The sequence below is a fragment of the Sphingomonas sp. ATCC 31555 genome, assembly GCF_000282895.1.
Taxonomy (GTDB): Bacteria; Pseudomonadota; Alphaproteobacteria; order Sphingomonadales; family Sphingomonadaceae; genus Sphingomonas.
Genome location: NZ_ALBQ01000059.1, coordinates 55,082 through 156,585, shown reverse-complemented (window position 1 = coordinate 156,585; position 101,504 = coordinate 55,082). Strand labels below are relative to the sequence as shown.

Genomic DNA, 101,504 nt, shown 5'->3' with positions numbered 1-101,504 from the left:
CCGTTCGATGACATGGCGGGGGCGGCACCGGCCGCCCCCGCGCCTTACCGGCAAGTAGGGTGTCAAACGAACTGCGGCATTCCCGGCAGCAGCTTGTCGAGCGTGATCGGATACTCGCGCACCCGCACGCCGCACGCGTTGTAGATGGCGTTCGCCACCGCCGCGCCAACCCCGCAAATCCCGAGCTCGCCCACGCCCTTTGCCTTCATCGGCGAGCTTGTGGGGTCGGTTTCGTCCAGGAAGATCACGTCCTGGTGCGGGATATCGGCGTGCACCGGCACTTCATATCCGGCCAGATCGTGATTGACGAAGAAGCCGAAGCGCTTGTCGACCGCCAGCTCCTCCATCAGCGCCGCGCCCGCCCCCATCGTCATCGCGCCGATGACCTGGCTGCGCGCCGATTTCGGGTTCAGGATGCGGCCCGCCGCGCACACCGCCAGCATCCGGCGGATGCGCACTTCGGCCGTTGCTGCATCCACGCCGACTTCCACGAAGTGCGCGCCGAAGGTGGATTGCTGCTGCTTCTTGGCGAGATCGCCATATTCCATCACGTCTTCGGCAACGAGTTCGCCGCCTTTCGCCGCATCGGCCAGCGCCACGCTCCGGTTGCCAGCGCGCACCTTGCCGTCTTCGAACACCGCATCGGTGGCATTGAAGCCCAATGCGGCGGCAACCTTGTCGCGCAGCGCCGCGCAGGCGGCATAGACGCCGGCGGTAGAGCTGTTTGCCCCCCATTGCCCGCCCGAACCGGCAGACACGGGAAAGCTGGAATCACCCAACCGCACGTCCACGGCATCCAGGGGCAGACCCAGCATCTCCGCGGCGGTTTGCGCGATGATGGTATAAGTGCCGGTACCGATATCGGTCATGTCGGTTTCGACCGTAAGCCGGCCCTTGGCATCGAGCCGCACCCGCGCGGCGGATCGCATGTTCAGGTTGTTGCGGAATGCAGCTGCCATGCCCATGCCGATCATCCAGCGGCCGTCGCGCAGCTTGCCGGGCAAGCGACTGCGCCGGGCCCAGCCGAACTTATCCGCGCCGATCTGCATGCACTCCACCAGCTTGCGCTGCGAGAAGGGCCGCTCCGGCTTTTCGGGATCCACCTGCGTATCGTTCAGCGCGCGGAAAGCGATCGGGTCCATCCCCAGCTTTTCCGCCATCTCATCCATGGCGATTTCCAGCGCCATCATGCCCGGCGCCTCGCCCGGCGCGCGCATCGCATTGCCTTCCGGCAAATCCAACACCGCCAGTCGCATCGACGTCAGCCGGTTCTCGCCGGCATAGAGCAGCCGAGTCTGCGCAACCGCTGTTTCGGGCCCGCCGCCGGGCAGGTCGCCCGATCCGCTTTCGTGCGCGATCGCGTTGATCCGCCCGTCCTTGCCGGCACCGATGCGGATGCGCTGGATGGTCGCCGGCCGATGCGTGGTGTTGTTGGCGATCAGCGGACGCTGCAGCGCCACCTTCACCGGCCGCTTCGCCGCGCGCGCGCCCAGCGCCGCCAGCACCGCATCGGCCCGGACGAACAGCTTGCCGCCGAAACCGCCGCCGATGAACGGCGAGATCAGCCGCACCTTTTCCTTCGGGATGCCAAGGGTGCGGGCGACATCGCCCTTGCCCCAGTTGATCATCTGGTTCGACGTCCACAGCGTCAACGAGTCGCCGTCCCAAGCCGCGGTGGAGGCATGCGGCTCCATCATCGCATGGCTGTGATCGGGGGTGCTGTAGGTCGCATCCAGCTGCACCGCCGCAGCGGTGAACGCACCTTCGAAATTGCCGGTCCGGTCGACGGGAGGCGCCGCGCTCCCCTCGCCGCTGCTATCGCCCTTCAGCGGCGCGACCTTCAACTGCTCCGCCAGGTCGTAGCGCCCTTTGTCGCGTGCATAGCTGACACGGATCAGCGACGCGGCGGCGCGCGCTTGCTCGAACGTCTCGGCGACCACCAGCGCGATCGCCTGGTGGTAATGCTCGACTGCCGGGCCGCCGAGCAGATTGGCGGTGTTGAAATTGCCCTTGGTGAGCTTGCCCGCATTCTCGGCGGTAACGATCGCCAGCACGCCCGGCGCAGCTTCGGCATCGGCCAGGTTCATGCTGGTGATCCGGCCCTTGGCGATGGCGGAACCAAGGACGTAACCATAAGCTGCGTTCTGCACCGCGTCGTGCCGTTCATAGGCATAGGGTGCCCGGCCGGTCGTCTTCAACGGGCCGTCGATCCGGTCGGTCGGCTTGCCGACCACCTTCAACCGATCGATTGGATTGGTCGTGGCGGGGGTATCGAACTTCATGGCTCAGCCCCTTGCTTCGCTCAGCACCGCAGCGAGCGTGCGCTCGGCCAGCGGCAGTTTGAACGCATTGTCCTGCGTCGGCGTGGCACCGGCCAGCGCGATCTTCATCGCGGCAGGGGCGCCTTTCGGCAGCGCCGCCTCGGCGGCTTCGACGCGCCACGGCTTGTGCGCCATACCGCCCAGCGCGAAGCGACCGGTGCCGTCCTTCTGCACTACCGCCGCGACGGAAACGAGCGCGAAGGCATAGGAAGCGCGGTCGCGCACCTTGTGGTAGAAATGCTTGCCGCCCAAAGGCTTGGGCAGCGTCACCGCGGTGATCAGCTCGCCTGCCTGCAGCGTGTTGTCCAGGTGCGGCGCATCGCCCGGCAGCCGATGGAACTGCGCGATCGGAATGGCGCGCGTGGTGCCGTCGGGCCTCACGGTTTCCACCTGGGCGTCGAGCAGCCGCATCGCGATCGCCATATCGCCGGGATAAGTGGCGATGCAGGCCTCGCTGGTGCCGATCACCGCCAGTTGGCGACTGAATCCGCCAATGGCCGCACAGCCGCTACCGGGCTTGCGCTTGTTGCACGCCTGGTTCGTGTCGTAGAAATAGGGGCAGCGGGTGCGCTGGAGCAGGTTGCCCGCCGTCGTGGCCTTGTTGCGCAACTGGCCGGAAGCACCCGCGACGATTGCGCGGCTCAGCACCGCATAATCGCGCCGGACGCGCTTGTCGGCGGCAAGGTCGGTGTTGCGCACCAGCGCGCCGATGCGCAGTCCGCCCGCCGGCGTCGCCTCGATCTTGTCGAGCGCGAGCTTGTTGACGTCGATAAGATGCGTCGGCGCCTCGATCTCCAGCTTCATCAGATCGAGCAGGTTGGTGCCACCCGCGATGAACTTCGCGCCCGGCGTCCTGGCGGCCTGCGCCGCAGCATCGGCCGCGCTGCTCGCCCGGCTATAGGTGAACGCCTTCATGCCTGCCTCCGCCCTGCGACTTCGCGGATCGCCTCGACGATGTTGGAATAGGCGCCGCAGCGACAGATATTGCCGCTCATGCGCTCGCGTATCTCGGCCTCGCTCAGCGGTGGCGCGGCGGTGAGGTCAGCGGTGACATGGCTGGGCGATCCCGCGCGGATCTCTTCCAGCACCGCCACCGCCGAGCAGATCTGGCCAGGCGTGCAGTAGCCGCACTGATAGCCGTCATGCTTCACGAACGCGGCCTGCATCGGGTGGAGCTTCTCCGGCGTACCGAGCCCCTCGATCGTGGTCACGCTGTCGCGCTCGTGCATCACCGCAAGGCTGAGACAGGAATTGATGCGACGACCGTTCACGATCACCGTGCACGCGCCGCACTGCCCGTGATCGCAGCCCTTTTTTGTGCCGGTAAGGTGCAGATGCTCACGCAGCGCATCCAGCAACGTGGTGCGGGGATCGAGACTTAGTTCCTTGTCGCTGCCGTTCACGGTCAGGCGTACCGGAGTGACGGGCGGCGCCGCGGAAGGTCCCTGCTGTCGTTCGCTTGCGCCGGCGGGAAGGGCATGCGTCGCGGCGCACGCGGCGCCCGTGATCAACATGCCTCGCCGCGACATGCCGATTGCGGCCACATCGTCCATTGCTGTCCCCTTCTCGCTTCCATCATGCGAAACCAATGCGGTTTTACAGGCGCGGTTCCATCCGCGCCGTCCAGCGACCTCGAATACATGCGATACTATGGGGTCAGGCGGGGAAAGAAAAGCGAACCAAGGATCAGGATCCATATCCTCCGCCGGCAAGCCGAGGGAGTTCAGCGTTCAAGCAAACGCGTCAGAAAGCGGACATGATAGCGCCGCCCCCGGGCGCGATGCCGGGGAGCGGCACGCTGCCTGCGTCAGGCGCTGCTGCAAAGGCCCACAAGGGTGGAATCGCCACATTTCACGATCGGAACGTACCAAGGAATATCGATCTCGGTGCCACGTCCGTCGCCAGTATAGCCCTCACCGGTATCGATGCCAAACGCCTTCTGGCATGAAAAGTCGCAATCGCGTTCGCGGCCGGGGAACGCTTCGTAACAACTGAAGATGCAGTTTTCGAAACCGACCCAGTCTATCTCGACCGCGCCAGCTGGTGTCGCTGAACACAGCCAGGTGATTGCTGCAACTGTCCCGGTTAAAGCCCCAATCCGTCGCATCAACGATCTCCTCTACAGCGGAAATCAAAACGCGCCACGAATATTGATTCGAGTCAATACTGACCCGGATACTGGAAACACATCGTAACAGGCAATCTACGTCAACCTCTGTAGGTTCACTTGCGTGATCAATCTTGCCGGTCCGACAGATCCATGAAGTTCCGGGCGGCTTCGCGCTCAGCTTCGTCTTCGAACGTCGCGTCCAGATCCGGCGCGCTGCCGAACATGAACAGCAAGGCCCAGAGCGCAAATCGATGCCCGGGATTGGTTTCCAGGCCGAGATCGACCTTCATCCGCTCGATACCGGCGGCAAGCGCCGGCGGGGTGATGGCACCAAGATCGGGCGTACCGAAATAGCGGAGGAGCTGGTCGTCCAGTTGCATCGCCATCGCCTATCGCCGGCAGCCCTTACCGGCAAGACTACGGAACTTTCCCAAGCGACGCGGGGGCGCCCACGCGCCATGCGATCAGCGCATGTGGACCTATCACCCCGATCTGCTCGCCACGCCGGTGCCGCGCTACACCAGCTACCCCACCGCCGCGGAGTTCAACGACGCCATCGGCCCGCAGGATATGGCCACCGCGCTGGATCGGGTCGCGCCCGAGGCCGAGTTGTCGCTCTACCTCCATATCCCCTTCTGCCACGAGATCTGCTGGTATTGCGGCTGCAATACCGGCGCCGCCAACCGCACCGCCCGGCTCGATGCCTATCTGGCGCGGCTGTCGGATGAAATCGAACTGGTAGCCCGCCGGCTGGACGGGCGTGGCAAGGTGGGGCGAATCGCGTTCGGCGGCGGCAGCCCCAACGCGATCGCGGCGGAAGCGTTCGCGCGGCTTGTCGCCCAGGCGAAGTCGGCGTTCGGGGCCGACGCGCCCGTGCTGTCGGTGGAAATCGATCCGCGCGGCTTCGATGCCGATTGGGCGGCCGCCATCGGGGCCGCCGGAGTCTCGCGGGCAAGTCTGGGGGTGCAGACCTTCGATCCGGCCATCCAGGCGGCGATCGGGCGTATACAGCCCCGGGAAGACATTGCCGCCGCCGTCCGCCTGTTGCGCGGGGCCGGAGTCGCATCGATCAACTTCGATCTGATGTACGGGCTCCCCGGCCTATCCACGGACCTGCTGGAAGCGTCGCTGGACCAAAGCATCGCCCTTGGCGCCGATCGGATGGCGGTGTTCGGCTATGCCCATGTGCCCCACCTGATCCCGCGTCAGCGGCGGATCGATGCGGCCGCGCTCCCGGATGCGCGCCAGCGGTTCGAACAGGCGGCACTCGCCCATGCCCGGCTCGTCGGCGCGGGATATGCGCCGGTGGGATTCGATCATTTCGCCGTGCCGGGCGACGCGCTGGCGATCGCCGCGCGCGAAGCGAGGCTCCGCCGCAACTTTCAAGGCTTTACCGAGGATGAATCGGACATTCTGATCGGCCTGGGCGCCAGCGCGATCAGCCAGTTCCCCGACAGGCTCTTGCAGAACGAGAAGAATGCCGGCCGCTGGCACATGGCCGTCGCCGCCGGCCGGTTCGCTGCCGCGCGCGGGCTCCGCCGGTCGATCGACGACCAATGGCGCGCCGCCGCGATCGAGGAACTGCTGTGCCAGGGCCGCGCCGATCTGGCGGCAATTCACGATCGCGGCGCGATTGCCGCCCGGCTCGCGCCGTTCGCGGCCTTGAAGCTGGTCCGCTGGGAGGGCAGCGTGCTGATGCTCGCGCCCGATGCCCTGCCCTATGCCCGGGTGATCGCAAGCGCGCTCGATGCCTATCGCGGGCCGGCGCCGGTGCGGTTCAGCAGCGCGGTGTAAGCCGCCGAACCGCGCCACCTGCGGTCATTACGGATCGGCGGTGGTATAGCTTCGGTTCATCGCAGCTTCTATAAGACGGGAGTGTCCCTGCCGCGTGCAGGGATTTTTCGTTCGCGAAAGATTGCTCCCCGATGTCGCCTCCCGTCTTTTTCGACCCCACCGGCATCCGCAAGCGCTGGGCGATCCGAAGCGTCGTCATGCTCCTTCTCGGGATTTTGCTGACGGCGGTGATCTTCGCGGCGACGATCGTGAACGTCCCCCCGGCGCAGGATCTGCCGGTGCGCTGGGAAAACGCCAAGCCCGCCGAATTGCGTTCGCTGAGCGCCCGCGGCGAGCCGCGGCGGCGCAGCTGGCTTCCCGGCGGCACCTCCAAGCGGCCGGGCGCGCCGCTGACCATCGGCTTCTATGTGCCCTGGGATCAGGCAAGCGCGGATTCGCTCCGTCGCAACATCGGCGATCTGGATTGGGTGGTGCCCGCGCTGATCTCGGTCACCGGCGCCGATCACAAGATGCAGGTGACCGACGATCCACGGCTGACGACCATCCTCGCCGGCGCACGCCGGCCCGCCCGCGTGCTGCCGATGGTGCAGAACGTCTCCGATGACGGCTGGGACGGCGCCGGTGCCGCGCGGCTGATGGCCAGCCCCGCCGCGCGCGCCAAACTGGCCCGGGATCTGGCGGGCGAGGTGAAGGCGCGGCAGCAGGCCGGGCTGGTGCTGGATTTCGAAAGCCTGCCTGCCGAAGCGCTGCCCGGTTATCTCCAGCTGCTTGCCGAAATCAACGCAGCGATGCCGAAGGACAAGCTGTTGGCCGTCACCGTGCCGGCGGGCGATGCGAGCTGGAAGCTCAAGCGCTTCGCGGCGGTCGCCGATCGCGTGATCCTGATGAACTATGACGAGCATTGGCAGGGCGGCACCGCCGGGCCCATCGCGCCGCAGCCCTGGTTCGTCGATCAGCTGCGCAGCGCCGTGGCACAGGTGGGTACGGACAAGCTGATCGTCGCGCTCGCCAGCTATGCCTATGATTGGCACGGCACCCAGGTGGATGCGCTGAGCATCGAAGAGGCCTGGTCCGCCGCACATGACAGCGACGCCCGCGTCACATTCGACAAGAGCAGCGGCAACAGCGCCTTCGCCTACACCGAAGATGGCGAGCATCACGAAATCTGGATGGTCGACGCCGCGGCCAGCTGGAACCAGCTGCAGGCCGTGCGCGCCGCCGGCATCGGCAGCGTCGCGCTGTGGCGGCTCGGCACCGAGGATGCCGGCATCTGGACGGCGCTGCTCGCCTATCGCCATGGCGGCGTGCCCGATCTGAGCCGCATCGTGCCGGCAACCGAGGTCGACGTGGAAGGATCGGGCGAGATCCTGCGCATCACCGCCACGCCCACGGTGGGACAGCGCGCGATCAGCTTCGATGCCGCCCACATCATCCGCGACGTAACCTATCCCGTGCTCCCCACGCCCTATGTGGTGGTGCGCACCGGCGCCCAGGCGAAACAGGTGGCGCTGACGTTCGACGACGGGCCCGATCCCACCTACACGCCCCGCATCCTGGATGTGCTTAAGCAAGCGCAGGTGCCCGCCGCCTTCTTCATCGTCGGCGAGAATGCGTTGCAGCACCCGCTGCTGCTCCGCCGGCTGGTGGCGGAGGGGCATGAACTGGGCAACCACACCTATACCCACCCCAATCTCGCCACCACCTCGGCTGCCAGCACCGCGCTGGAACTGAACGCTACGCAGCGGCTGGTACAGGCCTATACCGGCCGGGGCATGCGGCTGTTCCGCGCGCCCTATTTCGGCGACGCCGAGCCGACCACCGCCGACGAACTCGATCCTGCGCTGGTCGCGCAGAAGCAGGGCTATACCGTCGTCGGCCTGCATGCCGATCCGGACGACTGGAAGCGCCCCGGCGTGGACGAGATCGTCAACCGGGCGGTGAGCGACGTCGAAGGCGCGCGGCCGGACTATTCCGCGAACATCATCCTGCTGCACGACGGCGGCGGCAATCGCGAGCAGACGGTGGAAGCCCTGCCCCGCATCATCGCCGAGCTGCGCGCACGGGGCTATACGTTCGTACCGGTGTCGAAGCTAGCCGGGCTGTCCTACGATGCGGTGATGCCCCCCATTGGCGGCAGCGATCTGCTGGCGGTGCGCGCGGACGTCGCGATCTTCGTTGTATTGGCGGCGATCGCCTCGGGTCTGCGCTGGATGTTCTTCATTGCGATCGCGCTGGGCATCGCCCGCGCGGTGATCCTCGCCGCACTCGCGCTGCGCCAGCGCAGCCGCGAAAACGGCACGCCGCCGGCCTATACGCCGAGCGTCTCGGTAATCATCCCCGCCTATAACGAGGAACGGGTGATCGAGGCCTCGGTGCGGCGCGTTCTGGCCAGCGACTATCCCGCGATCGAATTGATCGTCGCCGATGACGGTTCGAAGGACCGCACCAGCGCCATCGTCGCCGCAGCCTTCGGCGACGATCCGCGCGTCACCCTGCTCACCCTGCAGAACGGCGGCAAGGCGGCCGCGCTCAACCGCGCGCTGCAGGAAGCCAAGGGCGACGTGATCATCGCGCTTGACGCCGATACCCATTTCGAGCCGGAGACCATCGGCCGGCTCGCGCGCTGGTTCGTCGATCCGCAGCTCGGCGCCGTCGCGGGCAGCGCCCAGGTCGGCAACCGCATCAACCTGGTCACTCGCTGGCAGGCGGTGGAATATATCACCGCGCAGAATCTGGAGCGGCGCGCGCTCGCCGGGTTCAACGCCATCACGGTCGTGCCCGGCGCGGTCGGCGCCTGGCGCCGGGCGGCGCTCGACGCGGTCGGCGGCTATCCCGAAGACACGCTGGCGGAGGATCAGGATCTCACCATCGCGATCCAACGCGCCGGCTGGCGTGTCACCTATGATCCCGATGCGGTCGCCTGGACCGAAGCGCCGGAAAGCTTCCGCGCGCTGGCCAAGCAGCGCTATCGCTGGGCGTTCGGCACCTTGCAGTGCCTGTGGAAGCATCGCGGCCTCTATCGCGACAGCAAGGCACGCGGGCTTGCCTGGATCGGGCTGCCCCAGGCCTGGATCTTCCAGATCGTGTTCGCCGCCATCTCGCCGCTGATCGATATCGCGCTGGTCGCCGCGGTGTTCGCAACGGCGGTGCGCATCGCCCAGCATGGCTGGGAACAGACGCGCGGGGATGTCGGCGCCATGGGCCTCTACTGGATCGCCTTCACTGCTATCGATGTCGGGTGCGGATGGGTCGCCTATCGCCTCAACAGCCGGCGCATCCGCTATCCGGCGTTGCTGCTGGTGGCGCAGCGCTTCGTCTATCGCCAGCTGATGTATTGGGTCGTGCTCCGCGCAATCGGCTCTGCGGTGGGCGGCTGGTGGGTCGGCTGGGGCAAGCTGGAGCGCAGCGGGCGCGTCGGCACGGCTCGCGCGGCAGCCTGATCGCGCCGCTCAGGCCCAAGCAAACCGCACGATTGACGCAAGGGTGCAAGGTGCTTCTCCGAAGTGCCGGTACGCAGGGCCTCCATGCCCGTGAAGCGGCAAGGATGATGCAAAGGTTTGCAGCCGAATCTTGATGCAAGTTTAGAAAAATCCTTGTCTTTCCACACTATGACAGCTTGCGTGGTTTGGCGCGGACGCATAGCCATAGTCGCTGTGAAAGACGAAATGATCGATGTAATCGACCGCGCGTCGCAGTTTTTGAAAGCGCTGTCCGGCCGCAGCCGCCTGCTTTTGCTATGCCATATGCTTGATGGCGAGAAATCAGTAGGCGAACTCGCACGGCTGACCGGCGCCCGCGACACCGCTGTCTCCCAGCAACTGGCGCTCTTGCGCCGGGAAGGCATGGTCTCTGCCCGCCGGGCCGGCCAGATGATCTTCTATTCGCTTGCCAGCCCGGAGGCCCGACGCATGCTGGAGGCGATGTACGGCCTATTCTGCGCGACGGAAGGCGACGCGGCCGGCGACGGACCGTCCTTCATCGGACGGCAGGCGGTAAAGGTTTAACGGCTAAGGGGCGGCCGGCCCGCCCCCAATCGCGCCGCAAACGCCGCGGCTATCGCCGCCCGCGTTCGACGATCGCGCGCACGGCAGGAAGGATCAGCTCCATCGGTCGGTTTGCCCGCAACCGGTGCCAGCCGAACAGATCCCCCACCGATCGCCGCGACTGCTCGCGCACCACCGCCGCCGTCGCGTCGGACGCATCGCTGGTCCGCCCGGCGACGCGCGCAAGCCGATCGCCTTCCGGCGCTTCCAGCCAGATCCCGGTAAACGGCACTCGCGCCTGCTGCGCCAGCGCTTCGGCCACCTCGCGTTCGCTACGGTTCAGGAACACCGCGTCCAGGATCACCGTCGTGCCGCAGGCTAGATGATCGTCGGCCGATTCGAACATCGCCTCATAGGTGTCGGCATTGCTTCGCGCGGTGTAGAGCCGCGCCGGCAGCCGCGTTTCCGGCGGAAGCCCGTTCACCCGCTTGCGGAACACGTCCGAACGGAGCACCCGCGCGCCGGGCCGCCTGCCCAGATGCCCACCCAGCAGGCGCGCGAGGCTGGATTTGCCCGTGCCGGAAAGCCCGCCGATCACGATGAGCTGCGGCGCGCTGGGGGTCAGCATCCGATCGGCCGCCTCCGGATCTTCGGTGTGCAGGGCCAGCATCAGCGGCAGCAATCCCCAGCCCGCTGCGCCCTGCGGCGATACGTCCAGATAGCGGTTGGCGACGATGTTGGCTTCCACATGCCGGCCCTCGGCGCACCAAGCCGCCAGCGGCTGCGCGAGATCGAACAGGATATCCGCCGGCCGCTCGTCGCCGAAGGTGCGGATCCGGCCGGCGCGGGCGCGCCGCTCCAGATCGGCGCCCTGCAGCGCGATCATGCTGCGCTGGGCGCTGGTCCGCGCCAGTTCCAGCAGTCGCTGGCGGAACGCGGCGCCCGCCGCCGCCACCGGAGCCCGGGCATGCGCCTGCGCCAGCGTCTCGGCATGCGCGAACAGGGCAGGCACATCGAGGCTGATCGGCGGGACGTCGCCACCGCCGCTGGATCCTTCCTGTGTTGGGGCCGCTGCGGCCATGGACCTGCTCCCTGGAGTGCCGGCCGCCGGCCGTTGCTGCACCCCTTGTATAATCGCCGAATATGAACGGGAGCGTACCGATCTCAGGTGCGCGCCCGTGCCTTCATCAGCTGTCGGGCAATCGCGTCGTGCAGCGGCTTGGGACGAAACCGGGCGTCGTAGGGCGCCACCCGAGTCATCGAACCGTCGCGGCGCGGCTTGAAGCCGTTCAGCCAGCTATACTTGTCACACATGCCCCAGGCGAGCACATCCCGTAGTTGCGGATAGCCAAGCATGATGTCCAGATAAATACCGGCATAGTCGGCCACGATGCGGTCGCGCGTCGCAAAGTCGCCGGGTAGTTGCTGATCGGCAACATCGAACTCGGTAATCACCAGATCATAGCCCATCGCGGTCACGGTATCGAGAAAGGCGCGCCAGGGCTTTTCCTGCCGCGCCGACATCTCGCCGGGCGTGCCGTCGCCCTTGGGCTCGATATGCGATTGCACGCCCAGCGCATCCACCGGCACGTCGCGCTTGCGAAATCCTTCAAGCAGGCGGAGCACGCCGGCGCGATGCTTCTCGTTGCCGGGCTCCCAGCTCATATAGTCGTTATACACCAGCTGGGCGTGCGGCGCGGCGGCGCGCGCCGTGCGGAACGCATGGTCGAGCATCGGCACGGTACCGCCGAACGCGCGGGACAGGCTGGTGTCGCGCAGGTCGCCGGTCTTCTCGTCGACCGTCTCGTTCACCACGTCATAGCTGCCGATCCGCCTGCCATAGCGCCCGCAGACCGTGCGGACATGCGTATCGAGCACCCGTTCGGCCTCGCGCAGCGGCGCCGCGCCGAAATCATGGTTGTTCAGCCAGCGCGGGAAATATTCGGATTTGTGCCACAGCAGCGTGTGCCCCCGCATCGCCATGCGGTGCGCTTCCGCCCAGTCGAGCATCGCATCGAACCGGCTGAAATCGAAGCCGTCGGCGCTCGGGCGGATCGCCTGCCATTTCATCTGGTTTTCCGCCACCAGGATCCCGCAATCGCGCTGGAGCAGGGCCGCATAGGCGGGGTTGGCGAAGCTGCCCGCATCGGCGCCGGGCGGGCTCCAGGCAAAGGCCGATCCGAACCGCAGCCCCCGCTGCCCGGCGATCGTATTGAGGCCGGGAATCGCGCGCGCCGCATGCGCCTGGATCGGCAGCGTCGCGGCCATCGCCCCGGCACCGCCCAGAACCTCGCGCCGCGTTGCCTTGCTCTTGGTCATCGCCCTCTCCTGCTGTCGCGCGCCGCTGCCGGCGCCGCTTCCTTGGTAGCGGTACCATGTTCGGGCTGCTACAGCCTTGTCAACGGCGGCAAAGAATCGCGCGTCAGGAGAGTGAAGCCGTGTGGCGTTTTCTACGATCGATACTCGCAATCTCGTTGGCAATGGCGTTCGCCCAGCAGGGGCATGCCGAAACCGGCTATGATCTCTGGCTGCGCTATGCGCCGCTCGCATCGGCCGAATCGCAGCGCGTGTCGCCGCACCTCCGCTATGTGGTCGCCGACGCGACCCGCCCGACCCTGGCCGTGGCGCAGGAGGAGCTCGATCGCGGTCTTGCCGGAATGCTCGGCACGGCGCCGCGCCATGCCTCCCGGGTGGAGGGCAATGGCGGCATCGTGCTGGCGACGGTGGGGTCGCCGCTGCTGGCCGGGCTGAACCTGCCGCTGGCAGACCTCGGCCGCGAAGGCTTCTTGATCCGATCGGTGACGATCGGCGGCGCGCGGGTGATCCTGATCGCCGCGAACAGCGATGTCGGCGTTCTCTACGGCAGCTTCCGCCTGCTCAAGCTGCTCCAGCTGCGCGCGCCGATCGACGCGCTGGACGTGCGCGATGCCCCGAAGCTGAAGCTGCGGGCGCTGGATCATTGGGACAATCTCGATCGCTCGGTCGAGCGCGGCTATTCGGGCCAGTCGCTCTGGGATTGGCAGAAGCTGCCCGGCTATACGGACCCGCGCTACACTGATTATGCCCGCGCCAATGCCTCGATCGGCATCAACGCAGTGGTGCCCAACAACGTCAACGCCAATGCCGATATCCTCACGGCGCCCTATCTGCAGAAGGTAAAGGCGCTTGCCGCGGTGTTCCGCCCTTATGGCATTCGCGTCTATCTCACCGCGCGTTTCTCCGCGCCGATCGAAATCGGCGGGCTGAAGACGGCGGATCCGCTCGATCCCGCCGTGCGCGCCTGGTGGAAAGCCAAGGCGGACGAGATCTACGCCGTCATCCCCGATTTCGGCGGCTTCCTGGTCAAGGCCAATTCGGAAGGGCAGCCGGGTCCGTCGGATTACAAGCGCAACCATGCCGATGGCGCCAACATGCTCGCCGATGCGCTGGCGCCGCATGGCGGCGTCGTGATGTGGCGGGCCTTTGTCTATTCGGAGCATAACGACGCCGATCGCCACAAGCAGGCGAACGACGAGTTCGAGCCGCTGGACGGCAAGTTCCGCGAAAACGTGCTGCTCCAGGTGAAGAACGGCGCCATCGACTTCCAGCCGCGCGAGCCCTTCCATCCGCTGTTCGGCGCGATGCCGAAGACGCCGTTGATGCTGGAAGTGCAGATCACCAAGGAATATCTCGGCTTCGCGACCCACCTCGCCTATCTGGGCACGATGTGGGAAGAGGTGCTGGAGAGCGACACCTTCCGGCCGCGCAAGGGCAGCACCGTCGCCAAGCTGCTGGAAACGCCGGTCAATCCCCAGGCACTTACCGGGATGGCCGGCGTCGCCAACATCGGCACCGACATCAACTGGAGCGGATCGCAGTTCGATCAGGCGAACTGGTATGCCTATGGCCGCTTCGCCTGGGATCCAAACGCCCAGGCAGAAGACATTGCCCGCGACTGGGCCCGGCTCACCTGGAGCCCCGATCCCACCGTGGTCGATCCCATCGTTTCGATGATGATGGAATCGCGTGAGGCAGTGGTGAACTATATGACGCCGCTGGGCCTCGGCCACCTGATGGCGACCGGGCATCATTACGGCCCCGCCCCTTGGGTGTCCGATCTCGCGCGGCCCGAATGGAATCCTGCCTATTATCACCGTGCCGATGCGAACGGCATCGGCTTCGATCGCACGCCCAGCGGCACCAACGCGCTCGGCCAATATGCGCCCGAAGTCGCCAAACGCTGGGGCGACCTGAAGACCGTGCCGGACAGCCTGCTGCTCTGGTTCCACCATGTGCCCTGGGATCACCGGATGCGCTCGGGCGAAACGCTGTGGAACAGCCTCGTCGCGCACTATGATGCCGGCATCGCATCGGTCGAGGCCATGCAACGCCGCTGGGCCGCGCTGGAAGGCAAGATCGACGCACGACGCTGGGCGGAGGTGCGCGATTTCCTCGCCATCCAGCGCGAGGAAGCGCAGTGGTGGCGCGACGCCTCGATCGCCTATTTCCAGTCCATCGCGAAGCGGCCGCTGCCCGCGGGGCATCTGGCTCCGCCGCACCCGCTTGGCTATTATCAGGCGATCCGGACGCCGCACGCGCCCGGGAACGGCAAATAGGTCGACAGGGGAGCAGGATGCGGATGGAAAAGACGTGGCTGCTCGCTGCCTTGGTGGCGGCGAGCCCGGCATGTGCGCAGCAGCAGCAGCCGGTTATCGATGTCAATCAACTCGGCTTCGAACCCAGCGACGTGAAGCTCGCCGTGCTGCGCGGCGCGGGCGCCGAGCCCATGAAGTGGCAGTTGCTGGACGCGAATGGCAACGCTGTCGGAACGGGCGAGACCATGGTGTACGGGCCCGATGCAAGTTCGGGTGCGGTGGTCCAGCGGATCGACTTTTCAGGGTTCCGGCGTGCGGGTAGCGGGTACCGTCTGTCGGTTGCCGGCGTGACCAGCGATCGCTTCACCATCGCGGAGAATGTCTACCGGCCGCTGGTGCGCGACGCGGCGAACTTCTTCTACCAGCAGCGCGCCGGTTTGCCGATCGACGCACGCTTCGCCGGCGCCGCCTGGGCGCGCCCAGCGGGCCACGCCTCCGAAGTGGCGGCCTGCTTTTCCGGCGCCGACGAGCGCGGCACGCGCTGGCCCGGTTGCAACTATCGGCTAGACGTAACCGGCGGCTGGTACGACGCCGGCGATCATGGGAAATATGTCGTCAACGGCGGCATCGCGCTGTGGACGCTGCTGAACGCCTATGAACGCCGCCCGGCCGCCTTCCCGGACGGGGCGCTGCGTATCCCCGAATCGGGCAACGGCGTCAGCGATCTGCTCGATGAAGCACGCTGGGAGATGGAGTTTCTGCTCCGCATGCAGATCGCCGACGGCGTGCGCGCCAGCGTGCCAACCGGGCCGCTCGGCCGATCGCAGCTCCCACCCTTTGTGGAAATCGATGCCGGCGGAATGGCGCACCAGAAGGTCGCCGATCGCACCTGGACCAAGCTGCCGATGCCGCCGCAGAACGATCCCGAGGAGCGGCTGCTCTATCCGCCCACGACCGGCGCGACCCTCAACCTCGCGGCCACGGCGGCGCAGTGCGCGCGGCTGTGGCGCGGGATCGACGATGCGTTCGCGGCCCGCTGCCTCGCCGCCGCGCGGCGCGCTTGGGCGGCAGCGCAGCGCAACCCGCAGGTGTTTGCCACCAGCAGCTTCACCGGCAGCGGCGGCTATGGCGATTCCAGCCTGAGCGACGAATTCTACTGGGCCGCCGCCGAACTCTACGCCACCACCGGCGAAGCACCGTTCCACCAGGCCGTGGCGGCCTCGCCCCATTTCGGCGAGACGGTGCGGGCACCCGGCTGGAACGCCACCGCGCCGCTGGGCACGATCACGCTTGCCACGGTGAAGACCGGGCTCACCGCCGCCGAGCTGCAGCGCGTCCGCCAGGCGGTCATCGCCGGTGCGGATCGCATCCTCGCCCAACGTCGCGAGAATGGCTACGCCCTTGCCTACCGCGCCGTCGGCTATCCCTGGGGATCGAACGGCGATCTCCTCAACCACGCGATGCTGCTCGGCGTTGCCGGCGATCTGACCGGCGACGGCAAATATCGGCCAGGTCTGGTTTCCGCGATGGATTATGTGCTCGGGCGCAATCCGCTCGGCCAATCCTATGTTAGCGGCTATGGCACGCGACCGCTGCGCAACCCGCATCACCGCTTCTGGGCGCATGTGCTGGATTCCAAACTGCCGGGGCCGCCACCCGGCGTGCTCTCCGGTGGTCCGAACGATACGGCGATGAGCGATCCGGTGGCGGCGAAGCTGAAGGGGAAATGCGCACCCCAGACCTGCTGGGCCGACGAGATCGGCGCCTATGCCCTGAACGAGGTGGCGATCAACTGGAACGCGCCGCTGTTCTGGGTGGCCGCCTGGCTGGAGGACTGACGCGCAAATAGCGTCCTGACATTTGCGGGTTCAACGTTAAGGAAGGCGGCGGAAGCGGGGGCGCTGCCGAGGAAGACGATGGACCATCACCGCAATGCCCGCCGGATGCGCGCGATCGTACGCCGGCACGGGCCGACGGCGCCGATGTGGCGGCGGCGCATCGCCTTTCTGGGTGGGGCCATCGTCATCGGGCTGGTGGCGCTTGCCTTCGCCATCGCCGCGGATTGGGCCGCGGGGCAGTTCGCTTCGATCACGGCGCGCGCCTGGTGGCTGCCGGTTCTGCTCACCCCTGCCGGCTTCGCGCTCTTCGCCTGGGCGACCCGGCGCTTCGCCCCCGATGCGATAGGCTCGGGCATCCCGCAGGTCATGGCCGCCACCCGAAATCCCGAAGCGGCGATGGCCAGCCTCACCGCCGCGCGCACGGTGCTGCTCAAGCTGGCGCTGACGGTGGGCGCGGTGCTGGTGGGCGCTTCCACCGGGCGGGAAGGCCCGACAGTGCAGGTCGCCGCTTCGATCATGGGCTATGCCCATCGCTTCGCCCGCGTGCGGCTCCGCGCCTCGGCCTATATCGCGGGGGGCGCGGCGGGCGTCGCGGCGGCGTTCAACACGCCGCTGGCCGGGGTTGCCTTCGCGATCGAGGAACTTGCTGCCGCCTATGAGCAGCGCATGGCCGTGCTGGTGATGGCAGCGGTGCTGATCGCGGGCATGACCAGCCTCGGCATCGCGGGCGACTATGTATATTTCGGCGCGATGCGCAGCACGCTACCGCTGGCCCAGGCGATCCTCGCTGCGCCGGTGGCGGGCGTGGTTGGCGGTCTTGCCGGCGCGCTATTCGCCCGGGCCATGCTGGCGGCGGGCGGATCGGGATGGCGCCCGCTGGTCGCCATGCGCCGCCACACGCTGGCATACGCCGCCGGCTGCGGACTGGTGGTGGCGCTGATCGGCGTCGCGAGCGGCCTCACCTGGGGAACGGGCTATGACGCAGCGCGAACCGCGATCACCGGCGGAGCGATCCCCTGGTGGTACGCCCCCGCCAAGTTCGTCGCGACTCTCGCAACCGCAGTCGCCGGCATCCCGGGCGGCATCTTCGCGCCTTCGCTTTCGGTCGGCGCCGGCGTCGGCGATCTGATCCGCCCGCTGTTCCCCACTGCCCCGGGAGGCACCATCGTGCTGCTGGGCATGGTCGCCTATTTCACCGGCGTGGTCCGCGCCCCGCTCACCGCCGTCATCATCATCGCCGAGACGACGGCCAGCCGCGGGCTGATGCTGCCCCTGCTGGCCGCCGCGCTGATCGCAGATTTCACTGCCCAGCGCGTCTCCAGGGAACGGCTTTATCACGGCCTTTCGCAGCGCTTCGGCACTACGCAGGTGCAGCATGAATCGGACGATCGGGGGAACGGATCGGGCGTGCGCGCGTAACGATCCATGGGGCGCGCGCCAATCTGCGCGCCGATGAGGAGTTGCATGCCCGACCGGGACCCTGTTTCGCTGATGCCGCCGCCGGCGGATTTGCTCGATGCCGCCAGCCTGTTCCTCGATTTCGATGGAACGCTGGTAGAACTCGCCGATCGCCCAGATGGCGTGGTGATGGACGCCATGCTGATCGACATGCTCGCGGCGCTGGAAGAAAAGCTTGAGGGGCGGCTCGCGCTGGTAAGCGGCCGCCCGGCCGAGGATCTTGCCGCGATGTTCGGTGATCGCCCGCCCTCGGTCGTCGGCAGCCACGGCATGGAGTTTCGATGGTCCGATGGCCGCCGCGAGCGGGCCGATCGCCCTGCCGGGCTGGTCGAGGCGCTCGCCGCGATGCGCGCCTTCACCGATGCGCATGCCGGCGCGATCCTGGAAGACAAGCCGCTCGGCGCCGCCATCCATTACCGGTTGAACCCCGAACATGAAGCCGCGGCGATTGCGCTGGGAGAAGCGCTTGCCGCCGACCACGGGCTGTATCTCCAGCACGGCAAGATGATGGTCGAGGTGCGCAGCCCCGGCGGCGACAAGGGCAGTGCGATCCGCACGCTCATGGCCGATCCGCGCTTCGCGGCCGGCCGGCCGGTGTTCCTGGGCGACGACGTTACCGACGAACCCGGCTTTTCCGCGGTGGCCGCCCTGGGTGGCGCGGGCGTTCTGGTCGGCCCTCCCCGCCCGACCGATGCGCGGTTCCGCATCGACGGCGTCGCCGATGTTCTCGGCTGGCTCGCCGCGGCAACCGGAGTCACGGTATGAGCACGCTGGACCTCTGGCCCATCGGCAACTGTCAGGTCAGCGCGCTGATCGATCGTACCGGCCGCTTTGTGTGGGGTTGCGTGCCGCGGGTCGATGGCGATCCGCTGTTCTCCGCGCTGGTCGGCGGCGAAGAACCGGAATCGGGATTTTGGGATATCGCGCTGGAAGGTGTGGTGTCGGTCGAACAGCGCTATCTGCGCAACGCGCCGATCCTGGTCAGCCGCCACAGCGACGCTGCCGGCAATGCGATCGAAGTTACCGATTTCTGCCCGCGTTTTCAGCGGCTGGGCCGGGTCTATCGCCCGGTCGCCTTTGCGCGCATCGTCCGGCCCGTGGCGGGCAGCCCGCGGATCCGCGTGAGGCTGCGGCCCACCTGCGGCTGGGGTAAGCCCTGCGCGACGCGCATCGGCGGCTCCAACCATCTGCGCTATCTGGTCGAACCGATGACGCTGCGGCTCACCACCACCGCGCCCGTCGGCATGGTCGACGAGGAACGGGTGTTCCGCGTCGAAAAGCCCCTGCACTTCTTCCTCGGGCCCGACGAAAGCTTCAGCGGCGACGTTGCCGAAACCATTGACGATATGCTTACCCACTCCACCACCGAATGGCAGCATTGGGTGCGCGGTCTCGCCATTCCGCTGGAGTGGCAGGAGGTGGTGATCCGCTCGGCCATCACCCTCAAGCTCTGCCAGCACGAGGAAACCGGCGCGATCGTGGCGGCGCTGACCACCTCGATCCCCGAGCATGCTGGCTCGCAGCGCAACTGGGACTATCGCTACTGCTGGATCCGCGACGCCTATTACACGGTGCAGGCGCTCAACCGGCTGGGCGCACTCGACGTGCTGGAGACCTATCTCGGCTATCTGCGCAACATCGTCGACGATGCCCGGGCCGAGCCGCGCGGCGGCCATATCCAGCCGCTCTACGGCGTGCTGGGCGAGGCGACGCTGGAGGAGCGCGAGGCGCTCGATCTTGCGGGCTATCGCGGCATGGGCCCGGTGCGCGTCGGCAACCAGGCTTATGAGCAGGTCCAGCACGACGCCTATGGCCAGATCGTCCTGTCCAACGTCCAGGCCTTTTTCGACCAGCGACTGTACCGCATCGCCAGCGTCGAGGATTTCGAATCGCTGGAGCGCGTCGGCGAACGTGCCTGGCAGTATCACGACTCGCCCGACGCCGGGCTGTGGGAGCTGCGCACCCGCCAGAGCGTCCACACCTATTCGGTGGCCATGTGCTGGGCGGCGTGCGACCGGCTCGCCAACGCCGCGCATGTGCTGAACCTGCCCGAGCGCCGCGACTTCTGGCAGCACCGCGCCGACACGATCCGCACGACGATCTTCGACAAGGCGTGGCGCGAGGAGACCGATCGCTTCTCCGCCACCTTCTCGGGCGACGATCTCGACGCCAGCCTGCTCCAGCTGCTGGAAATGCGATTCCTGGCGCCCGACGATCCCCGCTTCGTCTCCACGCTGAAGGCGGTGGAAGAAGGGCTGCGCCGCGGCTCGACCATGCTGCGCTACGATACCGAGGATGATTTCGGGCTGCCCGAAACCGCGTTCAACTTCTGTACGTTCTGGTTGATCGAAGCGCTGCACATCACCGGCCGTACCGACGAAGCGCGCGCCTTGTTCGAGGAGATGCTGGGCCGGCGCACCGCCGCCGGCCTGCTCTCCGAGGATATCGACCCCGTGACCGGGGAATTGTGGGGCAATTATCCCCAGACCTACTCGCTGGTCGGCATGATCAATTGTGCCGTCCTGCTGAGCAAACCCTGGAGTTCGATCCGTTGAGCCGCCTGATCGTCATTTCGAACCGCGTCACCGCACCCAACGGCTCCAACTCCGGCGCGCAAGGGGGGCTAGCCGTCGCGCTCGCCGCAGCCTTGCGCGAAAATGGCGGGATCTGGTTCGGCTGGTCCGGCGAACAGACCGACCAGTTCACCGGTCAGATCAGCATGCAGCGCAGCGAGGGCGTGACCACCGCGACGGTCGACCTCGAAGAGCAGGACATCGACGAATATTATAACGGCTATGCGAACCGCACGCTGTGGCCGCTGTTCCACTACCGGATCGACCTGGCGGAATATGAGCGCGGCTTCGCCGGCGGCTATCAGCGCGTCAACGAGCGCTTCGCCGACACCGTCCGCCCGCTGATCGAGCCGGACGACGTGGTGTGGGTGCAGGACTATCACATGTTCCCGCTGGGCCAGGAACTGCGCCGCCGGGGCTGCAAGAACCGGATCGGCTTCTTCCTCCACATCCCCTGGCCGCCGCGCCGGCTGCTCTCCAGCCTGCCCAAGGCGCACGAGCTGATCGAGACGCTGTTCGCCTATGACGTGATCGGCTTCCACACCCAGGAATGGATGGAGTCCTTCATCGATTTCGCCCGTGCCGAGATGGAAGCGGTGGTCCAGCCCGACGGCGTGCTGCGCATCGGCCTGAAGAGCGTCAAGCTGGTCGCCTGCCCGATCGGCATCGACGCCAAGGAGTTCGCGGCGCTCGCCGAGAGCGACTCCGCGCGCGAGACCTATCAGCAGATGCGCACCAGTTCGGTCGGCCGTTCGCTGATCGTCGGCGTCGATCGGCTCGATTATTCCAAGGGGCTGGAGGAGCGGTTCCTCGGCTACGAGCGCTTCCTCACCACGTACCCTGAGCAGCGCAAGGAAGTGTATCTGCTCCAGATCGCGCCGCCGTCGCGCGCGACCGTCGAGACCTATCAGCGCATCCGCAACACGCTGGAGGGGCTGTCAGGCAAGATCAACGGCGCGCATGCCGATCTCGACTGGGTGCCGCTGCGCTACGTCAACCAGGGCTATCCGCGCGACGTGCTGGCCGGCGTGTACCGCGCGGCCAAGATCGGCCTCGTCACGCCGCTGCGCGACGGGATGAACCTGGTGGCGAAGGAATATGTCGCCGCGCAGGATCCGAAGGATCCCGGCGTGCTGATCCTTTCCAAGTTCGCCGGCGCCGCGATCCAGATGGAGCAGGCGCTGCTGGTCAATCCCTATAGCGCAGAGGAAGTCTCCGACGCGATCTGCCAGGCGCTCAACATGTCGCTCGAGGAGCGGATCGAACGCTGGCAGGCGCTGAAGGCGGGCGTCGACGAACAGGACGTGATGTGGTGGCTCAAGAAGTTTACCGACGAGCTCAGGAGCGTCCCGATGGAGACGGAGACCCGGCTTCCGGTCGAGGCGTGAAGTCGAGCAGCCCGCGGGTGCGGACCAGCGCCTCGGGCATCTCACTCCGGATATAGGCGAGCAGCCCTTCGCGAATGTCGCAGCGCAGGTCAAAGGCGGTCGACGCATCCTTGGCCGTCATCAGCCCGCGGACCTCGATCGCCTCGGGCCTGGTGTCGGTGACCTGCAGGTTGCAGAAGCGGCCGTCCCAGCGCGGATTGGCCTTGACCAGTTCCTCCAACTTGGCGCGCAGCCGGAGAATGTCGGCGGCAGGATCGAGATACCAGAACACGCTGCCGAGAAGTTGGCTGGTTTCTCGGGTCCAGTTCTGGAAGCTGTTCTCCAAGAACTTGGATACGGGCACGACCAGACGGCGCTCGTCCCAGATCTTCACCACCACATAAGTCAGGCGGATGTCTTCGATTCGCCCCCATTCGCCATCGATGATGACGACGTCGTCCAGCCGGATCGGCTCCGAAAATGCCATCTGGATGCCGGCGATCAGGTTCTTGAGCGCAGGCTGGGCTGCGGCGCCCACGGCCAAGGCGGCGAGGCCGGCCGAGGCGATCAGCGTCACGCCGATGCTGCGCACGCTGGGGATGCTCATCAGCATCAGGCAGAAGGTGATCGCCAGTACCACGAACACGGTGATGCGATGCAGGATCGAGGCGCGGGTGCGCCGGCGACGTGCGCGCAGGTTGTCCGCCACGCTCACATCGGCGCGCAGTAATACCCAGTCGAATAGCACGCCGAGCAGTGCCACCGCCATCCAGCCGAGCAGGCCAGGGACGAACAGACCGGCGGCCTGCGCCCAGGCGCGCGTGCCACTCGTGCCCAGGTCTAATCCAGGCTGGACGAACGAAAGCGCGATTGCAACCAGCAGCCACCGTGCGGGTCGGTGCAGCCGACGGAGCAGGATGTCATCCAACTGGCCCTTGCTGTGCGTCGCGGCGCGCCGAGCAATGGCAAGGGCGAACCGGTGGACCAGCAAGGCGGCGGCGACGGCCGCTGCGATCAGGGCAATGCTCGTCACCCAGCCGGGAAGATCGGCGATAAGCCGCTCCAAGGCGTTCTCCTGTCGCTAGGGATGGAGACATTGAAACGGAGCGGCAGCAGAATGGGTTCCGACCACCCGTCGCGCCGCCCCACGCGTCAAGCAAGGACAAGCGCGTACCCATGTCGCCCCTATCCTGATTTCTACGGAATGGCACTTGAGGGTGTTCCGCATCACATTAGCTGCGAACTAATCGCAATCCACGGGAATGGTCGATGAGCACGCGGCAACATGCGCCACTTTCCAGCCATTTCCGTGAGCGGGCGGAGCAGGAGCGCGACCGCGCGACTCGCGCTCCGAACGAGCGCCACAAGCGGCTGCACCTCGAACTGGCGGCGATCTTCGAACGGCGGGCCGCCGGCGATCCGATGTAAAGCATGCCCCTAAACGCGAAAGGCGGGCGATCCGACAACCGGAATGCCCGCCTTCCTTGTTTCGTGCCCTCCTCAGTCGAGAACCGTGAGGTCCGATGTCGGGTCGGAATGGAACTCATGCCAGATGCCGTTTAGCACAGCGACCGCGACGGCTAGGCAGGTTCCCAGGATCCAAGCGAAATACCACATGGAGTTTACTCCTCAGTAGAGGTCCGGGTTGAGCCGCAACTCTTCCCCGGTAACGCGGCCGAACATCACCTTGTACACCCAGGCGGTGTAGGCCAGCACGATCGGCAGAAACACGAGCGTGCAGACCAGCATGATGAACAGCGTCAGGTGGCTCGACGAAGCGTTCCAGGCGGTAAGGCTGGAGGCCGGGTCGATCGAGCTCGGCAAAATGAACGGGAACATGGACAGGCCGACAGTGGCGATGATGCCCACATTAGCCAGTGACGAACCCGCGAACACCAGCATGCCGTTCCGGCCGCGGATACCGATCAGCGCCAGCACCGGCCCGAGGAAGCCGAGCAGCGGCGCCGTAAGCATCCAAGGGTATTTGCCGTAATTGTCGAGCCACGCGCCCGGCGCCTTCACGGCTTCGAGCAGATGCGGGTTTGAAGGCCCGTTAGGATCGACGACGCCGGCCAGTCGATAGCCCATGTCGCCATAGGCCACAAAGGCGCCCCCGGCCGCGAACAGCGCGATGGACAGAATTGCGGCGACAGTGCCGAAGCGCTGTGCGCGTTGAACCACCGGCCCCTCCTCCGCCTTCAGTGTCAGCCAGCCGGCGCCGTGGAGCACCAGCATCGCCACCGAAAGCAGGCCGGCCACCAGGCTGAACGGCGTGAACAGGCCGAGCAGCGTACCGTCGTAGAAGGAGCGCAGGTCGCTATCGAGCCGGAAGGGCGCACCCAGCAGCACGTTGCCCACCGCCACGCCGAACACCAAAGCCGGCACGAATCCGCCGACGAACAGCGCCCAGTCCCAACGCGAACGCCAGCCGGAGCCGGGGCGCTTGGAGCGGTATTTGAACCCCACCGGCCGCAGGATCAGCGCCGCCAGCACAAGGAACATCGCCAGGTAGAAGCCGGAAAAGCTGACCGCATAGACGAACGGCCAGGCGGCGAAGATGGCACCGCCCCCCAGAATGAACCATACTTGGTTGCCTTCCCAGGTCGGCCCGACGGTGTTGATCACCATGCGGCGCTCTTCGTCGGTTCGGCCCACAAACGGCAGCAGCGCGGCCGTTCCCAGATCGAAACCGTCGGTCAGCGCGAAGCCAATCAACAGCACCCCCAGCAGCGCCCACCAGATCAGGCGCAAGACTTCATAATCGAGCGGAATGGACATGTTCTTTCTCCTTGCTCGCGCTCATTCCGCCGGGACGGTGTGGAGCGGTCGCGGCTCGGGTGCCGTGGGCACCGGGTCGTGACGGGGTTGCCAGGGCTCATAGGTCTCCGGCCCATGCTTGATGGCGCTCAACATCAGGCGCAGTTCGATCACCGCCATCAGGCCATAGATCGCCGTGAAGCCGATGATTGTTGTCCACAGCGCCGGCACCGTGAGGGTGGAAGTCGCCAGGAAGGTCGGCAGCACGCCGTCTACCGCCCAGGGCTGACGGCCGACTTCGGCGACGATCCAGCCGAACTCAATCGCAATCCACGGCAGCGGGATGATCCACATCGCCGTCCGCAGGAACCACTTCCGGTGAAAGCGGCGGGTGTTGGCGTAGTAAAGCGCCGCGGTGAAGAAGGCGATAAAGAAGAAGCCGAGCGCCGCCATACCGCGAAATAGCCAGAACACGGCCGGTACATTGGGAACCGTCGACCAGGCCGCTCGATCGATCTGCGCTTCAGTAGCCCGGCGCGGATCGGCGACCCACCGCTTCAGCAACAGCGCATAGCCGAGATCGCTCTTCGCCGTTTCGAATTTGGCGCGCGCGGCGACGTTGGTCCGATCGGTCTTCAGCGTCTCCAGCGCGTCATAGGCGGTCAGCCCGTTCTCGATCCGCAGCTTGGCCTTGGCCACAAGCGGATAAATGCCCTCGACCTGGCCGGTCAGGCTGCGCGTGCCGATTAGGCCCAGCACATAAGGCACCTTCACTTGAAACAGCGTCTCGCGGCCCGCATTCGAAGGAAAACCGAACACGGTGATGCCCGCCGGTGCCGCTTCGGTGTGCCATTCGGCTTCGATAGCAGCCAGCTTCATCTTCTGGTTGTCGGTCAACGCATAGCCGCTCTCGTCGCCCAACACGACGACCGACAGCGATGCCGCCAGACCGAACGCCGCTGCCACCGCGAAGCTTCGCTTGGCCAGTTCGATGTGCCGACCGCGCAGCAGATAATAGGCCGATACGCCGAGCACGAATACGCTGGCGCAGACGTAACCGGCGCTCACCGTATGGACGAACTTCGCTTGGGCGACCGGATTGAAGATCACCGCTATGAAGTCGACTACTTCCATGCGCATCGTCTCGGGATTGAACACCGCCCCCGCGGGATGCTGCATCCAGCCATTAGCGACGAGGATCCACAAGGCCGACAAATTGGTGCCTAGCGCGGTGAGGAAAGTGACCATCAGATGCTGGCGCTTCGATAGTCGATCCCAGCCAAAGAACATCAGGCCGACGAAGGTGGCTTCGAGGAAGAAGGCCATTAGCCCCTCGATCGCCAGCGGCGCCCCGAAGATATCGCCCACATAGTGCGAGTAATAGGACCAGTTCGTCCCGAATTCGAATTCCATCGTCAGCCCGGTAGCGACCCCGAGGACGAAGTTGATGCCAAAGAGCTTGGCCCAGAAACGCGTAATATCCCTCCAGATCGGGCGATCGGTGACGACATAGACGCTTTCCGTAATCACGAGGATGAAGGAAAGGCCCAGCGTCAACGGCACGAACAGGAAGTGGTACATGGCTGTCAGCGCGAATTGCAGGCGCGACAGCTCTACTACTGCCATATCCATAGAGAATGTCCTCAGCAAAGAGCCGGTGGTCGCGGCCTAGGCGCCGGTCTCCGCTGCGCCTATGCGGAACATCCCCTATTCCTGCCGGGCACGAGATAAGGCTTTAGACGTGGAGGATATGACCCTTCAGAAGCAGGCCGGGCTCGCCTGGATCATCGATTTGGGCGGCGCGGCATTGTTCGCCTGGGGCATCGCCGATGGAATTGCGACCATCGCCGTTGCTGAACCTGTCGGCGCAGCGCCGTTCGCGGCGATGCTGTGCGGCGGTCTGGTTCGCGCCGCCACCGCCTGGGGCGTGCCGGCGCTGGCAGTGCGTGGCGCACAGGCGAGTACCGGGTCTCTGCGCCGCGCGCTGCTCGAACGGCTGCTCGGCAGCGGTGCCGGGCCGTCGATCGGCCAGTCGGCCACGCTGGCGATCGATCATGTCGCCACGATCGAAGGCTATGAAACTCGCTTCGTTCCCGCGCGCACGGCAGCCGCCGCCGCGCCGCTGGTGGCGGTGGCAATCATCGCCTGCGCCAGCCCCGTCGCAGCCGCCATCCTGATCGCCACGCTGGTGCCGTTCATCCTCGGCATGATCCTGGCAGGCACCGCGGCCCGGCGCGCGTCCGAACGCCAGCTCGAAGCGCTGGGCGATCTTTCCGCGCTGTTCGTTGATCGCGTCCGCACCTTGCCGATCCTGCGCCACTTCGCCGCCGAGAAGCGCATCGCCCGCCAGGTGCAGCTGGCCACCCGCGCGGTGGCGGATCGCACCGTCGCGGTGCTGCGCCTTGCGTTCCTATCAAGCGCGGTGTTGGAATTCTTCTCGGCGCTCGCGGTGGCACTGGTCGCGGTCTATTGCGGCTTCGGCCTGCTCGGCCTGCTCCCCTTTGCGAGCCCGGAGACGCTGACGCTGCGCGAGGCCTTTTTCGCGCTAGCGATGGCGCCCGAATTCTACCTGCCGATGCGCCGGCTGGCAGCCGCCTATCACGACAAGCAGTTGGGAGAAGCGGCACGAAAGGCGATAACGGCGATGCCGGAAGTGGTCGCGCCGATCGCAGCCCCAGCGCTGTTCGCGGGTGTGGAAGCCCGGGATCTCGTGATCGCCTGGCCCGGCCGCACGGTTGGCCCGGTCAGTCTGGCGGTCGGCACCACCGGGCTGGTGGCGCTCACCGGCCCCACCGGCAGCGGCAAGACTAGCCTGCTCGCCGCGATCGCAGGACAGATCGTACCGAGCGAAGGAAGCCTGCGGTTCCTGTCACCCGAAGAAGCGCTGGTGCCTACCCGTCCCGAGAACCCTTTCCGTAAGTGGGAGGGGAGTATCAGCAGCCCCATAGCCTGGGCTGCGCAACACCCGCTCATTCTTCCCGGCACCTTGCGCGAAAATCTCGCCCTGGCCGCACCCGATACCACGGACGCCGCCCTCCTCGCTGCAATCGACCGCGTGGGCCTCGCCCCAATGCTCGTCCAACGCGGCGCCGGGCTTGACCTGGCGCTTGATCATCGCGGTTCCGGCCTGTCGGGCGGGGAACGCCGTCGCCTCGGCCTCGCCCGCGCGTTGCTCGCCGATCGCCCGCTGTTGCTTGCCGACGAACCCACCGCGGATCTGGACGAGGCCGGCGCTGCCGCGATCACCGAGTTGCTCCGCGCCGTCGCCGCCGAGCGCGCAGTAATCGTCGCCACACATGATCCGCATCTGATCGCCGCCGTTGACGCGGAGGTTCGGCTGTGAGCCCCTTTTCCCTCGCCTCCGTTGAACGCCGCATGCTTCGCTACGGCCTGCTGTGCGCCGCCGCCGCCGGTGTGGCCGCGATCCTGCTACTCGCACTGTCCGGCTGGTTCCTCAGCGGTGCTGCAATTGCCGGCATGAGTGGTGCCGCTGCGGTTGCCGCATTCAATTACCTGATCCCCTCGGCCGCGATACGCGGCCTTGCCATTCTCCGCACCGGCGGGCGCTACGGCGAGCGCCTGCTGTCGCATCAGGCGGGGTTGGGTGGGATGGCGGGTCTGCGGGGTGAGTTATTCGTCAAGCTCGCCGTCCAGGACAGCCGCACGGCGCCGGACCTGGCGAGCGGCGATGCCAGCGCCCGGCTGATCGGCGATATCGAGGCGCTGGAAGACCTGATCGTCCGCCGCGCGAGCCTGCCTGCCGGGCTCGTTGCCGCCATCTTCGCGGTCGCGCTGGTCGCGCTGGCGGGGTTGCAGGCGGCGCTGGCGCTCGCCCTTGCGCTCGCGCTGTTGCCGCTGGTGCTTGGAATCGCCGCGCGCCGCCTCACCGCGCGCCACGCGGTGGACGCCGCCGAAGCGCTGGGCGCGCTGCGCACCGCCTTTGTCGACATGGCTGCCGCAAGGCCCGAAATCATCGCCTATGGCCTCGCGCCGCGCGTGGCAGAGACGATCGCCGATCTTGCCCGCCCGCTGGATCGCGCCCGCGCGGCGCTGGCCCGTGGCGAGGGCGCCATAGCCGGCCTGATGGTCGCCTATGGCGCGATCACCGCCGCGTTGGTGTTCGCGCTGGCGCAAGGCCCGACGCCGCTGCGCGCGCTGGCCCTGCTCGCCGCCGCCGCCTCGATCGAGGCGATGGCGGCCGTCGCGCGCACAGCGCTGCGGCAGGCGAGCGTCACCCAGGGACTGGCCCGCCTCGAAACGCTCGTCGCATTGCCGGGCGATGCGCCCCCCGCACCCGAAAGCAACGCGCCGCCGCTGCCGATCCGGCTCGGCAAGAACAGGATCGCGCCGGGCAGCCGCGTGGCCATCACCGGCATCTCGGGCAGCGGCAAGACGCGGCTGATCGAGGCGCTGGCCGGCCTGCGCGCGCCGGTGCATCCGCTGGCGCTGGGAGAAGTGCCGTTGCCCGAATGCAGCGCCAATACCCTGCGCGGCCAGTTCGCCCTCGCCCCGCAGGACGCCATGCTGATCGCGGGCTCGATCGCCGACAATCTGCGCGTCGCCCGCCCCGGCGTTACAGACACGGACATGTTGGCAGCACTCCATGTCGCATGTCTCGACGCGGCGGTGGCCGCCATGCCGGCCGGGCTCAACACGCCCGTGGCCGAAGCCGGCGGCACGCTTTCGGGCGGCGAGCGCAAGCGGCTGGCGCTGGCCCGCGCGCTGCTCGCCGAACGCCCCTGGCTGCTGCTCGACGAACCGAGCGAAGGGCTGGATCCCGCCACCGAACGCGAAATGGTGGCCCGGATCGACGCCTGGCTTACCCGCACTGGCAGGGGATTGCTGCTCGTCTCGCACCGGCGTGCGCCGCTCGCACTCGCCCAGCAGCGGATCGAGATCAGCAATCTTTCGATACAATGATATGTTGCAACATACGAGGTCCTGATCTAGGTCGCCTCGGATGCGCTTGTTTCGCGTAACCGATCCGCTTTCCCGGCTCGCTGCGGCACTGTTCCTGGTGTTCGCGCTGTGCTGGCAGGCGGGCGTCGTGCGCGCCCATGTGCATGAAGCGTCAAGCTTCGCCGCCGTATTTGCGGAGCACCGCGCGCATCCTCCCTCCCGCTCCGGCGATGCGGGGCAGGATTGCCCCATCTGCGCCGAGGAAACGGCAGCGGGCGTCTATCTCGCCGCCGACCCTCCGGTGCTCGCCGCGCCGGCCCCCGCGATCCGTTGGCAGGCTGCGATCGTTGCCGATCCCGCTATCCGCCTGCTGCGCTCGCACGACTGGCGCAGCCGCGCGCCGCCCATCCTCCGCACCGCCTGACACGATACCGGCCGACGCCGGGCCCGCTGCCGCGCCCCCGCGCGACGGCTTTCCAGGTTCACGGAGTAAGATTCATGCGTACTGCCCTTCTCGCCAGCGCGGCGCTCGCCGCGCTGATGCCCGCCGCCGCGCTCGCGGCTGACGCCCCCGACCCCCAGGCGAACGACCGCGCCACCATCATCGTCACTGCCGCCCCCTATGCGGTGCAGAGCGACGAGGTGCCGACCATCGTCACCCATGTCGATCGCGAACAGATATTGACCACGGGGGGATCGAGCATCGCCGATTCGCTGGCGCAGGAGCCGGGCATTTCCGGCACCACCTTCGCGAGCGGCGCCAGCCGCCCGATCATCCGCGGCATGGACGCCACCCGTGTCCGCATTCTCGAGAACGGATCGAGCAGCGCCGACGTGTCCGATATCGGCCCCGATCACGGCATCCCGGTCGACCCCTTCTCGGCGCAGAGCATCGAGGTGGTGCGCGGCGCCGGCACGCTGCGCTATGGCAGCCAGGCGATCGGCGGCGTCGTGAACGTGCTCAACAACCGCGTGCCGATGGCGCTGCCCAAAGAAGCGCTGTCGGGCGAGGCCGTCGGCAGCTATGGAACGGTTGCCAATGTGGGCGAAGGCGGCGCGCTGGTGGATGCCAAGCTGGGGCAGGTCGCGCTCCACGCGGACGGCTTCTATCGCGACGCCGGCGATTACGACACGCCGCTCGGCACCCAGCAGAACAGCTTCTTCCGCGGCCATGGCGCGTCGCTCGGCGGTTCCTATTTCTTCGGCGGCGACGATGCCAGCCATGTCGGCGTATCGGTCAGCCAGTATAATTCGAAGTACGGCATCCCCAGCGACACCACCTTCATCGACATGCGCCAGACCAAGGTGATGACGCGCGACGTTTTCGCGGTGAACGCCGGACCGCTGAAGTCGGTCAATCTCGACGCCAGCTATGCGGATTACACGCATGACGAGAAGGAGCCGGACGGCACGATCGACACCACCTTCCGCAACAAGGAGTTCGACGGACACCTGGAGTTTCTGTTCAACCCGCTAGGTCCAGTGCGCAACTCGGCGCTGGGCTTCGAAGTGCAGAATCGCAAATTCTCGGCGATCGGCGAGGACAGCTCCTATCTGTTCCCCACGACGACGCAGAGCGAAGCAGCCTATCTCTTCACCGAATTGCCGCTGACCGACATTCTGCATCTCCAGGCCAGCGGCCGGGTGGAGCATGTCCGGGTGGAAGGCACCCCGGCCTCCGACATCTTCACCAGCCGCGACTATACGCCGGTCAGCGGCGCAATCGGGGCGCTGCTGGACGTGGGCAGCCATGTGAAGCTGGGGCTCACCGGCTCCAGCACCGGCCGCGCACCGGCGATTACCGAATTGTTCGCCCGCGGCGGGCATGACGGGCCGAGCACCTTCGAAACCGGCGATCCGACGCTGAAGATCGAACGCGCAAATTCGATCGAGGCGACATTGCGCTACGACATGGATCGATTCCATTTGGACGGCAGCCTCTACTCCACCTGGTTCCACAACTATATCTACGGCGATCTCACCGGCCGCACCTGTGACGACGACGGCGTCTGCGCGGTCGGCGGCGGCGGCGACCTGAGCGAGCTCAACTATCGCCAGCAAGGCGCGCATTTCCGCGGCGCCGAAGGCAAGGCGAGCTACGACCTGCTGCGCAGCCACGATCAGGCCCTGCAACTCACCGCACTCGCCGACTATACCCGCGCGACACTCGACAATGGCGGCAACGTCCCCCGCATCCCGCCGTATCGGATCGGCGGCGGGGTGCGCTGGACCAGCGTGCCGATCGACGCTGCGGTGCAGTTCACCCATGCCGGCCGCCAGGACAAGTTCGGCGCGTTCGACACCGCAACGCCAGGTTACAACACGCTCAATGCCAGCATCGCCTGGCGCCCGTTCAAATCCTATCCGGGCGTGGAGTTCGCGATCGTCGGCCAGAACCTGACCGACGAGGTGCAGCGCAACGCCGCCGCGCTCAACCGCTATCAGGTGGTGCTGCCCGGCCGCAACGTGCGGTTCATGGTCAAGGTCGCCACCTTCTGACCGGCACGGGGGCGCCCGCCGGGTGCCCCCGCCGCCAAATACAGGCTCGTCTTGCCGCGCCGGCGCGCTAGAAGGCGCACATGCTATCCTCGCCCGCCATCCGGACGATTCTTGCGATCGGCGTCGCGGCGCTTGCCGCGTTGCTGGGGTTCTTCCTCAACGGCGACGCGCAGGCGGCGCTGGTGCTGTTCGTCGGCGCAGTCGCGGCGATCCTGATCGTAGTGATCGGCGGCGATCCGCCTGCCACGGCCTCGCGCGACGATCACGCCGGCGGCGGGCCGGAAACCGCCACCGGCGAAGTGATCGAAGCGATCGCCGAGCCGGTGCTGGTGGTCGATGCCACCCGCGTCATCGCGGCCAACGCCGCGTCCCGCGCGCTGCTGGGCGAGCATATCCTGGGCGAGGACGTGCGGCTGGCGATCCGCCATCCCGCCGCGGCCGAACGCCTGCTCGATCCCGCCGAACAGCTGTCCAACGCGCCGATCCACCTTGTCGGCCTAGGCACGCGCGAGCAGCGCTGGGAAATGCGCGTGCACACGCTGGCCAGCGGCGAGCGCGTCGTCCACCTGATCGACCGCACCGGCAGCTACACCGCCGATCGTATGCGCGTCGATTTCGTCGCCAATGCCAGCCACGAGCTGCGCACCCCCCTCGCCTCGCTGCTCGGCTATGTCGAAACGCTGGCCGACGGCGCCGGCGAGGAGCCGGAGATTCGCGCGCGCTTCCTGAAGATCATGCACGACGAAGCCCGCCGCATGGACCGGCTGATCAGCGACCTGATCTCGTTAAGCCGGATCGAGGCGGACAAATATCGCGCGCCGGCGGAATCGGTGCAACTGGATGCGCTGATCGCACAGGTCTGCCAGGAACTGTCGGGCAGCCCGCGCGCCGCCGATCTGGTGACCGAGATAGAAGCCGTCCACCCGGTGCGCGGCGATCGCACCCAGCTCAGCCAAGTGCTCCACAACGTCATCGGCAACGCGATGAAATATGGCCGCCACGGCACCGCCGTCACCGTGTCGCTGCGCAGCGAAGGCGAAACCATGGTGCGGCTGGCCGTAACCGATCAGGGCGAAGGCATACCGCCCGAACATATTCCGCGCCTCACCGAGCGATTCTATCGTGTCGATTCGGGACGCAGCCGCTCGCTCGGCGGCACCGGCCTGGGGCTCGCCATCGTCAAGCATGTGGTTGAACGTCACCGCGGGCGGCTGGACATCGCCAGCGTCGTCGGCGTCGGCACCACCGTGACGGTGCGGCTGCCGATCGAACCGGCTGTCATAAAGTCGTAACGCGATTGCCGGATGGGCACGATGCGGGGCAAGGCCATGCCCGCGCCCAACGCCGAAACTCCGGGGAGCATGAAGTGACGATGCTGGGTCGTCTAGCGCTGATCGCATCCGCCACGCTCGCGCTTTGCGCGTGCGACGGCAACGCGACGCGTGAGATCCGCGTCGTCGGCTCGTCCACCGTCTACCCGTTCACCACCGCCGTGGCCGAAGCATTCGTCAACGCGCGCAGCGGCCGCAAGGCCCCTGTGGTGGAATCAATCGGCAGCGGCGCCGGCCTGCGGCGCTTCTGTGAAGGCGTCGGCGCCCAGTTCCCGGATATCGCCAATGCGTCGCGCCGGATGACCCGCAACGAATATGATCGCTGCCAGGCAAACCAAGTCGGGCCGATCGAGGAAATCGTGATCGGGCTGGACGGGGTGGCGCTCGCCGAATCCAACCAGGGGCCGAAGCTGCGGCTCGGCAAGCGCGACATCTATCTGGCGCTGGCCGCCAATCCCGGTGGCCGCCCCAACCGGGCCCGCACCTGGCGCGACGTGAACCCGGCACTGCCGCCGATCCCGATCCTGGTGATGGGGCCGCCCTCCACCAGCGGCACCCGCGATGCGTTTGTGGAGCTGATCCTTTCGCCCGGCTGCATCGAAGCCGATCCGGACGCCGGCAAGCTGAAGGCAGCGGCCGATTCCGCCCCGTTCGACGCGCGCTGCCACCGCATCCGCGACGACGGCCCCTATGTCGACAAGGGCGAGAACGACAATCTGATCGTGCAGGGCCTGGCGCAGAACCCGAACGCGCTCGGCATCTTCGGCTATTCCTATCTGGAGGAAAACCAGAGCCGCCTGCACGGCGTGCCGATCGAAGGAATCGCCCCCAGCTATGCCACGATCGCCGATGGCCGCTATCCCGGCGCCCGCCCGCTCTATCTCTACGTCAAGACGCGCCACCTGAAGGCGGTGCCGGGGCTTAAGGATTTCCTCCAGCTCTATGCCAGGCTGTGGGGCCCCACCGGCCCGCTGGTGAAGCGCGGGCTGATCGCTGCACCGGAAGCGATGCGGACGCAGATGGTCGATCGCATCCGGCGCCAGCTGCCGCTCGATCCCGCGGAACTGAAATGATGCGCCTGCCTGCCTCGCCTCCGTGCATGGGGATTCCGGCCCGGTGAACGGCTTCGCCCTCTGTTTCGTCATCCTCGGCCTTGGCCTGATCGGTTGGCTCACCGCGCGGGCGCGCGCGGCGCGGTTCGATCGCGGCGGCCGCAAGCGGCTGCATTCGCTGCCCGCACAGCATGGCTGGTATGCCGCGGCATGGACGGTGCTGCCGCCCTTGCTGTTCCTTGCGATCTGGTCGGCGATCAGCCCCGGCATGGTGCGGCAGACGATCCTGCAGAGCCCCGCCGCCGCGCAACTTTCGGATTTCGCCTTCGAGCGCGATTCGGTGCTGGCCCAGGCGCGCGCGGTGGCCGAAGATCCCTATGCCGGCGATGTCGATCCGCTCGCACGCCAGCTGGCGCCGCTCGTCGGCGCGACGCGTAGCCGCTACGCCTGGATCGGCACGGCGGTCGCGGCGCTGCTCGCCTTTGCCGGCGGCGCCTTTGCGCTCACCCGCATCCGCCCGGACTTTCGCGCGCGTTCGCAGGTGGAGCGCACGCTGATGATGACGTTGCTGGTCGCATCGCTGATCGCGATCCTCACCACGCTCGGCATCTTCGTGTCGCTGTTCTGGGAATCGCTGCGCTTCTTCGCGCAGGTGCCGATCACCGATTTCCTGTTCGGCACGCACTGGAGCCCGCAGGTGATCGATGCCAAGGATCCCGGCGCATCGCTCGGCGCGGTGCCGCTGTTCTGGGGCACCTTCTTCATCGGGGCGGTAATCGCGATGCTGGTCGCCATTCCGTTCGGGTTGATGAGCGCGGTGTACCTCACCCAATATGCCAGCCCCACCACCCGCCGCTGGATGAAGCCGACGCTGGAGATGCTCGCGGGCGTGCCGACCGTGGTCTATGGCTATTTCGCCGCGCTCACCGTGGCGCCTGCCGTGCGCCAGTTGGCGGTGATGCTCGGCGATCCCTATGCCTCGTCGGAAAGCGCGCTGGCCGCCGGCCTGGTCATGGGCGTGATGATCATCCCGTTCGTCTCGTCGATGGCAGACGATTCGCTGGCGGCGGTGCCCACCTCGATGCGCGACGGCAGCCTGGCGATGGGGGCCACGACCAGCGAGACGATCTCGAAGGTGCTGGTGCCCGCCGCGCTGCCCGGCGTGGTGGCGGGCGTGCTGCTCGCCGTCAGCCGCGCGATCGGCGAGACGATGATCGTCGTCATGGCCGCATCGGGCGCGGCGACGATCACGCTCAACCCGCTCGAGAGCGCGACCACCGTGACCAAGCAGATCGTCGACCTGCTGACCGGCGAGGCGGAATTCGACAGCCCGAAGACGCTGGCCGCCTTCGCGCTGGGCCTCACCCTGTTCGTCATTACCCTGCTGCTCAACATCGTCGCGCTCCGCGTCGTGAAGAAGTATCGCGAGGCGTATGAATAAGCCCGTAGCGCCCGCGGCCGAACGGCGGCCGACCGACTGGAACAGCCCGGCGATGCAGCGGCGCATCCGCCGTCGCTACGCCGCCGAACGGCGGTTCCGGGTGCTCGGTGCCGGGGCGGTGATCCTGTCGGCGGCGTTCCTCGGCTTTCTTTTGTTCACCATGGTGGCGCAGGGCTGGCGGGGCTTTACCACGACCGAACTGGCGTTGCCGATCGATCTGCGCGCCGCCGGGGTGCAGGTGGAGCGCACGCGCCTGAACACGCCGGCCGCCGATCTCGCGCTGGCCGGCGCCGGGTTGGAAGATGCGGTGGAAAATGCTGCCGCTGCCGCCTTCGGCCCCGAAGGCGCGACCCTGATCGCGCCCAGCGCATGGACCGTCGTTCGCGCCGCGGTGAAACGCGACCCCGCGATGCTCGAACAGCGGCGGGTCGTACGCGTGCCCGCCTCCACCGCCTTCGATCAGGCGCTTGCGGGCGAAGGCACGCCTGCAATCAAAGCCGCCGTCGCGCGGCTGCAAGAAGCCGGCATGGTGGTGCGCGGCTTCAACTGGACGTTCCTCAGCGAGTCCGATTCCACCGATCCCGTGGCCGTCGGCATCTGGGGAGCGCTGAAGGGGTCGCTGCTCACCATGGGGATCACCTTCCTGATCGCCTTCCCAGTGGGCGTCCTATCAGCGATCTACCTGGAGGAGTATGCGCCGAAGAACCGCTGGACCGACCTGATCGAGGTGTCGATCAACAACCTTGCCGCCGTTCCCTCGATCATCTTCGGCCTGCTCGGCCTGGCCGTGTTCCTCGGCACCTGGGAAATCGGCGGCCGCGTGTTCGGGCCGATGCTGCCGCGTTCGGCACCGCTCGTCGGCGGCGTCACGCTGGCGCTGATGATCATGCCCGTCATCGTCATCGCCAGCCGCAACGCGATCAAGGGCGTGCCGCCGTCGATCCGGGATGCGGCGCTCGGCATCGGCGCCAGCCCGATCCAGGTGGTGTTCCACCATGTGCTGCCGCTTGCCCTTCCCGGCATCCTCACCGGCACGATCATCGGCATGGCGCGCGCGCTGGGCGAAACCGCACCGCTGCTGCTGATCGGGATGCGCGCCTTCATAGTCATGCCGCCGGGCGGCGTCACCGATCCGGCGACGGTGCTGCCGGTGCAGATCTTCCTGTGGTCCGACGAGGTCAGCCGCGGCTTTGTCGAAAAGACGAGCGCGGCCATCCTGGTGCTGCTCGCGGTGCTGCTCGCGATGAACGGGCTCGCCATCTATCTTCGCAACAAGTTCGAGACTCGCTGGTAATGACCTTCGCCTCCTCCCCCGCACCGCATAAGATGTCGGCCCGCGACGTCAGCGTCGCCTATGGCGACAACCAGGCGGTGAAGAACGTCTCCATCGACATCGACATGGACAAGGTCACAGCGTTCATCGGCCCGTCCGGCTGCGGCAAATCCACCTTCCTGCGCACGCTCAACCGGATGAACGATACCATCCCCAGCGCGCGCGTCACCGGCGAGATCCTGCTCGACGGCGAGAACATCTATTCGTCGGACATGGACGTGGTGCAGCTGCGCGCCCGCGTCGGCATGGTGTTCCAGAAGCCGAACCCGTTCCCCAAATCGATCTTCGAGAATGTCGCCTACGGCCCGCGCATTCATGGGCTGGCGGCGTCCAAGGCCGATCTCGAGGCGATCGTCGAACGCTCGCTGAAGCGCGCCGGTCTGTGGGAAGAAGTAAAGGATCGCCTATCCGACAGCGGCACCGCGCTGTCCGGCGGCCAGCAGCAGCGGCTGTGCATCGCCCGCGCGATCGCGGTCGATCCCGAAGTGATCCTGATGGACGAGCCGGCGAGCGCGCTCGATCCGATCGCGACCGCCAAGATCGAGGAACTGATCCACGAGCTGCGCGGCCGCTACGCCATCGTGATCGTCACACACAACATGCAGCAAGCGGCCCGCGTTTCACAGCGCACGGCCTTCTTCCATCTCGGCCAGCTCGTCGAATATGGCGAGACCGACAATATCTTCACCGCCCCCCGCCAGGAGCGTACGAAGGACTATATCACCGGAAGGTACGGCTGATGGCTAGCGGCTCCGAACATACGGTAAAGGCGTTCGACCAGGATATCGGCCAACTGCGGGCACTGATTTCGCAGATGGGCGGGCTTGCCGAACAGGCGATCCATGACGCGCTGAAAGCCCTGCAGCGCGGCGATCTTGCGCTGGCCCAGGGGGTGCGCACCAAGGATCGCCAGATCGACGCGCTGGAAGCGGAGATCGAGAAGCTCGTCGTTCGCGTGATCGCGCTGCGTGCGCCGATGGCGGACGATCTGCGCGAGGTAATCGCCGCGCTGAAGATCGCCGCGGTGGTCGAGCGGATTGGCGATTATGCGAAGAACATCGCTAAGCGGGTGCCGATGATCCACAGCGAAGGCGGGGATCGGATCGAGGCGGTGTCGATCCTGCCGGCGATGGGCCAGCTTGCGGCCGATATGGTGCATGACGCGCTCGACGCGTTTTCGGCGCGCGACGCGCGGAGCGCCGCAGAGGTGTGCGCCCGCGACAATGCGCTCGATGATTTCTACGATTCGATCTTTCGGACGCTGGTGACGTTCATGGTCGAGAACCCGCGCACGATCAGCCAGGTGGCGCATCTGCTGTTCGTGGCCAAGAATCTGGAGAGGATCGGCGACCACGCCACCAATGTCGCCGAAATGGTCTATTTTGCCGCGACCGGGCATTATCTCGCCGATCGCGAAAGCGGCGACGGCAGCGGGAGCTGAGGGGAAGTTATGGCACGGGTCAAAATGCTGCTGGTGGAAGACGATGCGGCGATTGCCGAACTCGTCACCTGGCATTTCAAGCGCGAAGATTACGAAGTGAAGCACACGCCCGATGGCGAGGAAGCGCTGCTGCTCGCCAAGGAAGCGACGCCGGATATCGTGCTGCTCGACTGGATGGTGGAAGGGCTATCGGGGATCGAGGTGTGCCGTCGCCTGCGCCGCATGCCCGAAACCGCGAACGTGCCGATCATCATGCTCACCGCGCGGGGCGAAGAGGAAGATCGCGTCCGCGGGCTCGAGACCGGGGCCGACGATTATGTGACCAAGCCCTTCTCCCCCCGCGAGCTGGTGGCGCGGGTCGGCGCGGTGCTGCGCCGCGTGCGTCCGGCATTGGCGGGCGAGGCGCTGACCTATTCGGACATCGAGATGGACACGGTAGGCCACAAGGTCCGCCGCGGCGGCGAGGTGATCCAGCTCGGGCCGACGGAATTCCGCCTGCTCAAGCACTTCCTCGAGCATCCGGGCTGGGTGTTTTCGCGCGAACGGCTGCTCGATGCGGTGTGGGGCCACGATAGCGACATCGAATCGCGCACCGTCGACGTCCATATCCGCCGCCTCCGCAAGGCGATCAATCGCGGGAATCGGCAGGATATCATCCGCACGGTACGGTCCGCAGGATACTCGCTCGACGCAGGAAATTAGGCGACAGACGGGCGGAGCGCCCCGGCGGAGAAGCGTTGGCCTCCGCCGGATCCTCGCCTACCCTCTCCCGAAACCTGTTTGTGGAGAGCACCATGACCATACGCTTTGACCACCGCGTCGCCATCGTCACTGGCGCCGGCGGCGGCATCGGCCGCGCCTATGCGCTGGAACTCGCCAGCCGCGGTGCGAAGCTGGTGGTCAATGATCTGGGCAGCAGCCGCGATGGTTCCGGCCAGTCCGATGCGGCGCGCGCAGTCGTCGCCGAGATCGAAGCGATGGGTGGCGAAGCGATCGCCGATGGCGGCAGCGTGACCGATGCCGCCGCGATGATTGCCATGGCCGACGCCGCCAAGGCACGGTGGGGCCGGATCGACATCCTGATCAACAACGCCGGCGTGCTGCGCGACAAAAGCTTTGCCAAGATGAGCGCCGAAGACTTCCGGTTCGTCGTCGACGTGCACCTCAACGGCTCCGCCAACGCGACGAAGGCGGTGTGGGAAACGATGCGCGCGCAGGGCTATGGCCGCATTCTGATGACCGCTTCGTCCTCGGGACTGTTCGGCAATTTCGGCCAGGCGAACTACGGCGCGGCCAAGCTGGGGCTCGTGGGGCTTGCCAAGACGCTGCATCTCGAAGGCGCCAAATATGGCATTCGCGTCAACACCGTCGTGCCGGTCGCCGGCACGCGGATGACCGAGGATATCTTCCCCGAAGCGGCATTCGCGGCTTTCGCGCCGGAAAATGTCGCTCCCGCCGCCCTGTTCCTGGTTTCCGAAGGCGCGCCCAGCAACGTGATTCTCGGCGCGGGTGCTGGGGTGGTGCAGGCCGCCTATGTAACGCTTACGCCCGGGGCGGTGCTGAACGCATGTACGCCCGAATCGGTCGCCGCGCAATGGTCGCAGATCGTCGACCGCACCGGTGAGATTGTTCCCGGATCTGGCGCCGAACAGACCATGGCGATCCTCAGCAAATTGCAGCGCTGACCCCGTGGTGCACCGTATTGCCTCAGCAATACGCTTGTGACATTCTCCGGGGCTCGAAGGAGAATGGTCCATGTATAGCGAAAGCGAACTGGCAAGCGCCGTGGAGGCAGGGGCGCTCACCCCCGAAGCCGCTACGGCGTTTCGCAACCATGTCGCCGCCAGCCGAGCGACGCCCGCGGTGGATGAAGAGCATTTCCGCCTGCTCAGCGGATTCAACGACATCTTCGTGGCCATCGCCGCGGCACTGATCCTGGTCGCCGTGGCGAAGCTGGGCGGCAGCTTGGCGGAAGCGCTGATCGGCGGCGGCAGCGAGCCGCGCGTCATCGGTGCCAACCTGATCGGCGGCGGCGCGTTGGCGGCTGCGACGAGTTGGATGCTGGCCGAGTATTTCACCGCCCGCCGCCGCCTGGCGCTGCCCTCCATTCTGTTGCTGCTCGGCTTCGTGGCCGGTGCCGGTGCGACGATTGCCGGGCTGTTCGTCGTCAACATCCCGTGGCTGACGCAGGTGTTTCACATCACTACCGAAGCGCATCAGGAACGACTCGCCGGCGTGATCGCGGCCTCGGCCGCCAGCCTCACCGCGGCGGCGGCCTGGGTACACTGGCGCCGCTTCATGGTGCCGATCACCGTCGCCGCAGGCGCACTGGCCGTTGTCGGCGTCTCGGTCGGCCTGATGACCTCGCTCGTTCCCGCCGCGCGGGACTGGGTGAACGGCATCCTGCTGATCGGCGGTATCGGCATCTTCATCGCGGCGATGCGCTGGGACATGACCGATCTGGAGCGCCGCACCCGCCGCGCCGATGTTGCCTTCTGGCTCCATCTTGCTGCCGCGCCGCTAATCGCCCACCCCGTTTTCCACCTGCTGGGCGTGTTCGATGGCGAGATCGGGGCGCCGATGGCGACGTTGGTCTTCGCGCTCTACCTGTTCTTTGCCTTTGTCGCGCTCGCGGTAGACCGGCGAGCATTGCTGGTCTCCAGCCTCGCCTATGTGCTCTGGGCGATGTATTCGCTGTTCCACCAGAGTGGCGCCGTCGAACTGAGCGCGGCGTTCACCGGCCTGGTGATCGGATCGGCGTTGCTGTCGCTTTCCGCCTTCTGGCACACCATGCGGCGCGCAGCCGTGGGCGTACTGGGCGACTTTGCCCGGCGGCTGCCACCAACGCAGCAGGGCGCGCTGGCGTAGCCTCGGGCTGGGCGGGCATAGTATATGGCCGAAAACCGTCGTCCTCCCCGCGAAGGCGGGGACGACGATGGATTTCTGGACGAATCGAAACTCTATTCTTCCACCAGCTTCAGCAGTCGCCGCTCGACAGGTGCCAGCACGGGGCCAAGTTCCTGGCCACGCTTCAGCACGGCGCCGCCTTCGTTCACCAGCGCCCACATGCCTTGGCGATTGCGCAGGCTCGGACGCTTCTCGATCCGGTACTCGGGGCGCTCGGCAGCCCGCCGAAACGCCGCGAAAACCGCAAGATCCTTGTCGAACTGCATGGCATAATCGCGCCAGTGCCCCGCCGCGACCATCCGCCCATACAGGTCGAGAATGCGGTTGAGTTCGGTGCGTTCGAAGCCGACTTGCCCGGGGCGGCCGATGGGGAGCGGCGTGACGGTTCCCATCAGGCCCGGTCGCGCTGCCCGGCGCCTGCCTCACGCTCGGCGATCATCGCATCCAGGCGCTTGCGCAGCGTCTCGATCTCACAGCGCATCAGTTCCAGCTTCTGGCTCGCGGGATCGAACAATTCGCTACACGGGGTGCCATAGGGGACGAAATCCTTCTGCCAGGCGACCGCCTCCACCAGCGTCGGCTTGGCCGGGATGCCAACCATTACCGCGCCGGGCGCCACATCCTTCGTGACCACCGCATTGGCGCCGATCCGGGCGCGCTCGCCGACGACGATCGGCCCCAGCACCTGCGCGCCGGAACCGATAATCACGCCGTCGAGCAGCGTCGGGTGGCGCTTGCCGCCCACGCCATTGTCCGGGCTGGTGCCGCCCAACGTCACGCACTGATAGATAGTGACATTGTCGCCGATCGTCGCGGTTTCGCCGATCACGACGAAGCCATGGTCGATGAAGAAGTTGCGGCCGATCGTGGCGCCCGGATGAATGTCGATCGCGGTCATCCACCGCGACCAGTGATTGACGAGCCGGGCCAGGAAGAAGAACCGGCGGCGGAACAGCGCGTGCGCGATGCGGTGATAGCCCAGCGCCCACACGCCCGGGTATAGCAGAATCTCCAGCCGACTCCGTGGCGCGGGGTCACGCGCGAGGATCGAATCGAGATAGGCTTTCAGACGCTGCAGCATGGCCGGACCCCTTTAGCGGAAGGAAATAGGGGCGGTCCCGCGGGATTTCCAGCATGGGCATGGCCACAGGTTCTGCGCGCTAAACACCATCTATCTTGTGGGATTTGCGCGGACTTGCCATTGGAAGGTTAGCCGGTCGCTACAGGGGCACGCATGTTCGCAGGGATTACGCTGGCCGAGATGGTGCCCTATCTGGCCGTGGGCTTCGCCGCCCAGCTGGTGGATGGCGCGCTCGGCATGGCATTCGGAGTCATTTCCAGCACCTTGATGGTGAGCGTGCTGGGCATCCCGCCGGCCACCGCCTCCGCAGGCGTGCACCTGGTCGAGACGATGACCACCGGCGTGTCCGGGCTGAGCCATGCGCTCCACCGGAACGTCAACTGGCGGCTGTTCGCCCGGCTGCTGATCCCGGGAATCATCGGCGGCGTGCTGGGGGCCTATGTGCTGACGTCGCTCGATGCGGCGGTGACCCGGCCGTTCGTGATGGCCTATCTCGCCGCGATCGGCCTGTACCTGCTGTTGCGCGCCCTTCGGTTTCCGCCACGCCCCCGCGAACCCAAGATCGTCGAGCCGCTTGGGCTGCTGGGCGGCTTTCTGGATGCGGCGGGCGGCGGCGGATGGGGGCCGGTGGTGACCAGCAACCTGCTCGTACAGGGCGCGCAGCCGCGCACGACCATCGGCACGGTGAACACGGTCGAATTCTTCCTAACCCTCACCATTTCAGCGACCTTCCTGTTCCACATCGGCAGCGAAGGATTCACGCCTGCGTTCTGGCACCCCGTATCGGGGCTGCTGATCGGTGGCGTGGTGGCGGCGCCGTTCGGGGCGGTCTTTGCCAAGCGCGTGCCTACGCGGGTGCTGCTGTGCCTGGTCGGCATCGTGCTGACCGCGACCAGCGCGTTCAGCCTGTATCGGGCGCTGGCCTGACGCCTAGATGCCAGGCGGGCGGCCTGTCGCGACGGACACACCGCCATCGCAACGATCGCGGCACCGCAAAAAACAGTCTTTCTGCCGCTGCCTCGATCAATGGGGCGCGGCGGAAAAGATAGCGCGATGGGGCGCGACTTCGATGCCTCAGGAACGTTTCTCAGCGTAACAAATGCTTAGAAGCCGTGTTTGCGCCGCCTGAACATCCAGTGGTGTGACGCTTGATCCATGTCAAACTCGATTATTTCCTGGCGATTGAGTGACGCAGTCGATCATACCGAACGGGTCTTCCAATTTCTCATTGCCGCGCAGCGCACCTATATGCCGCATTGCAATAGCAACCCCGTTCTGGAGGAAACCATTCATGGCTCTCATCGGCAGCACCATTAAGCCGTTCACCGCGCAAGCCTATAAGCAGGGCAAGTTCGTCGAAGTCACCGAAGCCGACGTGAAGGGCAAGTGGGCCGTCTTCTTCTTCTATCCGGCGGATTTCACCTTCGTGTGCCCGACCGAGCTGGAAGACCTGGCCGATATCTATCCGACCCTGCAGAACATGGGCGTCGAAGTCTATTCGGTCTCGACCGACACGCACTTCAGCCACAAGGCTTGGCATGACACCTCGCCCGCGATCGGCAAGATCAACTACTACATGCTCGGCGACCAGAACCACATCATCTCGAACAACTTCGACGTTCTGCGCGAAGGCCAGGGCCTGGCCGACCGCGGCACTTTCGTGGTGGATCCCGACGGCGTGATTCAGATCATGGAGATCACTTCGGAAGGCGTTGGCCGCAACGCCCAGGAACTGCTCCGCAAGATCAAGGCCGCACAGTATGTCGCGGCGCATCCAGGCGAAGTCTGCCCCGCGAAGTGGGAAGAAGGCGCCGAAACGCTCGCGCCGTCGCTCGACCTGGTCGGCAAAATCTAAGCCCCTTTCCTCTCCTATAAGGGGAGGAAAGAAGGGGAAGTGTTACGGCGCCCCCCTGCCCCCCTCAACGGGCGCCACATGCGGCCCGGGGCGGAACCCCTCCGCCTCGGGCCGTTTTAGTGAGAACCACAGGAGTTTTCCCATGCTCGACGCCAATCTGACGCAACAGCTCAAGGGCTATCTCGTGAACATCCGCGAGCCGATCGAGCTCGTCGCCAGCCTGGGCGACGACGCGAAGTCGCGCGAGCTGGGCGATTTGCTGGCAGATATTGCCGCGCTCTCGGACAAGATCGATCTCGTCGCCGCCGATAACGCGCGCAAGCCCAGCTTCATGATCCGCCGCAAGGGCACGGATATCGGCGTGCGCTTCGCCGGTATCCCGATGGGGCATGAGTTCACCTCGCTGGTGCTCGCCCTGCTCCAGGTCGGCGGCCACCCGAGCAAGGCGGCACAGGATCTGATCGAACAGGTCCGCAACATCGACGGAGACTTCAGCTTCGAAACCTATTTCTCGCTGTCGTGCCAGAACTGCCCGGACGTGGTGCAGGCGCTGAACCTGATGGCGGTGCTCAACCCGCGCATCCGCCATACCGCGATCGACGGCGCGCTGTTCAAGGACGAGGTCGAGGCGCGCAAGGTGATGGCGGTGCCGACGGTGTACCTGAACGGCGAACCCTTTGCCTCTGGCCGGATGGAGCTGGAGCAGATCGTCGCGAAAATCGACAGCGGCGCCGAAACGCGCGCGGCCGAGAAGATCGCCAAGAAGGAGCCGTTCGAAGTCCTGATCGTCGGCGGCGGCCCCGCCGGTGCGGCTGCGGCGATCTATACCGCGCGCAAGGGCATCCGCGTGGGTATCGCGGCGGAGCGCTTCGGCGGACAGGTGCTAGACACGATGGGTATCGAGAACTTCATCTCGGTGTCCCATACCGAAGGTCCCAAACTGGTCGCGCAGCTGGAGCAGCATGTGAAGGAGTATGACGTCGACGTCATGAACCTGCAGCGTGCCGAGAAGCTGATCCCGGCGGCACGCGAGGGCGGGCTGCACGAGGTCATCCTCGCCAACGGCGCGAGCCTGAAGGCAAAGGCGGTCATTCTTTCCACCGGTGCACGCTGGCGGCAGATGAACGTGCCGGGCGAGGACGAGTATAAGAACAAGGGCGTGGCCTATTGCCCGCACTGCGACGGCCCGCTGTTCAAGGGCAAGCGCGTTGCGGTGATCGGCGGCGGCAATTCGGGTGTCGAGGCCGCGATCGACCTGGCCGGCATCGTCGCGCACGTGACGCTGATCGAGTTCGACAGCCAGCTCCGCGCCGATGCGGTGCTGCAGCGCAAGCTTGCCAGCCTGCCAAACGTGAAGGTACTCACCTCGGCGATGACCACGCGCGTCAACGGCGACGGCGAGAAGGTTTCGGGCCTGACCTACAAGGATCGCAACAGCGGCGCCGAGCACGATATCGAGCTGGAAGGCATTTTCGTCCAGATCGGGCTGGTGCCGAACACCGAATGGCTGAAGGACGCAGTGGCCCTCACCACGCGCGGCGAGATCGAAATCGACGCGCGCGGCGAAACCAGCCGGCCGGGCATTTTCGCGGCGGGCGACTGCACCACCGTGCCGTACAAGCAGATCGTGATCGCGATGGGCGCGGGTTCCACCGCAGCGCTCTCGGCGTTCGACTACATGATCCGCTTGCCCGAAGACGTGCTCCAGGCTGCTGCTGCCTGAGCCCTGCTCCCCTCCCGCTTGCGGGAGGGGAGCCTTCTGCTATTCGCTTCCTATATTCGAGGCAGCCACTATATATCCGGCCTACAATCGATAGAGGCGATCATTGGCGCAAACCTACCTGCCGACCCTGAAACAGCTGCAATATCTGGTCGCGCTGCATGACGCCGGCCATTTCGGGCGTGCTGCAGAGGCATGTTTCGTCACCCAGTCCACCCTTTCCGCCGGTATTCGCGAGCTGGAGACGCTGATCGGCGTGGTACTGGTCGAGCGGACCCGCCGGGTGGTGCGCTTTACGCCCCTAGGCGAGCGAATCGTGGAGAAGGCCCGCCGGGTCTTGCGTGAAGCTGACGAGCTGGGCGATCTCGCCCGCGCCGCCGGACGCCCCCTCTCGGGCGAAATGCGGATGAGCGTGATCCCCACCATCGCGCCGTTCCTGCTGCCCCGCATCCTGCCGCGGCTCCGCCAGCAATATCCCGACCTCAAGCTCTATCTGCGCGAGGAAACGAGCGGACAGGCTTGCGAGGCGCTGAGCCATGGCCGCACGGATTGCGTGCTGCTCGCGCTGCCCTTCTCCTGCGGCGATGTGGAGAGCGCACGGCTGTTCGACGACCGACTGTTCGTCGCGTTTCGGGAAGGCGAGATGACGCCGAGCCCATCGATCCACCCCGACGCGATCGACGAAACCAGGCTGCTGATGCTGGAAGACGGGCACTGCCTGAAGGACCATGCCCTTGCCGCCTGCAACCGGCCGGAGATGCGTGCGGAGGCGACGATGCTCGGCACGTCGCTCCACACCATGGTGCAGATGGTGGACAATGGCCTGGGCGTGACGATGCTGCCGGAGATGGCGGTGGACGCCGGCATCCTGGAGCATACCTCGGTCAAGGCACGGCCGCTCGACGCAGCCAATGCCTCGCGCCACATCGCCCTGGTCTGGCGCAAGGCCTCTCCCCGCGAACGCGACTTTCGATTGCTGGCGGACGTGCTGGCCGCAGCGCGGGCCTGAACGCTAAAGCGAGATGCTCTAGTTCCAGCTAGCGGCAGCGTCGTGGTCGCCCGTGCGGGGCTCCACCCAGCGCGTGCCGCCCGCCAGCCATTCGCGCTTCCAGAAGGGCGCGTCGGTCTTCAGTCGGTCGATCAGATAGGCGCAGGCTTCCAGCGCCTCGCGCCGATGCGCGGCGGCGGTACCGACGAACACGATGCGCTCCCCCGCCGTCATCCGCCCGACCCGGTGGACGATGGTGACGCCCAGCAGGTTCCAGCGGTCCACCGCCGCTTCCGCGAGCGCGCAGAGCGCCGCCTCCGTCATGCCCGGATAATGTTCGAGTTCCAGCGCCAAAACGCCGTCATCCGTTCGAACCACGCCGGTGAAAGTTGCAACGCCGCCTGCTCCGCGCTCTTCCAGTGCCGCCACTTCCATCGCCAGTTCGATGGGCGCGGGATCGACGGAGACGCGGATCATCCGCCGGTCACCGGCGGGAAAATCGCCACTTCACGGGCATCACCCAGCAGCGCGTCGAGGGGCACGAAGCGCTGGTCGATCGCGGCGCGCAGCTTGGCAGGCTCGGCCAGCGCCGCGGCATGCCCATCGCTGCGGCCGGCCAGCCAGTCGATCAGGTCCGCCACGTTGCGCACGGCGGCCGGCGGTTCGACCTGCTCCTCGCCGGTGCCCACCCGCTCACGCACCCAGGCGAAATAGAGCATGGTGATCGCCATCAGCTGTCCATATGGCTCAGGCCGACCCGCAGATAATCCCAGCCGGTAATCGCGGTCAGCGCCGCGGCACTCCACAGCGTTGCGAGCCCCACTGCCAAGACCCAGGGCCATTCCGGGAGCGCGCCGGACAGGATCAGCGCGCCCAGCGATACCAGTTGCAGCGCCGTCTTCCACTTCGCCAACCGCGAAACCGGCACGGACACCTGCAGCCCGCCGAGGAACTCGCGGAGCCCCGATACAGCGATCTCGCGCAGCAAAATCACCAAGGCGGCGATGACATGCCAGTCGGCGATCACGCCTTTCCCCACCAGGATAAGGATCACCGCCGCGACCATGATCTTGTCGGCGATCGGATCGAGGAAGATGCCCAGCTTGGACACCGTGCCCTGGGCGCGCGCCAGATAACCGTCGAAATAGTCGGTGATGCCCATCAGGCAATAGAGCGCGAAAGCGATCGCAAATCCCGGTGCCCAATGCGGCCACCACAGGAACCCCACCAGCAACGGCACGGCGAAGATCCGGGAGAGCGTCAGGATATTCGGCAACGTCAACATGCAAAAGTCCTAGCACCGCCGGTACGCGCGGGGGAGCGATAAAGCTCCCCGGCTCAGAACAATTCGTCCAGGCGAAGGTGGAAGTCGAGCCTCGCGCCATCGAGCGCGACGCCATAGGCGTCCAGCATCGCCTGCGCCGCGCCATCGCCGAACTCCTGCAGGCTGTTCCACAGGATCGCCAGATCCTGCCACGGATCGGCGACGCCCACCCGCCCCAGATCGATACAGCCGACCACCTCGCCCTCCACAACCAGCAAGTTGTCGAGCGAGATGTCGCCATGCGTTACCACCCGGTCGAAGGCCGGCGGCAGCGCCGCCATCATTGCGTCCCACACCTGTTCGGCCGACATGCCGATCCGGGCATCGTCGAAGTCGCTTTCGTCCACCAGGCCGGCGTCGATGCGATCGCGTGCTGCGGCAAGCCGCAGGCGGTGATCGGCGTTGAACGGGCAGCGATCGGCCGGCAACGCATGAAGGCGGCGGAGGAAACGGGCGAGCGAAGCTGCCAGCACCGGTGCAGCGGACGGATCGCGTTCGAGCAGCTGATATGCCGTGCGCCCCGGCAGCCGGCCGGTGAGCAGCCAGGCCGAATCCGATTCAAGCACGAAGCCATGCAGCGGCGCCACCGGCAGATAGGGCGCCAGCCAGCGCAGGCGCACCGCCTCATCGACCAGATCGGTCACGACTGGGCCGTGCGCCACCTTCAGGTAAAGATCGTCCGATCCGTCTTCCGTCAGGCGATAGACCGCACAGCCGGATTCGCCCACCCGATCCCGAAACCAGCGCCGCCCCGCCACCGCCAGGCTGGCCGGCACCTCGAGCGCGCTGGTCGCTTCTTCGCGTGCCATGTTCCCCTCTCGTTCCCAAGCCCGAGGATTAATCGATTGAAGCCGCGCCCGCCCCCCGGTATGCCGCCCCTTCACCGAGCGGAAGACCGCGTCAAGGGGAGCATATATCGAATGATCGGTGCGCTCGGGCTCATGAAGGAGCGCCGGTTCCTGCCCTTGTTCGTCACGCAGTTCCTGGGAGCGTTCAACGACAACCTCTTCAAGAACGCGATGATCTTTTTCGCGACCTACCAGATTTTCAACTCGGTGGAGCAGGAGACCCAGTTCAGCGCGATCGCGACCGGCATCTTCATCCTGCCCTTCTTCCTGTTCTCCGCGCTTGCCGGCCAACTGGCCGACACGCATGACAAGGCGCGGATCATGCGGATCATCAAGGCAGCGGAAGTGGCGATCATGCTGGTCGGCGCCACCGGAATCTTCCTCGCCAGCCTGCCGCTGATGCTGGTCGCCCTGATCGGCATGGGCGTGCACTCCACCTTTTTCGGCCCGATCAAATACGCGATCTTGCCGCAGCATCTGGCGGAGGACGACGTGCTGGGCGGCACCGGCATGATCGAGGCGGGCACCTATATCGCGATCCTGTTCGGGACGATCGCCGGCGGGCTGCTCAGCGCCCATGCTGCGGCCGTTGCGGTGATCGGAATTGCGCTGACGGGCTGGTTCGCATCGCTCAAGATCCCGCCCGCGCCGCCGCTCACGCACCTCGAGATCGACTTCAATATTTTTCGGGCATCCGCCCGGCTGATCTCCGCGACGATGCACATCCGCCGCCTGTTCCTGGCAATCGTATCGATCAGCGTCTTCTGGTCGATCGCGGCGGTGCTCGGCGTTCTGTTTCCCCCGCTCGTCAAGAACGTGTTTCACGCGCAGAAGGACGTGGCGAGCGTGTTCCTGGGCATCTTCTCGATCGGCATCGCGATCGGCTCGGTCATCATCAACAAGCTGCTGAAGGGCAATGTCTCCGCGCGATACTGCGTGCCTTCGGTGCTGGCGATGGCGGCGTTCGTCATCGATTTCCACTTCGCCGCCCGCTATTGGCCGGTGCATGACGGCCCGCTTCTGAAGACCCTGGACTTCGTGCGGATGCCGGCAGCCTGGCACGTACTCGGCGATCTCGCGATGATCGCCGTCACCGGCGGCATGTTCGTGGTACCGCTCTACGCCTTCCTCACCACCACGGTCGAAAAGTCGCAGACCGCGCGCACGGTGGCGGCGAACAATGTTGTGAATTCAGGGGCGATGGTGCTCGGATCGGTCGGCATTTTCGCGTTCACCCGCATTCCGGGCGTGCGCGTGGAGGATTCGCTGTGGGTAGTGGTAGCGCTGGCGCTGGCCTCGGCGGCCTGCGCCCGGCTGCTCTACAAGGAAGGCGACGTGCCGCGCCGCGGCGATTGCCGGAACGGCTAAACCTTCGCCCGCGAGGCGATCCTGCGCAGGGCTGCCCCAGCCGGTGGTGCTGGCCGATCCTTACAGCAGGAACGTATAGAAACAGGTGAAGAAGGCGGCGAAGCTGAGCAGGAACAGCCGCACATCGCCATCGTCCTTCGCCTTGCGGTGGCGCGACATCGTCGCCCGCACATGGCTGCGAAAGGCATGACGCTGGGCGTCGCGTATGGTCAGGGTACGCTGCATGCCCAAAGTTAACGCGCCGTTTAGGATTTCGGCCAGCGGCAATGATGGTTAACGCCGTCTTGTTACGGGACCGGGCCGATTTTGGGCGCGCTGCGGAGATCCGGCGCAAGTGCCGCGTGTGCTACGCGAGGATCCGGCGGCGACCCGCCGCTATGCCTTGGGCGCCGGTCCCGTGGTCGCGCGAATCTTGAGTTCGTGGTCCAGCGTCAACTGCGGCGCAAGCGCCTGGCCGGAAAGCATCAGGTCCACCGCCGCATAGGCAAGCTGGCGCACCGGCTGGCGGATCGTCGTCAAGGGCGGCCATACCGCGCGGGCAAGATCGCTGTCGTCGAACCCGGCGATCGAAAGCGCGTCGGGCACGCCGAGATCGGCTTCGTGCGCCGCGGCAAGCGCGCCGGCCGCCATATCGTCATTGCCAGCGAAGATCGCCGTCGGTCGCGGATTGCGCGCCAGCAGCGCCCGCGCGGCGGCGCCACCGGAAGCGAAGCTGTAATCGCCGGCAATCACCAGCGCAGGGTCGAACAGGATGCCATGTGCTTCCAGTTCCTGACGATAGCCGGCCATGCGATCCTTGGACGAGACATGGCTTTCCGGCCCGGAGACAAAGGCGATCGCGCAGTGCCCGAGATCGATCAGGTGGCGGGTAATTTCGCGCGCGGCGGCCACGTCGTCCATGGTCGTCGACAGTCCATGGCCTTTGCGCAGCCCCGGCGCGATGCGGACATAGGGCAGCTTCCGCTTGTCCAGCGCATCGATCAGATCCGGCATTTCGGTAAGCGGCGGCGACAGGATCAGGCCGTCGAGATGGGCCTCGTCGACCAGCGCGAGCACATCCTTCGCCAGATGTCGTGCGGTGCTGTCCACGGGCTGCATCAGCAGGCGATATCCCAGTTCGCCGCAGCGCTCCATCGCGCCCGCCTGGATGTGGAAGACGTAATAGGGACTGGGGTTATCGTAGAGTAGCGCAACCTGAAACGAGCGCCTGCCCGCGAGGATGCGCGCGGCATGGCTGGGGCGGAAGTTGAGCTGTGCAACGACTTCCTCCACCCGGCGCCGGGTTTCGTCGCTGACATGCTTTTCATTGTTGAGGACGCGGGAAACCGTCTTGAACGAAACGCCTGCGATCTTCGAGACTTCCTTGATCGTCGGGCGTGTGGTCATCGGGCTCCCCACTGCATTGCATCGTTCCGCTACTGTATCATGTGCGTTGCCGGCTTGTAGCGCGCCTGCCCCTGCAATGCACTGACTTTGGTAAGCGGCTTCCACCACTGATCGCTATGTTCACCCACTTCGGAGCCGGAGCTACCGCTTCCGTCCCTGATGCCGGATGTTGGAAGGCCGCCCACGTCGATGCAGCACGCGCTTGGGCGCCCCCTTGCCGGGTCGGCCCGTACGGGGAGCGCCGCCGCCGGCGCCCTTCCCCTCCGGCAGTTCGAAGCGCAGCGCGCCCGAAACGGGGTTCGCCTCCACCAGCCGCAGTTCCAACCGCTGCCCCAAGGCGAACGCGTCGCCGCTATGCTCGCCCACCAGCCGCTTGGCGGCTTCGTCGAAGTGGAAATACTCGCTACCCAGATCGCGCACGGAGACCAGCCCGTCGCCGCCCACACCCTCGACCGTGGCGAAAAAGCCGAAGTTCTGCACACCGGTGATCCGCGCTTCCAGCACCTCGCCGACATGGGTGGCCAGATAGGCGGCGACATAGCGGTCGATCGTCTCGCGCTCTGCCTCCATGGCGCGGCGCTCGAGCTTGCTGATCGTCTCGCCAATGCGATCCATTGATGCGGAATCCTCAGCGGTCAGCCCGCCCGGTCCCAATCGGTACGCCTCCACCAGCGCCCGATGGACGATCAGGTCCGAATAGCGCCGGATAGGCGAGGTGAAATGCGCGTAGGAGCCAAGCGCCAGGCCGAAATGGCCGACATTCTCCGGCCCGTAATAGGCCTGGGTCTGCGTGCGCAGCACCTGTTCCATCACCTGCGGGCGGAAATCCACCTCGCCCAACCGATCGAGGATGCGGTTGAACGTCGCCGGGCGGATCACCTGCCCCAGCGCGAATTCGATGTCGAAGGTCTTGAGATATTCCTTCAGCGCAGTCAGCTTCTCGCGCGCGGGCGGCTCGTGGATGCGGTACATCACCGGCATCTTCTTCGCTTCCAGCGCCTTGGCGGCGGCCACGTTGGCGGCGATCATATATTCTTCGATCAGCTTGTGCGCATCGAGCCGCTCGCGCGGAGCGACGGACAGGATCCGCCCCTTCTCGTCCAGCACGATCCGCCGCTCCGGCAGATCCAGATCGAGCGGCTCGCGCTCGTTCCGCGCGGCGGCGAGCGCGCGCCAGCAATCCCAGAGCGGACGCAAGGCGGTTTCGGTAAGCGCGTTCTCCAACGTACCGTCGATCGCCGCCTGCGCATCCTCATAGGCGATGTTCGCCGCGAGCCGCACGACCGCCCGGGTGAACCGCCAGCCCTTCAACGCACCGGCCTTCGTTACTTGCAGGTGACAGGCCAACGCAGCGCGATCGACGCCTTCCTTCAGCGAACACACGTCCGCAGAAAGCACCTCGGGAAGCATCGGCACCACGCGATCGGGGAAGTATACCGAATTGCCGCGCTTGCGCGCCTCGCGGTCCAACTCGGACCCGGGCCGGACGTAGAAAGACACGTCGGCAATCGCGACGATCGCCTTCCAGCCGCCCTCATTGGCGGGATCGTCGTCCGGGGTCGCCCAGACGGCATCGTCGTGGTCGCGCGCATCGGCGGGGTCGATCGCCACGATCGGCAGGTGGCGCAGATCCTCCCGCCCGTCGCCCAGTGGCTGCTGCGCTACGCGCTCCGCCTCCTCCAACAGCTCTTCCGAGAAGATGTTGGGGATGCCGTGCCGGTGGATCGCAATTAGCGAGAAGCTGCGCGGGGCGAACGGATCACCCAGGCGCTCGACCACCTTGGCCGTGATCCGTGGCGGCCGGCCGGTCTTCTCGGCAAGCACGAGATCCCCCTGCTCGGCACCGCCCGCGTCGGAAACGGGATAGTCCCGCCGTTCCTTCTTCTCGACGCCCTGCAGCCACATCCGGCCGCCCTCTTCGTGGAGCACGCCGAGCATCAGTTCCTCGCCGCGCGCGAGCTTCTTCATCGGATGCGCGATCCAGCCATTCCCGGCCTCTTCGGTGCGGGCAAGGATGCGATCGCCGACACCAAGCGCCGATCGCTTGCCGCGGGCCTCGCGCACGCGCAGGCGGGGCGCGGGCACATGTTCCGCTTCCCAGCGCTCGGGCACCGCCCATACCGTGTCCCCATCGGCATCGGTGACGCGCAGCACAGTCACCTTGGGCAGCCCACCCATTTTGTGGAAGGCACGGCCGGGAGCGACGTCGATCAGCCCCTCGTCGGTCATATCCTTCAGGAGCGCCTTGAGCAGGATCTTGTCCTGCGCGCTCAGCCCGAACGCCCGCGCGATCTCGCGCTTGCCGGCAGGCGTGTCGGACGATGCGATGAAATCGAGAATTTGCTGCCGCGTCGGCAGCCCTGCTCTTGTTCTGTTCTTAGCCATTGACCCCGAACATAGGCATTCGGGAACCACAAACCAATCGCTATCCCGCGGCCACCGCGCGTTCGAAGGCGGCAGCATTCTCCACGGTCGGCTCCAGCGCGAACGCTGGCACCTGCGCGCAGGCGCGGGCCAGCGCCGTGCGGTCGAGTTCCCACCAGCGGGTGCGCTCCAGCGCGTCGATCACCTCGGGCGCGAACCGATATCGGATCAGCTTGGCGGGATTGCCGGCGACGATCGCATAGGGCGCCACATCGCGCGTCACCACGGCGCCCGCGCCGATCACCGCGCCGCGGCCGATCCGCTTGCAACCGGGTGTGATGATCGCATGATGGCCGATCCACACATCGTCCTCGACGATCGTCGGCTGGGCGACAACGCGGTCGCGATCGATCACGCCGCGCGCCTTCAGGTAGAAGATCGGGTGGGTCGACAGCGCCTGCATCGGGTGGTTGGCGGAAATGATCAGTGCCGATCCCGCGAACGAGCAATAGCGGCCGATCTGCGTGCCCGGCGGAATCCGCCAGCGATCGAACGCGCCGTAGCTATATTCGCCGATCTCGATTCGGTAGAGCTTGCGGAAGCGGCTGCGGAGCAGCGCGCTTTCCTCATGGTTCCGCACCAGCTTCAGCAGTACCCGGTCGATCGTGCTTTGTATGCCCATCCTGTCCTCCCATACCCGAAGGCGGCGCCGGCTCACCGGCGATAATTGAAGCTCACGCTAATCCGCTTGTCCTTGCCCGAACCGGGCGGCACCTCGTGCCGAAGCCAGCTTTCCCACAATAGGACCGTGCCAACCTCCGGCGTCACTTCGATGAAGGGCTGCAGCGCTTCCGGCGCGTCCGGCCGCCGCGTCGGCGCCGCCATCATCATGGCAAGCCGCGGATCCTCCAGCTTCAACCCGCGCGATCCCGGCGGCAGCGCGATATAGACGGTGCCGGAGACGACGCTGTGCGGATGAATATGCGCGCCATGCCCGCCCTTGCCGTCGAGCACGTTCACCCAAAGACTGTCCAGCTTGAGCTTCCGCCCGCCCAGATCGAAGGCACAGGCTTCCGCGAACCTGGCGACATGCCGGTCGAGCAGCCGCTTCAGATCGGCAAAGGCGGGATCCCGGATCGGCAGATCGTCGAGCGAAGCATAGCTGGTATAGCCGCGATAGTGATTGTCACGGCACCAGCGGCGCCCGGCGACATCGTCCTCCGCCAATTGCAGACACGAAGCCTCGAGATCGGCGATCAGGGCATCATCGCCCAGCGGCTGCTGGTAGAGCAGGGTTGAAAAGAGCGTGCGCACGGCGGCGCTATCGCGGGATTCAGGCTGCGGGGCAATAACCGCGCACTCGCTTTACGCGCGAAGCGCGGCGATGCGGTGTGCGGCGGCAACCGCCCCGTCTTCACCCGCAATTTGCAGGGCCGCCCGCGATGCAGCCTCGCGCGCGATAGGCGTCGATAACAGGCGCGTGATATCCTCCACAACCTGGCCAGATCGAAACCGCTCGCGCAAAAGGGTGCGGCCGATGCCGGCCCGCTGCAGGCGCGCTGCATTGTCGAACTGGTCGCCGAAATGCGGCACCACGATCTGGGGGCAGCCGGCCCGCAGCGCCTGCCCCGTCGTGCCGATGCCGCCATGATGTATGACGACCGCTGCATGAGGAAACACCGCCGAATGCGGAGCATAGTCGAGGAAGAGGCAGTCGCCCTCGCGCCGCGGCGCTCCCGGCTGCCCCGTCAGCAGAACAGCGCGCCTGCCCAATTGCCGGGCGGCCATCATGGCCTCATCGTAAAATCGCCCCGCCGACACGACGGCGAAGGAGCCTAGCGTGAATACCAGCGGCGGCTCGCCATCCTGCAAGAACGCGTCCAGTTCGGGCGCCAACGGCTCTTCCGCGCCGCTTTCGCTGTCGAAGAACGGAAAGCCGACAAGATCCGCGTTTAGCGGGGCATCAGGGGGCAGCGCGCCAAGCGCCGCAGACCAGCAGCACAGCACCGTCTGCGTGGCACGGCCACGCTCCATCAAGGGTGCCCCGCGCGCCCGGCCAAGCCCGTGCTGCGCACGCACGGAGTCGATCTTCGGGCCGTAGCGCCGGCGTAAAGCCTTGCGGGCCAGCGCATAGAAAGCTCGGTTCCAGCTGCGCCCGAGTACGCTGCGAGGATGGTGGCGCATTCCTTCGAACCGGGGCGCGTGCGGCGGATTCCAGGTGGAGAATAGCGTCATCGGCTGCAGCACCATGGTCGCCAGAGGCAGGCCGCGCTTCTCCGCAACGATATCGGCCGCCAAGGCGAAGATCGAACTGGCGATCACGTCCGCCTGCGCCGAAACCCTGTCCAGCACGGCAGTGCTTGCCACCAGCGACGGCAGCAGGATTTCGTCGACCACGAAACCCGGATCGGAAAAGGCCCGCATCGCGACCTGCTCGGGCTGCAACCCGAGACGATCGCAGACCGCGGCGTAACTCGGCAGGACCGCCACCGCCTCCAGCCCGGCTGCGCGAACCTTGGCCAGTCCGTCCTCGGGTATCGCCAACAGCACCTGATGTCCCTGCGCCTGGAGGGCGCGTCCGATGGCGATGAAAGGATGAAGATCGCCGAGAGAACCGATGGTCGCCAAGACAATCCGCATTGCGTACCCCCAGAACCGCAGCGCCGGATAGCACGGCCACTTGCTGCACCCAACGACCCGCTCGCGATTTGGGCCAGCCGCACCCCCCGCCTATGAGGGAGGTGTAACTTTCAGGGAAGTCGTCGGGTGCAAACCGAACTCACCTACCCATTTACAGTCCCGTTCAATGAAGCGATGCTGCTCTTCCTGAAGCGGGAGCGCATCTATCTCGCCTTCCACAATCAGATCGAAGGCGTGATCCAGGGCGGGCAGCCGATCACGTTCAGACACCCGGTATATGTTGAACCCGAATCCTCCATGCCGCGCGGCGGCTTCTGGAATGCGGGCGCCTTTTCCTACTGCCAATCAACGAGCTATATCGATCAGGACACGGAAGCCGGCCGTTACACGAGTGTTGCGGCAGAGGTTCAGGTTACCGGCTACGAGCATCCGACCGACCACATCAGCACGCATGTTTTCACGCATCAGCGCTATTATACGGATGCGATCGCCCGCGTGCACGGCTGCGGGCCCGAAGCAGCCGACTTTGAACGTAGCCGGGGCCCGGTGCGGATCGGCAACGACGTCTGGATCGGCCAGCGCGCGACAATCCGCCGCGGCGTGACGATCGGCGACGGTGCGATCATCGCGGCAGGCTCGGTGGTCGTGCACGACGTTCCGCCGTTCGCCATTGTCGGCGGCGTTCCGGCACGGGTGTTGCGCTATCGCTTGCCCGACGCGATCATCGATCGCGCCCTGCGGGTTCGTTGGTGGGACTATCACGTCGCCGATTTTGCCGGCCTCGATCCCGCCGATCCGGAGCGCTTCTTGGACGGATTGGAGGAGCAGATCGCACTGGGCCTGGAGCGCTACGCCCCCACCCGATATCATCTGCCGCTGATCTTTTCCGCTCTGGCTGCCTGAACGAGAGCACCAGGCGGCGTCGTATCAGGACGGGCGCTGCCCGCCGCCAGCCCAATCCCCCAGCACGCTCGCCCGGGTAAGGCTGCGCGCCTCGTCGACGGTCAGCATGCGCCGCGTGGGTCCAGCGGGCCCCGCGCCCGGCCCGCGACTTGCAAATTCGAACAGGCGCGCCTCCTGAGGCGTCAGCATCGTTCGGCTGCCATCGGGCGCCTTATAGCCCATCGATGTCCATCCCGCGTGCTGGATGTGGGCGTCCATCCAGCAGCGCAAGAATACGGCATGCCCGGTCAATGCCATGTTGCCGCCGGCCCGCCAGGGGCGGCCGAGCCAGGCAGATCTCTCCGGAACGCCCGGCTCATGCTCCAGCCGGCAATCGGCGAAGACGAGGCCGTGCGTTTGGTCTGCAGGCGTGCTGGGAGCGGCGATGAAACCGGATTCAACCGCCCCCGGAACATGGCGGGTGACGATCGAACACCGCTCGATCCAGGCCGCTCCGCCGCCAAATATGAAATCCACGCCGCCGGCGACGCGGCAATGTGCCAGATGCGCGCGCGACTGGATGTACAGCGTATCCTGATAGCCTTCGATCCGGCAGTTCCGGACCTGAGTGCGATCGGCAGTGGCATCGATGCGCAGGGCGACCGCCTGAGCGCCGTTGCCCGCAGCATCGCGCCGGGTACCGATATAATCGAAATCGTTGCGGATGGTCAGGTCGCGCAAGGTGACACCGGGCGCGGCGATCGCCAGCGTCGCCGATCCCGAGGTTCCCCAGGGTCGACCCTCCGGCCCGCTGCCGCCGGCATGGGCATCGAATGCGATCACCGTCTCCGGCCCCGCCCCCGCAAGGGTAAGGTTGGGAACGGTGATCGTCTGCTTTTCGCGCCACAGGCCCGCGCGCAGCAGAATCGACACGGGACGCCCACCGGCCGCCTCGGCACGGCGCAGTGCCTCCCCCAGGGTACCAACCGTGCCGGCTCCCCCGCGCCGATCGACGATGATGTCCCAACGGCGCGGCGTTGCCACGGCCAGCGCAGGGCCGGCCAGCGCCCCGACCGCCAATCCTCCGAGGAAGCCGCGCCGATCCATCAATAGGCGCGCGCGACCAGGATGCGCTCGACCGCGGGCTTGCCGAAGTCGCTCACGTCGCGGCGGACGTTGCTGTCCAGCCGGTCGTCCGCATCGAGATTTAGGCCCTGCTGGATGCTCTCGAGGATCGCGGCAGCCTCTGCCACGAAGTCCTCGCGCGGCATGATCTGCGGATCGAGCTTGCCGTCCGCGCGGTGGAGCTTGTCGCGCTGGATCACCGAAACGTTGCCGTCGGCAAAGCTCGGCGCATGGCCCCACTCCTGCATACCATGCGCCAGAGCGATAAAGGCACGCGCGTCTTCCAGCGTTCCGAGCATTGTCTGTACCAAGTGCATTGATCGCCCCCTCCAACCAGCTCGTCAGGGTCGACGGCGCAGTTCCCCAAGGCTGGCTCTCCGATCTATTGCAGCATCTTTCAAGTCGTACGCTTGGAGCCGATCCGTGCCTGTCCTTCCAAGCGCCGCACGCCCCACCGCCCGAACGCTACCGACGGCTTTTCGACGTAACGCTGCGCCAAGATCGAAACCAGGACGACCACCGCAAAATATGCCGGCACCAGAACCAGCAGCGCCATGATCCACGATGAGAAGAACGGCCAGAGGCCGATGACGATCGCGAGGACAATCGTGTGCAGAAGATAGACCGAATAGCTGACCTTGCCGAGCAACTGCGCCGGCCCCGAGACGAACAACTTGGCGTACACACAGGCGAGAAAGAGCGCCACGCCGCCGAGATAGCCGGTGTTGGCAGCCACCACGCCGATCAGTTCGGTCTTGGTGTGATGATAGGCCAGGGTGTTCGCCGCCGCCGCACCGAACACCAGCAGGAAGAGCGCCGCAGGAAAGAATCTGGTTGCAACGGGACCGTACCCGGTGACGCGCATGCGGGTCAGAGCGCCGAAATGCATCGCTGCCAAGTAGGTCGGGATACCGATCGGCAGGCTGCTCATGGGATGATACCAGCGATAGACGCCGCCGCCGAGCGCAATCGCCAGAAGCACGACCATGGCCGCGAAATGCACGGGGAAACTATGAATACGCTTCACCAGAAACAATGCGTAGCAGCTGACGTAGAACAGCAGCTCAATAAGTAAGGTCCAGTCGACCGTAAGAATATACGGCACGCCAACCATGCGATGCAGCAAGGTAAGGTTCACGAGGAACTGTGACGGGGTAGTGCTGCGCACGCCCAGTTCGGCGAAGACCAGCGTCGCTAGGCAGACCGCCAGCCAGAAAGCAGGATAAATTCGGAAAAACCGGTTGATGGGGAAAGAAAGAGCCGGGTTCTTGCCGCCAAAGCTATACGGGATCACGAACCCACTGATGCAGAAGAACGCAACGACCCCGACACGACCTGGGCTGAATAGATCTAAAAACCACAGATTGGCTGCAGCCCTCACGGCCGCAGGCACGGGCAGCTTGGTTAGACTTTCGCCGAAATGGGTGAGCACGACAAGCAACGCTGCAACGCCTCTCAGCCCGTCAATCTCCGTAAACCTTTTGCCCTCGATCACAAACTTCCCCCTCTCCCCGGGACTTACTGCGCTCCCTAGCATTTCTGGTAAGAATGCCGCCAGCGCATAATGTGGGGCGGCAGGATCACAAAGGAGCGGTCCTAGCGCGCCTATTTACATGGAGCTGCCGAAATCCGCTCCTTCAATGGATTGCGCCGGCTTGAAGACGACCGTACCATCCCAGGCGCTTGCTGTTGCCAGCAGACACTTGGCGTCCCCGAGACTTGCCCTTGGGACGCACCGCCACCCGAGCGAACAGACCTCGTAGAGCTGCAAGGATCGTGATGCTGGGAACGAGAAGGGACTTGCTGCGGGCAACCGCCGGATTCGCGCTTTCCACGTGCGTTTCCTGTACGAGCGAATCAAAGAGTGCCGCGGGCCAGACCGCCAATCCCGGACCCTTTCGCCTGCAACTTCGCCTGCCCGTGGAGAAGGGACTGATCGCACGCTGGTCGGCCAACCAATCCATCGTCGTTGCTAGAGAGGGACGTGTTCGTTCGATCAGCGACGTATCCGAAAAGGGCTTTGTTGCAAGCGACGAGGGGTCCGGACTTGGCCCGCACTTGGTCCGGTATCCGAATGGCATGCAGGCGCTGCGCTTCAACCAGGACGCTTTCCTGTCGGCGAATACACCGCCGCTCGACCCCATTGCCTCCACGGTCATCGTTGTACTTCGCGATCACAATACCAGAGCCACGCACAAGACGATCGTCTCTTCGGGCAAACGTTCTGTCGCCGGTGGCGCGAAGCTGGCGTTCCTGTCCAACGCCGTTGCCGGGGAGGCGCCGTTCGTCGGCCGCGCCGGCACTTGCACCGATCCGATGCTCTGCCCGCACCTGCTTCTGGGGTGCCAATTGCAGGTGGCGGGTTGGCGTAACGGGCCGCTCGGCAATCCCCGCGCCGGACGCGACAGCACGACCGGGCAGCGCTGCGGCGTGAACCGGAAGGCAGCCACCGTTCCCAACCGGCGCGGTGCGTTGGTCGCCGGGCTCGAGATCGGGCGAGATTCTGCGGTCGCCACGCCGCCGAGCATACCGACCATACCCCAGATCAGTTCCGGCAGTTGGTATAGCGGGGACATCCTGGATGTGATCGTCTATGACCGCGCGTTGAAGGACGTGGAGTTCGATGCGGTCATGGCCGCGGTGGCCGATGCCTATCGCATCCCGGAGATCACCGATCAATTCGTGCTGGAGGGCGACAGCCGGATCTGCGGCGTTCCGCCCACCAGCACCTGTGACAATCCCGGCATGATGCTGACAGAGCCTGGCGCGCCCCATGCACTGCCAGCCTCGGTCCGCATGATCAACTATGCTGCGGGAGGTTCCTCTACGGTGACGCTGCGGGCGCGGTTGAGTCTGCCGCCGGTGACAGCTGGCCTCTGCCAGCGCATTCCTGGCGGAATTAACAGGCTGGCGTTCATGTGCGGGCATAACGACCTGAGCCGACCTGACATCCGGCCGCTCACCGACCGGTCCTCAGCCATCTATCGCGATCTGGTGCGCGTGATTTCGGATGATCGTCAGCCGAGCTACACAAGTCTCGGCTGGGAGGTCACGCTGCTCGTGGAGATGCACGACAACATCGAACCGTTCATAAACGGCGGCAATGGCTATACGAGCTACCGCGCGCTGCAGCGCAGCTTGGCCGGCAACGATCTGGCAAAGGATACGCAGACTGCGCGTGGCCAGAAATATGAGTCGATGCTGCGCGTGCTGGATATCGCCCGTATCCGGCGTACGGGTAGAACGGTCTTCGATACCCGGGCCGACACCGCCAATCCGCTATTTTATCGACCGGATCGCCTTCACGAGACGCCCGACGGCATGAAATTGCTGGTCACGGGCGGCGACACGCCGCAGTTCGGATTGCGATCCGTCTGGCGCGAATTGAGTTGATTTGGCGCCCTCGGCCGCGCCAACCCATCAATAGGCGCGCGCGACCAGGATGCGCTCGACCGCGGGCTTGCCGGTGAACAGGCAGGTGCCTTCGGCCGGCGCCGCACCGCCGGGCACGTTGCGGAAGGTGAGCTTGAGCGCCTTCAGCCGCTCGACCACCACCTCCAGCTCGGCGCCGGTGGGCTTGGCCCAGTTCACCTCGGCCCAGCCGGGGAACTTGACCGAGTCCGCGAACATCTCGGCGAGCGTGTCGAAGTCGGTCACGTCGCGGCGGATATTGCTCTCCAGCCGGTCGCGCGCGTCGAGATACAGGTCCTGCTGGATGCTCTCTAGGATCGCCGCCGCTTCCAGCACGAAGTCGCCGCGCGGCATGATCTGCGAATCGAGCTTGCCGTCCTCGCGATAGAGCTTGTTACGCTGGATCACCGAAACGTTGCCGCCGGCGACGTCGCGCCCGCCGACCTCGATCACGATCGGCGCGCCCTTCTTCACCCAGCCCCAGCGCTTGGTCTGCGCCTTCACTGCCTTGAGGTCGAGCAGCGCGCGCACCGGCTCGCCGAGCGCGCTCAGCTTGGCGAGTTCGGCCTGGAGCGACTTGCAATAGTCGATCGTCGCGGCGTCCTCGGGCTGGTCGCGCAGCATCGGCACGATCACGATCTGCCACGGCGCCACCATCGGCGGCACGCGCAGGCCGTCGTCGTCGCCGTGCACCATGATCAGCCCGCCGATCATGCGGGTGGAGACGCCCCAGCTGGTCGTCTGCGCCAGCTCGAACTGGCCTTCCGAATTCTGGAACTTGATGTCCTGGGCCGAGGAGAAGGTGGTGCCGAGGAAGTGCGAGGTGCCGGCCTGCAGCGCCTTGCCGTCCTGCATCATCGCCTCGATCGAGAAGGTCGAGACCGCGCCCGGGAATCGCTCATTCTCCGGCTTCTCGCCCGCGACCACCGGCATCGCCAGGCAATCCTCGGCGAAGCTGCGATAGACCTCGAGCATCTTGAGCGTCTCTTCCTGCGCCTCTTCGACGGTGGCGTGGGCGGTATGCCCTTCCTGCCACAGGAATTCGGCGGTGCGCAGGAACATGCGGGTACGCATCTCCCAGCGGACGACATTGGCCCATTGGTTGATCAGCACCGGCAGGTCGCGCCAGCTCTGCACCCAGCGCGACATCGCCGCGCCGATCACCGTCTCCGAGGTGGGGCGGACGACGAGCGGCTCTTCCAGCTTCGCCTCGGGATCGGGCACCAGCCGGCCGTCCTTCTGGACGAGACGGTGATGGGTGACGACCGCCATTTCCTTGGCGAAGCCGTCGACATGCTCGGCTTCCTTCTCGAAATAGGAAAGCGGGATGAACAGCGGGAAATAGCAGTTCTCGTGCCCCGTCGCCTTGATGCGATCGTCGAGCAGGCGCTGGATGCGTTCCCAGATGCCATAGCCCCAGGGCCGGATGACCATGCAGCCGCGCACGCCCGAATCCTCGGCCATGTCGGCTTCGCTGATAACGGTCTGGTACCATTGCGCGAAATCGCCGTCGCGCGTGACGGAAAGGGCGTGCTTGATCATGGGTGCAGCGATTAGCGCCTGGACGGGCGGACGCAAGGGCCGGCGCGCGGCTGGTTCACACCGAAACGGCACCCACGGGCGAATTCTCATCCACCGGATTGCCGAAGCTGTCGAACGGGATCAGCGGCTTGCGCCCGATCGACAGCTGCCCGCGAAACGGACGATAGCGGTTATTGGCGTCGAAGACTGGGCGACCGTCAAGCACGCGGCCCTCCCGCCCGCGAGATACGCCGCGAAGGAAATGATTGCGCTCGATGCGCAAGCCCCAGCTTGGGAATTCGGGCGTGTCGGCATCCATTTTGCTGATCAGGTTGAACAGCTGCACATGGTTTCGGTGGCCGTGGCCGGGAAACTTGCTTCGGAAGCTCAGGCAGTTTGGCTGGCCGATAAACGTATTCTGAGTCAGCAGGAAATTGCGGTGTCCATCTTGGAATTGGCCCATTTCCCAGCCCTTCCCCGTCTTGCGCAATACCGAGAGCGCCATGACGAAGCCGTTGATCGATTTGGAGCGCTCTACCAGGGTGTCACGCTGATCTGCGCTAAAGGGCTCCAGCAGGGTGCCCGTGCCGGTGGCGCCATCGAACGCCGCGACGATCCGATACTCGCCGGCTTGAGGGCCTTCCTGCAGGCGCAGCACGTCGTCGTCGAGAACGAGGTTGGGTTTGCCGGTACCGCTGATGATTTGAAATTGCGCGCCGCTGGTGCTGATTCGAGTCTTGGGCTCTACCCGCACCGGCGCCTGGGTCAGGAACAATTGCGATGTCGGCGAACTCGCCCGGTAGCGAAAGATCGTGATGTTCCGTAAGCCGCGCTGATCGGGGCGCTGCACGCCCTGCTGCTGGCAGAAGTCCGCATGCCAGATCGCATAGCAGCGGATGCGATCCCCAGCTGCCACGCGGGAGGCGCTATCTCCTCGGATAACGATTCGGCGCTCGCCTGGATTGATAGAAAGGATCTGCTCCTCCTGACCCGCCAACACGCCCGAAAGAAAGCGGAGCCTGAGGTCCGGTGCCTTTTCTTGCCGGGGAAGGTCCTGCGGATCGACCAGCGTCAGGATGGTGGTCGCTTGCGGCCCTGACTGCACCGACGCGACTTCCAGATGCGAATTCAGATGCAGCCGCGTGATACCTTCTGCCGGCATGATGACGTCGTACCCGTCAACCACGACATTGTCGTAGCCGGGCCCTCCCGCAAAAGAGTCCGTCGTCTGGTATGCCGTCACATTGCGGTAGAGGCGCGCACCCTGGGTGGTGAAATTCACGAACAGGCATTCCGCCAGGTAGAAACCGCCGAAGCTATAGGGCAATCCTGCGGCTAGCGTGTCCCGCTGCGCAGGCGTGCCCTTCGAAAGATTGAAGCCAAGCGCAAGGCCATTCTCGTCACGATCGCCTTCCGGTCCGCGCGGATCGACCAGCCGGCAGCCCAGAAAGGCGATCGCACGATCGGCTGGACCCCACAGCAGCATGATCTTGCCCAGATCGACGGTAAGGCCATGAAAGTGAACTGCCCGAGCCTGAATCACCCACCTCGGTTCCGGCAGCCGACGTGCGGTGCGGGTGATGATGACCTGATCGGCGCGCAGCCCTTCCGCAGCGAAGACTTCAATCGCGCGCCGATTGTTCAGCGGCGGGAGGCGCGATATGTTGACGTCCTCGACGTAGCGGCCCGGCTTTTGCAAGATCAGCTTGCCGCCGTCGCCGACACCTTTGCTGCCCAACGCGTGGTACAGGGTACGCCACGGCGCGGAGCGACTTCCATCGCCCTCGTCGCTACCGCGTTGCGGATCCACGAAGCAGACACGGCGCTTGGCATCGAGCTTGCGATCCACGTTGATGACCAGCGGTATTTCGATCCGCCGCTCGAGCCCATGTTCCCCGCGTAGAAAGCAATAGAGGATGGCGTCTCCGGCGGTCACGTCTCCCTCTCCCGCGCCGATCTCTACCGAAAAGCCGATCGAGCCCTGGGGGATCATCGTGCCGTCGTGGGAGCGTACCGGCGTGGTATTTACGCTCCATTCGGTAACGGTGATGCTGTTTCCCTCAAGGTAGAAGACAGCTTCCTTGAAGTAGTTGATCGCGGCCGCCCCAACCGGTTGCGGCGGCAATCCAAGTGCGGTGATGCGGATGCCCTCGCCGTGAATCCATTGGCCCGGAACGGCCGAAAAGCCGCCGGTGAACCGTTCATCCGGCACCAATGTTCCGAACGGACGGTCACTCTCAGCGGGTGGACGGCCGCCACTCCCTGCCACACCAGTCCATCCCGGCCCCGGCTGCAGAACGCCGGGGGCGGCCTTGCGCCTATCGCCCGTCGCCATACTGCTGGGCGCGGAACAGGCCAGCGTTGCGGTCGATAGCGCTAGCGCGCCCCCGACGAAGGATCTGCGCGTGCCATCCACCATGTTCTGCAAGCCTTATTTTTAGGATCCGCGATCCACGCGTCTATTCACCTGCGCGGGACAGCGGCTGCGTGCCGGACTCAATTTTCGAGCGATACAACAGGGCAAAGCCAAGCCCCAGAAGCATGTACACGACGTGTTCGTTTTCGATTTGTGACAGCACCGACTTCGTGAACATCAGCACCACCAAACTGACCGCAAGAGCGAGGTGGATCGGATAGCGCGGGACGGCGGTACGCAGGCCAACGGTCGCAAGTTGCAATGCCATCAGCACGATCGCGCCGTAGTAAGCGACAAAGCCCAGGACGCCGTAGTCGGCAGCCATTGAGAGAAACCCGCTGTCGATCGACAGCGTTCCATCGGCAGCGCGCCAGCCGACGGCGCCGGCCCCTTCACCCGGGCCATAGCCAAATAGCGGCCGCTTGGCGACGGCAGGAATACCAAGCTGCCACTGCTCTCTTCTGCCATCATTGCTGACCTGGGTCGCACCACCCCCTAGGACGCGATTGTGGACGGCTGGAACAAAGAAAATCATCGCAGCAAGCACTAACGCAAAAGCGGGATACAACATCGTTGTGGTGATGCCAATCAACCCCCCACGGTCGCTGCGCCAGCGCTTGACGCCCCATAGTAGCAGATAGATTGCATGAGCAACGATGACCCCTACCATGCTGAGCCTTGCGCCGCTCATATACGCGGACACAAGCAACATTATATCAAACAAAGCAAACGCAATCAAACTCTTCAAAGATCGAGCATTAGCAAGGCAATGTAGTACAAATGGGGCGATGAGAGCAATAAACTCCCCCCAAGCCAATGGCGTCGCAAACACCGTCACAACGCGATAATGATCGCGATACTGTGGCACAAATATCTTGGCGACACGATCGTCATTTATTTTTAGAAAGCTCGGAATATTGTTGACCCAGATGATATGCTCCGATCGGAATTCAAGAAATCCGATCATCATCAGAATCAACAAGCAGCTCAACATCATTTTCAGCCAAGCGTCAGAGCTGAAGCGCCGCGTTCCGGCGACCCACAGGGTCAAAAAGAAAAAGGGCGTAATGGTCAACGTTGCACTTATGAGCCGTCCAATCGTCGATCCCGGCGCCGTGGACACGAAAGTAGACACCGCTTGAAGAACAAGAAATCCGAGAGCAAATCTCGCCAGAAGTGGCGAAGACTTCATTATATCTTTGATCTCCAGTCGAAACTTTGCGGACATCGAATAGCAAAGCAGAAACACTAGAGATGTTACTACGCCGAGCAGGCGACGGACAGAAATCCATGGGAGGCCGCCCGCGGCGACCGATAAGTAATTCGGCCACAATATCGTTAAGAGAACAAAGGCAATATAGCAGCCAATTAGAATTTGGATCGGCGGCCTCTTCGCTTCTGGCAAGGCCCAGATCACGATCAGTGCCAGGACTGCCATTGGCGCGGCCGCAGGTATCAGTAACCGAGCAGGGAGGATGGCTACCAAGAGGCCGTAGAACATTGCAATGATTATGACGGTGAGCAGCAGCGCGCTGCGACGCCCGAGGACTGCGAGCCCGGACCGCTCAGGAGCGTAGAGCGGCAGCACCGGGCGCGCGGGCCGGAACACGGTAGCGCGCATGCGCCGAAGAGCCCAGCCGACGCGACTTGCTCCCGCCCGACCCTTTGCTGTTACTGCCATAATCGCCCCTTAGATGATCGGTATCCCGATGAGCCGCACCGCGACCATCGAGGCAAATCGCAAGAAGATGAAGGGCACGACGCTCGCGATCGCCGCCCCAAGTGCACCATAGGGCGGAATCAGCAGGAGCGCGAGTATTGCAGCGAGTGCGACAGCAGCGAAGGTCAATGCCGCGACCAGCCGCTCTCGATTGGCCATCAGCAACACGCCGCCACTTGATGCGAATATCAAGCTAAACACCTGCCCCAAGACCATCACCTGCATCGCAACGGCGCCCGCACCAAACTGCTTGCCGAACAAGTTCATGATCCACTGCGGCGCGATTAGCACGGCCGCAACGATCGGCATCGAGGCGAGTAGAAGCGCCAGAAGCGTAAGACGCAGAACACGTGCGATACGCCGCACATCGCCCTGCTGGTAGCTTGCCGCAAAAACCGGCTGCAAGATCGTTTCTGACGTGCTGGAAAGCAGCTTGAGTGACGAAGCAATCTGGTAGCCGACACGAAACAGGCCCGCTTCGGCCGGGCCATGCGTGGCGGCCAGCACCACGGTAGCAAACCAGTCGATGAAGAAGTTGTTGGCGTTCGACACCAAAATCATCACGCCGGGCCGGACCATCGATCCCTCGAGCGGCTCGCGAGACTTCCAGGCGCGCGTCGCCCGTCGCAACAACACGCTGGCGACCACCATGGTCGCGATCCATCCAATCAGATAGAGCACCGATGGCAGCAGCGGATTGTGCGCCACACCTAGCAGGATGGCGCCTGTGAGCAACGCGCCGCCGATAAGCGTGCCCAGCGGGCCATCTACCATCTGCGATTCACCAATGCGACCGGTCCCTCGGAGCGCGGTCGAAGCAAGACGGCAATAGGCACCTACCGGGATAAGCATCGCCATGACCATGAGGTCCGGTGCCATGGCGGCGCTGCTGAACACGTTGGTAGCGATTTGCCGATGGAAGAGCAGCACGCAAACCATCATCGCCAAACCCGACGCCATCGCCACTCGGATCGCATGCTGCAGTGCAGCGCGAGCAGTGCCTGTACGATCCTGGGCGACACATACCGCAACCGTTCGGACGAGGATGGTATCCAGCCCGACCAACGCAATGATTACCGCCATCTGCGCTGAGGTGAGAGCCGTGCCGAAGGCACCCACTCCGGCAGGGCCGAATGCGCGCGCAACGAGCCAGGTGAACAGGAAGCTTGTAACCGCTCCAAAGCCTTTGACGCCGAATCCGACGATCATCTGGCCCCGCAGCCCTCGCAGGTGCAACTTACTAGCTTTCACGACGGATGCTTGCCCCCTGGGAGAACTGCCCGTGCCTTATGGCAGCCTCTTCCAGTGGGCAAGCCCGCCCGCGTCGATCAGACGTGGTGCAATTCCATGCGGTAGGAGTTGCCAGTGATCATCGTGCTGCGCTGCCACAACGCGCTACCGCCGAGATCCCCCGTCAAGCTAATATCGTCAGTGACGGAGACCTTTGATGCGAGCGCCAGCTGCGCGGTCGCGCCGCCGGTGAGCGTCGATGCCAAGGTTGACGTCCCCACCGCGGTCACGGCCTTGGTTGTGCTGGTACCGCCGGACATCAGCAACAGCGCCGCGCTCGACGCCGCGCCCTTGGTAAGGCTGTACTTCACTGCCTCAGAAGTCGGCAAGGTTGCGTTCGCCCCCCCTCCGAGGACGAGGATCTCCGAAGCACTCAGAGCGCCTTCGCGTATCTGAATGCCGCCGATCCCGCCGCTGAAGGCACTGCTGAACGGACTGCCGACATACAGTCCCCAAAACTCGGATGCGCGGGTGCTGCCCGTCATTGCGAGGCTACCCCGCGCCACGCCATCAACATAGAGGATAGCGTTGCCCTTGGCGCTGTCATAGGTGAGGGCAATCTTGTGAGTAGCCGTGTCCGTGATGTTCGCGCCGGTGGTAACGAGCGAGAAGTTCTTGCCAGCCGCGTTGGTCATGGTGAAGGCGAGTTCGCCGTTGGCGCGGAGGGATATACCCCAACTCTGGTTGATCCCCATGATCTGACCTACCGGTGCCGTTACCGAGTCTCGCTTCATATCGAAGCTGATGGTAAAGGCCGGAAGGCTGTAAAGCTGACGTGAATACTCGCGGAGCAGTTCAAAGCCAGTCCCAGTCTTTACTTGGAAGAAGCCGCCGTTGATCGCTGCCAGATTGACGGCACTCTTGGTTTCATCCGAGCTCCAGCGCGACTGGTCGACGATGCCGCTGCCGGTAAACTGCATGTTTAGCAACAGGTTCGGACTTGTGGGCTTTGCCAGCGTCACCAGTTCCTTGGCCACCAGCGATGCTGCAGCGCTCCCGACCGGCGGCTGGAAACCGACGCCGCTGACAATGAGGTTGCTTAGAGCCGCGGTAGACACGGCGTTGAGATCGTAGAGCTTCCGCAGCGTTACTGCGTCACTGGTGAGAACCGCATTGTTCGACTGGCGAATGTTGGTCGAGGTTGCGTCGAGGATGATTGCGTCTGTTACGTTGTTCGTGATCGTAGCATCCGCCGTCTTGTCCAAACGGATCCAAAGAGACGTTCCGTCCATCTTAGAGACGATGGTATTGGAGTCGATGTTCACGTTACGGCCGTTCACGACATTGATGCCGTGATACATTCCGTTGGTGTACACCAGATTATTTTTTATATTGATATTGGTGTAGGGAAGATTGCCGTTCTCATCATTCATGAAGATGCCCTGGCTCGAGCCTCCATTGCCTTGCATGATGACGTTGTTGGTGATGGTGATGTTGGAGCTGCCTTTCGCGCGTCCGCTCGTCAAGAACTGGATATTGTCGGGGTGTTCGCCGTTCACCGGATAAAGATCGGTGAAGAGATTGTTGTCGATCAACAGGTTGCTCATCTCCGAGAAGTTCGTGTGATCCCGGCGATTGTGATGGAAGTCGTTGTTCTGAATGGTCATCGCATCGGTGTTGCGTCCATCCAAACCTACCGCAAAATGATCGATCGAGGAGTTCTTGATCGAGACAACGCTGCTGTCGCGTACGACCAGGCCGATGCCTCTCGACAATGCTGGATCGCCTGTTCCGCCGCTGATGGCGACGCCGTCCAGCGTAACGTTCTTGGAGTTGACCACGCGATTAGCAAGCATCCAGTCTTGTTCGGGCTGGAAGTTCTGCTTGATGTCCAAATCCTTGACGACGATGTTGCTGCTCGATGTGATCGACATCGATTGAACGAGCGCCTTGTTGTTCACGTCCAGCGACTGGATGGTCACGGCAGACGTGAAGTTCCGCAAGTTGATACCGAGCGTCGTGTACGATCCCGCCGCTAGCTTGATCACTTCACCGCCCCTCGCTGCCTTCAAGGCAGCATCAAGCTCGCTCTGATTTTTGACGATGACGTCCGGCATGGTAAGCATCCTTTACTGGTCGACCCGATCGACGCGTGATTCCGTCGAGGCAACGCTATCGCCCGGCCGTGAAATGGCATTAAAGGAACACAGTTAAGCGCCTGTTTTTCAAGTTGTTCGGATATACCACATCCGCACCACTCCGTAGGCGGCGTGGAACCCGCATCGAAGGGTCGACGCCGCAGTGCGGCAAAGCTATGACCATCGTTATGACATCGCCTTCCTGCCCCGAGGTCAGCGTGCTGGTAGTAGCTTACCACTCGGCACCATTTATCGCTCAATGCATCCGCGGCATTGCCGAAGGGGCGCAGACAACCCCGTATGAGGTGTTGTTGATCGACAATGGAGGCGGCGACACCGAATCGGTGGTAGCCTCCCAGTTCCCCGAGGTGCGGATCATTCCGAGCGAGGGAAATATAGGGTTCGGCGCGGGCAACAATCGACTGGCGTCTCACGCCCGGGCTCAACGCCTACTGCTGGTCAATCCGGATGCTATCCCACAACCCGGTGCGATCGACCGCCTCGTCGCCTTCTCGAAGGAGCACCCGGACGCTGCCGCCTGGGGCGGCCGCTCCTATTCACCGGATGGCACGCTCGACCACGCAAACTTCCTGGCCTTGCCAACCGTCCGGGACTTCGTGGTGTCGATCGTCGACAGCAGCCCGATGCGCCGAGGGGGCTTGCCAGCGGACACATCCTCACCTGGCCCAGTCGACGTGCTCAACGGCGGTTTCATGATGGTTCGCGCCGACGTGTGGCACGAACTCGCCGGATTTGATGAAGGCTTCTTCCTCTATTCCGAAGAAATCGACTTGTTCCAGCGGATCCGGGCGCGAGGCCATGCGGTGCTGGTCGACCCGTCGGTTGCCGTGGTTCACGATACCGGGGGCGGACAGTCGCTGTCGCCAAGCCGGTTGATGTACCTCATAACCGGGCGCATGCATTATGCGCGCAAGCATTTCAGCCCATTAGGGGCGCTGATCACCGGGTGGGCACTTTGGCTGACCGCGGCAAAATACGTCGTAATCGGGTCAGCGCTGGGCCGGATATTCCCGGCTCGCGCTGTTCATTACCGCTCGCTCAGCAATGGCTGGGGACCCATATTCCGGCAGCGGGCCCGGTGGTGGCGCGGTTATCTGGACCGCCCCCGCGGCTGAGGGCCGCAGACCCGCGGGTCTGCGCACCCCGTTCGCCTTACTGTGCTGAATTGCCGACCGGCGCCGCAGCCTCTCCGGACGTCGGAGCGGGCGCCGCCTTGGGCTGCACCGGCGCGGCGTAGCCAGGCTGATACTTCACGGTCTCCCGCGCCTTTTTGATGCGATCATTAAGCTGCGCGTCGGCCGCCTTGGAGAATCGTTCTCCTCGCAGTGCATTCAGCGCAACCTCGCGTGCCTGAGGACCTGCAAGCGGCTGCACCGTCGATCCCGTGATGACATTGGCGGTAAGCCCCTGTTGGGTGGGCAGGATAAACATCTCCGCCGCAGGCAGCCCGGCGATCTTTGCACCAATCTCCGGCGGCAATTCCGCCGAATCGATTTGCGTGTTCGAGCGACGAAACTGGATGCCGTCCGCACCGAGCTTGGCGGCAAGCTGATCGAGCGTCTTGAGCGGCGCGAACTCGCGCAGCTTCTCGTTGGATGTCGGCGGCGCAAACAGGATCTGTTCGACGGTGTAGACCTTGCGCTGCGCAAACCGGTCTGGATGTGCGGCCTGGTACTGCGCGATATCCGCCTCGGTCGGCTGGGTCACGCCGGCAGCAATCTTATCGCGCAGCATAGTGGCCAGGATGAGTTCGTTCGCCCGACGCTGCTGGATCAGAAAGGAAGGCGTCTTGTCCAGTTTCTCACCCCGAGCGATCTTGGCGAGGATCTTGCGCTCGATCACGCGCTGCAGCGCGAGTTGCTCAAGGGCCTTGCGATCGGCGCCCGGAGGGATCGGCGACGCCTGAAGCTCAGCGTTCAGTTCGAAGATCGTCACTTCTTCGCCATCGACGGTGGCGACCACCTGACCCTTTTCAAGCTGCTCTTCGCTCTTGCCACCGCAACCGGAAATCGCCAGCGCGGCCGCTGCCGCTGCCGTCACCAGAAACAACTTCTTCATGAAAACCTCCCGGCCGCGCACGGAATTGCACACGGCACAAACTTCTACTTGAACCTATTCGGGCAGCCGGGCATCCGCAATAGCATTGGCACGGCGAACGCCTCCCTCTGGGAGACGTGCGGCACGGGGGACAGCATGGCGGAACAGAGCGACGCGGATCAAAACGGCGGCAGGCGGCTGAAGATGTGCCTCGCCGCGTCGGGAGGCGGGCATCTGCGACAGATCCTGGACCTCGAATCGGTCTGGAAGGAGCACGACTATTTCTTCGTGACCGAAGATACGGCGCTGGGCCGCAGCCTGGCGGAAAAGCATCCGGTCGAATTGGTCGATCACTATGCGCTCGGCCAGGCGAAGCTTGGCCACCCGCTGCACATGCTATCGGGTGCATGGCGCAATCTCCGGCAGAGCCGGGCGATCATCCGGCGCCACAAGCCCGACGTGGTCATTTCCACCGGCGCCGGCGCCGTGTTTTTTACGTCAGTGCTGGCGAAGCTGCACGGCGCCAAGTTCGTGCACATCGAAAGCTTCGCTCGCTTCGATCACCCGTCGACTTTCGGCAAGATGGTGAAGCGGTTCGCGACGGTCACGATCGTCCAGTCGGCAGCGCTCAAGCAGCACTGGCCGGACGCGGAACTGTTCGACCCGTTCCGCCTGCTCGACACGCCGCGTCCGCCCAAGCAGCCGCTCACCTTCGCGACGGTCGGCGCGACGCTGCCTTTCCCCCGGCTGGTCCAGGCGGTGCTCGATCTGAAGCGCGCCGGAGGTCTGCCCGGGCGCCTGATCCTGCAATATGGCGATCAGCAGCTGCAGGACCCAGGGCTGCCGGACGTCGAAATTCGGTCGACCATTCCGTTCGATGATCTGCAGTTGCTACTGCGCGATGCGGACACGGTAATCTGCCATGGCGGCACAGGCTCGCTGGTGACGGCGCTGCGGGCCGGCTGCCGTGTCATTGCATTCCCCCGCCGCCATGACCTTTTGGAACATTATGACGACCATCAGGAAGAGATCTCGCAGACCTTCGCGGATCGCGGCTTGCTACAGGTGGTGCGGGACGAGCGCGAGCTCGGTGCTGCCGTCGAGGCGGCGAAGGCGACGGAACCGCGCCTTGCTACCACCGACCATACCGCGCTGGCCGGCCGATTGCGCGAAATGCTCGCCAAATGGGGAGCGAAGCGATGACCGCACCGCGCATCTCCGTTGTTATCCCGCACTATAACGATCCGGCAGGGCTAAACGCCTGCATTGATTCGATCGAGCGGCAGACGATCGCGCGCGATCAATTCGAGATCATCGTCGGTGACAACAATTCGCCATGCGGATTGGCGGCGGTGGAGGCCGCAGTGGCAGGACGGGCGAAGATCGTCACCGTGGCCGAAAAGGGCGCAGGCCCTGCCCGTAACGGCGCCGCGAAGCACGCAGTCGGCGAGGTATTGGCGTTCATCGACAGCGATTGCATCGCCGAACCGGACTGGCTCGCTGCGGGGGTTCGCGATGTCGCCCCCGGCCGGTTCCTGGGCGGGCGGATGTTCGTGCTTCGACCGGAAGGGCGACTGAATGGTAGCGCCGCGCTCGAACTGGCGCTGGCGTTCAACAACGAAGCCTATGTCCGCAAGTCCCGGTTCACCGTGACCGCAAACCTGTTCGTGATGCGCACCGACTTCGAGCGGGTCGGCGGCTTTCGAGTCGGGGTATCCGAAGATGTCGAATGGTGCCACCGCGCCTTGGCGATGGGCCTTACGATCGGTTATGCCGCCGACGCTGTCGTAGGCCATCCACCGCGCCCGGATTGGGCCGCGCTGTTGGTCAAGACGCGACGGATCCAGCGCGAACTGTTCCTGTTCCACATCGAACGGCGCCATGGGCGGCTGCGCTGGATCGCGCGGTCGGTTCTTCAGCCCGCGCTAATCCCGGCCGATACCGCGAAGATCCTGCGCACTCCCGGGCTGGAGGGTGCAAGGGTGCAAGCCATCGCTACGCTTGCCCGCCTCCGCTTCTGGCGAGGCATGGCAGGCGTGCTGCAGTCGCTGGGCTTCAGGGTGTAGGATCTCTCCAGCCGCGTCAGCGGCTGGAAAGATCGGCTTCGAGTGTCGGGCTGTCGAGCCTGGTCCGGCCCAGCATCAACCACAGATACACCGGCAGGTTGTCGTCGCTGAAGCGGAAGCGCCGCTCCTCGTCAACGTTTTCGGTTTCGAGCTGGAGCTTGCCGGCCAACTCCGCGAGTTCGCGCTCGACCTGCTGTGCGGTGACGGACGTGTTCGGCAGCAGTTGCACGACGCTGCGCCCGCTGAACCACCCATCGCTGGACCGCGACGCTTCGGAAAGCGCCGCCACCACCGGGTCGTAGCGACCGCTCACCAGCTTGCGGAGTTCGGCGACGGCGCGAGGCGCCATTCGACCTTCCACTTCGGCGATCGCCAGATCCACTGCGCTGCGCAAATGCCCCATGTCGACAGTAAGGCGGCCATGGTCGAGTGCTTCCTGCGCGGCGTGGTGGCAGAGCAAGCGCGCCAGGTACGGCGAGCCCAGGGAGAGAAGGTGCACGACGCGCGTCAGATTAGGATCAAAACGCACGCCGGACGCAGCCTCGCCCAGTGCCACCATTTCCTGAACCTCCTCCTCCTCCAGCCTCGGCATCGGCAGGCCGATAACGTTGCGGCGGATCGAGGGCACATAGCCGATCAGTTCCTGCAGGTTGGAAGCGACGCCAGCGATCACGAGGTGCACCCGGGCGGCGCGATCGGACAGGTTCTTGATGAGCTCGGCGACCTGCTGACGGAAATCGGGACTGGTTACTCGGTCATATTCGTCGAGTACGATCAGCACACGCGTGCCGACAATCTCCGAGCAAAGCGCGGCCAGCTCGCTCGCATCGAACGGCCCGGCTGGCAAGCGATCGGCCAGTTTGCGGCCACTTTCAGCCTCATCCGTATTCGGCGCCACGCCGCGATGGAACAACAGCGGCACATCGCTGAGTGCGCTGCGGAACAGATCCGAAAAATCGGCATGGGCACCGCATGTCGCATAGCTGACGATGTAGCTGGATTCCCGCGCAACATCGGCCAGCACATGCAGCAGCGATGTCTTGCCGATCCCGCGTTCACCATACAGGACGACATGGCTCCGCTGGCTTTCGATCGCAGAAATCAGCCGACTGAGCACGCCCAAACGTCCTGCGAAACTCGAACGATCGGTGACTGGCTGCGTCGGCGTGAAGTAGGTTGCCAGCGCGAAACGCGCCCGACTGATCTCACGCCGCTCCGCCCCGACGCCGCCCAGCGGGCGGTCCAATGCGGAAGCGCGGAAGTTTGGGAAGTCGGCTCGCACGCGGGCGCCCCGCACATCGCGGCTCGCCACATAACCGGAAGCCGGGAACTGGCCCTCTTCATCGCGTTGCTCGCGGCGAGAGAACGGCCACAGAAATTTAAGCGCGGAACCTACAGCCACTCAACAACCCCTTCGAAACTTGAAGTCACCCGCGTCGGCAAGCAGCCGATCGCACCAGCCAAGCCCAGTCCTATTCCGCCATTGCCGCGATCAGCGCCGCTTGAAGAACTCATACGGTTTTATCACCAGTGCGACATAGGCGAAAATTAGGACAATGGTGATGATAGCGAACGCGTGGTGCTCTTCATTTCCTAGATAGTTCGCAATTGCACAACCTACCGCAGGCGGCAAATAGCTCAGCATCGAATCGCGCACCGTCGAATCGGCTTGCGACCGTTGGAGAAAAATGACGATTAGACCGGCGAAAATCGCGATGGTCACCCAGTCATAGGGCGTCTGCATGCATATCCTTTCCGTGCTGCAATGGACTCCGTCCTGGATCACGGCGCCTTTCCGGGTGCACTAGCAGCGGGCTGCGCATATCGCTAGATAGCTGAAAACCCGATAAGGCGTGGTTAAGAAGCGCCGGGTTTGTGCAGGTATCGCACACAAGATGCGCCAAGCCGGTCATATGTGACCCGCGGCGGAACAAGTGACGAGATTTTCGGCCATCCATGGTCGGAGATCCGGTTGCGCGCGCGAAGGCCGGTTGATAATGAGCTAACCACCCTGGGGGACCATGTGTGCCGTTAAGTAATCACCAGAAGTTCGGGGCTGCTCAGATCGGCAGCTCTTTCACGGGAATTTGCCTGACGGCCATGTTTTTCGCGTCTGCAACATGTACGACGCCCGCATGGAGCCAGTCGCGCTCGGCCGCAGCGACGAATCAAGGGCGGCAGATCAAAGTCACGGCCACGACACGGCTGCAATATGACGATAACGTCGTTCTGAATAATCCCAACTTGGTCGCAGGTCAGCCGAAGGGCGATTTCAGCGCCGCGCCTGCGCTGGACGTCAATCTGTATCTCCCGCGGGCCACCGGCGACTTTTATCTTCGCGGCAATGTGGGGTACAACTTCTATCGGCGCTACACCCGGCTCAACCGCGAATCGATCGATCTGATCGGCGGCGCGGATCAGCGACTCGCCTCCTGTATCGGACATGCGGAAGTTGCCTATAACCGTCGCCTAACAGATTTGAGCAACCTGCTAGCGCAGGACGCAGCGGCAAGCGTGAACAACACCGAAGAACGACGGACCTATACCGCCGATATCGGTTGCGGCGGTCAGATCGGCATTCGGCCGTCAATTGGTTTCACACGCAGTGAGGTGCGAAACAGCACCGCACTTCGGAAGTTCGCAGATTCGAACGCCAACACGATCACGGCTCAATTGGGACTCGCCTCTCCCGCGATCGGCACCGTTTCGATATTCGGTCGCTATTCCGATGCGAGCTACATCAATCGCGAGACGCCCACCGGGGTGGGCCAGGATGGCCTTGAATCATATGCTGGTGGCGTTCAGCTGGAACGCAACGTCGGTACGCGGCTAAACTTCCGGGGATCGGTGAACTACACGAAGGTCAATCCTAAACTGGCAGGCACTCCCGGCTTCTCAGGCATGGGTTTCGACCTTTCTACGACGTACAACGGTGACCTGTTCAACCTGGTTGTCGGGGCAAGCCGAAACGCGGTGCCTTCGCAGCTTCTTTTCGTCAGCTACAACCTCGAAACGACCGTGCGCGCGACGCTGTCGCGCCAGCTGTCGGAGCGCACACAGCTGCAGGTCGGCGCCAGCTATCTGCGTCGCGAGTTTGCGTCTTCGCCGCTCTTCCCGAGCGCACCGGCGAACGGAAAGGACGAAAATGCTACGCTCAACGCCGGCATCCGTTTCGAAGCAAGCCGACGACTACGGTTTTCGCTCGATGGAACCTATATGAAGCGAACGTCGAACATTCAGCTATTCGGGTTTGATGCAAAGCGCATCAGTCTGACCACTTCCCTATCGCTGTGACAAGGGCATTTTACATGCACGACAAACGCCGTTTGATGATCGCCACCGCCTTGGCTGCGATGACCGGCATTACCACCCAGGCGGCAGCGCAGATCCCCAATCGCACGCCACCAGCGCCCGTGCGCCCGTCTGTGCCCGCTCCCGCCGCGTCCCCCTCGCAGGAAGTGCAGCCTGCTCAGGCTTTGCCGGCATCCACACCCGGCGGCGTCAGTGCTCCGGCCGGGTATACGATCGGCGTGGACGACGTGATCGAGGCGGACGTGCTTGGACAGGCGGATTTCAAGACGCGGGCTCGCGTACGGGCAGACGGTACCGTGCCCCTGCCCTATCTGGGCGCCGTACCGGTGCAGGGCGAAACTGCGGTTTCGCTCGCTGAAAAGCTTGCGAAGTTGCTGCGAGCCGGCGGTTACTACGCCAAGCCTATCGTGAATGTGGAAATCATAACGTTCGTCAGCAACTATGTGACTGTGCTGGGCGAGGTGAATTCCGCTGGGCTTCAGCCCATTGACCGCGCCTATCGCGTCTCGGAGATTATCGCCCGGGCGGGCGGTTTACGCGCAACCGGGGCAGAGTCGGTTGTCCTCACCCGCGCCGATGGTAGCAGCACCAAACTCGACTACACGAAACTAGCGCAAGGGGGCCCAAACGAAGACCCCGAGGTCAAGGCCGGAGACAAGATCTTCGTGCCCGAGGCCGAGAAGTTCTACATTTATGGCCAAGTTAACGCTCCGGGCGTATACGCGATTCGCGATGAAATGACGTTACGTCGAGCGCTTGCCCAGGGCGGCGGACTGACTCCAGCAGGCTCCAGCAAACGCGTCAAGATCAGCCGCAACGGCCAGGAGATCAAGTTGAAGATGGACGATCCGATCAAGCCGGGCGATGTCGTCGTCGTCGGCGAACGACTGTTCTGATCTTGGCGCCGTTGTCAGCTTACGAGGAAATTCGGTGAACATAGTCCAATTCTTTCGGATTCTCTGGGCGCGACGCTGGATTATCCTGCCGGCGTTCCTCGTCTCCGTGGTCACCGCGACGCTGGTCGTCCAGTTCCTTCCGTCGCGCTATCGCGCGACCACCCGGATCGTGCTGGATACATTCAAGCCCGATCCGGTGACCGGTCAAGTGATGAGCTCGCAGTTTATGCGGGCCTATGTTCAGACGCAGGTGGAGCTGATCGAGGATTATGCGACGGCCGGTCGCGTCGTCGACGAGCTGGGTTGGGCGAACGATCCCGCCAATATCGCTGCGTTCAACGATTCGTCATCCGCAGCCACCGGCGATATTCGTCGCTGGCTCGCAAAGCAGATTATCGGCGGCACCAACGCCAACGTGATCGAAGGCAGCAACATCCTCGAGATATCCTATTCGGATAGCTCGCCGGAGCGCGCCGAGCAGATTGCGAACATGATCCGCCAAGCATTCCTGACTCAGGCGCTGGCGGCTAAGAGGCAAGCTGCGGCGAAATCAGCCGAGTGGTATGCCCAGCAAGCGGCTGCGGCACGCAATGCGCTGATCGCTGCGGCGGATGCACGCACCGCTTTTGCCAAGAAGTCGGGCATTGTACTGACCGGCACGGGCAACGATCTCGACACCCAGAAGCTTGAACAGCTGCAGGGCCAGAGCGCTGCAGCCAGCGCGGCAGTCGCTCCAATGGCTGCTGCCGGCATCGGCCCAGCGCAGATGCAGCTCGCCCAGATCGACCAGCAGCTTCAGCAGGCCGCAACCAGCCTTGGACCGAACCACCCAGCCTTTCAGGCGCTACAGCGCCAGCGTGAGGTGTATGTCCGTGCTGCTGCGCAGGAGCGCGCCCAAGCAAACGCAGCGAACACCAGCAATCGCGGCGCGGTCGAAAGCGCCGCCAATGCACAGCGCGCACGCGTTCTGGGCAATCGGGAAGACGTTGACCGCCTAATGGAGCTTCAGCGTGACGTCACGCTGAAGCAGGATCAGTACATGAAGGCGGCACAGCGGGTGGCCGATCTCCGTCTTGAAGCGAGCAGCAACGAGACGGGTATGACGACGCTGAGCGAAGCCTCGGCACCGGAATACCCCTATTACCCGAAGGTGCCGCTGATCATCGGTGGTGCGGCGGGCTTCGGGCTCGGCTTTGGCCTGCTCATTGCGCTCCTTGTGGAGCTTCTTGCCCGGCGGGTGCGTAGCGCCGACGATTTGGAGGTCGCTGCCGATGCGCCGGTATTCGGAGTTGTGCAGAGCCGCGCGAATCTCGCCGGTCGTTTGCACCGGAGCCGAGAAGCGGCGGAAGAATCGCACGAGTTTGAGGGAGTTGCAGTACAGTAATGGACGCGATCACTACGCCCGAACCGCAGCAGGATCGCCCGAGCGGTGCACTGGTGATGCCGGATACGACCGGCATCCCCGAGTACCAGCTTGTCCTCGCGGACCCCACCGGCATCGAAGCGGAAGCCATCCGTGCGCTGCGTACCCGCATTGTCAGCCAGCATTTGCGCGAGGGTCGCAGGGCGCTTGCGATCTGCGCAGCCTCGGCCGGCACCGGGTGCTCCTTCGTCGCGGTTAATCTCGCCACGGCGCTGGCCCAGATCGGCATCAAGACGGCGCTTGTCGACGCCAATCTGCGCGAACCGGCCATCGCCGAAGCGTTCGGCCTCAGCGCGGACAAACCGGGCCTGGCGGATTATCTTACGTCCGGGGACGTTTCCTTGGACGCGATCCTTCATCGCACCCGCATGGAAAATCTTGCCGTGGTTCCGGCTGGCCGTGTCGATCACAGCCCGCAAGAGCTTTTGTCGTCCGAACAGTTCCGCGAACTGGCAACGCAGCTGCTGCGGGAATTCGACATTACGATCTTCGACACCACGGCATCGAACACTTGCGCCGACGGGCAGCGCGTTGCCAACGTCGCCGGCTATGCGCTGATCGTTGCACGCAAGGATACGAGCTATATGCGCGACGTGACGACGCTCACCCGCACGCTGCGTTCGGATCGCACCAACGTTGTCGGTTGCGTGCTGAACGGATATTGATTTGGACACGATGACCGCCACCGCGCGCACGCGGGAGCAGCACAAGCCGGGCAACGGCTTCTGGCTCGCAATTGCCGGGCTGCTCGCGTTGGGAATTCCCACGTTTATAACGCTCGGCCGGCAGGTCTGGAGTTCCGATGGCGGCGTGCACGGGCCGATCGTGCTCGCCACCGGCATCTGGATGCTGGCGCGTCAGCGTGACACGTTGGTGCGGCTGCGCCGGCCCGGCAATCTGTTGATCGGCACCCTGCTGCTGCTTCTTTCTCTTGCAGTCTATACAGCAGGCCGCGTCTTCGATTTTGTCAGCATCGAAGCGACCGGCCTGGTCGCTACGGTGATCACGACCGGCTATCTTTACTTCGGTGGCGCTGCGCTGCGCGCTGTATGGTTTCCGGTTCTGTGGCTGGCCTTCCTGATCCCCCCGCCGGGCTGGATGGTCGACCGAGTCACGGCGCCGCTGAAGGAATTCGTCTCCTATGCGTCGACCGGCTTCTTATCCTGGCTCGACTATCCGATCTTGCGTCAGGGCGTGACGCTGTTCATCGGCCCGTACCAGCTGCTGGTGGAAGATGCCTGTTCGGGGCTCCGTTCGCTGTCCAGCCTGGTCGTCGTGACGCTTCTGTACATCTACATCAAGAACAAGCCGTCCTGGGGCTATGCGCTGTTCATTGCCATGCTGGTGATTCCGGTGGCCGTGGCCACCAACATCCTGCGCATCGTGATGCTGGTGCTGATCACCTATCATCTGGGCGACGCGGCGGCGCAGAGCTTCCTGCACGTCACCACCGGGATGGTAATGTTCGTGGTCGCGCTGCTTTGCATTTTCGCGATCGACTGGGCCGTCGAGCGCCTTTTCCTAATCAGCCGGAGGCGGCATGTTCAACCGGCGTGACCTTATGATCGGCGCGGGCTGCTTCGCGGCCGCCGGCGCCTCGCTCGCCCTGAAGCCGCGCAAGCGGATGGACCTGCTGGGCAATGCAAAGCTCGATTCGCTGCTGCCGCATGCGTTCGGCCCCTGGCGCGCGGAAGATACCGGTGCGCTGATCGCGCCGCCGCGCGAAGGCAGCTTGGAAGACAAGCTCTATAACCAGACCGTCAGCCGCGTGTTCTCGCGCGAAGACGGCGCGGTGGTGATGATGCTGATCGCCTATGGCAACGCCCAGACCGATCTGCTGCAGCTGCACCGGCCCGAAGTCTGCTATCCCTTTTTCGGCTTCACCGTCGAACGCAGCGAAGCGCAGACCATTCCCGTCGCCAACGGCATTGCGGTGCCGGGCCGAGCGCTTACCGCGTCCAGCTTCAACCGCACCGAGCAGATCCTCTACTGGACGCGTGTCGGCGATTATCTTCCGCAGGACGGCAATCAGCAGCTGATGGCGCGGCTGAAGAGCCAGATGGCCGGGTGGATCGTCGATGGCGTGTTGGTCCGCATTTCCAGCATCACCGCGGACGTTGCAGAGGGTACCGCGATCAACCTCGATTTCGCCCGCCAGCTGATCGCCACCCTGCCGGGCGCGGCGCTGCCGCCGCTGCTCGGAACCAGCTTCGCCAAGGCGTTCGAAGCGCAGCACCCGCCCCGTAGCTGAACGAAAAAGGGCCAGGGGCGCGCGACCGCGCCACCCTGGACCCTGGCTTATCGTTCGTGCAGCGCGTCGCCGCCGGTTTCGAGAACTGGCCCGACGATGTAGCTTAGCAATGTTCGCGTGCCGGTGACGATATCGGCGGACGCGATCATGCCGGGACGCAACCGCACCTTTGCACCATTGGCGACGATATAGCCGCGGTCGAGCGCGACCCGCGCCTTGTAGACCGCCGGCTGCCCTTCCTTCATCACCACGGCCTCGGGGCTGATCGCCACCACCGTGCCGGGAATGGTACCGTAGCGGGAATAGGGAAATGCCTGCAGCTTCACCTTCACCGGCATGCCGGTGCGCACGAAGCCGATATCGCCGTTGCCGATCATCACTTCGGCTTCCAGGCGCGCATTGTCCGGCACCAGCGTCAGCAGCGGCTTGGCGCCTTCGACCACGCCGCCCTCGGTGTGCAGCTGAAGCTGCGAAATCGTGCCGTCAACCGGCGCGCGCAGGTCGCGGAACGAGCTGCGCAGCACCGTCTTCGCCACCTCTTCGCGCCGCGCCCGCGCCTCTTCCTGCGCCTTTACCAGATCCTGCAGGATCTGCGCTCGCGCTTCCTCGCGAGTACGGATCGAACTGCTTGCGGCGCTGCGCGACTGTTGCCCGAAGCGGGCGACGGTCGCCCGCGCCGCGACGAGGTCCTGGCGCTCCGCGATCAGCTGGCGCCGCATCTCGACCACGCGCAGCCGAGAGACATAGCCTTTGGCCGCCATCTTTTCGTTGGCGGCGATTTGCTGCTCCAGAAGCGGCAGCGATTGCTCCAGCTTGCGAACCTGCGCCTGCGCCTCGACAGAGGCGGAAGCAGCGGCGCCGCTGTCCGACCGGCCAACGGCGAGCATCGCTTCGATCTGCGCCAGCCGAGCGCGCGCAAGTCCGCGGTTCGTCTCAGCCTCCATCGGGCTAGCCTCCGCCGGAGCAACGAAATTGAAGCCTTTTCCGTCCAGCGCATCGACGATTGCCTGATTGCGCGCCACATCCAGTTCCGCGCTGAGCAAGGCAACGCGCGCCTGGGCGGCCTCTGCCCCCGAGATCGTCGGGTCCAGCGTCACCAGTACTTGCCCCTTGCGCACCCGCTGCCCTTCGCGCACCAGAATGGCGCGGACAATGCCCCCTTCCGGCGACTGCACGACCTTCGTCTCGCCGATCGGCGCAATCCGTCCCTGGGTCGGCGCTACGACATCGACGCGTCCGAACGTGAGCCATGCCCCGGTGGCGATCAGGCCGGCCAGCATCACCCGCGCGGTGATTCGCGCGGTCGGCGAGACCGGCCGTTCGATGATCTCCAGCGCGGCAGGCAGAAAGGTGGTGTCGTAATCCACGGCTCGGGGCGCCAGAATCGCACCCTTCATTTTGGCAAGGGCCCCGCCCCGGCCGATCGTGACCAACGCGTTCATGCCGCCATCTCCCCAAGGCCGCTCTGGCGGCGATACAGGTCGGCGTAGCGGCCGCCCTGGCGCAGTAATTCCTCATGCCGACCGCTTTCGACGATCCGCCCCTGTTCCAGCGTGATGATCCGGTCGCAGGCGCGCACCGCAGACAAGCGGTGCGCGATGATCACCAGCGTCCGCCCTGCCGAAATCGCGCGCAGATTGCTCTGGATCAGTTCCTCGCTCTCCGCATCCAGCGCCGAGGTCGCTTCATCGAAGACCAAGATGCGCGGGTTGCTAACTAAGGCACGGGCAATGGCAATGCGCTGGCGCTGGCCGCCAGACAGGTTGACGCCGCGTTCCACGATCTCGGTATCATAGCCACGCGGCTGGCGCAGGATGAAGTCGTGCGCACCGGCCAAGGTGGCCGCGGCGACAATCTGTTCGAACGGCATCGCCGGATTGGCGAGCGCGATATTGTCGCGAATCGATCGACTGAACAGCAGGTTTTCCTGGAGTACCACGCCAATCTGGCGCCGCAGCCAGGCAGGATCGAGTTGGGCAACATCCACCTCGTCGACCAGCACGCGCCCTGCATCGGGCACGTTCAGGCGCTGCAACAGCTTGGCCAGCGTCGACTTGCCCGACCCCGAGGAGCCGACAATCCCCAGCGAGGTCCCGGCGGGGATTTCCAGCGTGATGTCGCTCACCACCGGCGGCTGGCTATCAGCATAGCGGAAGCTCACATTTTCAAATCGAATCCCGCCGCGCAACACCGGCAGGGTGGCAGCGGATTCGGGGCGAGGCTCAACCGGATGATTGAGCACGTCGCCCAGTCGCTCGATGGCGATCCGCACCTGTTGAAAATCCTGCCAAAGCTGCGCCATCCGGATCACCGGTGTCGCCACGCGCTGCGCGAACATGTTGAACGCCACCAGCGCACCCACCGTCATCGATCCGGCGATCACCGCCTTGGCACCGAAGAACAGGATGGCGGCGAAGCTGAGCTTCGAGATCAGTTCGATCGCCTGGCTGCCGGTGTTGGCGGTGTTCACCAGCCGCTGCGACGCGGCGGTGTAGGAGGCTAGCTGGCGTTCCCACTGATTTTGCCAGTGCGGCTCCACCGCCGTCGCCTTGATCGTATGGATGCCGGAGACGCTCTCCACAAGCAGCGCGTTGCTGGCGGAGCTCTTCTCGAACTTGTCATTCACCCGCGCCCGCAGCGGCCCCGCCGCCATGAACGACACCAGCGCATAGGCCACCAGCGAGACCAGCACGATGCCAAAGAGCATCGGCGAGTAGAACAGCATCGCCACCAGGAAGACGATCGTGAACATCGGATCGATCATCACGGTCAGCGAAGCGTTGGTGAGGAATTCGCGGATGGTTTCCAGCTGCCGCACCCGCGTGACGGTGTCGCCCACGCGGCGCCTTTCGAAATAGCCGAGCGGCAGGGCAAGCAGATGGTGGAACAGCCTTGCGCCGAGCTCAACGTCGATCTTCTGCGCCGTTTCGGTGAACAGCCGCGTACGGATCCAGCCGAGCGCCACTTCCCACAGCGATACCGCGAGGAACGCCAGGGCCAGCACGCTGAGCGTGCTCATGCTGTTATGAACAAGGACCTTGTCGATCACGCCCTGGAACAGCAGCGGCGCAGCCAGTCCTAGCAAGTTGAGCGCGAGCGTGATCGCCAGCACCTCCAGCAGCAACACGCGATAACGGTGAAACTGGCGGGTGAACCAGCTGAAGCCGAAGCGCAGCGGCTGCGATCCCACCGCCCGAGTCGTCAGCAGCAGGAGCGTGCCCGACCAGATCGCATCCAGCCCCTGCCGATCCAGCTGTTCGGGCGCCCGGCCCGGGCGCTGCACGATTACACCATGCTCGGTAAGGCCACCGATCACGAACCAGCCTTCGGGGCCGTCGGCGAGCGCCGGCAGCGGATGTCGCGCCAGTCCGCCGCGAGGCACCTCCACCACCTTGGCGCGCACGCCCCGCTGGCGTTTCGCCAAAAGAATCAGGTCATCCGCCGAAGGGGCATCGGCATGGCCCAACATATGCCGCAACTGCTCAGCGGTGACCGCCACATTGTGTGCCGACAGCAGCAGCGCCAACGCACGAAGGCCGGACTCTCGTTGCTCTGCCACTTGATCGGCCGCCGCATGGGCGGCGAACGCACTTTGCAGGCGTGCCTGCATCTCTTCGCGTTTCATTCTGGGACGTCGCCTCCGCTGGCCTGGATGACGAGCGCGATGGTGAAGCCAATTGGTAAAAACTCGTTTAATTTGTTGTTTTTGGGTGGTTATACCTAGCACGGCCGATGGGCCGAAAAGGCGCCGATCCGCCTGCCGCAACCCTGCCTCGGCTAACCTATGCTATGCCCCGTTTTACTTGAAAGCGCCGGGAACTCGGTTGAAGTTTACGCGCTGTTAACGTAGTGCACCGCAGCGCAGGCTTTGCAAGCGGTCTGCACTTTTCCATTTTCGGGAGGCTTTCATGGTCAACTTCAAGCGGGCAATCGCCGCCGTCGCCGTTATGGGCGCGACCCTTGGTTTCGCTGGTTCGGCGAACGCCACCACCTATGTTTGTGACGCCGTCTCGAGCCCGTGCTCGTTCGATCAGGGAACCGGTGGTTTCTCGAACGTGAAGGTTGCCGCGAACAGCAGCAAGAGCGACCTGTTCCAGATCGCCGTGGACACGCCGGGTCAGCTGATCCTCACCTTCACCTCGGCGAACCTGACGTTCGGCAGCTTTTCCTTCGCCGGCACCACTTTCACTCCGGTGAGCGGCGACAAGTATTTCTTCAACATCGCCACGGCGGGCACCTATGACCTGGTCACCAACCTGACCAACAGCGGCTCGGTCGTCTCGTCCTACAGCGGCACGATCGATCTGGCCGCCGTGCCGGAGCCGGCCGCTTGGGGCATGCTGATCGGTGGGTTCGCGATGGGCGGTATCGCGCTGCGTCGTCGCCGTGCGACCACGCTTGCCACTGCCTGATCCCAACCGGGTCCGGCATATCGGCCAGAAGTGAGAGGCGCTCTTCGGAGCGCCTCTTTTTTTGGGTGCAGCGCGCCAGCGGGATTATCCCCACTTTAACCGCGCACGCTCATACGCAGGCCCATGGAGACTCAACAGCTTGGCCCGACGCAAGAAAATGCTGCACTGCAGCGCATTGCCACGGCCTTGCAACGATTCTGTGCTGCAGGCGCTAATGGCAGCAGATCGTCCCTACCGAGCGGCGGGAGCAGTGTTGATCGCTCAGCAACAAGTGCGCTAAGCCCAGTAGTGGCACGTCGATGGTTCAAGTTGCCGGCAATCGGCACCGCAGATTTCGGCGCGGGCGTTGCGTATCAAGGCCGCTGTTTCATTGGCCGTTTTGAAGCATCAATCATCTGGGGTACATGCTTGCATCCTGCTCGTCTCATAAATGGACCCGCTCACCGACGGAAGCGCTTCCGCCCGCAAACTTGTCTCGTTATAGTGCAGTGCAGCAGGCCGAATCGCCCGCTGACAGCGTGCTAAACCGTGAGGGAGCCCGGCGAGGCTATGAACGCTTTCGAAGCGCAGCGAGCCTTTGAGGAACAGTTGCGGGCACATGCGCGTGCCGAACAACGACGTGCGCCGATGTTGCGCAAGTCCGCGCTTCGGTTGCTCTTGTACACCGAGCTTGTCCTGTTCGACAGCATTGCGATCCTGATCGCGTTCTATCTCGCGGCGTGCGTTCGGGACAGCAACTGGCTGTCGCTGGCCGGCGTGAACGTCGGCATATTCCTGCTGCCGGTGACGCTCGGTACGGCCGTCGCCAGCGGCGCCTATGGGCTCTCCGCCCTGCGGCATCCCGTGAGCGGTGTGAAAAACATCTTCTCCGCCTTCTTCTTCTCGGTATTTATCGTGCTGCTCGGTAGCTATTTGTTGACAGCCGAGCTGCCGCTGTCGCGCGTGCAGCTCGCGCTTGGTGTCGTTCTCGCATTGACCTTCATCATGGCCGCCCGTCTGGGCTTTCGTCGCCATGTGCGCCGCATGACCGGCGGCAAGCTGCTGGACGAGTTGGTAATTGTCGACGGCGTGTCGCTGGACGTAACCGACGGTGCGGTGGCGCTCGATGCGCGCATCCTCAACCTGACGCCCGATCCCCACAATCCGCAGATGTTGCATCGGCTCGGCTCGATGGTCGCCGGCTTCGATCGCGTGGTGGTGGCATGCACCTCGGAACAACGCGCGGTCTGGGCGTTGCTGCTCAAGGGGATGAACGTGAAGGGCGAGATCCTCGTCCCGCAGTTCAATGCGCTCGGCGCAATCGGCGTCGACGCCTATGACGGGCAGGATACGCTGGTCGTGTCGCAGGGCCCGCTCAACATGCCCAATCGGGCGAAGAAGCGCATTCTCGACCTGGCAATCACCGTGCCGGTGCTGATTGCGCTCGCGCCGCTGATGATCCTGGTGGCCATCGCCATAAAGGTCGAGAGCCCGGGGCCGGTGCTGTTCGCGCAGGATCGCGTCGGTCGCGGCAACCGCTTGTTCAAGATCCTGAAATTCCGGTCGATGCGCCAGGCATTGTGCGACGCGGACGGCAATGTCTCGGCGAGCCGAGATGACGATCGCATCACCAAGGTCGGCGGTTTCATCCGCAAGACCAGCATCGACGAATTGCCGCAACTCCTGAACGTGCTGCGCGGCGACATGAGCGTGGTCGGGCCGCGGCCGCACGCACTCGGATCCAGAGCGGCCGATCATTACTTCTGGGAAATCGACGAACGCTACTGGCATCGTCACACGCTGAAGCCCGGCATGACCGGCCTGGCACAGGTGCGCGGGTTCCGCGGCGCCACGGATCGCCGGGTCGACCTTACCAACCGGCTGCAGGCGGACATGGAATATATCGACGGCTGGGACATCTGGCGCGATATCACCATCCTGTTCAAGACACTGCGCGTGATCGTCCACTCCAACGCCTTCTGATCGGCGGCGCCACCATTGTTGTAGAAGGCGATGGATTGACACTGCGACCACTTCCGTTTTTGAAGTTTAACGTCCGTGCGGCGCCCAGCCTGCACCAAGGGGGATTTGTAGAATGAAGGGTATCATTCTTGCGGGGGGAAGCGGCACGCGCCTGTATCCCGCAACCTTGTCGATTTCGAAGCAGCTGCTTCCCGTTTACGACAAGCCGATGATCTTCTACCCCCTGTCCGTGCTGATGCTCACGGGCATCCGTGACATCCTGATCATCTCCACGCCGCGCGATCTGCCGATGTTCCAGGCGCTGCTTGGCGACGGTTCGGCCTTCGGCATCAACCTCAGCTATGCCGAGCAGCCTTCCCCCAACGGGCTGGCCGAAGCCTTCATCATCGGCGCCGATTTCGTCGGCAACGATCCGAGCGCGCTGATCCTCGGCGACAATATCTATCATGGCGAAAAGATGGGCGAGCGCTGCCAGACGGCCGCTGCCCAGGCTTCGCAGGGCGGCGCCAATGTCTTCGCCTATCATGTCGATGATCCCGAGCGCTACGGTGTAGTGGCTTTCGATCCGGAAACGGGCGTTGCCACCAGTGTCGAGGAAAAGCCGGCTACGCCTAAGTCTAATTGGGCGATCACGGGTCTCTATTTCTACGACAAGGACGTGGTAGACATCGCCAAGTCGATCCAGCCCTCGGCGCGCGGCGAGCTCGAAATTACCGACGTCAACCGCATCTACATGGAACGCGGCGACCTGCACATCACCCGGCTGGGCCGTGGCTATGCCTGGCTCGACACCGGCACGCATGATAGCCTGCACGAGGCTGGCTCGTTCGTCCGCACGCTGGAGCATCGGACCGGCGTGAAGATCGCCTGTCCCGAGGAAGTCGCTTTCGAAGCCGGTTGGCTGGGCGCCGAGGACCTGCTGAAGCGCGCAGCCGGTCTCGGCAAGACCGGCTATGCCGCCTATCTCCGTAAGCTGGTGACCGCAGCATGACCCAAGTCCATCATCACGAACTGTCCGGCGTAATCGAGTTCACGCCACCCAAGCACGGCGACCATCGTGGCTGGTTTTCGGAGGCATTCAAGCAGTCCACGCTCGATGCCGAAGGTGTCGATGCACGCTGGGTGCAGGACAATCAGAGCTTCTCGGCCGCACCCGGCACGATCCGCGGGCTGCACCTGCAAGCCCCTCCCTTCGCCCAGGCCAAGCTCGTCCGCGTGCTGCGGGGCGCGATCTATGACGTAGCAGTCGATATTCGTCGCGGCTCGCCCACCTATGGCAAATGGGTCGGCGTCGAGCTGTCGGCGGACAAGTGGAACCAGTTGCTGGTTCCCGCCGGCTATGCACACGGCTTCATGACGCTCGTTCCGGATTGCGAAATCTTGTATAAGGTCAGCGCCAAATATTCCAAGGAATCGGAGATGGCGATCCGCTGGGACGATCCCGATCTCGCGATTACCTGGCCGGAGATCGGCGTCGAGCCGGTGCTTTCCGAAAAGGACGCGGTCGCGACCCCGTTCGCCGAATTCAACACCCCCTTCTTCTATCAGGGCTGATCCATGCAGCAGACCTTCCTCGTCACCGGCGGCGCCGGCTTCATCGGCTCGGCGGTGGTGCGCCACCTCGTCCGCCAGGGCGCGCGTGTCATCAATCTCGACAAGCTCACCTATGCCGGCAACCCGGCCTCGCTGACCGCGATCGAGAACGCGCCCAACTACCGCTTCGTCCATGCCGACATCGCCGACACCGCGACGATCCTGCCGCTGCTGCGCGAAGAGCAGGTCGATGTGGTGATGCACCTCGCCGCCGAGAGCCATGTCGATCGCTCGATCGACGGCCCGGGCGAGTTCATCGAGACCAACGTCGTCGGCACCTTCAAGCTGCTCCAGTCGGCGCTGCAATATTGGCGCGAACTGGAAGGCGAAAAGCGCGACGCGTTCCGCTTCCACCATATCTCCACCGACGAAGTGTTCGGCGACCTGCCGTTCGACAGCGGCATCTTCACCGAAGAGACGCCCTACGACCCGTCCTCGCCCTATTCGGCGTCGAAGGCGGCGAGTGACCACCTGGTCCGCGCCTGGGGCCACACCTATGGCCTGCCAGTAGTGCTGTCGAACTGCTCGAACAATTACGGTCCGTTCCACTTCCCCGAGAAGCTGATCCCGCTGACGATCCTCAACGCGCTCGAGGGCAAGCCCCTGCCGGTCTACGGTAAGGGCGAGAACATCCGCGACTGGCTGTACGTGGACGATCACGCCAAGGCGCTGGCGACCATCGCCACCACCGGCAAGGTCGGCCAGAGCTACAATGTCGGCGGCCGCAACGAGCGCACGAACCTGCAGGTCGTCGAGACGATCTGCGACCTGCTCGACCAGCGCATCCCCCTGCCCGACGGCAAGAAGCGCCGCGAGTTGATCACCTTCGTCACCGATCGCCCCGGCCATGACCGCCGCTACGCGATCGACGCGACCAAGCTCGAGACCGAGCTTGGCTGGAAGGCGGAGGAGAATTTTGACACCGGCATCGCCGCGACGATCGATTGGTATCTCGAGAACGAATGGTGGTGGGGCCCGATCCGCTCGGGCAAATACGCCGGCGAACGGTTGGGCCAGACCGCCTGATGCGTATCCTCGTCACCGGCAAGGACGGCCAGGTCGCCCAGGCACTGGCGGAGCAGGCCGATGGGCACGAACTGGTCTTCGCCGCCCGGCCGGACTTCGACCTGTCGCAGCCGGCGACGATCGAGGCGATGGTAGCGCGGGTTCAGCCTGACCTCATCGTCTCGGCTGCGGCGTACACCGCGGTGGACAAGGCGGAGAGCGAGCCCGAACTCGCCATGGCGATCAACGGCGACGGCCCCGGCGTGCTAGCCCGGGCCGGGGCGAAGATCGGCGCGCCGATCATTCATCTTTCCACTGACTATGTGTTCGACGGCAGTCTGGACCGCCCCTGGCGCGAAGACGACCCCACCGGCCCACTCGGCGTGTACGGCGCAACCAAGCTGGCCGGCGAGCAGGCAGTGCAGGCCTCAGGCGCGGATTACGCGGTGATGCGGCTGGCTTGGGTGTACAGCCCGTTTGGTAACAACTTCGTCAAGACGATGCTCCGCCTTGCCGAGACCCGCGATGCGCTGAACGTGGTGGAAGACCAGCAGGGCTGCCCAAGTTCGGCGCTCGATATCGCCACTGCGATCCTTGCGGTCACCGAGCATTGGCAACGCGAGGGCGCTTCGAAGGGCGTCTATCATTTCGCCGGATCGGGCGAGACCAATTGGGCAGATTTCGCCCGCGCCATCTTCGCGGAAAGCGCAAAGCGCGACGGGCCGGCGGCGGACGTCACCGGCATTCCCAGCTCGGACTATCCAACGCCGGCCAAGCGGCCCGCCAACTCGCGCCTCGATTGCTCGCGCTTTACCGAAACCTTCGGGTATCGCGCGCCCGCATGGCAGGACTCGCTAGCGATCGTGATGGACCGTCTCGCCCGCTGACAAGCAAAGCGCCTCCGCCGCCGCGTAGAAGCTTGGCGGCGGAGACGCCGTTCAGGTCCTTCGCCACCCGCAAGTAGCCAGCCTTGGCGACTGCCGAAACATCGTCGACGCTGCTGCCTGCAACAGAGTCGGCGAGCCTAGCTTATCCGTCCTTCAAAGTGTTCCTAGCGGCGCCCACCATGCTGCTTCTCTCGGCCGGGAAGCTCGGCGAGCACCGCGCGCTGCGCGCGCGGGCTCATGTCGCTCCAGCCGGCAATCTCTGCCGGCTTCCGCCAGCAGCCCAGGCATAACCGGATCTCCATGTCGAGGCGGCATACCTTGCGACACGGCGACTCCGGCGGAGCGGCAAAGAGACTGCCGAACAATCCCATCAGCGCTTGAAGTTCAGGCCGGTCTTCCGGGCAAATTTGGCAAGGCTGTTGATCACCGGCGTCGGCGCATAATCGCGGATTACGCCCTTCACGCGGTGCAGCGGCGTACGCTTGTCATGCGCGGATACCGCCTTCCAGCGCACGAAGTTCGAATAGCCCAACCCCTCCGTGTCCTCTTCGGCGCTGTAGTAATAGAGGGCGAGCGAATTACGCCGAACGTTCTCCGGCGTCTTGAGCGGGAAGGGCTGGCCGTGCCACGACTTGCCGGAAACGCGGAAGATCGCCAGCCGATTGAACTTGGGCACGATGCTGGAGACGCATTTGGTCGCGTCCTCGTCCCACAGCTCCAGATTGCCGCCCCATTCTTCCTGCCAGTCGGGCGTACAGTAATAGATGCAGTTGACCTGCTGGCTGAGCCTCTTGTTCGGATGCCGCGACGCATCGATGTGCAACATCAGGCGCCCGCCGGAACCCGTCGAATGCAAGCCGCAGCCATAATGATTTGGATCCGGAAGCAGAAACTTGTTGCCGGTCAGCCGATCCAGGAAGTTGCAGAAGATGCCGGACTGAAACTGCATCATCATCAGCCGGACCAGGGGCGGGAACATCTCTTCGTCGGAGGTCGTGACCTTTTCGACGCGGCGATCACCGCTATGCGCGCTGTCCCCCGGCCCTTCCAGTCGCCAGTTGATATCGTCGAGGCCGGGAAAAGCCGAAGCAAGCCGCTTCGCGACATCGTCCGGTAGAAAATTGTCAATTGCGACATGCTCGTAGGGTTCGGCGTTCACAAAGCGCTCGTGATATTCTTCTGCCAGCGCGTAAAGGCGTTCCCGGTTGAAGAAAAAAAAGTCCGAGGTATCTGCCGCCAAAGTCATGTCGTCCCCCCGAAAACGCCCCGGCTGATCATATTCAGCCGCGGCGATTCGGGTAAACAACTTTTAACGATTGTGATGTCCCATTTTCACCGGTCGCGGATTCGAACCACAACCGGCTTGATCAGCTTAATCCCGAATTCCCGCAGCTTCCGGACGGGCGAAACGACAGCGTGGTCCCAAAAAACGCCGGCGGGACTTACCCGATGGGCTGCCACGTCACTGCGGATCTTGAAGGAATCGATGATGTCCGTATCCGCGACCAGCTTGCCCTTGATGCGATTGGTGACGTTTTCACCGTGCACCACCTGCAACCATAGCGGTTGACTGGGCACTTGAACGATGGTCCATTTCTCGCCCAGCTCATGGTGCGATTTCGCCCAGATCGTCTCCATCGTCGGCAGATCGCGCTCGACCAGCGACGTAAACGGGTTGCTGTGGTCGCTTGCGGTGTACAGGCGGCCGTTGCGCATCGCGATGCCCTGCGTGAAATTGAGCACCGTCTGCGCGGGCGCATCGACGGCCGCGGCCTGCACACGGGCGACAAAGTCCGAGGACAATGCATCGTCATTGTCCAGGCGCGTGGTGACGATCAGATCCTCTCCTGGTTTTGCCAGGGCGCGGACGTCGTCAGCAATCAGGGCCTTGTCGAACATCGCGACGAAGCGCGGGGTGAAGTTGAAGATCGCCCGATCGCGCTCGATCCGTTCCTTGAACTCGGCCGGCGTATCCTTGTCGAAATAGATCAGCCAATGGAAGTTTCGCTCGGTCTGGCCGGCGATGCTAGGCAGGCAGAATTGCTCGAACAGACCGAAGCGCCGATCCAGCCAGCCCGGTGAGTTGCGGATGGCGACCTCGCGTCCGGGGCTGGCGATGTTGAAGCGCGTAAGAAGTACGTGAAGCATCGGATCATCAGCCCTTGTCAGCGGAGAAGATGTTGGTGGATTGTCGGACAGGCCCGGCCAGCGGAACATTCGGGGCAGCCAAAGGGCGCAGGGTTGATCGAGCCATCGACGTCGCGCACGGCACGGCTGCAAACCCCCGATCGTTGTCACCCGCTAACCGGTTAGGCAATTATTTTCGGCCGGGCAACCGCCTATTGCTGCACCGCGCCATCGGAGACTAGACGGCAAGAACAAAACGACTTGCCGCCCAACGCCCTGCGCCCTAACCAGCCGGCGTGTCCAATGCCCGCACCGATCGCATCGCTACCGGCCTTGCGCTACGCCTGTTCGCGATTGCCTGCCTGGCGACCATGTCGGCACTGATCAAGCTATCCGAAATCCGGGGCGCCAATCTTGTCGAGACGATGTTCCATCGCCAGCTATGGGCGGTGCCGCTGGTAACGTTGTGGGTGGCGGCCGGGCCGGGGCTGCAATCACTGAAGACCAAGCGCTTCGGCGCGCATGTATGGCGCACAGCGGTGGGTCTTACCGGCATGATCTTCACCTTCGGCGCGGTCGTGCTGCTGCCCCTGGCAGAGGCGCAGACCTTCCAGTTCACCGTGCCGATCTTCGCGACGCTGCTCGGCGCCCTGCTGCTGCGCGAGCCGACCGGCTGGCATCGCTGGAGCGCGGTGATCCTCGGATTCGTCGGCGTGCTGATCGTGGTGCAGCCGGGGCATCAGGCGATCCCGATCTTCAGCGCCGTCGTGGGGCTTCTGGCAGCGTTGTTCGTCGCGCTCGTGGCAATCACCCTGCGCCAGATCGGCCGCACCGAAAGTGCCGGCACCACCGTTTTCTGGTTCTCGCTGCTGTCGGTGCCGGTGCTGGGCCTGGTTTATGCCTTCAACTTCCAGAACCATGATCCGGTCACCTGGGCGATCCTGATCGCCACCGGGCTGGTCGGCGGCGTCGGCCAGCTCGCGCTCACCGGCGCGATGCGCTTCGCCCCCGTCTCCGCCGTGGTGCCGATGGACTATTCGGGTCTCATCTGGGCGACGCTCTACGGCTGGCTGCTGTTCGGCGTGCTGCCGACCACCTCCACCTGGCTGGGCGCACCGGTGATCATCGCCAGCGGCCTGTACATCGTCTATCGCGAGCAGAAGCTCGCGCGCGGTCAGGCTAGCTACGCCGAAACGCCACTATGAGATTGTTGGCGGGCATCTCCACCCGCCGGTCGAACACCAGCCCTTGCGCTTCCGCCGCCGCCGTCACGTCGCTCAGCAGCCGCAGCCCCCAGGCAGGGTTGCGCGCGCGCAGCGAACGATCGAAGTCCTCGTTGGAAGGCGCGGTGGACACGCCCGCCTCACGATACGGGCCGTAGAGGACCAGCGGCCCGCCCGGCGGCAACAACCGCCCCGCCCCCGCCATCAGCCCCAGCGTAGCCTCCCACGGGCTGATATGGACCATGTTGACGCAGAGGATCGCATCGGCGTGCGCAATCGGCCAGGCAAGGGCGGCCGCATCAAGGGCCAGCGGCGGCCGGACATTGCCCAGCCCATCGCACCAGGCGGCAATCGACGCGAGCGCTTGCGGATCGGGGTCGCTGGGGTGCCATTCCAGCTTGGGGAAATGCTCGGCAAAATAGGCGCAATGCTCGCCGCTGCCGCTTGCCACTTCCAGCACATGGCCGGCGGCGGGCAGCAGTTGCGCTAGAATCGTGGCAATCGGCGCGCGGTTGCGCAGCGTCGCGGGAGCATGGCGACGCACGCCCTCGGGCGGGGCCAGCCAGCTGCGTTCGCGATCGCTCATGCGGCGACGCGCGCCTTGGCGAGCAGGCGCTTGCCCCGGAGATACAGCGCCGCCCGCATCGCGCTGAACAGCCCCACCACGAGCGCAGTGATGCGGTAGCGTATCCCGTACGGCGTATCGAACTGCATGCGAGTCCTCCCGGTAGATGCGGTGCAACATAGGAGGAAGCGTGGCGCGGTCAAAACGCTGCTGTGCCAGCGAAGGGGCGGCTGAGATCGGAAGCCGACCGCTCCAAGCCCGCCCCGAATGCAAGCGTTCGGCGGAGGTGCAAGCTGCGACGGACCACGTTCGGCGCGGTAGCGGATCGGCCGTTTCGCCCTGCGAAAGCAGGAAGCCCGACCGACGGCCTCTGGGTAGAGCGGGCGAGCGCAGTTGATCTGCCCGCGGCATGCGCGAGAAGACATTGCCGCGGCCGAACGCTATGCGCGCAGGATGGCCCGGCTGCTCCTGTTCAACAAACCCTTTGGCGTCCTGTCGCAATTCACGGACCGCGGATCGCCGACACTTCGGTCGACCTTGTCGGATTTCATCGAGGTGAAGGGTGTCTACCCCGCCGGCAGGCTCGATCGCGACAGCGAGGGGCTGCTGCTGCTGTGCGATGATGGGCGGCTGCAGGCGCGCATCGCCGATCCGCGCTTCAAGATGCCCAAGACCTATCTCGTCCAGGTCGAGGGCGATCCGCAGGCGGCGGACCTCGAGCGCCTGCGACGGGGCGTCCTGCTCAAGGACGGCATGACCCTGCCGGCCGAGGTCGAGCGGATCGACCCGCCGGAGCTGTGGGAACGCGACCCGCCGATCCGCCAGCGCAAGTTCATCCCCGACAGCTGGCTGAAGATCACCATCCGCGAAGGGCGCAACCGGCAAGTGCGCCGCATGACGGCGGCGGTGGGGTTTCCCACGCTGCGGCTGGTCCGCTGGTCCATCGGCGACTGGTGTGTCGCCGGGATTGCGCCGGGCCAGTTCGAGGAAATCACCAGCATGGACACGAGTTTGAGATCTCAATGAATTATCGCCACTCCTTCCATGCCGGCAACAGCGCCGATGTCGTGAAGCACAGCCTGCTGATCGCGCTCCTCCGGGCCCTGCAGCAGAAAGAGGGCGCGCTGACCCTGATCGATACCCATGCCGGCTGCGGGCTCTACGACCTTGGCGGTGAGCAGGCGCAGCGCACCGGCGAGGCCGCGCACGGCGTGCTGCGCGCCTTTGCCGATACGAACCCTCTGCTCGACGACTATCGCGCCGCGGTGCGGGCGGTGAATGACGGGGCGGAGCCGCACCTCTACCCCGGCTCGCCGCAGTTCCTCGCGCAGCTGCTGCGCCCGCAGGACCTGCTGATCCTCAACGAGAAGCATCCCGAGGACGTCGCGATCCTGCGCGATGCGATGCGCGGGTCGCCGGCCGCCGTGCACGCGCGCGATGCCTATGAGCTGTGGCTGGCGCTGCTGCCGACCCGGACGGCGCGCGGCGTGGTGGTCGTCGATCCGCCCTATGAGCAGACCGACGAGCGCGACCGCATCGTCGCCACCCTCGCCGCCGCGCACCGCAAATGGGCGCATGGCGTGACGGTGATCTGGTATCCGCTGAAGGACCGCGCGACGCACCAGCAGTGGAAGCAGAAGCTGCGCAGGCTCGGCATCCCGAAATTCCTTGTCGTGGAGCATTGGCTGTACGATGCCGATATGCCCGGCATCTATAACGGCGCGGGCTTGTTCATCGTCAATCCGCCCTATGCCTTCGTGCAGGCGCTGCCGCCGCTGCTGGAAGCGCTGCGTGCCGCGCTGGCGCCGGACGGGCATCGGGGCGAGATCCGCGCGGACTGGTTGCACGACTGAAACGCTGCAATCTGCAGTCAGCCACGCAACTCCCCCGCAAATGCAAAGCGCCGGCTGGAAGCGGGGGCTTCCAGCCGGCGTGTGCGACCCTCTCTCGGGGGGTAACGGGTCGGGCGCTTACTCGGCCGCTTCGGCCGGCGCCGCATCCTTGTAGGCCAGCACCGGCTTGCGCGCGGCGAGCGTCTCGTCGAGGCGGCGGCGGGGCGCGAAGTGCGGTGCGCTCTTGAGCGCCGCCTCGCCCTGCTTGGCCTTCATCGCGACGTTGCGGAACGCGCCGATGAACTGGTCGAGCGCCGCCTTGCTCTCGGTCTCGGTCGGCTCGACCAGCATCGCGCCGTGGACGACCAGCGGGAAATACACCGTCATCGGGTGATAACCCTCGTCGATCAGTCCCTTGGCGATGTCGAGCGTCGAGAAGCCCTCGGGCAGGCCCTTGTCGCTGAAGATCGCCTCATGCATGCACGGGCCGGTCTTGGCGAAGGGCGCGTCGAGCACGTCCTCCATCGCGCGCAGCACGTAATTGGCATTGAGCACCGAATCCTCGGCGACCTGGCGCAGGCCGTCGGCGCCGTGGCTGAGGATATAGGTCAGCGCGCGGGTGAACATGCCCATCTGGCCGTGGAAGGCGGTCATGCGGCCGAAGGTGCCGGCATGATGCTCCTCGGCATTCTCCTCCTCGACGATGCGATAGCCGCTCTCGGTCTTCTCGACGAAGGGCAGCGGCGCATAGGGTGCCAGTGCCGCCGACAGCACGACCGGACCCGAACCCGGGCCGCCGCCGCCATGCGGGGTGGAGAAGGTCTTGTGCAGGTTGATGTGCATCGCATCGACGCCGAGGTCGCCCGGGCGGACCCGGCCGACGATCGCGTTGAAGTTGGCGCCGTCGCAATAGACATAGCCGCCGGCGGCATGGACCGCGTCGGAAATGTCCTTGAGGTCCGGTTCGAACAGCCCGCAGGTGTTCGGGTTGGTGATCATCACGCCGGCGATGTCCGGCCCCAGCCGCGCCTTGAGCGCCGCCACGTCGACCCGGCCTTGCGGAGTCGCGGGGATGTCCTCCACCGCGAAGCCGGCGAATGCCGCCGTCGCCGGGTTGGTGCCGTGCGCGCTCTCCGGCACCAGCATGATGCGACGCGCGGTCTCGCCCTTAGCGTCGAGCGCCGCGCGGATCGCCAGCACGCCGCAGAGTTCGCCGTGGGCGCCGGCCTTGGGGCTCATCGCCACCGCCTGCATGCCGGTGAGCGTGATCAGCCAGTGCGCGAGCTGGTCGATCGCCTCCAGCGCGCCCTGCACGGTATCGACCGGCTGGAGCGGGTGGATATCGGCGAAGCCCGGCAGGCGCGCCATCCGCTCGTTGAGGCGCGGATTATGCTTCATCGTGCAGCTGCCCAGCGGGAACAGGCCGAGATCGATGGCATAATTCTGGCGGCTGAGGCGGGTATAGTGGCGCACCGTCTCGGGCTCGGACAGGCCCGGCAGGCCGATCGCCTTGCTGCGCTCCATGCCGCCCAGGCGGGACTTGCCTGCGGGGGCCTCGCCGAAATCGACGCCGGTGGTGTCGGTGGAGCCGATCTCGAAAATCAGCGCCTCTTCCAGCATCAGCGCGCGGTTGCCGGTGAACGTGCCCTCGGCGGTCTCGCCGCCCTGCGACGGCGTGGTGGGGCGCCAGCCCGACGGATTGATCGTGCTCATGCCAGCACCTCCTCGAGTGCGGAGGCAAGCGTCTCGACGTCCTCCTCCGTGGTGGTTTCGGTGACCGCGACGACGAGGCCGTTCTGCAGCGCTTCGACGCCCGGATAGAGGCGGCCGAGCGACACGCCGGCCAATATGCCCTTGTCGGCCAGCTGGCGGACGACCGGACGCGCTTCCTTCGACAGCTTCAGGGTGAATTCGTTGAAGAACCGGTCGGTGACCAGCTCCACCCCGTCCACTTCGGCCAGGCGATCGGCGGCGGCGCTGGCGCCGACATGGTTGAGCTCGGCGAGCTGGCGCAGGCCTTTCTCGCCCAGCAGCGTCATGTGCACCGACATGGCGAGCGCGCACAGCACCGAGCTGGTGCAGATGTTCGACGTCGCCTTCTCGCGGCGGATATGCTGCTCGCGGGTGGAGAGCGTCAGCACGAAGCCGCGCTTGCCGCTGGCGTCCACCGTCTCGCCACACAGGCGCCCCGGCATCT

Annotated in this window: 92 protein-coding genes (1 of these 92 cut by a window edge); 49 read left to right on the top strand and 43 right to left on the bottom strand. The window is 65.0% G+C overall.

The features are described 5' to 3' along the window. Positions 1–62: 62 nt before the first annotated feature. From paoC to B215_RS0118815, 5 genes are all read right to left on the bottom strand, one after another. Complete coding sequence (paoC, locus tag B215_RS0118830) at positions 63–2,282, bottom strand: aldehyde oxidoreductase molybdenum-binding subunit PaoC (protein ID WP_019371201.1); 2,220 nt, start codon at positions 2,280–2,282, stop codon at positions 63–65. A 3-nt stretch (positions 2,283–2,285) separates the two neighbouring features. Beyond that, positions 2,286–3,236, bottom strand: a complete 951-nt coding sequence (locus tag B215_RS0118825; protein WP_019371200.1) for an FAD binding domain-containing protein — start codon at positions 3,234–3,236, stop codon at positions 2,286–2,288. After that, positions 3,233–3,874 carry an aldehyde dehydrogenase iron-sulfur subunit PaoA gene (gene paoA / locus B215_RS0118820; protein ID WP_019371199.1) on the bottom strand — a complete coding sequence of 214 codons (642 nt, stop codon included), beginning with the start codon at positions 3,872–3,874 and terminating at the stop codon, positions 3,233–3,235. The genes B215_RS0118825 and paoA overlap by 4 nt, the downstream gene beginning before the upstream one ends. Positions 3,875–4,128: 254 nt before the next feature. Beyond that, positions 4,129–4,428, bottom strand: coding sequence for a hypothetical protein (locus tag B215_RS21465; protein WP_152997949.1), 300 nt, complete (start codon positions 4,426–4,428; stop codon positions 4,129–4,131). Between the two features lie 128 nt (positions 4,429–4,556). Beyond that, the gene (locus B215_RS0118815; RefSeq protein ID WP_026009414.1) at positions 4,557–4,811 is read right to left on the bottom strand and encodes a hypothetical protein; all 255 of its coding nucleotides are present in this window, start codon (positions 4,809–4,811) and stop codon (positions 4,557–4,559) included. 91 nt (positions 4,812–4,902) lie between these two features. On the opposite strand from B215_RS0118815, the gene hemN reads away from it, so the two are divergent. The 3 genes from hemN (at position 4,903) to B215_RS0118800 (ending at position 10,229) form a co-directional block, all read left to right on the top strand. Further along, a complete protein-coding gene (hemN, locus tag B215_RS0118810) occupies positions 4,903–6,225 on the top strand; it encodes an oxygen-independent coproporphyrinogen III oxidase (RefSeq protein ID WP_019371197.1) in 1,323 nt (440 codons plus the stop codon). Positions 6,226–6,356: 131 nt separating this feature from the next. Beyond that, complete coding sequence (locus B215_RS0118805) at positions 6,357–9,665, top strand: glycosyltransferase (protein WP_019371196.1); 3,309 nt, start codon at positions 6,357–6,359, stop codon at positions 9,663–9,665. A gap of 213 nt (positions 9,666–9,878) precedes the next feature. After that, positions 9,879–10,229: a helix-turn-helix domain-containing protein gene (locus tag B215_RS0118800; RefSeq protein WP_019371195.1), complete on the top strand. Its 351-nt coding sequence runs from the start codon at positions 9,879–9,881 to the stop codon at positions 10,227–10,229. Between the two features lie 49 nt (positions 10,230–10,278). Here the strand turns inward: B215_RS0118800 and B215_RS0118795 are convergent, their stop codons facing one another. Both B215_RS0118795 and B215_RS0118790 read right to left on the bottom strand, forming a co-directional pair. Further along, positions 10,279–11,289, bottom strand: a complete 1,011-nt coding sequence (locus tag B215_RS0118795; RefSeq protein WP_019371194.1) for an AAA family ATPase — start codon at positions 11,287–11,289, stop codon at positions 10,279–10,281. Between the two features lie 83 nt (positions 11,290–11,372). Next, positions 11,373–12,527 (bottom strand): endo-1,4-beta-xylanase, encoded by a 1,155-nt coding sequence (locus B215_RS0118790; protein ID WP_026009413.1) that lies wholly within the window; start codon positions 12,525–12,527, stop codon positions 11,373–11,375. Positions 12,528–12,688: 161 nt separating this feature from the next. On the opposite strand from B215_RS0118790, the gene B215_RS0118785 reads away from it, so the two are divergent. The 6 genes from B215_RS0118785 (at position 12,689) to B215_RS0118760 (ending at position 22,039) form a co-directional block, all read left to right on the top strand. Next, entirely contained in the window at positions 12,689–14,803 is a 2,115-nt protein-coding gene (locus B215_RS0118785) for an alpha-glucuronidase family glycosyl hydrolase (protein WP_019371192.1), read from the top strand. 23 nt (positions 14,804–14,826) lie between these two features. Further along, positions 14,827–16,620 (top strand): glycoside hydrolase family 9 protein, encoded by a 1,794-nt coding sequence (locus tag B215_RS0118780; protein ID WP_019371191.1) that lies wholly within the window; start codon positions 14,827–14,829, stop codon positions 16,618–16,620. A gap of 78 nt (positions 16,621–16,698) precedes the next feature. Beyond that, positions 16,699–18,039, top strand: a complete 1,341-nt coding sequence (locus B215_RS0118775) for a chloride channel protein (protein ID WP_019371190.1) — start codon at positions 16,699–16,701, stop codon at positions 18,037–18,039. Positions 18,040–18,084: 45 nt separating this feature from the next. Then, positions 18,085–18,843, top strand: coding sequence for a trehalose-phosphatase (otsB, locus tag B215_RS0118770; protein ID WP_019371189.1), 759 nt, complete (start codon positions 18,085–18,087; stop codon positions 18,841–18,843). Then, positions 18,840–20,633, top strand: coding sequence for a glycoside hydrolase family 15 protein (locus B215_RS0118765; protein WP_019371188.1), 1,794 nt, complete (start codon positions 18,840–18,842; stop codon positions 20,631–20,633). The genes otsB and B215_RS0118765 overlap by 4 nt, the downstream gene beginning before the upstream one ends. Next, a complete protein-coding gene (locus B215_RS0118760; RefSeq protein ID WP_019371187.1) occupies positions 20,630–22,039 on the top strand; it encodes an alpha,alpha-trehalose-phosphate synthase (UDP-forming) in 1,410 nt (469 codons plus the stop codon). The genes B215_RS0118765 and B215_RS0118760 overlap by 4 nt, the downstream gene beginning before the upstream one ends. On the opposite strand, the gene B215_RS0118755 is transcribed toward B215_RS0118760, so the two are convergent. Next, on the bottom strand, positions 21,990–23,084 hold the full coding sequence (locus B215_RS0118755) for a mechanosensitive ion channel family protein (RefSeq protein ID WP_019371186.1): 1,095 nt from the start codon (positions 23,082–23,084) through the stop codon (positions 21,990–21,992). The genes B215_RS0118760 and B215_RS0118755 overlap by 50 nt on opposite strands. A 203-nt stretch (positions 23,085–23,287) precedes the next feature. On the opposite strand from B215_RS0118755, the gene B215_RS21460 reads away from it, so the two are divergent. After that, positions 23,288–23,446 (top strand): hypothetical protein, encoded by a 159-nt coding sequence (locus B215_RS21460; RefSeq protein ID WP_019371185.1) that lies wholly within the window; start codon positions 23,288–23,290, stop codon positions 23,444–23,446. A gap of 72 nt (positions 23,447–23,518) precedes the next feature. On the opposite strand, the gene cydX is transcribed toward B215_RS21460, so the two are convergent. From cydX to B215_RS0118740, 3 genes are read right to left on the bottom strand one after another with little or no spacing between them, the layout of a single operon-like run. After that, positions 23,519–23,635 carry a cytochrome bd-I oxidase subunit CydX gene (gene cydX / locus B215_RS21095; protein WP_082664522.1) on the bottom strand — a complete coding sequence of 39 codons (117 nt, stop codon included), beginning with the start codon at positions 23,633–23,635 and terminating at the stop codon, positions 23,519–23,521. A 12-nt stretch (positions 23,636–23,647) separates the two neighbouring features. Beyond that, the gene (gene cydB, locus B215_RS0118745; protein WP_019371184.1) at positions 23,648–24,796 is read right to left on the bottom strand and encodes a cytochrome d ubiquinol oxidase subunit II; all 1,149 of its coding nucleotides are present in this window, start codon (positions 24,794–24,796) and stop codon (positions 23,648–23,650) included. Between the two features lie 21 nt (positions 24,797–24,817). Beyond that, entirely contained in the window at positions 24,818–26,407 is a 1,590-nt protein-coding gene (locus tag B215_RS0118740; RefSeq protein ID WP_019371183.1) for a cytochrome ubiquinol oxidase subunit I, read from the bottom strand. A gap of 118 nt (positions 26,408–26,525) precedes the next feature. Here B215_RS0118740 and B215_RS0118735 point away from each other — a divergent pair, with 118 nt between their 5' ends. From B215_RS0118735 to B215_RS0118675, 13 genes are all read left to right on the top strand, one after another. Beyond that, positions 26,526–28,118, top strand: a complete 1,593-nt coding sequence (locus B215_RS0118735; protein ID WP_019371182.1) for an ABC transporter ATP-binding protein/permease — start codon at positions 26,526–26,528, stop codon at positions 28,116–28,118. Then, positions 28,115–29,695 (top strand): ATP-binding cassette domain-containing protein, encoded by a 1,581-nt coding sequence (locus B215_RS0118730; protein ID WP_026009411.1) that lies wholly within the window; start codon positions 28,115–28,117, stop codon positions 29,693–29,695. Before B215_RS0118735 ends, B215_RS0118730 begins: the two co-directional genes overlap by 4 nt. 40 nt (positions 29,696–29,735) lie before the next feature. Beyond that, positions 29,736–30,098, top strand: a complete 363-nt coding sequence (locus tag B215_RS0118725; protein ID WP_019371180.1) for a hypothetical protein — start codon at positions 29,736–29,738, stop codon at positions 30,096–30,098. A 74-nt stretch (positions 30,099–30,172) separates the two neighbouring features. Continuing rightward, complete coding sequence (locus B215_RS0118720) at positions 30,173–32,173, top strand: TonB-dependent receptor (protein ID WP_019371179.1); 2,001 nt, start codon at positions 30,173–30,175, stop codon at positions 32,171–32,173. A gap of 80 nt (positions 32,174–32,253) precedes the next feature. After that, the gene (locus B215_RS0118715; RefSeq protein WP_019371178.1) at positions 32,254–33,465 is read left to right on the top strand and encodes an ATP-binding protein; all 1,212 of its coding nucleotides are present in this window, start codon (positions 32,254–32,256) and stop codon (positions 33,463–33,465) included. Positions 33,466–33,545: 80 nt separating this feature from the next. After that, positions 33,546–34,577, top strand: a complete 1,032-nt coding sequence (locus B215_RS0118710; RefSeq protein ID WP_026009410.1) for a substrate-binding domain-containing protein — start codon at positions 33,546–33,548, stop codon at positions 34,575–34,577. Between the two features lie 43 nt (positions 34,578–34,620). Then, on the top strand, positions 34,621–35,997 hold the full coding sequence (gene pstC / locus B215_RS0118705) for a phosphate ABC transporter permease subunit PstC (RefSeq protein ID WP_019371176.1): 1,377 nt from the start codon (positions 34,621–34,623) through the stop codon (positions 35,995–35,997). After that, positions 35,990–37,291: a phosphate ABC transporter permease PstA gene (gene pstA / locus B215_RS0118700; protein WP_019371175.1), complete on the top strand. Its 1,302-nt coding sequence runs from the start codon at positions 35,990–35,992 to the stop codon at positions 37,289–37,291. The genes pstC and pstA overlap by 8 nt, the downstream gene beginning before the upstream one ends. Further along, a complete protein-coding gene (pstB, locus tag B215_RS0118695) occupies positions 37,291–38,070 on the top strand; it encodes a phosphate ABC transporter ATP-binding protein PstB (RefSeq protein ID WP_019371174.1) in 780 nt (259 codons plus the stop codon). Before pstA ends, pstB begins: the two co-directional genes overlap by 1 nt. Beyond that, positions 38,070–38,771: a phosphate signaling complex protein PhoU gene (phoU, locus tag B215_RS0118690; protein WP_019371173.1), complete on the top strand. Its 702-nt coding sequence runs from the start codon at positions 38,070–38,072 to the stop codon at positions 38,769–38,771. Before pstB ends, phoU begins: the two co-directional genes overlap by 1 nt. Before the next feature lie 9 nt (positions 38,772–38,780). Further along, positions 38,781–39,473: a phosphate regulon transcriptional regulator PhoB gene (phoB, locus tag B215_RS0118685; protein WP_019371172.1), complete on the top strand. Its 693-nt coding sequence runs from the start codon at positions 38,781–38,783 to the stop codon at positions 39,471–39,473. Between the two features lie 92 nt (positions 39,474–39,565). Then, the gene (locus B215_RS0118680) at positions 39,566–40,456 is read left to right on the top strand and encodes an SDR family NAD(P)-dependent oxidoreductase (RefSeq protein ID WP_019371171.1); all 891 of its coding nucleotides are present in this window, start codon (positions 39,566–39,568) and stop codon (positions 40,454–40,456) included. Between the two features lie 70 nt (positions 40,457–40,526). Further along, positions 40,527–41,639, top strand: coding sequence for a hypothetical protein (locus B215_RS0118675; RefSeq protein ID WP_019371170.1), 1,113 nt, complete (start codon positions 40,527–40,529; stop codon positions 41,637–41,639). Positions 41,640–41,731: 92 nt separating this feature from the next. On the opposite strand, the gene B215_RS0118670 is transcribed toward B215_RS0118675, so the two are convergent. Then, the gene (locus B215_RS0118670; protein ID WP_019371169.1) at positions 41,732–42,070 is read right to left on the bottom strand and encodes a DUF2794 domain-containing protein; all 339 of its coding nucleotides are present in this window, start codon (positions 42,068–42,070) and stop codon (positions 41,732–41,734) included. Then, positions 42,070–42,759 (bottom strand): serine O-acetyltransferase EpsC, encoded by a 690-nt coding sequence (epsC, locus tag B215_RS0118665; RefSeq protein ID WP_019371168.1) that lies wholly within the window; start codon positions 42,757–42,759, stop codon positions 42,070–42,072. Before epsC ends, B215_RS0118670 begins: the two co-directional genes overlap by 1 nt. A 153-nt stretch (positions 42,760–42,912) precedes the next feature. On the opposite strand from epsC, the gene B215_RS0118660 reads away from it, so the two are divergent. The 4 genes from B215_RS0118660 to B215_RS0118645 all read left to right on the top strand — a co-directional run bounded on the left by B215_RS0118660 (position 42,913) and on the right by B215_RS0118645 (position 47,343). Next, positions 42,913–43,686 carry a sulfite exporter TauE/SafE family protein gene (locus B215_RS0118660; protein ID WP_019371167.1) on the top strand — a complete coding sequence of 258 codons (774 nt, stop codon included), beginning with the start codon at positions 42,913–42,915 and terminating at the stop codon, positions 43,684–43,686. 364 nt (positions 43,687–44,050) lie between these two features. Beyond that, positions 44,051–44,614, top strand: a complete 564-nt coding sequence (gene ahpC, locus B215_RS0118655; protein ID WP_019371166.1) for an alkyl hydroperoxide reductase subunit C — start codon at positions 44,051–44,053, stop codon at positions 44,612–44,614. A gap of 142 nt (positions 44,615–44,756) precedes the next feature. Then, a complete protein-coding gene (ahpF, locus tag B215_RS0118650; RefSeq protein ID WP_019371165.1) occupies positions 44,757–46,337 on the top strand; it encodes an alkyl hydroperoxide reductase subunit F in 1,581 nt (526 codons plus the stop codon). Positions 46,338–46,440: 103 nt separating this feature from the next. After that, positions 46,441–47,343 carry a hydrogen peroxide-inducible genes activator gene (locus tag B215_RS0118645; RefSeq protein ID WP_019371164.1) on the top strand — a complete coding sequence of 301 codons (903 nt, stop codon included), beginning with the start codon at positions 46,441–46,443 and terminating at the stop codon, positions 47,341–47,343. 18 nt (positions 47,344–47,361) lie between these two features. Here B215_RS0118645 and B215_RS0118640 read toward each other — a convergent pair whose 3' ends face one another. The 4 genes from B215_RS0118640 to B215_RS0118625 are packed head-to-tail and all read right to left on the bottom strand — an operon-like array spanning position 47,362 to position 49,455. Further along, positions 47,362–47,799: a molybdenum cofactor biosynthesis protein MoaE gene (locus B215_RS0118640; protein WP_019371163.1), complete on the bottom strand. Its 438-nt coding sequence runs from the start codon at positions 47,797–47,799 to the stop codon at positions 47,362–47,364. Continuing rightward, positions 47,796–48,053, bottom strand: coding sequence for a molybdopterin converting factor subunit 1 (moaD, locus tag B215_RS0118635; protein ID WP_019371162.1), 258 nt, complete (start codon positions 48,051–48,053; stop codon positions 47,796–47,798). The genes B215_RS0118640 and moaD overlap by 4 nt, the downstream gene beginning before the upstream one ends. Next, complete coding sequence (gene pgsA, locus B215_RS0118630; protein ID WP_019371161.1) at positions 48,053–48,607, bottom strand: CDP-diacylglycerol--glycerol-3-phosphate 3-phosphatidyltransferase; 555 nt, start codon at positions 48,605–48,607, stop codon at positions 48,053–48,055. Before pgsA ends, moaD begins: the two co-directional genes overlap by 1 nt. Before the next feature lie 53 nt (positions 48,608–48,660). Further along, the gene (locus B215_RS0118625) at positions 48,661–49,455 is read right to left on the bottom strand and encodes an APH(3') family aminoglycoside O-phosphotransferase (RefSeq protein WP_019371160.1); all 795 of its coding nucleotides are present in this window, start codon (positions 49,453–49,455) and stop codon (positions 48,661–48,663) included. Positions 49,456–49,566: 111 nt separating this feature from the next. Between B215_RS0118625 and B215_RS0118620 the strand changes: the two genes are divergently transcribed. Next, complete coding sequence (locus tag B215_RS0118620; protein ID WP_019371159.1) at positions 49,567–50,862, top strand: MFS transporter; 1,296 nt, start codon at positions 49,567–49,569, stop codon at positions 50,860–50,862. 60 nt (positions 50,863–50,922) lie between these two features. On the opposite strand, the gene B215_RS21645 is transcribed toward B215_RS0118620, so the two are convergent. The 6 genes from B215_RS21645 to B215_RS0118590 form a co-directional block, all read right to left on the bottom strand. Further along, positions 50,923–51,087 carry a hypothetical protein gene (locus tag B215_RS21645; protein ID WP_019371158.1) on the bottom strand — a complete coding sequence of 55 codons (165 nt, stop codon included), beginning with the start codon at positions 51,085–51,087 and terminating at the stop codon, positions 50,923–50,925. A 150-nt stretch (positions 51,088–51,237) separates the two neighbouring features. Next, entirely contained in the window at positions 51,238–52,248 is a 1,011-nt protein-coding gene (locus B215_RS0118610) for a LacI family DNA-binding transcriptional regulator (RefSeq protein ID WP_019371157.1), read from the bottom strand. Positions 52,249–52,389: 141 nt separating this feature from the next. Beyond that, complete coding sequence (gene rnr / locus B215_RS0118605; protein WP_019371156.1) at positions 52,390–54,633, bottom strand: ribonuclease R; 2,244 nt, start codon at positions 54,631–54,633, stop codon at positions 52,390–52,392. Between the two features lie 40 nt (positions 54,634–54,673). Beyond that, positions 54,674–55,294 (bottom strand): CatB-related O-acetyltransferase, encoded by a 621-nt coding sequence (locus B215_RS22060; protein ID WP_019371155.1) that lies wholly within the window; start codon positions 55,292–55,294, stop codon positions 54,674–54,676. A gap of 32 nt (positions 55,295–55,326) precedes the next feature. After that, a complete protein-coding gene (locus B215_RS0118595) occupies positions 55,327–55,926 on the bottom strand; it encodes a TIGR02466 family protein (protein ID WP_019371154.1) in 600 nt (199 codons plus the stop codon). A 51-nt stretch (positions 55,927–55,977) separates the two neighbouring features. Beyond that, positions 55,978–57,240 carry a glycosyltransferase gene (locus tag B215_RS0118590; protein ID WP_236704550.1) on the bottom strand — a complete coding sequence of 421 codons (1,263 nt, stop codon included), beginning with the start codon at positions 57,238–57,240 and terminating at the stop codon, positions 55,978–55,980. Between the two features lie 138 nt (positions 57,241–57,378). On the opposite strand from B215_RS0118590, the gene B215_RS22055 reads away from it, so the two are divergent. After that, positions 57,379–58,155, top strand: a complete 777-nt coding sequence (locus B215_RS22055) for a CatB-related O-acetyltransferase (RefSeq protein ID WP_272942601.1) — start codon at positions 57,379–57,381, stop codon at positions 58,153–58,155. Positions 58,156–58,179: 24 nt separating this feature from the next. Here the strand turns inward: B215_RS22055 and B215_RS20460 are convergent, their stop codons facing one another. From B215_RS20460 to B215_RS20730, 3 genes are all read right to left on the bottom strand, one after another. Then, positions 58,180–59,178: a pectinesterase family protein gene (locus tag B215_RS20460; RefSeq protein WP_160327970.1), complete on the bottom strand. Its 999-nt coding sequence runs from the start codon at positions 59,176–59,178 to the stop codon at positions 58,180–58,182. Positions 59,179–59,240: 62 nt separating this feature from the next. Further along, complete coding sequence (locus tag B215_RS0118575; RefSeq protein WP_236704551.1) at positions 59,241–59,576, bottom strand: hypothetical protein; 336 nt, start codon at positions 59,574–59,576, stop codon at positions 59,241–59,243. A gap of 80 nt (positions 59,577–59,656) precedes the next feature. Next, entirely contained in the window at positions 59,657–60,754 is a 1,098-nt protein-coding gene (locus B215_RS20730; protein ID WP_160327971.1) for an acyltransferase family protein, read from the bottom strand. Positions 60,755–61,059: 305 nt separating this feature from the next. On the opposite strand from B215_RS20730, the gene B215_RS0118565 reads away from it, so the two are divergent. Next, positions 61,060–62,652, top strand: a complete 1,593-nt coding sequence (locus B215_RS0118565; protein WP_236704552.1) for a hypothetical protein — start codon at positions 61,060–61,062, stop codon at positions 62,650–62,652. 27 nt (positions 62,653–62,679) lie between these two features. On the opposite strand, the gene B215_RS0118560 is transcribed toward B215_RS0118565, so the two are convergent. The 5 genes from B215_RS0118560 to B215_RS0118540 form a co-directional block, all read right to left on the bottom strand. Then, a complete protein-coding gene (locus tag B215_RS0118560; protein WP_019371147.1) occupies positions 62,680–64,212 on the bottom strand; it encodes an aminoacyl--tRNA ligase-related protein in 1,533 nt (510 codons plus the stop codon). A gap of 55 nt (positions 64,213–64,267) precedes the next feature. Further along, positions 64,268–66,403 carry a hypothetical protein gene (locus tag B215_RS0118555; RefSeq protein ID WP_152997950.1) on the bottom strand — a complete coding sequence of 712 codons (2,136 nt, stop codon included), beginning with the start codon at positions 66,401–66,403 and terminating at the stop codon, positions 64,268–64,270. 247 nt (positions 66,404–66,650) lie between these two features. Beyond that, positions 66,651–68,228 (bottom strand): O-antigen ligase family protein, encoded by a 1,578-nt coding sequence (locus tag B215_RS0118550; RefSeq protein ID WP_019371145.1) that lies wholly within the window; start codon positions 68,226–68,228, stop codon positions 66,651–66,653. Positions 68,229–68,297: 69 nt separating this feature from the next. Continuing rightward, positions 68,298–69,536, bottom strand: a complete 1,239-nt coding sequence (locus tag B215_RS0118545) for a lipopolysaccharide biosynthesis protein (RefSeq protein ID WP_019371144.1) — start codon at positions 69,534–69,536, stop codon at positions 68,298–68,300. 119 nt (positions 69,537–69,655) lie between these two features. Further along, positions 69,656–71,674, bottom strand: a complete 2,019-nt coding sequence (locus B215_RS0118540; protein ID WP_160327972.1) for a LamG-like jellyroll fold domain-containing protein — start codon at positions 71,672–71,674, stop codon at positions 69,656–69,658. 197 nt (positions 71,675–71,871) lie between these two features. Here B215_RS0118540 and B215_RS0118535 point away from each other — a divergent pair, with 197 nt between their 5' ends. Next, positions 71,872–72,831: a glycosyltransferase family 2 protein gene (locus tag B215_RS0118535; RefSeq protein WP_019371142.1), complete on the top strand. Its 960-nt coding sequence runs from the start codon at positions 71,872–71,874 to the stop codon at positions 72,829–72,831. Between the two features lie 37 nt (positions 72,832–72,868). Here the strand turns inward: B215_RS0118535 and B215_RS0118530 are convergent, their stop codons facing one another. Then, positions 72,869–73,774 carry an EpsD family peptidyl-prolyl cis-trans isomerase gene (locus B215_RS0118530; protein WP_019371141.1) on the bottom strand — a complete coding sequence of 302 codons (906 nt, stop codon included), beginning with the start codon at positions 73,772–73,774 and terminating at the stop codon, positions 72,869–72,871. A gap of 135 nt (positions 73,775–73,909) precedes the next feature. On the opposite strand from B215_RS0118530, the gene welK reads away from it, so the two are divergent. After that, positions 73,910–74,956 (top strand): beta-1,4-glucuronosyltransferase WelK, encoded by a 1,047-nt coding sequence (gene welK, locus B215_RS0118525; RefSeq protein ID WP_037514235.1) that lies wholly within the window; start codon positions 73,910–73,912, stop codon positions 74,954–74,956. Next, positions 74,953–75,819: a glycosyltransferase family 2 protein gene (locus B215_RS0118520; RefSeq protein ID WP_037514233.1), complete on the top strand. Its 867-nt coding sequence runs from the start codon at positions 74,953–74,955 to the stop codon at positions 75,817–75,819. Before welK ends, B215_RS0118520 begins: the two co-directional genes overlap by 4 nt. A gap of 16 nt (positions 75,820–75,835) precedes the next feature. On the opposite strand, the gene B215_RS0118515 is transcribed toward B215_RS0118520, so the two are convergent. Then, on the bottom strand, positions 75,836–77,221 hold the full coding sequence (locus B215_RS0118515; RefSeq protein ID WP_026009407.1) for an AAA family ATPase: 1,386 nt from the start codon (positions 77,219–77,221) through the stop codon (positions 75,836–75,838). A 90-nt stretch (positions 77,222–77,311) separates the two neighbouring features. Beyond that, on the bottom strand, positions 77,312–77,563 hold the full coding sequence (locus B215_RS0118510) for an XrtV sorting system accessory protein (protein WP_019371137.1): 252 nt from the start codon (positions 77,561–77,563) through the stop codon (positions 77,312–77,314). A gap of 281 nt (positions 77,564–77,844) precedes the next feature. Here B215_RS0118510 and B215_RS0118505 point away from each other — a divergent pair, with 281 nt between their 5' ends. Genes B215_RS0118505 through epsI form a run of 6 tightly spaced genes read left to right on the top strand, consistent with a single transcriptional unit; the run spans position 77,845 to position 83,701 of the window. Continuing rightward, complete coding sequence (locus B215_RS0118505) at positions 77,845–79,113, top strand: outer membrane beta-barrel protein (protein ID WP_236704553.1); 1,269 nt, start codon at positions 77,845–77,847, stop codon at positions 79,111–79,113. Between the two features lie 14 nt (positions 79,114–79,127). Further along, positions 79,128–80,027, top strand: a complete 900-nt coding sequence (locus B215_RS0118500; protein WP_019371135.1) for an SLBB domain-containing protein — start codon at positions 79,128–79,130, stop codon at positions 80,025–80,027. A 34-nt stretch (positions 80,028–80,061) separates the two neighbouring features. Then, positions 80,062–81,411 carry a Wzz/FepE/Etk N-terminal domain-containing protein gene (locus tag B215_RS0118495; protein ID WP_019371134.1) on the top strand — a complete coding sequence of 450 codons (1,350 nt, stop codon included), beginning with the start codon at positions 80,062–80,064 and terminating at the stop codon, positions 81,409–81,411. Continuing rightward, positions 81,411–82,115, top strand: coding sequence for a CpsD/CapB family tyrosine-protein kinase (locus tag B215_RS0118490; RefSeq protein WP_019371133.1), 705 nt, complete (start codon positions 81,411–81,413; stop codon positions 82,113–82,115). Before B215_RS0118495 ends, B215_RS0118490 begins: the two co-directional genes overlap by 1 nt. Positions 82,116–82,125: 10 nt before the next feature. Next, positions 82,126–83,007: an exosortase V gene (gene xrtV / locus B215_RS0118485; protein WP_019371132.1), complete on the top strand. Its 882-nt coding sequence runs from the start codon at positions 82,126–82,128 to the stop codon at positions 83,005–83,007. Then, the gene (gene epsI / locus B215_RS0118480; RefSeq protein WP_019371131.1) at positions 82,991–83,701 is read left to right on the top strand and encodes an exosortase-associated protein EpsI, V-type; all 711 of its coding nucleotides are present in this window, start codon (positions 82,991–82,993) and stop codon (positions 83,699–83,701) included. Before xrtV ends, epsI begins: the two co-directional genes overlap by 17 nt. Before the next feature lie 47 nt (positions 83,702–83,748). On the opposite strand, the gene B215_RS0118475 is transcribed toward epsI, so the two are convergent. Then, a complete protein-coding gene (locus B215_RS0118475; protein WP_019371130.1) occupies positions 83,749–85,143 on the bottom strand; it encodes an HlyD family type I secretion periplasmic adaptor subunit in 1,395 nt (464 codons plus the stop codon). Next, positions 85,140–87,200: a type I secretion system permease/ATPase gene (locus tag B215_RS0118470; protein ID WP_237718472.1), complete on the bottom strand. Its 2,061-nt coding sequence runs from the start codon at positions 87,198–87,200 to the stop codon at positions 85,140–85,142. Before B215_RS0118470 ends, B215_RS0118475 begins: the two co-directional genes overlap by 4 nt. Between B215_RS0118470 and B215_RS21925 the strand changes: the two genes are divergently transcribed. The 7 genes from B215_RS21925 (at position 87,159) to rfbD (ending at position 93,560) form a co-directional block, all read left to right on the top strand. Next, positions 87,159–87,425, top strand: coding sequence for a hypothetical protein (locus B215_RS21925; RefSeq protein WP_237718473.1), 267 nt, complete (start codon positions 87,159–87,161; stop codon positions 87,423–87,425). The genes B215_RS0118470 and B215_RS21925 overlap by 42 nt on opposite strands. 184 nt (positions 87,426–87,609) lie before the next feature. Then, positions 87,610–88,113, top strand: coding sequence for an FxDxF family PEP-CTERM protein (locus tag B215_RS0118465; RefSeq protein WP_019371128.1), 504 nt, complete (start codon positions 87,610–87,612; stop codon positions 88,111–88,113). 549 nt (positions 88,114–88,662) lie between these two features. Next, positions 88,663–90,075: an exopolysaccharide biosynthesis polyprenyl glycosylphosphotransferase gene (locus B215_RS0118460; protein WP_050990222.1), complete on the top strand. Its 1,413-nt coding sequence runs from the start codon at positions 88,663–88,665 to the stop codon at positions 90,073–90,075. A gap of 112 nt (positions 90,076–90,187) precedes the next feature. Then, complete coding sequence (gene rfbA, locus B215_RS0118455) at positions 90,188–91,066, top strand: glucose-1-phosphate thymidylyltransferase RfbA (protein WP_019371126.1); 879 nt, start codon at positions 90,188–90,190, stop codon at positions 91,064–91,066. Next, positions 91,063–91,629 carry a dTDP-4-dehydrorhamnose 3,5-epimerase gene (gene rfbC, locus B215_RS0118450; RefSeq protein WP_019371125.1) on the top strand — a complete coding sequence of 189 codons (567 nt, stop codon included), beginning with the start codon at positions 91,063–91,065 and terminating at the stop codon, positions 91,627–91,629. Before rfbA ends, rfbC begins: the two co-directional genes overlap by 4 nt. 3 nt (positions 91,630–91,632) lie before the next feature. After that, positions 91,633–92,694, top strand: a complete 1,062-nt coding sequence (gene rfbB / locus B215_RS0118445; RefSeq protein WP_019371124.1) for a dTDP-glucose 4,6-dehydratase — start codon at positions 91,633–91,635, stop codon at positions 92,692–92,694. Continuing rightward, on the top strand, positions 92,694–93,560 hold the full coding sequence (rfbD, locus tag B215_RS0118440) for a dTDP-4-dehydrorhamnose reductase (protein WP_019371123.1): 867 nt from the start codon (positions 92,694–92,696) through the stop codon (positions 93,558–93,560). The genes rfbB and rfbD overlap by 1 nt, the downstream gene beginning before the upstream one ends. Positions 93,561–93,724: 164 nt before the next feature. Here the strand turns inward: rfbD and B215_RS0118435 are convergent, their stop codons facing one another. The 3 genes from B215_RS0118435 to B215_RS20445 form a co-directional block, all read right to left on the bottom strand. Next, a complete protein-coding gene (locus tag B215_RS0118435; RefSeq protein WP_019371122.1) occupies positions 93,725–93,931 on the bottom strand; it encodes a DUF1289 domain-containing protein in 207 nt (68 codons plus the stop codon). Further along, positions 93,931–94,806 carry a 2OG-Fe(II) oxygenase gene (locus B215_RS20450; protein WP_019371121.1) on the bottom strand — a complete coding sequence of 292 codons (876 nt, stop codon included), beginning with the start codon at positions 94,804–94,806 and terminating at the stop codon, positions 93,931–93,933. Before B215_RS20450 ends, B215_RS0118435 begins: the two co-directional genes overlap by 1 nt. Positions 94,807–94,892: 86 nt before the next feature. Continuing rightward, positions 94,893–95,777 (bottom strand): glycosyltransferase, encoded by an 885-nt coding sequence (locus tag B215_RS20445; protein WP_082664480.1) that lies wholly within the window; start codon positions 95,775–95,777, stop codon positions 94,893–94,895. A gap of 206 nt (positions 95,778–95,983) precedes the next feature. Here B215_RS20445 and B215_RS0118420 point away from each other — a divergent pair, with 206 nt between their 5' ends. Continuing rightward, positions 95,984–96,892, top strand: a complete 909-nt coding sequence (locus B215_RS0118420) for a DMT family transporter (protein ID WP_019371119.1) — start codon at positions 95,984–95,986, stop codon at positions 96,890–96,892. Here B215_RS0118420 and B215_RS0118415 read toward each other — a convergent pair. Continuing rightward, on the bottom strand, positions 96,867–97,496 hold the full coding sequence (locus B215_RS0118415) for a DUF938 domain-containing protein (protein WP_019371118.1): 630 nt from the start codon (positions 97,494–97,496) through the stop codon (positions 96,867–96,869). The two genes, B215_RS0118420 and B215_RS0118415, sit on opposite strands and share 26 nt — an antisense overlap. Continuing rightward, positions 97,493–97,624: a hypothetical protein gene (locus B215_RS22050; RefSeq protein WP_019371117.1), complete on the bottom strand. Its 132-nt coding sequence runs from the start codon at positions 97,622–97,624 to the stop codon at positions 97,493–97,495. The genes B215_RS0118415 and B215_RS22050 overlap by 4 nt, the downstream gene beginning before the upstream one ends. A gap of 304 nt (positions 97,625–97,928) precedes the next feature. On the opposite strand from B215_RS22050, the gene B215_RS0118405 reads away from it, so the two are divergent. Then, entirely contained in the window at positions 97,929–98,501 is a 573-nt protein-coding gene (locus tag B215_RS0118405; RefSeq protein WP_019371116.1) for a pseudouridine synthase, read from the top strand. Next, complete coding sequence (locus B215_RS0118400; RefSeq protein WP_019371115.1) at positions 98,498–99,328, top strand: 23S rRNA (adenine(2030)-N(6))-methyltransferase RlmJ; 831 nt, start codon at positions 98,498–98,500, stop codon at positions 99,326–99,328. The genes B215_RS0118405 and B215_RS0118400 overlap by 4 nt, the downstream gene beginning before the upstream one ends. A 117-nt stretch (positions 99,329–99,445) precedes the next feature. Here B215_RS0118400 and gcvPB read toward each other — a convergent pair whose 3' ends face one another. Then, the gene (gcvPB, locus tag B215_RS0118395) at positions 99,446–101,020 is read right to left on the bottom strand and encodes an aminomethyl-transferring glycine dehydrogenase subunit GcvPB (protein ID WP_019371114.1); all 1,575 of its coding nucleotides are present in this window, start codon (positions 101,018–101,020) and stop codon (positions 99,446–99,448) included. Then, on the bottom strand, positions 101,017–101,504 hold the end of the coding sequence (gcvPA, locus tag B215_RS0118390) for an aminomethyl-transferring glycine dehydrogenase subunit GcvPA (RefSeq protein WP_026009403.1). It continues 871 nt past the right edge of the window; the window shows 488 of its 1,359 coding nt (coding positions 872–1,359); its start codon lies beyond the right edge, outside the window; the stop codon is at positions 101,017–101,019. Before gcvPA ends, gcvPB begins: the two co-directional genes overlap by 4 nt.

What these genes read in the sequence shown, in the direction of transcription:
- B215_RS0118400 (WP_019371115.1), top strand. Translation starts at nt 98,498, where the DNA reads ATGAATTATCGCCACTCCTTCCATGCCGGCAACAGCGCCGATGTCGTG.
- cydX (WP_082664522.1), bottom strand. Translation starts at nt 23,635, where the DNA reads ATGTGGTATTTCGCTTGGATCCTGGGAACCTGCCTAGCCGTCGCGGTC.
- B215_RS0118785 (WP_019371192.1), top strand. Translation starts at nt 12,689, where the DNA reads ATGGCGTTCGCCCAGCAGGGGCATGCCGAAACCGGCTATGATCTCTGG.
- B215_RS0118510 (WP_019371137.1), bottom strand. Translation starts at nt 77,563, where the DNA reads ATGCAGACGCCCTATGACTGGGTGACCATCGCGATTTTCGCCGGTCTA.
- B215_RS20450 (WP_019371121.1), bottom strand. Translation starts at nt 94,806, where the DNA reads ATGACTTTGGCGGCAGATACCTCGGACTTTTTTTTCTTCAACCGGGAA.
- cydB (WP_019371184.1), bottom strand. Translation starts at nt 24,796, where the DNA reads ATGTCCATTCCGCTCGATTATGAAGTCTTGCGCCTGATCTGGTGGGCG.
- xrtV (WP_019371132.1), top strand. Translation starts at nt 82,126, where the DNA reads ATGACCGCCACCGCGCGCACGCGGGAGCAGCACAAGCCGGGCAACGGC.
- B215_RS0118720 (WP_019371179.1), top strand. Translation starts at nt 30,173, where the DNA reads ATGCGTACTGCCCTTCTCGCCAGCGCGGCGCTCGCCGCGCTGATGCCC.
- B215_RS0118815 (WP_026009414.1), bottom strand. Translation starts at nt 4,811, where the DNA reads ATGCAACTGGACGACCAGCTCCTCCGCTATTTCGGTACGCCCGATCTT.
- B215_RS21465 (WP_152997949.1), bottom strand. Translation starts at nt 4,428, where the DNA reads ATGCGACGGATTGGGGCTTTAACCGGGACAGTTGCAGCAATCACCTGG.
- B215_RS0118545 (WP_019371144.1), bottom strand. Translation starts at nt 69,536, where the DNA reads ATGATCGTCGGATTCGGCGTCAAAGGCTTTGGAGCGGTTACAAGCTTC.
- pgsA (WP_019371161.1), bottom strand. Translation starts at nt 48,607, where the DNA reads ATGTTGACGTTGCCGAATATCCTGACGCTCTCCCGGATCTTCGCCGTG.
- B215_RS0118680 (WP_019371171.1), top strand. Translation starts at nt 39,566, where the DNA reads ATGACCATACGCTTTGACCACCGCGTCGCCATCGTCACTGGCGCCGGC.
- B215_RS22050 (WP_019371117.1), bottom strand. Translation starts at nt 97,624, where the DNA reads ATGCAGTTCGATACGCCGTACGGGATACGCTACCGCATCACTGCGCTC.
- B215_RS0118465 (WP_019371128.1), top strand. Translation starts at nt 87,610, where the DNA reads ATGGTCAACTTCAAGCGGGCAATCGCCGCCGTCGCCGTTATGGGCGCG.
- B215_RS0118640 (WP_019371163.1), bottom strand. Translation starts at nt 47,799, where the DNA reads ATGATCCGCGTCTCCGTCGATCCCGCGCCCATCGAACTGGCGATGGAA.
- B215_RS0118765 (WP_019371188.1), top strand. Translation starts at nt 18,840, where the DNA reads ATGAGCACGCTGGACCTCTGGCCCATCGGCAACTGTCAGGTCAGCGCG.
- rfbC (WP_019371125.1), top strand. Translation starts at nt 91,063, where the DNA reads ATGACCCAAGTCCATCATCACGAACTGTCCGGCGTAATCGAGTTCACG.
- rfbB (WP_019371124.1), top strand. Translation starts at nt 91,633, where the DNA reads ATGCAGCAGACCTTCCTCGTCACCGGCGGCGCCGGCTTCATCGGCTCG.
- B215_RS0118620 (WP_019371159.1), top strand. Translation starts at nt 49,567, where the DNA reads ATGATCGGTGCGCTCGGGCTCATGAAGGAGCGCCGGTTCCTGCCCTTG.
- pstA (WP_019371175.1), top strand. Translation starts at nt 35,990, where the DNA reads ATGAATAAGCCCGTAGCGCCCGCGGCCGAACGGCGGCCGACCGACTGG.
- B215_RS22060 (WP_019371155.1), bottom strand. Translation starts at nt 55,294, where the DNA reads ATGGGCATACAAAGCACGATCGACCGGGTACTGCTGAAGCTGGTGCGG.
- epsI (WP_019371131.1), top strand. Translation starts at nt 82,991, where the DNA reads ATGTTCAACCGGCGTGACCTTATGATCGGCGCGGGCTGCTTCGCGGCC.
- hemN (WP_019371197.1), top strand. Translation starts at nt 4,903, where the DNA reads ATGTGGACCTATCACCCCGATCTGCTCGCCACGCCGGTGCCGCGCTAC.
- B215_RS0118780 (WP_019371191.1), top strand. Translation starts at nt 14,827, where the DNA reads ATGGAAAAGACGTGGCTGCTCGCTGCCTTGGTGGCGGCGAGCCCGGCA.
- moaD (WP_019371162.1), bottom strand. Translation starts at nt 48,053, where the DNA reads ATGGCGATCACCATGCTCTATTTCGCCTGGGTGCGTGAGCGGGTGGGC.
- B215_RS0118775 (WP_019371190.1), top strand. Translation starts at nt 16,699, where the DNA reads ATGGACCATCACCGCAATGCCCGCCGGATGCGCGCGATCGTACGCCGG.
- B215_RS0118795 (WP_019371194.1), bottom strand. Translation starts at nt 11,289, where the DNA reads ATGGCCGCAGCGGCCCCAACACAGGAAGGATCCAGCGGCGGTGGCGAC.
- B215_RS0118675 (WP_019371170.1), top strand. Translation starts at nt 40,527, where the DNA reads ATGTATAGCGAAAGCGAACTGGCAAGCGCCGTGGAGGCAGGGGCGCTC.
- B215_RS0118500 (WP_019371135.1), top strand. Translation starts at nt 79,128, where the DNA reads ATGCACGACAAACGCCGTTTGATGATCGCCACCGCCTTGGCTGCGATG.
- B215_RS0118710 (WP_026009410.1), top strand. Translation starts at nt 33,546, where the DNA reads ATGCTGGGTCGTCTAGCGCTGATCGCATCCGCCACGCTCGCGCTTTGC.
- B215_RS0118475 (WP_019371130.1), bottom strand. Translation starts at nt 85,143, where the DNA reads ATGAACGCGTTGGTCACGATCGGCCGGGGCGGGGCCCTTGCCAAAATG.
- B215_RS0118535 (WP_019371142.1), top strand. Translation starts at nt 71,872, where the DNA reads ATGACCATCGTTATGACATCGCCTTCCTGCCCCGAGGTCAGCGTGCTG.
- otsB (WP_019371189.1), top strand. Translation starts at nt 18,085, where the DNA reads ATGCCCGACCGGGACCCTGTTTCGCTGATGCCGCCGCCGGCGGATTTG.
- rfbD (WP_019371123.1), top strand. Translation starts at nt 92,694, where the DNA reads ATGCGTATCCTCGTCACCGGCAAGGACGGCCAGGTCGCCCAGGCACTG.
- B215_RS0118825 (WP_019371200.1), bottom strand. Translation starts at nt 3,236, where the DNA reads ATGAAGGCGTTCACCTATAGCCGGGCGAGCAGCGCGGCCGATGCTGCG.
- B215_RS21925 (WP_237718473.1), top strand. Translation starts at nt 87,159, where the DNA reads ATGGCCCAACATATGCCGCAACTGCTCAGCGGTGACCGCCACATTGTG.
- paoA (WP_019371199.1), bottom strand. Translation starts at nt 3,874, where the DNA reads ATGGACGATGTGGCCGCAATCGGCATGTCGCGGCGAGGCATGTTGATC.
- phoB (WP_019371172.1), top strand. Translation starts at nt 38,781, where the DNA reads ATGGCACGGGTCAAAATGCTGCTGGTGGAAGACGATGCGGCGATTGCC.
- rnr (WP_019371156.1), bottom strand. Translation starts at nt 54,633, where the DNA reads ATGGCTAAGAACAGAACAAGAGCAGGGCTGCCGACGCGGCAGCAAATT.
- B215_RS0118625 (WP_019371160.1), bottom strand. Translation starts at nt 49,455, where the DNA reads ATGGCACGCGAAGAAGCGACCAGCGCGCTCGAGGTGCCGGCCAGCCTG.
- B215_RS0118415 (WP_019371118.1), bottom strand. Translation starts at nt 97,496, where the DNA reads ATGAGCGATCGCGAACGCAGCTGGCTGGCCCCGCCCGAGGGCGTGCGT.
- B215_RS21460 (WP_019371185.1), top strand. Translation starts at nt 23,288, where the DNA reads ATGAGCACGCGGCAACATGCGCCACTTTCCAGCCATTTCCGTGAGCGG.
- B215_RS0118540 (WP_160327972.1), bottom strand. Translation starts at nt 71,674, where the DNA reads ATGCCGGACGTCATCGTCAAAAATCAGAGCGAGCTTGATGCTGCCTTG.
- B215_RS0118490 (WP_019371133.1), top strand. Translation starts at nt 81,411, where the DNA reads ATGGACGCGATCACTACGCCCGAACCGCAGCAGGATCGCCCGAGCGGT.
- B215_RS0118715 (WP_019371178.1), top strand. Translation starts at nt 32,254, where the DNA reads ATGCTATCCTCGCCCGCCATCCGGACGATTCTTGCGATCGGCGTCGCG.
- B215_RS0118805 (WP_019371196.1), top strand. Translation starts at nt 6,357, where the DNA reads ATGTCGCCTCCCGTCTTTTTCGACCCCACCGGCATCCGCAAGCGCTGG.
- pstB (WP_019371174.1), top strand. Translation starts at nt 37,291, where the DNA reads ATGACCTTCGCCTCCTCCCCCGCACCGCATAAGATGTCGGCCCGCGAC.
- paoC (WP_019371201.1), bottom strand. Translation starts at nt 2,282, where the DNA reads ATGAAGTTCGATACCCCCGCCACGACCAATCCAATCGATCGGTTGAAG.
- gcvPB (WP_019371114.1), bottom strand. Translation starts at nt 101,020, where the DNA reads ATGAGCACGATCAATCCGTCGGGCTGGCGCCCCACCACGCCGTCGCAG.
- B215_RS0118550 (WP_019371145.1), bottom strand. Translation starts at nt 68,228, where the DNA reads ATGCGCGCTACCGTGTTCCGGCCCGCGCGCCCGGTGCTGCCGCTCTAC.
- B215_RS0118575 (WP_236704551.1), bottom strand. Translation starts at nt 59,576, where the DNA reads ATGCACTTGGTACAGACAATGCTCGGAACGCTGGAAGACGCGCGTGCC.
- B215_RS0118560 (WP_019371147.1), bottom strand. Translation starts at nt 64,212, where the DNA reads ATGATCAAGCACGCCCTTTCCGTCACGCGCGACGGCGATTTCGCGCAA.
- B215_RS0118660 (WP_019371167.1), top strand. Translation starts at nt 42,913, where the DNA reads ATGTTCGCAGGGATTACGCTGGCCGAGATGGTGCCCTATCTGGCCGTG.
- B215_RS0118610 (WP_019371157.1), bottom strand. Translation starts at nt 52,248, where the DNA reads ATGACCACACGCCCGACGATCAAGGAAGTCTCGAAGATCGCAGGCGTT.
- ahpC (WP_019371166.1), top strand. Translation starts at nt 44,051, where the DNA reads ATGGCTCTCATCGGCAGCACCATTAAGCCGTTCACCGCGCAAGCCTAT.
- B215_RS0118670 (WP_019371169.1), bottom strand. Translation starts at nt 42,070, where the DNA reads ATGGGAACCGTCACGCCGCTCCCCATCGGCCGCCCCGGGCAAGTCGGC.
- rfbA (WP_019371126.1), top strand. Translation starts at nt 90,188, where the DNA reads ATGAAGGGTATCATTCTTGCGGGGGGAAGCGGCACGCGCCTGTATCCC.
- ahpF (WP_019371165.1), top strand. Translation starts at nt 44,757, where the DNA reads ATGCTCGACGCCAATCTGACGCAACAGCTCAAGGGCTATCTCGTGAAC.
- epsC (WP_019371168.1), bottom strand. Translation starts at nt 42,759, where the DNA reads ATGCTGCAGCGTCTGAAAGCCTATCTCGATTCGATCCTCGCGCGTGAC.
- B215_RS0118790 (WP_026009413.1), bottom strand. Translation starts at nt 12,527, where the DNA reads ATGACCAAGAGCAAGGCAACGCGGCGCGAGGTTCTGGGCGGTGCCGGG.
- B215_RS21645 (WP_019371158.1), bottom strand. Translation starts at nt 51,087, where the DNA reads ATGCAGCGTACCCTGACCATACGCGACGCCCAGCGTCATGCCTTTCGC.
- B215_RS0118530 (WP_019371141.1), bottom strand. Translation starts at nt 73,774, where the DNA reads ATGAAGAAGTTGTTTCTGGTGACGGCAGCGGCAGCGGCCGCGCTGGCG.
- B215_RS0118435 (WP_019371122.1), bottom strand. Translation starts at nt 93,931, where the DNA reads ATGGGATTGTTCGGCAGTCTCTTTGCCGCTCCGCCGGAGTCGCCGTGT.
- B215_RS0118740 (WP_019371183.1), bottom strand. Translation starts at nt 26,407, where the DNA reads ATGGATATGGCAGTAGTAGAGCTGTCGCGCCTGCAATTCGCGCTGACA.
- B215_RS20445 (WP_082664480.1), bottom strand. Translation starts at nt 95,777, where the DNA reads ATGTTCCGCTGGCCGGGCCTGTCCGACAATCCACCAACATCTTCTCCG.
- B215_RS0118725 (WP_019371180.1), top strand. Translation starts at nt 29,736, where the DNA reads ATGCGCTTGTTTCGCGTAACCGATCCGCTTTCCCGGCTCGCTGCGGCA.
- B215_RS0118735 (WP_019371182.1), top strand. Translation starts at nt 26,526, where the DNA reads ATGACCCTTCAGAAGCAGGCCGGGCTCGCCTGGATCATCGATTTGGGC.
- B215_RS0118460 (WP_050990222.1), top strand. Translation starts at nt 88,663, where the DNA reads ATGAACGCTTTCGAAGCGCAGCGAGCCTTTGAGGAACAGTTGCGGGCA.
- phoU (WP_019371173.1), top strand. Translation starts at nt 38,070, where the DNA reads ATGGCTAGCGGCTCCGAACATACGGTAAAGGCGTTCGACCAGGATATC.
- welK (WP_037514235.1), top strand. Translation starts at nt 73,910, where the DNA reads ATGGCGGAACAGAGCGACGCGGATCAAAACGGCGGCAGGCGGCTGAAG.
- B215_RS0118520 (WP_037514233.1), top strand. Translation starts at nt 74,953, where the DNA reads ATGACCGCACCGCGCATCTCCGTTGTTATCCCGCACTATAACGATCCG.
- B215_RS0118405 (WP_019371116.1), top strand. Translation starts at nt 97,929, where the DNA reads ATGGCCCGGCTGCTCCTGTTCAACAAACCCTTTGGCGTCCTGTCGCAA.